The organism is Pseudomonas sp. L5B5, from assembly GCF_020520285.1.
In the GTDB taxonomy this organism is placed as follows: Bacteria; Pseudomonadota; Gammaproteobacteria; order Pseudomonadales; family Pseudomonadaceae; genus Aquipseudomonas.
This window is the reverse complement of record NZ_CP084742.1, coordinates 4,701,469-4,815,500: the sequence shown is the minus strand read 5'-3', so window position 1 is coordinate 4,815,500 and position 114,032 is coordinate 4,701,469. Positions and strand designations below refer to the sequence as shown.

101 protein-coding genes (2 of these 101 only partly in view) are annotated in these 114,032 nt (G+C 64.3%); 42 read left to right on the top strand and 59 right to left on the bottom strand.

All coding sequences use genetic code 11. From position 1 onward, the window contains the following. Together LGQ10_RS21980 and LGQ10_RS21975 are read right to left on the bottom strand one after the other, a co-directional pair. Positions 1-159, bottom strand: the 5' end (the start) of a protein-coding gene (locus LGQ10_RS21980; RefSeq protein ID WP_226523194.1) for a type 1 glutamine amidotransferase. 567 nt of this gene lie to the left of the window's left edge; 159 of the gene's 726 nt are visible here — the first part of the coding sequence; the start codon lies at positions 157-159; its stop codon lies beyond the left edge, outside the window. Continuing rightward, entirely contained in the window at positions 159-1,442 is a 1,284-nt protein-coding gene (locus tag LGQ10_RS21975) for an aspartate aminotransferase family protein (RefSeq protein ID WP_226523193.1), read from the bottom strand. Before LGQ10_RS21975 ends, LGQ10_RS21980 begins: the two co-directional genes overlap by 1 nt. A 230-nt stretch (positions 1,443-1,672) precedes the next feature. On the opposite strand from LGQ10_RS21975, the gene LGQ10_RS21970 reads away from it, so the two are divergent. Next, positions 1,673-2,602: a LysR family transcriptional regulator gene (locus LGQ10_RS21970; protein WP_058437172.1), complete on the top strand. Its 930-nt coding sequence runs from the start codon at positions 1,673-1,675 to the stop codon at positions 2,600-2,602. A 234-nt stretch (positions 2,603-2,836) separates the two neighbouring features. Here the strand turns inward: LGQ10_RS21970 and LGQ10_RS21965 are convergent, their stop codons facing one another. From LGQ10_RS21965 to bioB, 10 genes are all read right to left on the bottom strand, one after another. Then, positions 2,837-4,615 carry an acyl-CoA dehydrogenase C-terminal domain-containing protein gene (locus tag LGQ10_RS21965; RefSeq protein ID WP_226523192.1) on the bottom strand — a complete coding sequence of 593 codons (1,779 nt, stop codon included), beginning with the start codon at positions 4,613-4,615 and terminating at the stop codon, positions 2,837-2,839. A gap of 187 nt (positions 4,616-4,802) precedes the next feature. After that, entirely contained in the window at positions 4,803-6,599 is a 1,797-nt protein-coding gene (locus LGQ10_RS21960; protein ID WP_226523191.1) for an acyl-CoA dehydrogenase C-terminal domain-containing protein, read from the bottom strand. A gap of 90 nt (positions 6,600-6,689) precedes the next feature. Next, positions 6,690-7,982 (bottom strand): GGDEF domain-containing protein, encoded by a 1,293-nt coding sequence (locus tag LGQ10_RS21955; protein ID WP_058436434.1) that lies wholly within the window; start codon positions 7,980-7,982, stop codon positions 6,690-6,692. Between the two features lie 218 nt (positions 7,983-8,200). Next, positions 8,201-10,006, bottom strand: coding sequence for a phenylacyl-CoA dehydrogenase (locus LGQ10_RS21950; RefSeq protein WP_226523190.1), 1,806 nt, complete (start codon positions 10,004-10,006; stop codon positions 8,201-8,203). Between the two features lie 305 nt (positions 10,007-10,311). After that, positions 10,312-10,608 (bottom strand): hypothetical protein, encoded by a 297-nt coding sequence (locus tag LGQ10_RS21945; RefSeq protein ID WP_058438188.1) that lies wholly within the window; start codon positions 10,606-10,608, stop codon positions 10,312-10,314. Between the two features lie 107 nt (positions 10,609-10,715). Further along, the gene (gene bioD, locus LGQ10_RS21940; protein ID WP_058438190.1) at positions 10,716-11,396 is read right to left on the bottom strand and encodes a dethiobiotin synthase; all 681 of its coding nucleotides are present in this window, start codon (positions 11,394-11,396) and stop codon (positions 10,716-10,718) included. Continuing rightward, complete coding sequence (bioC, locus tag LGQ10_RS21935; RefSeq protein ID WP_226523189.1) at positions 11,393-12,205, bottom strand: malonyl-ACP O-methyltransferase BioC; 813 nt, start codon at positions 12,203-12,205, stop codon at positions 11,393-11,395. Before bioC ends, bioD begins: the two co-directional genes overlap by 4 nt. Then, the gene (locus LGQ10_RS21930; protein ID WP_226523188.1) at positions 12,198-12,929 is read right to left on the bottom strand and encodes an alpha/beta fold hydrolase; all 732 of its coding nucleotides are present in this window, start codon (positions 12,927-12,929) and stop codon (positions 12,198-12,200) included. Before LGQ10_RS21930 ends, bioC begins: the two co-directional genes overlap by 8 nt. Further along, entirely contained in the window at positions 12,922-14,100 is a 1,179-nt protein-coding gene (gene bioF, locus LGQ10_RS21925; RefSeq protein WP_226523187.1) for an 8-amino-7-oxononanoate synthase, read from the bottom strand. Before bioF ends, LGQ10_RS21930 begins: the two co-directional genes overlap by 8 nt. Positions 14,101-14,222: 122 nt before the next feature. Beyond that, positions 14,223-15,278 carry a biotin synthase BioB gene (gene bioB / locus LGQ10_RS21920; protein ID WP_058435460.1) on the bottom strand — a complete coding sequence of 352 codons (1,056 nt, stop codon included), beginning with the start codon at positions 15,276-15,278 and terminating at the stop codon, positions 14,223-14,225. A gap of 92 nt (positions 15,279-15,370) precedes the next feature. Here bioB and LGQ10_RS21915 point away from each other — a divergent pair, with 92 nt between their 5' ends. The 5 genes from LGQ10_RS21915 to rarD all read left to right on the top strand — a co-directional run bounded on the left by LGQ10_RS21915 (position 15,371) and on the right by rarD (position 21,045). Next, complete coding sequence (locus tag LGQ10_RS21915) at positions 15,371-16,111, top strand: ComF family protein (protein WP_226523186.1); 741 nt, start codon at positions 15,371-15,373, stop codon at positions 16,109-16,111. A 64-nt stretch (positions 16,112-16,175) separates the two neighbouring features. Continuing rightward, complete coding sequence (locus LGQ10_RS21910) at positions 16,176-16,940, top strand: TOBE domain-containing protein (RefSeq protein ID WP_226523185.1); 765 nt, start codon at positions 16,176-16,178, stop codon at positions 16,938-16,940. Positions 16,941-17,046: 106 nt separating this feature from the next. Continuing rightward, positions 17,047-18,951 carry a PhoX family protein gene (locus LGQ10_RS21905; protein ID WP_226523184.1) on the top strand — a complete coding sequence of 635 codons (1,905 nt, stop codon included), beginning with the start codon at positions 17,047-17,049 and terminating at the stop codon, positions 18,949-18,951. Between the two features lie 127 nt (positions 18,952-19,078). Further along, complete coding sequence (locus LGQ10_RS21900) at positions 19,079-20,053, top strand: serine/threonine protein kinase (protein WP_058433940.1); 975 nt, start codon at positions 19,079-19,081, stop codon at positions 20,051-20,053. A gap of 104 nt (positions 20,054-20,157) precedes the next feature. Beyond that, positions 20,158-21,045, top strand: a complete 888-nt coding sequence (rarD, locus tag LGQ10_RS21895; protein WP_058433941.1) for an EamA family transporter RarD — start codon at positions 20,158-20,160, stop codon at positions 21,043-21,045. A gap of 222 nt (positions 21,046-21,267) precedes the next feature. On the opposite strand, the gene LGQ10_RS21890 is transcribed toward rarD, so the two are convergent. Beyond that, positions 21,268-21,786 carry a glycine cleavage system protein R gene (locus LGQ10_RS21890; RefSeq protein ID WP_058433942.1) on the bottom strand — a complete coding sequence of 173 codons (519 nt, stop codon included), beginning with the start codon at positions 21,784-21,786 and terminating at the stop codon, positions 21,268-21,270. A gap of 471 nt (positions 21,787-22,257) precedes the next feature. On the opposite strand from LGQ10_RS21890, the gene LGQ10_RS21885 reads away from it, so the two are divergent. Next, complete coding sequence (locus LGQ10_RS21885) at positions 22,258-24,435, top strand: malate synthase G (protein WP_226523183.1); 2,178 nt, start codon at positions 22,258-22,260, stop codon at positions 24,433-24,435. Between the two features lie 74 nt (positions 24,436-24,509). Here LGQ10_RS21885 and LGQ10_RS21880 read toward each other — a convergent pair whose 3' ends face one another. Continuing rightward, positions 24,510-24,956 (bottom strand): response regulator, encoded by a 447-nt coding sequence (locus LGQ10_RS21880; RefSeq protein ID WP_226523182.1) that lies wholly within the window; start codon positions 24,954-24,956, stop codon positions 24,510-24,512. Positions 24,957-25,264: 308 nt separating this feature from the next. On the opposite strand from LGQ10_RS21880, the gene LGQ10_RS21875 reads away from it, so the two are divergent. The 7 genes from LGQ10_RS21875 to LGQ10_RS21845 all read left to right on the top strand — a co-directional run bounded on the left by LGQ10_RS21875 (position 25,265) and on the right by LGQ10_RS21845 (position 33,635). Next, a complete protein-coding gene (locus LGQ10_RS21875; protein WP_226523181.1) occupies positions 25,265-27,199 on the top strand; it encodes a putative nucleotidyltransferase substrate binding domain-containing protein in 1,935 nt (644 codons plus the stop codon). Further along, positions 27,196-27,903 carry a PolC-type DNA polymerase III gene (locus LGQ10_RS21870; protein WP_226523180.1) on the top strand — a complete coding sequence of 236 codons (708 nt, stop codon included), beginning with the start codon at positions 27,196-27,198 and terminating at the stop codon, positions 27,901-27,903. Before LGQ10_RS21875 ends, LGQ10_RS21870 begins: the two co-directional genes overlap by 4 nt. A gap of 248 nt (positions 27,904-28,151) precedes the next feature. Then, positions 28,152-28,670 (top strand): RNA polymerase sigma factor, encoded by a 519-nt coding sequence (locus LGQ10_RS21865; RefSeq protein WP_058433945.1) that lies wholly within the window; start codon positions 28,152-28,154, stop codon positions 28,668-28,670. After that, a complete protein-coding gene (locus tag LGQ10_RS21860) occupies positions 28,667-29,644 on the top strand; it encodes a FecR family protein (RefSeq protein ID WP_226523179.1) in 978 nt (325 codons plus the stop codon). Before LGQ10_RS21865 ends, LGQ10_RS21860 begins: the two co-directional genes overlap by 4 nt. 155 nt (positions 29,645-29,799) lie before the next feature. Then, positions 29,800-32,259, top strand: a complete 2,460-nt coding sequence (locus LGQ10_RS21855; RefSeq protein WP_226523178.1) for a TonB-dependent siderophore receptor — start codon at positions 29,800-29,802, stop codon at positions 32,257-32,259. Between the two features lie 69 nt (positions 32,260-32,328). Further along, the gene (locus LGQ10_RS21850; protein ID WP_226523177.1) at positions 32,329-33,450 is read left to right on the top strand and encodes a PepSY-associated TM helix domain-containing protein; all 1,122 of its coding nucleotides are present in this window, start codon (positions 32,329-32,331) and stop codon (positions 33,448-33,450) included. Beyond that, positions 33,447-33,635 (top strand): hypothetical protein, encoded by a 189-nt coding sequence (locus tag LGQ10_RS21845; protein ID WP_058438361.1) that lies wholly within the window; start codon positions 33,447-33,449, stop codon positions 33,633-33,635. The genes LGQ10_RS21850 and LGQ10_RS21845 overlap by 4 nt, the downstream gene beginning before the upstream one ends. Here LGQ10_RS21845 and LGQ10_RS21840 read toward each other — a convergent pair. Next, positions 33,613-34,035, bottom strand: a complete 423-nt coding sequence (locus LGQ10_RS21840; protein WP_226523176.1) for a hypothetical protein — start codon at positions 34,033-34,035, stop codon at positions 33,613-33,615. The two genes, LGQ10_RS21845 and LGQ10_RS21840, sit on opposite strands and share 23 nt — an antisense overlap. A 105-nt stretch (positions 34,036-34,140) precedes the next feature. On the opposite strand from LGQ10_RS21840, the gene LGQ10_RS21835 reads away from it, so the two are divergent. Next, positions 34,141-34,770 (top strand): glutathione S-transferase, encoded by a 630-nt coding sequence (locus tag LGQ10_RS21835; RefSeq protein ID WP_226523175.1) that lies wholly within the window; start codon positions 34,141-34,143, stop codon positions 34,768-34,770. Here the strand turns inward: LGQ10_RS21835 and LGQ10_RS21830 are convergent. The 5 genes from LGQ10_RS21830 to LGQ10_RS21810 form a co-directional block, all read right to left on the bottom strand. Continuing rightward, the gene (locus LGQ10_RS21830) at positions 34,767-34,943 is read right to left on the bottom strand and encodes a hypothetical protein (RefSeq protein WP_226523174.1); all 177 of its coding nucleotides are present in this window, start codon (positions 34,941-34,943) and stop codon (positions 34,767-34,769) included. The two genes, LGQ10_RS21835 and LGQ10_RS21830, sit on opposite strands and share 4 nt — an antisense overlap. Beyond that, positions 34,936-36,312, bottom strand: a complete 1,377-nt coding sequence (gene creD / locus LGQ10_RS21825; RefSeq protein ID WP_226523173.1) for a cell envelope integrity protein CreD — start codon at positions 36,310-36,312, stop codon at positions 34,936-34,938. The genes LGQ10_RS21830 and creD overlap by 8 nt, the downstream gene beginning before the upstream one ends. 134 nt (positions 36,313-36,446) lie before the next feature. Beyond that, positions 36,447-37,865, bottom strand: coding sequence for a two-component system sensor histidine kinase CreC (gene creC, locus LGQ10_RS21820; protein ID WP_226523172.1), 1,419 nt, complete (start codon positions 37,863-37,865; stop codon positions 36,447-36,449). Beyond that, complete coding sequence (gene creB / locus LGQ10_RS21815; protein ID WP_226523171.1) at positions 37,865-38,548, bottom strand: two-component system response regulator CreB; 684 nt, start codon at positions 38,546-38,548, stop codon at positions 37,865-37,867. Before creB ends, creC begins: the two co-directional genes overlap by 1 nt. A 104-nt stretch (positions 38,549-38,652) precedes the next feature. Then, entirely contained in the window at positions 38,653-39,153 is a 501-nt protein-coding gene (locus tag LGQ10_RS21810) for an ATP-dependent zinc protease (protein WP_058435726.1), read from the bottom strand. A gap of 231 nt (positions 39,154-39,384) precedes the next feature. Here LGQ10_RS21810 and LGQ10_RS21805 point away from each other — a divergent pair, with 231 nt between their 5' ends. Together LGQ10_RS21805 and LGQ10_RS21800 are read left to right on the top strand one after the other, a co-directional pair. Next, positions 39,385-40,179, top strand: coding sequence for an alpha/beta fold hydrolase (locus LGQ10_RS21805; RefSeq protein ID WP_226523170.1), 795 nt, complete (start codon positions 39,385-39,387; stop codon positions 40,177-40,179). Between the two features lie 14 nt (positions 40,180-40,193). Continuing rightward, the gene (locus tag LGQ10_RS21800) at positions 40,194-41,333 is read left to right on the top strand and encodes an FAD-dependent oxidoreductase (RefSeq protein ID WP_226523169.1); all 1,140 of its coding nucleotides are present in this window, start codon (positions 40,194-40,196) and stop codon (positions 41,331-41,333) included. Between the two features lie 54 nt (positions 41,334-41,387). On the opposite strand, the gene LGQ10_RS21795 is transcribed toward LGQ10_RS21800, so the two are convergent. Further along, on the bottom strand, positions 41,388-42,392 hold the full coding sequence (locus tag LGQ10_RS21795) for an AraC family transcriptional regulator (RefSeq protein ID WP_226523168.1): 1,005 nt from the start codon (positions 42,390-42,392) through the stop codon (positions 41,388-41,390). Between the two features lie 208 nt (positions 42,393-42,600). Next, entirely contained in the window at positions 42,601-43,476 is an 876-nt protein-coding gene (locus LGQ10_RS21790; RefSeq protein WP_226523167.1) for an alpha/beta hydrolase, read from the bottom strand. Positions 43,477-43,710: 234 nt separating this feature from the next. Here LGQ10_RS21790 and LGQ10_RS21785 point away from each other — a divergent pair, with 234 nt between their 5' ends. Next, positions 43,711-44,598, top strand: coding sequence for an acyltransferase (locus LGQ10_RS21785; protein WP_226523166.1), 888 nt, complete (start codon positions 43,711-43,713; stop codon positions 44,596-44,598). A gap of 46 nt (positions 44,599-44,644) precedes the next feature. On the opposite strand, the gene LGQ10_RS21780 is transcribed toward LGQ10_RS21785, so the two are convergent. The 9 genes from LGQ10_RS21780 to LGQ10_RS21740 all read right to left on the bottom strand — a co-directional run bounded on the left by LGQ10_RS21780 (position 44,645) and on the right by LGQ10_RS21740 (position 52,504). Continuing rightward, entirely contained in the window at positions 44,645-45,151 is a 507-nt protein-coding gene (locus tag LGQ10_RS21780; RefSeq protein ID WP_226523165.1) for an AmiS/UreI family transporter, read from the bottom strand. A gap of 38 nt (positions 45,152-45,189) precedes the next feature. Beyond that, on the bottom strand, positions 45,190-45,780 hold the full coding sequence (locus tag LGQ10_RS21775; protein WP_226523164.1) for an ANTAR domain-containing response regulator: 591 nt from the start codon (positions 45,778-45,780) through the stop codon (positions 45,190-45,192). Further along, on the bottom strand, positions 45,777-46,934 hold the full coding sequence (amiC, locus tag LGQ10_RS21770) for an aliphatic amidase expression-regulating protein AmiC (protein ID WP_226523163.1): 1,158 nt from the start codon (positions 46,932-46,934) through the stop codon (positions 45,777-45,779). Before amiC ends, LGQ10_RS21775 begins: the two co-directional genes overlap by 4 nt. 27 nt (positions 46,935-46,961) lie before the next feature. Then, entirely contained in the window at positions 46,962-48,080 is a 1,119-nt protein-coding gene (locus tag LGQ10_RS21765) for an AAA family ATPase (protein ID WP_226523162.1), read from the bottom strand. A gap of 95 nt (positions 48,081-48,175) precedes the next feature. After that, complete coding sequence (locus LGQ10_RS21760; RefSeq protein ID WP_058436031.1) at positions 48,176-49,216, bottom strand: aliphatic amidase; 1,041 nt, start codon at positions 49,214-49,216, stop codon at positions 48,176-48,178. Positions 49,217-49,528: 312 nt separating this feature from the next. After that, a complete protein-coding gene (locus LGQ10_RS21755; protein ID WP_226523161.1) occupies positions 49,529-50,683 on the bottom strand; it encodes a glutathionylspermidine synthase family protein in 1,155 nt (384 codons plus the stop codon). Further along, a complete protein-coding gene (locus LGQ10_RS21750) occupies positions 50,680-51,393 on the bottom strand; it encodes a DUF1190 domain-containing protein (RefSeq protein WP_226523160.1) in 714 nt (237 codons plus the stop codon). The genes LGQ10_RS21755 and LGQ10_RS21750 overlap by 4 nt, the downstream gene beginning before the upstream one ends. A gap of 10 nt (positions 51,394-51,403) precedes the next feature. Further along, on the bottom strand, positions 51,404-51,832 hold the full coding sequence (locus tag LGQ10_RS21745; protein WP_226523159.1) for a DUF350 domain-containing protein: 429 nt from the start codon (positions 51,830-51,832) through the stop codon (positions 51,404-51,406). A 105-nt stretch (positions 51,833-51,937) separates the two neighbouring features. Continuing rightward, on the bottom strand, positions 51,938-52,504 hold the full coding sequence (locus tag LGQ10_RS21740) for a DUF2780 domain-containing protein (RefSeq protein WP_058433189.1): 567 nt from the start codon (positions 52,502-52,504) through the stop codon (positions 51,938-51,940). A gap of 248 nt (positions 52,505-52,752) precedes the next feature. On the opposite strand from LGQ10_RS21740, the gene LGQ10_RS21735 reads away from it, so the two are divergent. Further along, complete coding sequence (locus LGQ10_RS21735; protein ID WP_226523158.1) at positions 52,753-53,322, top strand: hypothetical protein; 570 nt, start codon at positions 52,753-52,755, stop codon at positions 53,320-53,322. Between the two features lie 123 nt (positions 53,323-53,445). Here LGQ10_RS21735 and fdhA read toward each other — a convergent pair whose 3' ends face one another. The 7 genes from fdhA to LGQ10_RS21700 form a co-directional block, all read right to left on the bottom strand. Continuing rightward, a complete protein-coding gene (gene fdhA / locus LGQ10_RS21730; RefSeq protein WP_226523157.1) occupies positions 53,446-54,645 on the bottom strand; it encodes a formaldehyde dehydrogenase, glutathione-independent in 1,200 nt (399 codons plus the stop codon). A gap of 174 nt (positions 54,646-54,819) precedes the next feature. After that, positions 54,820-55,677: a formyltetrahydrofolate deformylase gene (purU, locus tag LGQ10_RS21725; protein ID WP_226523156.1), complete on the bottom strand. Its 858-nt coding sequence runs from the start codon at positions 55,675-55,677 to the stop codon at positions 54,820-54,822. Between the two features lie 107 nt (positions 55,678-55,784). After that, on the bottom strand, positions 55,785-56,417 hold the full coding sequence (locus tag LGQ10_RS21720) for a sarcosine oxidase subunit gamma (protein ID WP_226523155.1): 633 nt from the start codon (positions 56,415-56,417) through the stop codon (positions 55,785-55,787). A gap of 97 nt (positions 56,418-56,514) precedes the next feature. Beyond that, positions 56,515-59,532, bottom strand: a complete 3,018-nt coding sequence (locus LGQ10_RS21715; protein WP_226523154.1) for a sarcosine oxidase subunit alpha — start codon at positions 59,530-59,532, stop codon at positions 56,515-56,517. After that, positions 59,529-59,831 (bottom strand): sarcosine oxidase subunit delta, encoded by a 303-nt coding sequence (locus tag LGQ10_RS21710; protein WP_058436198.1) that lies wholly within the window; start codon positions 59,829-59,831, stop codon positions 59,529-59,531. The genes LGQ10_RS21715 and LGQ10_RS21710 overlap by 4 nt, the downstream gene beginning before the upstream one ends. 24 nt (positions 59,832-59,855) lie before the next feature. After that, the gene (locus LGQ10_RS21705; RefSeq protein WP_011063903.1) at positions 59,856-61,106 is read right to left on the bottom strand and encodes a sarcosine oxidase subunit beta family protein; all 1,251 of its coding nucleotides are present in this window, start codon (positions 61,104-61,106) and stop codon (positions 59,856-59,858) included. A 23-nt stretch (positions 61,107-61,129) separates the two neighbouring features. Continuing rightward, on the bottom strand, positions 61,130-62,383 hold the full coding sequence (locus LGQ10_RS21700) for a serine hydroxymethyltransferase (protein ID WP_226523153.1): 1,254 nt from the start codon (positions 62,381-62,383) through the stop codon (positions 61,130-61,132). A gap of 878 nt (positions 62,384-63,261) precedes the next feature. On the opposite strand from LGQ10_RS21700, the gene LGQ10_RS21695 reads away from it, so the two are divergent. Next, on the top strand, positions 63,262-63,525 hold the full coding sequence (locus LGQ10_RS21695) for a hypothetical protein (protein ID WP_053134083.1): 264 nt from the start codon (positions 63,262-63,264) through the stop codon (positions 63,523-63,525). 39 nt (positions 63,526-63,564) lie between these two features. Here the strand turns inward: LGQ10_RS21695 and LGQ10_RS21690 are convergent, their stop codons facing one another. After that, positions 63,565-64,314 carry a TraX family protein gene (locus LGQ10_RS21690; RefSeq protein ID WP_226523152.1) on the bottom strand — a complete coding sequence of 250 codons (750 nt, stop codon included), beginning with the start codon at positions 64,312-64,314 and terminating at the stop codon, positions 63,565-63,567. Positions 64,315-64,429: 115 nt separating this feature from the next. Between LGQ10_RS21690 and LGQ10_RS21685 the strand changes: the two genes are divergently transcribed. The 3 genes from LGQ10_RS21685 (at position 64,430) to LGQ10_RS21675 (ending at position 68,015) form a co-directional block, all read left to right on the top strand. Further along, positions 64,430-65,470 (top strand): low specificity L-threonine aldolase, encoded by a 1,041-nt coding sequence (locus LGQ10_RS21685; RefSeq protein ID WP_226523151.1) that lies wholly within the window; start codon positions 64,430-64,432, stop codon positions 65,468-65,470. Between the two features lie 278 nt (positions 65,471-65,748). Further along, positions 65,749-67,194: a purine-cytosine permease family protein gene (locus LGQ10_RS21680; protein ID WP_226523150.1), complete on the top strand. Its 1,446-nt coding sequence runs from the start codon at positions 65,749-65,751 to the stop codon at positions 67,192-67,194. Further along, complete coding sequence (locus LGQ10_RS21675) at positions 67,191-68,015, top strand: nitrilase-related carbon-nitrogen hydrolase (protein WP_226523149.1); 825 nt, start codon at positions 67,191-67,193, stop codon at positions 68,013-68,015. The genes LGQ10_RS21680 and LGQ10_RS21675 overlap by 4 nt, the downstream gene beginning before the upstream one ends. Positions 68,016-68,195: 180 nt before the next feature. Here LGQ10_RS21675 and gbcB read toward each other — a convergent pair whose 3' ends face one another. Further along, the gene (gene gbcB / locus LGQ10_RS21670) at positions 68,196-69,296 is read right to left on the bottom strand and encodes a glycine-betaine demethylase subunit GbcB (RefSeq protein WP_226523148.1); all 1,101 of its coding nucleotides are present in this window, start codon (positions 69,294-69,296) and stop codon (positions 68,196-68,198) included. 289 nt (positions 69,297-69,585) lie between these two features. Here gbcB and gbcA point away from each other — a divergent pair, with 289 nt between their 5' ends. Further along, the gene (gene gbcA, locus LGQ10_RS21665; RefSeq protein WP_226526178.1) at positions 69,586-70,878 is read left to right on the top strand and encodes a glycine-betaine demethylase subunit GbcA; all 1,293 of its coding nucleotides are present in this window, start codon (positions 69,586-69,588) and stop codon (positions 70,876-70,878) included. Between the two features lie 165 nt (positions 70,879-71,043). Here gbcA and LGQ10_RS21660 read toward each other — a convergent pair whose 3' ends face one another. The 9 genes from LGQ10_RS21660 to LGQ10_RS21620 form a co-directional block, all read right to left on the bottom strand. After that, entirely contained in the window at positions 71,044-72,321 is a 1,278-nt protein-coding gene (locus LGQ10_RS21660; protein ID WP_226523147.1) for a metallophosphoesterase family protein, read from the bottom strand. A gap of 45 nt (positions 72,322-72,366) precedes the next feature. Continuing rightward, positions 72,367-74,235: a hypothetical protein gene (locus LGQ10_RS21655; protein WP_226523146.1), complete on the bottom strand. Its 1,869-nt coding sequence runs from the start codon at positions 74,233-74,235 to the stop codon at positions 72,367-72,369. A gap of 48 nt (positions 74,236-74,283) precedes the next feature. Continuing rightward, positions 74,284-77,736, bottom strand: coding sequence for an alpha/beta fold hydrolase (locus LGQ10_RS21650; protein ID WP_226523145.1), 3,453 nt, complete (start codon positions 77,734-77,736; stop codon positions 74,284-74,286). Positions 77,737-78,823: 1,087 nt separating this feature from the next. Next, the gene (locus tag LGQ10_RS21645; protein ID WP_226523144.1) at positions 78,824-79,594 is read right to left on the bottom strand and encodes an electron transfer flavoprotein subunit beta; all 771 of its coding nucleotides are present in this window, start codon (positions 79,592-79,594) and stop codon (positions 78,824-78,826) included. Positions 79,595-79,604: 10 nt separating this feature from the next. Then, positions 79,605-80,828, bottom strand: a complete 1,224-nt coding sequence (locus LGQ10_RS21640; RefSeq protein WP_226523143.1) for an electron transfer flavoprotein subunit alpha/FixB family protein — start codon at positions 80,826-80,828, stop codon at positions 79,605-79,607. After that, a complete protein-coding gene (dgcB, locus tag LGQ10_RS21635) occupies positions 80,828-82,801 on the bottom strand; it encodes a dimethylglycine demethylation protein DgcB (protein WP_226523142.1) in 1,974 nt (657 codons plus the stop codon). The genes LGQ10_RS21640 and dgcB overlap by 1 nt, the downstream gene beginning before the upstream one ends. Positions 82,802-82,961: 160 nt before the next feature. Further along, positions 82,962-85,022, bottom strand: a complete 2,061-nt coding sequence (dgcA, locus tag LGQ10_RS21630; RefSeq protein WP_058434212.1) for a dimethylglycine demethylation protein DgcA — start codon at positions 85,020-85,022, stop codon at positions 82,962-82,964. 15 nt (positions 85,023-85,037) lie between these two features. Next, complete coding sequence (locus LGQ10_RS21625) at positions 85,038-85,568, bottom strand: DUF5943 domain-containing protein (protein WP_058434211.1); 531 nt, start codon at positions 85,566-85,568, stop codon at positions 85,038-85,040. A 159-nt stretch (positions 85,569-85,727) separates the two neighbouring features. Further along, positions 85,728-86,705 (bottom strand): dipeptidase, encoded by a 978-nt coding sequence (locus LGQ10_RS21620; RefSeq protein ID WP_226523141.1) that lies wholly within the window; start codon positions 86,703-86,705, stop codon positions 85,728-85,730. 240 nt (positions 86,706-86,945) lie between these two features. On the opposite strand from LGQ10_RS21620, the gene LGQ10_RS21615 reads away from it, so the two are divergent. Further along, positions 86,946-87,350, top strand: coding sequence for a lysozyme inhibitor LprI family protein (locus LGQ10_RS21615; protein WP_058438094.1), 405 nt, complete (start codon positions 86,946-86,948; stop codon positions 87,348-87,350). Positions 87,351-87,376: 26 nt separating this feature from the next. Here LGQ10_RS21615 and LGQ10_RS21610 read toward each other — a convergent pair whose 3' ends face one another. The 4 genes from LGQ10_RS21610 to LGQ10_RS21595 form a co-directional block, all read right to left on the bottom strand. Then, a complete protein-coding gene (locus LGQ10_RS21610; RefSeq protein ID WP_413247564.1) occupies positions 87,377-88,186 on the bottom strand; it encodes an outer membrane protein OmpK in 810 nt (269 codons plus the stop codon). Between the two features lie 180 nt (positions 88,187-88,366). Further along, complete coding sequence (locus LGQ10_RS21605) at positions 88,367-88,717, bottom strand: hydroxyisourate hydrolase (protein ID WP_058438096.1); 351 nt, start codon at positions 88,715-88,717, stop codon at positions 88,367-88,369. After that, the gene (locus tag LGQ10_RS21600; RefSeq protein WP_226523140.1) at positions 88,714-89,223 is read right to left on the bottom strand and encodes a nucleoside deaminase; all 510 of its coding nucleotides are present in this window, start codon (positions 89,221-89,223) and stop codon (positions 88,714-88,716) included. The genes LGQ10_RS21605 and LGQ10_RS21600 overlap by 4 nt, the downstream gene beginning before the upstream one ends. Positions 89,224-89,285: 62 nt before the next feature. Next, positions 89,286-90,617: a nucleobase:cation symporter-2 family protein gene (locus LGQ10_RS21595; RefSeq protein ID WP_226523139.1), complete on the bottom strand. Its 1,332-nt coding sequence runs from the start codon at positions 90,615-90,617 to the stop codon at positions 89,286-89,288. 176 nt (positions 90,618-90,793) lie between these two features. Here LGQ10_RS21595 and LGQ10_RS21590 point away from each other — a divergent pair, with 176 nt between their 5' ends. The 4 genes from LGQ10_RS21590 (at position 90,794) to LGQ10_RS21575 (ending at position 92,822) form a co-directional block, all read left to right on the top strand. Then, a complete protein-coding gene (locus LGQ10_RS21590) occupies positions 90,794-91,708 on the top strand; it encodes a LysR family transcriptional regulator (RefSeq protein WP_058435667.1) in 915 nt (304 codons plus the stop codon). 137 nt (positions 91,709-91,845) lie between these two features. After that, positions 91,846-92,061 carry a type II toxin-antitoxin system RelE family toxin gene (locus tag LGQ10_RS21585; protein WP_226526176.1) on the top strand — a complete coding sequence of 72 codons (216 nt, stop codon included), beginning with the start codon at positions 91,846-91,848 and terminating at the stop codon, positions 92,059-92,061. Next, positions 92,042-92,368 (top strand): helix-turn-helix domain-containing protein, encoded by a 327-nt coding sequence (locus tag LGQ10_RS21580; RefSeq protein ID WP_058435666.1) that lies wholly within the window; start codon positions 92,042-92,044, stop codon positions 92,366-92,368. Before LGQ10_RS21585 ends, LGQ10_RS21580 begins: the two co-directional genes overlap by 20 nt. Before the next feature lie 37 nt (positions 92,369-92,405). Continuing rightward, on the top strand, positions 92,406-92,822 hold the full coding sequence (locus LGQ10_RS21575; RefSeq protein ID WP_058435665.1) for a DUF3010 family protein: 417 nt from the start codon (positions 92,406-92,408) through the stop codon (positions 92,820-92,822). A 93-nt stretch (positions 92,823-92,915) separates the two neighbouring features. On the opposite strand, the gene LGQ10_RS21570 is transcribed toward LGQ10_RS21575, so the two are convergent. Continuing rightward, a complete protein-coding gene (locus tag LGQ10_RS21570) occupies positions 92,916-93,863 on the bottom strand; it encodes a GlxA family transcriptional regulator (protein WP_226523138.1) in 948 nt (315 codons plus the stop codon). A gap of 193 nt (positions 93,864-94,056) precedes the next feature. Here LGQ10_RS21570 and LGQ10_RS21565 point away from each other — a divergent pair, with 193 nt between their 5' ends. The 4 genes from LGQ10_RS21565 to LGQ10_RS21550 all read left to right on the top strand — a co-directional run bounded on the left by LGQ10_RS21565 (position 94,057) and on the right by LGQ10_RS21550 (position 97,624). After that, positions 94,057-95,001, top strand: coding sequence for a choline ABC transporter substrate-binding protein (locus LGQ10_RS21565; RefSeq protein ID WP_226523137.1), 945 nt, complete (start codon positions 94,057-94,059; stop codon positions 94,999-95,001). An 89-nt stretch (positions 95,002-95,090) separates the two neighbouring features. Continuing rightward, positions 95,091-95,978, top strand: a complete 888-nt coding sequence (locus LGQ10_RS21560) for a 3-keto-5-aminohexanoate cleavage protein (protein ID WP_058437231.1) — start codon at positions 95,091-95,093, stop codon at positions 95,976-95,978. Positions 95,979-96,134: 156 nt separating this feature from the next. Further along, positions 96,135-97,100, top strand: a complete 966-nt coding sequence (locus LGQ10_RS21555) for an L-carnitine dehydrogenase (RefSeq protein ID WP_226523136.1) — start codon at positions 96,135-96,137, stop codon at positions 97,098-97,100. Between the two features lie 47 nt (positions 97,101-97,147). Continuing rightward, complete coding sequence (locus LGQ10_RS21550; RefSeq protein ID WP_226523135.1) at positions 97,148-97,624, top strand: thioesterase family protein; 477 nt, start codon at positions 97,148-97,150, stop codon at positions 97,622-97,624. A gap of 85 nt (positions 97,625-97,709) precedes the next feature. Here LGQ10_RS21550 and LGQ10_RS21545 read toward each other — a convergent pair whose 3' ends face one another. Next, the gene (locus LGQ10_RS21545) at positions 97,710-98,660 is read right to left on the bottom strand and encodes a TIGR03899 family protein (protein ID WP_226523134.1); all 951 of its coding nucleotides are present in this window, start codon (positions 98,658-98,660) and stop codon (positions 97,710-97,712) included. 228 nt (positions 98,661-98,888) lie between these two features. Then, positions 98,889-99,317 carry a DUF4952 domain-containing protein gene (locus tag LGQ10_RS21540; RefSeq protein WP_226523133.1) on the bottom strand — a complete coding sequence of 143 codons (429 nt, stop codon included), beginning with the start codon at positions 99,315-99,317 and terminating at the stop codon, positions 98,889-98,891. Positions 99,318-99,582: 265 nt separating this feature from the next. Between LGQ10_RS21540 and LGQ10_RS21535 the strand changes: the two genes are divergently transcribed. Both LGQ10_RS21535 and aac(6') read left to right on the top strand, forming a co-directional pair. Continuing rightward, on the top strand, positions 99,583-99,846 hold the full coding sequence (locus LGQ10_RS21535; RefSeq protein WP_058436371.1) for a hypothetical protein: 264 nt from the start codon (positions 99,583-99,585) through the stop codon (positions 99,844-99,846). Between the two features lie 66 nt (positions 99,847-99,912). Beyond that, the gene (gene aac(6'), locus LGQ10_RS21530) at positions 99,913-100,359 is read left to right on the top strand and encodes an aminoglycoside 6'-N-acetyltransferase (RefSeq protein ID WP_058436370.1); all 447 of its coding nucleotides are present in this window, start codon (positions 99,913-99,915) and stop codon (positions 100,357-100,359) included. Here aac(6') and LGQ10_RS21525 read toward each other — a convergent pair whose 3' ends face one another. Both LGQ10_RS21525 and LGQ10_RS21520 read right to left on the bottom strand, forming a co-directional pair. After that, positions 100,360-101,463 carry a GlxA family transcriptional regulator gene (locus tag LGQ10_RS21525; protein ID WP_058436369.1) on the bottom strand — a complete coding sequence of 368 codons (1,104 nt, stop codon included), beginning with the start codon at positions 101,461-101,463 and terminating at the stop codon, positions 100,360-100,362. It abuts the gene before it with no gap. 426 nt (positions 101,464-101,889) lie between these two features. Then, entirely contained in the window at positions 101,890-103,266 is a 1,377-nt protein-coding gene (locus LGQ10_RS21520; protein ID WP_226523132.1) for an L-serine ammonia-lyase, read from the bottom strand. Between the two features lie 418 nt (positions 103,267-103,684). On the opposite strand from LGQ10_RS21520, the gene LGQ10_RS21515 reads away from it, so the two are divergent. From LGQ10_RS21515 to choV, 3 genes are all read left to right on the top strand, one after another. Beyond that, on the top strand, positions 103,685-104,632 hold the full coding sequence (locus LGQ10_RS21515) for a choline ABC transporter substrate-binding protein (protein WP_058438722.1): 948 nt from the start codon (positions 103,685-103,687) through the stop codon (positions 104,630-104,632). Positions 104,633-104,698: 66 nt separating this feature from the next. Next, the gene (gene choW / locus LGQ10_RS21510; protein WP_058438723.1) at positions 104,699-105,544 is read left to right on the top strand and encodes a choline ABC transporter permease subunit; all 846 of its coding nucleotides are present in this window, start codon (positions 104,699-104,701) and stop codon (positions 105,542-105,544) included. Continuing rightward, positions 105,541-106,719, top strand: a complete 1,179-nt coding sequence (gene choV, locus LGQ10_RS21505) for a choline ABC transporter ATP-binding protein (protein WP_226523131.1) — start codon at positions 105,541-105,543, stop codon at positions 106,717-106,719. The genes choW and choV overlap by 4 nt, the downstream gene beginning before the upstream one ends. A gap of 211 nt (positions 106,720-106,930) precedes the next feature. On the opposite strand, the gene LGQ10_RS21500 is transcribed toward choV, so the two are convergent. After that, on the bottom strand, positions 106,931-108,871 hold the full coding sequence (locus LGQ10_RS21500) for a BCCT family transporter (RefSeq protein ID WP_226526175.1): 1,941 nt from the start codon (positions 108,869-108,871) through the stop codon (positions 106,931-106,933). Positions 108,872-109,353: 482 nt separating this feature from the next. Here LGQ10_RS21500 and betI point away from each other — a divergent pair, with 482 nt between their 5' ends. The 4 genes from betI to LGQ10_RS21480 form a co-directional block, all read left to right on the top strand. Next, a complete protein-coding gene (betI, locus tag LGQ10_RS21495) occupies positions 109,354-109,947 on the top strand; it encodes a transcriptional regulator BetI (RefSeq protein WP_011063941.1) in 594 nt (197 codons plus the stop codon). A 106-nt stretch (positions 109,948-110,053) separates the two neighbouring features. Next, on the top strand, positions 110,054-111,526 hold the full coding sequence (betB, locus tag LGQ10_RS21490; protein WP_226523130.1) for a betaine-aldehyde dehydrogenase: 1,473 nt from the start codon (positions 110,054-110,056) through the stop codon (positions 111,524-111,526). A 154-nt stretch (positions 111,527-111,680) separates the two neighbouring features. Beyond that, entirely contained in the window at positions 111,681-113,384 is a 1,704-nt protein-coding gene (gene betA / locus LGQ10_RS21485) for a choline dehydrogenase (protein ID WP_226523129.1), read from the top strand. A 253-nt stretch (positions 113,385-113,637) separates the two neighbouring features. Beyond that, on the top strand, positions 113,638-114,032 hold the 5' portion of the coding sequence (locus LGQ10_RS21480; RefSeq protein ID WP_058436563.1) for a TldD/PmbA family protein. 1,048 nt of this gene lie beyond the right edge of the window; the window shows 395 of its 1,443 coding nt (coding positions 1-395); the start codon lies at positions 113,638-113,640; its stop codon lies off the right edge, out of view.

Sequence of the window (114,032 nt, the reverse complement as noted above, 5' to 3'; positions counted from 1 at the left end):
GCCGCCCAGGAGGATCAGCAGGTCGAAGCTGTCGAGCCGTGGCAGGCGAGCCTGGGTGTACAGATGGCAGATGTGGACCGCCGTGGCGCGCTCCAGCAACCATTGGCTGATACGACCCGGACCAGCTGCCGGTGAATGCTGCAGGATCAATACACGCATCAGACAGTCACTCCCTTGCGGCACTGCAATTGCGCGGTGCGTACCCGGGCAAAGGCTCGGGCCAGGCGCAGCAGCATTTCATCGATATTGCCCTTGCTCACGGTCAGCGCCGGCGTGAACCGCAGGCAGTCCGGCTGCACGGCATTGATCAGCAAGCCCTCGTGCAGTGCAGCCTTGACCAGCGCCTCGGCCGAATCGTCCGCCAGGCTCATGCCCCAGAGCAGCCCGTGACCACGAACCTGGCCCTGGGCATGACGGCTGGCCAGGCGCGCCAGGCCTTGTCCCAGGTACTGGCCGTTGCTGCGCACCTGCTGCAGGAAACCATGTTCTTGAAGGCTGTCCAGCACCGCCAGGCCAGCACATGTCATCAGGGCGTTGCCGTGGTGGGTGCCATCCAGTTCGCCCTGCTCGAAACAGCAGGCCTTGCCCCGGGCCAGCAGCGCGGCCAGTGGCACCCCTCCGCCCAGGCCCTTGCCCAGGGCGATGATATCGGCACGCACGCCATACAGTTGTTCGGCCAACAGCGTGCCGCAACGCCCCATGCCGGTCTGCACCTCATCGAAGATCAACAGGATGCCCAGCTCACGGCACAAGCGCTCCACGCCCTTGAGGTAATGCTCGGTGGCCGGCACCACCCCAGCCTCGCCCTGGATCGGCTCGAGCATGATGGCTACCGTTTGGGCGTCCACCGCGGCATGCAGGGCCGGCAGGTCATTGAAAGGCACCTGGCTAAAGCCTGGCAGGCACGGTTCGAACCGATTGCCAGTGACTGTGCCGCCTGCCGCCGACAGGGCAGCGAAACCCCGACCGTGGCAAGCCTGGCTGGCCGTGATGATGCCCGCCGCCCCTGCACGATGCAGTTGCCCCCATTTGCGGGCCAGCTTGATGGCCGCCTCACACGCCTCGCTGCCACTGCCCAGCAGGTAGGCCTGGTCGCTGCCGGTACTGCGACACAGCCGGGTAGCGAGCTTGAGCATGCCGCGATTGTAGAATCCGGAGCCGGGGTTGATCAGCGATTGCGCCTGGGCGGTCAGTGCATTGACCAGTACCGAAGGGCTGTGACCGAGGCTATTGGCAGCCCCGGCCTGGGTGAAGTCCAGATAAGTGTGATCGTCGCTGTCCCACAGCCAGGAACCCTGGCCACGGACAAACACTGGCTGTGGCCGCGACACGCTGGGCATCAGGCAGTCGCTGGGCAGGCTGTCGGCCGCGACGACCGCGTTGGCGGCCATGGCCAGGTCATCCAGGCTGGGCGAGGTGCGACGGGAACTGAACAGATTCATGCCGACAGCCCTCGCAACCATGGGCATGGAGGGTTTGCAATCGGGTATTCGTCTACATTACCGGCCAGTGCCTGGCCGGGCTCTGTTGCCTTTCCTATGTAAACACCACCGACCTGAACGCTATTCATCGCCTTTCGTGGCCCTGTAAGCCCTGTGAATAGGCGGTAGACTAGGCCTCTCGGCGGCTTCGGGCCATTTCGATTTTTAAGCTTTTTCGATAAGAATTACTTATGGATTTCAAACAACTGCGTTACTTCGTCGCGGTGTATGAGGAAGGCCATGTAGGGCGCGCCGCAGAGCGTCTTTCAATCTCTCAACCAGCGTTGTCCCAGCAGATTCGCCAGTTGGAACAGCACCTGGATGTCAGCCTGTTCGAACGCAGCAGCAAGCGCCTGCTGCCGACCCTGGCCGCCCATACCCTGTACAACCACGCCCTGCCCCTGCTCGATGGCCTGCAGCAGGCTCGCGAAGCCTTGCGCAATTTCAAGGGACAGGCCCTGCGGACCCTGGCCATCGGCGTACTGCAGACCGTACACAGCAGCCTGGTGCCGCAGATGCTCGAACGGGTGCGCAAGGCTCAGCCGCATCTGGTGGTGCAGATCTACGAATTGACCGGGCTGGAAATCGAACGACGCTTGCTCAACGGCTCGCTGGACATCGGCATCAGCTACTTGCCACCGCGCCAGCCTGGGCTGCATGGCGTACCGCTGTACGAAGACGAACTGACCCTGGTCATCCCCGAACAGCATCCTCTGCGCGAATTCAAGAAAGTCTCCATGAGCCAGGCGGCCGAGCTGCCGATGCTGTTGCTGGGGGAAGAGTTCCAGATCCGCCAGATCTGGCAGGCGCAGCTGGCCAACCTGGGGAGACGCCCGCAGGTGCAGGCGGAGCTGAACAACATGGCCGGGATTCTCGACAGCCTGCCCCACACTCGGCTGGCCACTGTGCTGCCGGGACGCTCACAGCAGCAGCATGGCAACAGGGAGTTGCTCTGGAAGCCGCTGAGTGAACCCAGGGTGCCACTGAAAGTCGGACTGGTTTGCCGTGACCTGCAGCGTCAGCAGGGGACGCTGGAATTGCTGCGTTCGCTACTGGAGGACTCGCCGCACTCCCAGGATGGGCGCCTGGGCGGTCCTGCCCTGCCGGAGCCCTTGATCTGAACGGGTAAACAAAAAACCCGGACAAAAGAAAACCCCGCCGAAGCGGGGCTTTGCAGACTGTTTCCCTGACATCCATTTCAATCCACCATCCTGGCGGAATCCTACGTGTCCGTGTTATTTCTTTGCGCTTCCTGCGCTACGTCCATGTAACGTAGATTAGCCAGGACGCTCATTCGCCGATATGGGCGATCTGCAGCACGTAACGTAAGAAATGACTTACAGGCACTTTGCCTCTTAGAACTGCTCCGCCGGCAGCAGGAACAGCGACTCGCTACCCGCCTTGACCGAAGCGCTCAGGGAGTGGATACGCGGCAGCAGGCGAGCGAAGTAGAAACGTGCAGTCCCCAGTTTGCTGGCATAGAACGCGTCCTGCTGTTCCTTGCCCAGGGCAGCCTTGGCCATCAATGCCCACATGTAGGCGTAGGCGGTGTAACCGAACACCTGCAGGTATTCCACCGAGGCTGCACCGATCTCGTTGGGGTTGCCCTTGGCCCGATCCAGGACCCAGGCGGACAGCTCATCGAGATTGTCCAGTGCTGCATCGAGCGGCCGCACGAACTCGCCAAGCTGCTCATCGGCAGTGGCGGTGAAGTGGCGGATTTCCTCGGCGAACACCTTGTAGAGCGCACCACCACTGCCAACGATCTTGCGCCCCACCAGATCCAGGGCCTGGATACCGTTGGTGCCTTCGTAGATCTGGGTGATGCGTACATCACGTACCAGTTGCTCCTGGCCCCACTCGCGGATGTAGCCGTGGCCGCCAAAGACCTGCTGGCCATGGACGGTGGTCTCCAGGCCCAGGTCGGTGAGAAATGCCTTGGCCACCGGCGTCAACAGCGCCACCAGGCTTTCCGCACGCTTGCGGGTTTCGGCATCCTCGCTGAACTTGGCGGTGTCCAGCTGCATCGCCACGTAGGTGGAGAATGCCCGACCGCCTTCGTTGGCAGCTTTCATGGTCAGCAGCATACGTCGTACATCGGGGTGGACGATGATCGGGTCGGCGGCCTTGTCCTTGGCTTGCGGACCGGTCGGAGCACGGCTCTGCAAGCGGTCACGGGCGTACTCCACGGCGTTCTGGTAGGAGCGCTCGCCCGTTGCCAGGCCCTGGATGCCAACGCCCAGGCGTTCGTAGTTCATCATGGTGAACATGGCAGCCAGGCCCTTGTTCGGCTCGCCCACCAGGTAACCAATGGCCTGGTCGAAGTTCATCACGCAGGTAGCGGAAGCCTGGATGCCCATCTTGTGCTCGAGGGAACCACAGCTCACCAGGTTGCGCTCGCCCAGGCTGCCATCGGCATTGACCATGAACTTGGGCACCAGGAACAGGGAGATGCCCTTCGGTCCGGCCGGAGCATCGGGCAGCTTGGCCAGCACCAGGTGGATGATGTTTTCCGTCAGGTCATGTTCCCCGCCGGTGATGAAGATCTTGGTTCCACTGATGGCGTAGCCGCCGTCCGCGCGTGGCTCGGCCTTGGTGCGGATGATGCCCAGGTCGGTACCGGCATGGGGTTCGGTCAGGCACATGGAACCGGCCCAGACGCCGGCATACATGTTCGGCAGGTAGGTGGCCTTGAGTTCTTCGCTGGCGTGGGCGTTGATCGACAGGCAGGCCCCGGCGGTCAGCATCGGATACAAGCCGAAGGCCAGGCTGGCGGAGTTGACCATTTCCTCGACCTGCGCCGAGACGGCCTTGGGCATGCCCATGCCGCCAAATTCGGGATCACCGCCGACGCCCACCCAGCCGCCTTCGGCGTAAGTCTGGTAGGCCTGTGGGAAACCTTCCGGGGTGGTCACCACGGTGTCGTGCCAATGGCAGCCTTCTTCGTCGCCGCTGCGGCTCAGCGGGGCAATGCTGCGGGCAGTGACCTTGCCCGCTTCCTCCAGGATCGCTTCGACAGTCTCGGCATCCACGGTTTCCGCCAGTGCTGGCAACTGGGCCCAGAGTTTGGCGACCTCGAATACTTCATTGAGGACGAAGCGCATATCGCGCAGGGGCGCTTTGTAGTCAGCCATGGCAAACCTCGCAGGATCTAAACAAGCGGGCCGGAACGGGCCCATTGACGAAAATCCGAGTGTACCCGAACAACTTTTGAGACACATAGGGTCATCTCGTGACTTTTTTGTTAATTTTGGTCAACGATCATCCACCATACGACAAGACCCGCCAAAAGCGGGTCTTGTCAGGGACGCAGCCGTTTATCTACAAGGCGAAGAGCTCGGCCGGCAAGTTCATCAGGCAGTCGCTACCGGCCTCGATCGCCGCCAGGTGGGCGCCGGTACGTGGCAGCAGCCGCTTGAAATAGAAGTCACAGGTGGCCAGCTTGGCCCTGGCAAAATCGCTGTCGCCCTGGCCGGCCTCGAGCTGCGCCTGGGCCACCTGGGCCATGCGCAGCCACAGGTAGGCCAGGATGATGTAGCCGCCGTACATCAAGTAGTCCAGGGCAGCAGCGCCCACTTCATCCGGGTTCTTCATCGCCGCCATGCCGACCTTGCTCGTCAGCTCGCCCCACTGGCGGTTCAGGCCATCGAGCCGCGCAACATGGGCCTTGAGTTGTGGGTGCTCGGCATGGGCCACGCAGAACTTGTGGACGATCCGGGTGAAGCCCAGCAACAGCTTGCCCTGGCTGCCCAGTACCTTGCGCCCCAGGAGATCCAGGGCCTGGATGCCGTTGGTGCCTTCATAGATCGGGGCGATCCGGCAGTCGCGCACCAGTTGCTCCATGCCCCACTCCCGGATGAAGCCATGGCCACCGAACACCTGCATGCCGTGGTTGGTCACCTCCAGGCCCGTCTCGGTCATGAAGGCCTTGCAGATGGGCGTGAGGAAGGCCAGCAGGTTCTCGGCTTCCTGGCGCTGCGCCGGGTCATCGCTCAGGTGGGCCACATCCAGCAACTGCGCGCTGAAGTAAGCCAGCGCCCGATTGCCCTCGTTGAAGGCCTTCATGGTCAGTAGCATGCGGCGTACATCGGGGTGGACGATGATCGGGTCCGCCGCCTTGGCCGGAGCCTTGGCACCGGTCAGCGAGCGCATCTGCAAGCGGTCGTTGGCATAGCGGATCGCGCCCTGGAAACTCGCTTCGCCCAGGCACAAGCCCTGCATGCCGGTGCCCAGGCGCGCATGGTTCATCATGGTGAACATGCAGTTCAGGCCCTTGTTGGCCTCGCCGATCAGAAAGCCCCTGGCGTCGTCGAAATTCAGCACGCAGGTGGCTGACGCCTTGATCCCCATCTTGTGTTCGATGGAGCCGCAGCTCACGCCATTGCGCTCGCCTGCCTCCCCCCTGGCGTCCGGCAGGAACTTGGGCACGATGAACAGCGAAATACCCTTGGTTCCGGCCGGCGCATCAGGCAGCTTGGCCAGTACCAGGTGCACGATGTTCGCGCTCATGTCGTGTTCGCCGGCAGAGATGAAGATCTTGCTCCCCGACACGGCATAGCTGCCGTCGGCCTGGGGTACGGCGCGGGTCTTGATCAGGCCCAGGTCCGTGCCGCAATGGGCTTCGGTCAGGCACATGGTGCCGGTCCACTGGCCGGCGGTCAGCTTGCTCAGGTACAGCTGCTTCTGTTCGGCGCTGCCATGGGCCTGGATCGCCGACATGGCGCCATGGGTCAGTCCCGGGTACATGCCCCAGGAGGTATTGCTGGAGCCGACCATTTCGCCGATCACCAGGCCCAGCGAGTGGGGCAGCCCCTGCCCCCCGAAGGCAGGGTCGGCAGCCAGGCCATGCCAACCGCCTTCCACATACTGGGCGAACGCTTCCTTGAACCCCTTGGGCGTGGTCACTACGCCATTGTCGAAATGACAGCCCTCCTCGTCGCCGGAACGATTGAGCGGTGCCAGTACGTTCTCGCAGAACCTGGCACCCTCCTCGAGGATCGCACCGACCGTGTCCGGGCTGGCATCAACGGCCCCCAGCGCCGCGTAGCCAGCATGAAAATCAAAGACGTGATCGATCAAAAACCGCATGTCGCGCAAGGGCGCTTGATACTCGGGCATGGTGGCGTCTCCGGCAGCAGGTCATTGCAACCTACTGCCGCTACCGGAACCTGCCAATGACCGTACGGACGCTGAATGCGCCGTCATCACTCAACCCGCAGCCGCATCCATCCGCACCGCGCCGCGGCGGTTCTGCCCGAACGCCATGACGCAGTTACGCCCCGCGCCCTTGGCGCTGTAGAGCGCCTGGTCGGCGGACTTGAGCACTTCCTCGGGAGTGCGATGTTCCATCAGCCGCTCGGCAACGCCGATGCTGATAGTCACCGAAACACTGGAGGCCCCCGCCGCGCCGCGGCGCTGGCGACCTTGCTGATCGTCCTGAGGACGGTTGTCCTGGTTGCGCAGTTGAATGTTGTAGGTGGCGATGGTCTCGCGAATCATCTCCAGGTGAGGCATGCACTCATCCAGGGTCTTGCCGGCGAACACCACGGCAAACTCTTCCCCGCCATAACGATAGGCGCGACCACCACCGGTGACTTTCGACAACTTGCTGGCCACCAGGCGCAGCACCTGGTCACCCACGTCGTGGCCATGGGTATCGTTGAATTTCTTGAAGTGGTCGACGTCGGACATGGCCAGCACGTAGTTGCGACCCAGGCGCTGCATGCGCTCGTTCAGGGCGCGGCGTCCCGGCAGCCCGGTCAACTCATCGCGAAAGGCCATCTGGTAGGCCTCGTGGGCCACTGCAGCGGCAATCATCAGCATCACCTGGCTGCACATGATGTTCAGGGTGAAGGGCAGGATGAAGGTCTTGGGCAACATCCAGAACAGCCCGAGCAGCCCCACCAGTTGCGCCGCATGCAGCGGGCGCGGGCTGCGCCAGTACTGGATGGCCAGCAGCAGGAATGCCGCGAAGAATACCGGGTAGGACAATTGGATCAGGCTCATCCAGCTGCCATGCAGGGCCGGCCAGCGAATCTCCGCCAGCCAGGCCAGCAGCGCCTGGGGATAACTCTGTTCCAGGCCCAGGGCCACGCTGCCGAAGGCAAGCAGCACGGCAAAGCGCGCCACCATGTCCTGGAACAGGTGCGTACGTTCCTGCCAGGCGGCGAACAAGCCGAACAGCAAGGGCAACAACAGGCAGCACAAATGAAACACCACCGCCGCATCCTCGCGGACCCGGCCATTGTCGCGGTAGAAGTCGGTCTGGGTATCCAGCAGGAAATAGGCGATGTACACCGTGACCATGAGGAACAGCTCACGCTGGCGCCGATACACCGCGCAATACGCCCCGCCCAGCAACAGCACCAGGGTCGGCAGCACATTGAACAAAGAAGTGAAGAAGACGTTGAGGTCCTTGACGTAGGCGGCCGCCAGCCCAGCAAGCAGGAGCAGTAAAGACGGTAGAAAGTGACTGAAACGTACGGCGGAAGAACGCGGCAAGGGTAAAACTCCAACCCGGCTGATCAATAGATGGCATTGTGCCTTCACTGCGGAAGTTAAGCACATGCGATGTGACAGGCGTCACATTGCCACCTCTTTAACGGCAGGGAATCGCTTCAGCTTAGTGATTTAGTCGGGAATTTTTCCGAAGCCTGCGCAGACGCAAAAAAGCCGCTCGTCCCGAAGGGCGAACGGCTTTGCAGTGGAGCCGGACGGGCTTAGTAAGCCAGGCCGAAATCCTCTTCCTTCATGTCCATCAGGTTGTTGGCGCCCGACAGCATGGTGGCAACATGAGTGCGAGTACGCGGCAGGATGCGCTGGAAGTAGAAGCGCGCGGTCTGCAGCTTGGCGGTGTAGAAGGCCTCCTCGGTGGTGCCGGCAGCCAGCTTCTCCGCCGCCAGGCGCGCCATGTCGGCCCAGAAGTAGGCCAGGCAGGCGTAACCGGAGTACATCAGGTAGTCCACCGACGCGGCACCGACCTCTTCACGGTCCTTCATCGCGGCCATGCCCACTTTCATGGTCAGCTCGCCCCATTCCTTGTTCAGTGCCGCCAGCGGTGCAACGAATTCCTTCACGGCTTCGTTGCCTTCGTTGTTCTGGCAGAACTTGTGGACGATCTTGGTGAAGCCCTTCAGCGCCTCGCCCTGGGTCATCAGCACCTTGCGACCCAGCAGGTCCAGGGCCTGGATACCGGTGGTGCCCTCGTACAGCATCGAGATACGGCTGTCGCGAACGTTCTGCTCCATGCCCCACTCGGCAATGAACCCGTGGCCACCGTAGATCTGCACACCGTGGTTGGCAGACTCGAAGCCGACCTCGGTCATGAAGGCCTTGGCGATTGGCGTCATGAACGCCAGCAGGGCATCGGCCTTCTTCTTCTCTTCTTCGTCCACGCCGTACTTGACGATGTCCACCTGCTTGGCGGTGAAGTAGACCATGGCGCGGTTGCCTTCGGCGAACGCCTTCATGGTCAGCAGCATGCGGCGTACATCAGGATGCACGATGATCGGGTCAGCGGCTTTGTCCGGCGCTTTCGGGCCAGTCAGCGAGCGCATTTGCAGGCGATCGCGAGCGTATTTCAGGCCACCCTGGAAACCGATCTCCGCGTGGGCCAGGCCTTGCAGCGCGGTACCCAGGCGAGCGGTGTTCATGAAGGTGAACATGCAGTTCAGGCCCTTGTTCGCCGGGCCGATCAGGAAACCGGTGGCCGCGTCGAAGTTCATCACGCAGGTGGCGTTGCCGTGGATACCCATCTTGTGTTCCAGGGAACCACAGCTCACGGCGTTGCGCTGGCCAATGCTGCCATCGGCGTTCGGCAGGAACTTGGGCACGATGAACAGCGAGATGCCCTTGGTGCCGGCCGGAGCGTCCGGCAGGCGAGCCAGCACGATGTGGACGATGTTGTCGGCCATGTCGTGTTCACCGGCGGAGATGAAGATCTTGGTGCCGGTGACTTTGTAGGAACCGTCGGCCTGAGGCTCGGCCTTGGTGCGCAGCATGCCCAGGTCTGTACCGCAGTGTGGTTCGGTCAGGCACATGGTGCCGGTCCATTCGCCGGAGACCAGTTTGGTCAGGTAGGCGTCCTGCTGCTCTGGAGTACCGTGCTCGGAGATTGTGTTCATCGCGCCATGGGACAGGCCCGGGTACATGCCCCACGACCAGTTGGACTCACCGACCATTTCGCTGACCGCCAGGCCCAGGGACTCGGGCAGGCCTTGACCACCGTGCTCGACGTCATGGGCCAGGCTTGGCCAGCCGCCTTCGACGAACTGCTTGTAGGCTTCCTTGAAGCCGGTTGGGGTCTTAACGCCGGATTCACTCCAGGTGCAACCTTCCTGGTCGCCCACGCGGTTCAGCGGTGCCAGTACCTGCTCACAAAACTTCGCACCTTCCTCGAGAATGGCGTCAACCATGTCTGGAGTGGCGTCCTGGCAAGCCGGGAGGCTCTGATAGTGCGCCTCATAACCAAGCAGCTCGTCACGAACGAAGCGAATATCACGCAAGGGGGCCTTGTAGTCAGGCATAGCGATAAACCTCTGCTGATGTAACCGGGAATGAACAACCGCGTTGAGTTTTTATAGCGGTCAAACAGTTGTTTGAAACATACGTTTACGCCCAAATCTTGTCAAGCATCGGACAAATACCTTTCGTCATCGCCATGAAACATCCGTGCAGGCGAAGGCTCACAGCAGCTGCCATGACAAGTGTAGAAGTCGGTTTACCGGCATTCGGCCAGCTAAAGGAATCAGCGCGGTCGGGGGCGTCGCAGAAAGACAGGCATGAAAAAGCCCGGCCCCCGATAAAGGGGCCGGGCTTCAATCAAAGAGCGTCAGGCGTAGGTATCGATCAGTGTCCCGAGGGCTTCATCCGAGGCCTTGGCGACCTTGACGCCCAGTTCGACCTGGAGCTTGCCGACCGACATCTGGACCACACTGCTGGCCACGTCCGATTCCTGGCTGCGGTCCACACCCCGCAGGCGATTGACCTGAAGCTCCGACGACTGGCTGCCGGCGGAACGCTCGACGGCCGTGCTGGCAATCTGGCCAGCGGCCTGGTCGACACGGTTCTGACCGGCCTGGATGGCGTTCAGTCCGGCGTAGTAAGCGCTGTTCCCGGAAATTTCCATGGGAGAACTCGACCTGGAAAATGAATGACGGGTGTCATTGAAGCAGACCCGTCAAGAAAACACCCGTCAAAAACACTAATGGCCATATGCCCTGTCATAGGCAAAATCTAGTCCAGCAGGTCCAGTTGCAGGTGCTCGGCCACCGCCTCGGCGCTGGCTGGCCTGAGCCTGGGCACCTTTCCCAGGCACGGCGCAGGCAGGCGCTCGGCCAGGGTCGCCAGGTTCTCTTCCAGACGAGAGGTATCGGGATCGACGATATTCGCCACCCACCCGGCCAGTTGCAGGCCGTCCTGGGCAATGGCCTGGGCGGTGAGCAAGGCATGGTTGATACAGCCCAGCCGCACCCCCACCACCAGGATCACCGGCAGGTCCAGGGCCATGGCCAGGTCCGACAGATTGTCCTGATCCGCCAGTGGCACGCGCCAGCCGCCAGCCCCCTCGACCAGGGTGAAATCCGCCCCCTTGGCCAGGAGCTGGCGCATGGGCAGCAACAGTGATTGCACCGTCAATGCCACTCCCGCTTCACGCGCCGCCAAGTGCGGAGCGATGGCGGGTTCGAAGGCAATCGGATTGATCTCTTCATAGCTCAGCGGCAACGACGATTGTGCCTGCAAGGCCAGGGCATCGGCATTGCGCAGGCCCTTGGGGCCCCGCTCGCAGCCGGACGCCACCGGTTTGCCCGCGGCCGTGCTCAAGCCCGCCTGGCGCGCGGCATACAACAATCCGGCGGCGATCGTGGTCTTGCCCACGTCGGTATCGGTACCCGTGATGAAATAGGCAGGACTCATAGCGGCTTCTCCAATATGGCGTAGACCACCTGGTAAGTCGCCGGCAATCCCCTGGCCTGGCGAAACCCTTCGTAAGCATCCATCAATCCGGCAATCCGTGCCCGGCCGGTGAGGCCGCCAGGGCGCCCGGGATTGAGGTTGTGGGCTCCCAGGGCCTTGAGTTCGTGGGTCAGGCTGCGCACATCCGGATAGTGCAGGACATGGGGCACCCGCTCCAGGCTGTGCAGCCGCAAACCGCTGGCCCCGCACAACTGGCTGTATCGCTCGAAGGCCCGGAAGCGATTGACATGGACCTGCCCGTCCACCTGCCCCCAGCTGTCACGCAACTCTTGCAAGGTGCCCACGCACAGGCTGGCGAATGCCAGTACGCCACCCGGCTTGAGCACTCGCCGGGCTTCACTGAGCACGGCGGCAAAATCGGCGCACCACTGCACCGCCAGGCTGGAGAAGATCAACTCGCAACTGTCCGACCGCAGCGGCAGGCGCTCGGCGTCGCCGGCAATGAAGTACTCGGCGCCACCCAGCGGCCGCGCATGGTCGAGCATGCCTTGGGCGATATCCAGGGCCAGCCCCTGGCTGCCGGCAAAGCGCTCGCCCAGCACCCGGCTGAAATGCCCGGTACCACACCCCAGGTCCAGCCAGCGAGCCGGCACCCAATCCGCTGGCAAGCGGCCCAGCAATTGCTGGCCAACCGCACGTTGCAACTCGGCCACGCTGTCGTAACTGGACGCCGCGCGGGAAAACGAAGCCGCCACCTGACGCTTGTCAGGCAGGCTGGCAGCCAGGACAGGAACAGACAGATCAGTCATCACCGGACTCATGCAAGAAAGCCTGGATCGCCCCTGCCACTCCATGGGGGTCCTCCAGAAGAAAACCGTGGCTGGCCTGTTCAATCAGGCCAACTTCTACATCCGGCAACAATGCCAGCAACTCACCGGCCGCCTCGGCCGGCACCAGGCCATCGAGCCCGGCGAACAGGTGCAATTGCGGTCCGCGAAAGCCCTGCAAGGCTTCGCGGGTGTCCAGTTGCGCCAACACCTCCAGGCCTGCCATCAGTACCTGCGGCTGGGTCACCGGTGCGCCGCCCAGCAACAGCCGGGACAAGCCCCTTGGATCGGCGGCGCCCTGGGCACAGAGCAGGGAAAAACGCTTGAGGGTGGTGCGCGGATCGGCGGCGCAACCGGCCAGGAAACCATCGAAGGTTTCCCCGGTCATGGCACTGGACCACTGCTCATGGGCGACAAAACTGGGGTTGCTGGCCAGGGTCAGCAAGCCGCAACAGCGCTCGCCACGACGTGCCGCCAGCGCCGAGGCGAGCATGCCCCCCAGGGACCAGCCGCCCAGCCAGGCATCGTCTGCCAGGGTATCGTCGAGTTCATCCAGCCAGTCGTCAGGATCGCTGGACGTCAGCTCCGGCAGCGGTTCGATCTCCACCCGCAGGTGCTCGTCCAGCCCTTGCAGCGCCGCCGCCAGCGGCTCAAGCGGTGACACGCCCAGCCCCCAGCCGGGCAACAGGATCAGTCGATCACGCATGGCTCGGCCCCATCTGCAGTTCACTGCAACAATCCGCCAATGCCTCTAACAATAGCTGCACCTGGCCCTCGCTGTGGGCCGCGGACAGGGTCACCCGCAGCCGGGCACTGCCAGCGGGCACCGTAGGCGGGCGAATCGCGGTGACCAGGATCCCGCGCTCGCGCAGCTTGTGCGACAGCGCAACGGCCCGCGCGCTGTCGCCCACCAGGATCGGCTGGATCGGGGTGAAGCTGTCCATCAACTCCAGGCCGATCTGCTCGGCGCCCTGGCGGAACTGGCGGATCAGGTTCGCCAGGTGCTCGCGCCGCCAGTGTTCGCTGCGCAGCAGTTCCAGGCTTTTCAGGGTGGCGCAGGCCAGGGCCGGAGGCTGGCTGGTGGTGTAGATGTAGGGCCGGGCGAACTGGATCAGGCTTTCGATCAGTTCCTCACTGCCTGCAACAAAGGCCCCTGCGGTCCCGAAGGCCTTGCCCAGGGTGCCCACCAGTACCGGCACTTCCTCCAGGCCCAAGCCGAAATGTTCCACCAGACCGGCGCCATTGGCGCCCAGCGGGCCGAAGCCATGGGCATCGTCCACCATCAGCCAGGCGCCCCGTGCCTTGGTTTCACGAGCCAGGGCCGGCAGGTCGGCCACATCGCCATCCATGCTGAACACCCCGTCGGTGACCACCAGGGTATTGCCGGTGGCCTTTTCGAGGCGCTTGGCCAGGCTCGTCGCATCGTTGTGCAGGTAGCGGTTGAACCGTGCGCCGCTGAGCAACCCGGCATCCAGCAGCGAGGCATGGTTGAGGCGGTCCTCCAGGACCGTGTCGCCTTGCCCCACCAGGGCCGTGACCGCTCCGAGGTTGGCCATGTAGCCGGTGCTGAAGAGCAAGGCGCGAGGGCGGCCGGTGAGTTCGGCCAGGGCTTCTTCGAGGGCATGGTGCGGGCCGCTGTGGCCCACCACCAGGTGCGAAGCGCCACCGCCCACGCCCCAGCGACTGGCACCGTCACGCCAGGCCTCGATCACCTGCGGATGATTGGCCAGGCCCAGGTAGTCGTTGTTGCAGAACGCCAGCAACGGTTGGCCGTCGACCACCACTTGCGGCCCCTGAGGACTGTCGAGCAAGGGTCGCTGGCGGTACAGGTGTTCGGCTCGGCGAGCCGCGAGGCGCGCGGAAAGATCAAAAGACATGCTGGCCTCGATGATCGGAAAAGAATCCAGCGCCGCAGGCAGCGCCCAGGCGACAAGGTCCCTGCGGGAACCTCATCGATTCTGGAGTCGCCTGTGCCCGGCGGCGATGTGTCGGGTCGGAATCAGACGGCGGCGTTGTAGAACTGCTCGCTGCTCTTCTGCTCGACCAGCGCCTGCTCGATGGCCGCCTGGTGCACTTCGTCGGCGTGCTCTTCACGCGCCTCGGGCTGGATGCCCAGGCGGGCGAACAGCTGCATGTCCTTGTCGGCCTGCGGGTTGGCGGTGGTCAGCAGCTTGTCGCCATAGAAGATCGAGTTGGCACCGGCAAAGAACGCCAGGGCCTGCATCTGCTCGTTCATCGCCTCGCGGCCTGCCGACAGCCGTACATGGGATTGCGGCATGAGAATCCGCGCCACGGCCAGCATGCGGATGAAATCGAACGGGTCCACCTCATCGGCATTTTCCAGCGGCGTACCCGCCACCTTCACCAGCATGTTGATCGGTACCGACTCCGGGTGCTCCGGCAGGTTGGCCAGCTGGATCAGCAGCCCGGCGCGGTCGTCCAGGGATTCGCCCATGCCCAGGATGCCGCCGGAACAGATCTTCATCCCGGCATCGCGCACATAGGCCAGGGTCTGCAGGCGCTCGCTGTAGGTACGGGTAGTGATGATGTTGCCGTAGAACTCCGGCGAGGTGTCGAGGTTGTGGTTGTAGTAGTCCAGGCCGGCCTTGGCCAGGGCCTCGGTCTGCTCCTGGTCGAGCTTGCCCAGGGTCATGCAGGTTTCCAGGCCCATGGCCTTCACCCCTTTGACCATCTCCAGCACATAGGGCATGTCCTTGGCGGCCGGATGCTTCCAGGCGGCGCCCATGCAGAAGCGCGTGGAGCCGATGGCCTTCGCCCGGGCGGCCTCCTCCAGGACCTTCTGCACTTCCAGGAGCTTCTCTTTTTCCAGGCCGGTGTTGTAGTGACCGGACTGTGGACAATATTTGCAATCTTCCGGGCAGGCGCCGGTCTTGATCGACAGCAGGGTAGAAACCTGGACCCGGTTGGCGTCGAAATGCGCGCGGTGCACGGTCTGCGCCTGGAACAGCAGGTCGTTGAACGGCTGGGTGAACAAGGCTTTGACTTCAGCCAAAGTCCAGTCGTGACGCAAGGTGGCGGTGGTGCTGGCGCTCATGGGCGGTTCCTTGATTATGCTTTGCAGGCGGTGCGGTACAGGGAAAGTCCACAGCCGCAACACGGATGTTCGGCATATTTAAGGAAGCCACCATGCACTGTCAACCAGAACAAAAAACACAGGTTTACATCTGGATAAAAAACAAACAAACCTGTTTGCTCTGCGATGAACCCGGCGATGCGCCCATGGCGCTGTGCACGCCCTGCCTGGATGAACTGCCCTGGCTCGACATCCAATGCCCGGTCTGCGCCCTGCCGCTGCCGGTTGCCGGTCCTGCCTGCGGCCAGTGCCTGCAACGGCCACCAGCCTTCGAACGCGTCATCGCTCCCTGGCGCTACGCGTTCCCGGTGGACAGCCTGATCAGCCGTTTCAAGCACCATCAGGAATGGCCTTTTGGCCGGCTGATGGCCGAACTTCTCGCCCAGTTCCTGCACTATCGGTATGACGAGGGCCTGTCGCGCCCGGACGGCCTGCTGCCGGTGCCATTGTCCCGTCGACGCCTGCGCCAGCGCGGCTTCAACCAGGCCGGCATGCTCGCCCATTGGCTGGGTCAGCAACTGAAACTACCCGTCGAATCGCACCTGCTGCAACGCATCCACGACACCCCGGCCCAGCAGGGACTGGATGCCCGGGCCCGCCGGCGCAACCTGCGCGGCGCCTTCGCCCTGGCAGGTGACGTCCCGGTCGCGGGCCGGCACCTGGCCCTGGTGGATGACGTGCTGACCACCGGCGCCACCGCCCAGGCCCTGGCCCGACTGCTGCTCGACGCCGGCGCCCGGCAGGTGGATGTCTATTGCCTGGCGCGCACCCCCAGCCCAGAAGCCCCGGGCTGACTTGACTCTCATCGCCCAAGCCGCAAACTCCCTGTCCATCGTCCGTACCCGAAGCGCCCCTGACATGTCCCTGCCCACTCTGTTGACCCAGCACATCGTCCGCCGTCCGCAACGCATTGCCCTGCTGCAACACATTGCCGAGCAGGGCTCCATCACCCGCGCGGCCAAGAGTGCCGGCCTGAGCTACAAGGCGGCCTGGGATGCCATCGATGAACTGAACAACCTGGCCCAGAGCCCACTGGTGGAACGCAGTGTCGGCGGCAAGGGTGGCGGGGGAGCCAGGCTGTCCCCCGAAGGCGAACGGGTCTTGCGCCTCTATCAGCGATTGCAAGTGCTCCAGGCCCAGGTGCTGGAGGCCGCCGAGGACGCCAGCGACCTGGAGTTGCTGGGGCGCCTGATGCTGCGCACCAGCGCGCGCAACCAGCTGCATGGCAAGGTCCATGGCATCGAGCGCCAGGGCTGCAACGACCTGATCCGCCTGGAACTGCCCGAAGGCTTGCTGATCGAGGCCCGGATCACCCACGACAGCACCCTGCGCCTGGAACTGGCGCCCGGCACCCAGGTGGTGGCGCTGATCAAGGCCGGGTGGCTGGAGGTACAGCCCGTCGGCGTCCCGGCAACAACTGGACACAATTACCTCACAGGAACCATCGAGCGGATTCTCGACGCCGAGGACGGCCCCTGCGAGGTCAGGATCATCCTTCCCAACGGCCAGATCCTCTGCGCCCTGGCTACTCCCTTGCAGTTGCAGGCCCTGGGGCTGGCGCAGAGCCTGCCCGTCCAGGTGCAGTTCTCTCCTTCCCACGTGCTGCTGGGCACCCCGCTCTGACCCTGCCCTCCGGCGCACGGATGCCTTGAACCCAAGCTGCGCGACTGCAACACATTCGTCATCGGTGCTCATTAAGGTGGCTGCAAAAACCCGCAGGGAGCCTGATATGAGCCTGTTATTAGAAGAAGACCAACCCACCGACCTGGAACAGATCGTCGGCCTCAGCCGCCGGGGCTTCATCGGTGCCGGCGCCCTGTGCGGCGCGGCCCTGTTCCTGGGCGGCAACCTGCTGAGCCGCAGCGCCCTGGCCGCCGGCGTCAGTGCTGGCAACGGCCAGTTGCTGGGTTTTGCCAGCATCGCCAGCGCCACCAGCGACACCATCACCCTGCCACCGGGCTACAAGGCCTCGGCGCTGATCAGCTGGGGCCAGCCCCTGTACAAGAACGGCCCGGCCTTCGACCCCAGCGGCAATGGCACCGCACAGGCCCAGGAAGTGCAGTTCGGCGACAACAACGACGGCATGAGCCTGTTCGCCTTTCCCGACGACAGGCACCGGGCGCTGATGGCGATCAACAACGAATACACCAATTACCGTTACCTCTATCCCCATGGTGGCCTGCCGCAGTCGGCCGAGGACGTGCGCAAGGCCCAGGCCAGCGAAGGCGTGTCGGTGATCGAGGTGCAACGCAGGAACGGCCAGTGGCAGTTCGTCCAGGGCTCGCGCTACAACCGGCGCATCCACGGCAACACGCCGATCCGCCTCAGTGGACCCGCGGCCGGCCATGCCTTGCTCAAGACCGGCGCCGACCCGAAGGGCAAGAAGGTGCTGGGTACTTTCCAGAACTGCGCCAACGGCAAGACGCCCTGGGGCACCTACCTGACCTGCGAAGAAAACTTCACCGACTGCTTCGGCAGCAGCAACGCCGAACAGACGTTCGACACCGCACAAAAGCGCTATGGCGCCTCGGTGGCCAGCCGGGACATCAACTGGCACGTACACGACCCGCGCTTCGACCTGGCCAAGAACCCCAACGAACTCAACCGCCACGGCTGGGTGGTGGAAATCGACCCCTTCGATCCGCAATCGGCTCCGGTCAAGCGCACGGCCCTGGGCCGCTTCAAGCATGAGAACGCCGCCCTGGCGGAAACCCGTGATGGCCGCGCGGTGGTCTACATGGGCGACGACGAACGCGGCGAATTCATCTACAAGTTCATCAGCCGCGACCGTATCAACCACCGTAACCCCAGGGCCAACCGCGACCTGCTGGACCACGGCACCCTGTATGTGGCGCGCTTCGACGCCGGCGACAGCAACCCGGACCACCCCAAGGGCCAGGGCCAGTGGATCGAACTGACCCATGGCAAGAACGGCATCGACACCAGCAGCGGTTTCGCCGACCAGGCCCAGGTGCTGATCCAGGCTCGCCTGGCCGCCAGCGTGGTCCAGGCCACACGCATGGACCGTCCCGAGTGGATCGTCGTCAGCCCCAAGGACGGCCAGGTGTATTGCACCCTGACCAACAACTCCAAGCGTGGCGAGGACGGCATGCCGGTGGGCGGCCCCAACCCACGGGAGAAGAACGTCTATGGACAGATCCTGCGCTGGCGCACCGACGCCGACGACCATGGGTCGATGAGCTTCTCCTGGGACCTGTTCGTGGTCGCCGGCAACCCCGGCGTGCATGCCGGCAAGCCCAAGGCCGGCTCGTCCAACATCAACCCGCAGAACATGTTCAACAGTCCCGATGGCCTGGGCTTCGACAAGGCCGGGCGCCTGTGGATCCTCACCGATGGCGACTACAGCAACAGCGGTGACTTCGCCGGCATGGGCAACAACCAGATGCTCTGCGCCGACCCCGACAGCGGCGAGATCCGACGCTTCATGGTCGGGCCGGTGGGCTGCGAGGTCACCGGGATCGCCTTCGCCCCGGATCAGAAGACCCTGTTCGTGGGCATCCAGCATCCCGGGGAAAATGGCGGCTCGACCTTCCCCGAGCACTTGCCCAACGGCAAGCCGCGCTCCTCGGTAATGGCCATTACCCGGGAAGACGGCGGCATCATCGGCGCCTGATCCAGGGCTGCGCCGAACCGGCGCCTGCCTCTACCCGGGGCAGGCGCCAAAGCGCCCTCCACCGGCCTGCCCGTCTGCGTTACCATGCTGGGCCGGACGCGGCAGCCTGCTGCGCGCAGGAGTAAGCATGTCGCACCCGTTTGATACCCTGACCCCCGATCTGGTCCTGGACGCCGTGGAAAGCATCGGCTTTCTCAGCGACGCCCGGGTACTGGCCCTCAACAGCTACGAAAACCGCGTCTACCAGGTCGGCATCGACCAGGCCGAGCCGCTGGTCGCCAAGTTCTACCGGCCCCAGCGCTGGAGCGATGAAGCGATCCTCGAAGAACACAGCTTCACCTTCGAGCTGGCCGAATGCGAAGTGCCGGTGGTGGCGCCGATCGTGCACGAAGGCCGCAGCCTGTTCGAACATGCGGGTTTTCGTTTCGCGCTGTTCCCCCGGCGTGGCGGCCGTGCCCCGGAACCAGGCAACCTGGACCAGCTCTATCGCCTCGGCCAATTGCTGGGCCGCCTGCACGCCGTCGGCGCCAGTCGACCGTTCGCCCACCGCGAAGCCCTGGGCGTGCAGAACTTCGGCCATGACTCGCTGGCGACCCTGTTGCAGGGCAACTTCATTCCCAAGAGCCTGCTGCCGGCCTACGAGTCCGTCGCCCGGGACCTGCTCAAGCGCGTGGAAGCCGTCTACCAGTCCACCTCGCACCAGAACATCCGCCTGCATGGCGACTGCCACCCCGGCAACATGATGTGCCGCGACGAGGTGTTCCATATCGTCGACCTCGATGACTGCCGCATGGGGCCAGCGGTTCAGGACCTGTGGATGATGCTCGCCGGCGACCGCCAGGAACGCCTCGGCCAGTTGTCCGAACTGATGGACGGCTACAGCGAATTCCATGATTTCAACCCGCGGGAACTGGCGCTGATCGAGGCGCTGCGAGCCCTGCGCCTGATGCATTACAGCGCCTGGCTCGCGCGACGCTGGGACGACCCGGCGTTTCCCCGCAGCTTCTCCTGGTTCGGCAGCGAACGTTACTGGGGCGACCAGGTGCTCGCGCTGCGCGAACAGCTGGCAGCACTCGACGAGGAGCCCCTGCGGCTGTTCTGAAGCACCTGGCAGGAAGCACAGGCGGCGTGAGGAAAAGTCAGGACAGGCCCGGACGATTGTCCTTACAATCGCGGCTTTGTTAGTTGCCTAAGCAAGGATTCTCCATGCAAGCCGCCAACCTGCGCCGCGGGTACATTCTGGGGCTGACCGCCTACATCATCTGGGGTCTGTTTCCGCTCTATTTCAAAGCCATCGCCAGCGTGCCCGCCGTGGAAATCATCGTCCACCGGGTGCTCTGGTCGGCGCTGTTCGGCGGCCTGCTGCTGATGGCCTGGAAACACCCGGGCTGGTGGCGTGAACTGCGGGACAATCCCCGGCGCCTGGCGATCCTGGCCCTGAGCGGGACCCTGATCGCCGCCAACTGGCTGACCTACGTCTGGTCGGTGAACAACGGGCGCATGGTCGAAGCCAGCCTGGGCTACTACATCAACCCGCTGATCAACGTGCTGCTGGGCATGCTGATCCTGGGTGAGCGCCTGCGGCGCCTACAATGGCTGGCCGTGATCCTGGCAGCCGTGGGAGTGGCCCAGCAGGTATGGCAGCTGGGCAGCCTGCCCTGGGTCTCACTGGCGCTGGCGCTGAGCTTCGGTTTCTACGGCCTGATCCGCAAGCAGGCACCGGTCAAGGCCTTGCCGGGCCTGGTGGTGGAAACCTGGATGCTGGTGCCCATCGCCCTGGCGTGGCTGCTGCTGCACCCCGATGCCAGCAGCGCCCATGCGGCCTTCTGGACCAGCTCCGAAGCCTGGTGGCTGGTGGCCGCCGGCCCCGTGACCCTGATCCCGCTGGTGTGTTTCAACGCCGCAGCCCGCGACCTGCCCTATACCACTTTGGGCTTCCTGCAATACCTGGCCCCGACCCTGGTGCTGCTGCAGGCGGTCCTGCTGTTCGGCGAGCATCTGTCCTCCAGCACCCTGGTGGCCTTCATGTTCATCTGGGCGGGCCTGGCGGTGTACAGCGTCGATGCCTGGCTGAGCCTGCGCAGACGCAGCTGATCAAAAAACAATCAAAACCTCGCAAGCCACGGTCCACGTGGCCTGCGGCGGTTGTTCCCAAGGTTATCCACAACCTGGTCCCCGGCGTTTGTGCACAAGCCCTTGAAATTGCCGGTTTTTTGATCAATTCCCGGAAAGCCGCGAGGCCACTGGGCCAGCGCCGGGTCTCTACAGGTTATCCACAGGCGCATGCACCTTTTTCTGGGATAAGCCCCTCCCCCTTCAGCCCTCGCTACGCAGCACCAATTCCACCATCAGGTCGTCCGCGAGGGTCTCCAGGCGCGACTGCAGGACATCCAGCGACAGGGTCAGCGGCACCGCCAGGATGGCCTCGGCGTGGAACAACGGCTCGCTGCTCATGGGCGCCGGGCGCACCTCGGTCACCAGCCGCTCCAGGTTGACGCCCTGCTCCGCCAGCAGGCGGGTGATATCCCGGACAATTCCCGGTCGGTCATTGCCCACCAGTTCCATGGCGATGGGTTTCCAGGTGCATGATTGCTCGATGCCGCTTTCGGCGATCAGCACGCGGATGCCCTGGGCCGAGAGCCCTTGCAACGCATCCACCAGTTCGTCATAGGCTTCGGCTGGCACCGCCACCCGAAGAATGCCGGCGAACTGCCCGGCCATGCGCGACAGGCGACTTTCCAGCCAGTTGCCACCATGGGCGGCGATGCACTGGGCGATGCGTTCGACCTGCCCGGCCTTGTCCGCAGCGAATACCGTGAGCACGAGATGGTCCATGGCGCAGCCCTCTTTGGCGGGTAGAAGAGCAATTATAGGCAGCCTCGCCTGCCGCGCCCGGAGCCTCTCATCGAGCCCCGGCAAACGAGCCGGTAGACCAAAATACAAATCGTGTACAACTTTTTGCGTTTATGTGGAACAATCCATCGGTTTTTTGCGAACACACTACTGTCCAGCGTGACTGCACAGGACTGGCGAGTCGCGAAACGACGTATTTAGTCTGATTTTCACAACCGCAATTCATCATGTAGTATTCCGCAGCGCGCACTACATAACGTTGGAACGATGTCTGCCAAGGCCTGAACACAACCCTCGCAATGCCCGTCAGCAAGGCTCCGCCGTTGATTGGAAGCACCCAGCCGCCCGCAATGGCATGTACTGGTGAACAGGGTTGTGCTTTAAATGGCCGCCGGCTTCATTGTTAATTTGAAGAGCTGAAAAGCGAAATAGCTGAGCAGAGTGAGGCAAGCAATGACTGAACACGTTCAAGTCGGTGGCCTGCAGGTCGCCAGAGTCCTGTTCGACTTCGTGAACAACGAAGCCATTCCCGGAACCGGCCTCACCGCCGACGCATTCTGGGCAGGTGCCGACAAGGTCATCCACGACCTGGCGCCCAAGAACAAAGCCCTACTCGCCAAACGCGATGACTTCCAGGCGCGGATCGATGCCTGGCATCAGTCCCGTGCCGGCCAGGCCCATGACGCCGTGGCCTACAAAGCCTTCCTGCAAGACATCGGTTACCTGCTGCCGGAAGCGGCGGACTTCCAGGCCACCACCCAGAACGTCGATGAAGAAATCGCCCGCATGGCCGGCCCGCAGCTGGTGGTGCCGGTGATGAATGCGCGCTTCGCCCTCAACGCCTCCAACGCCCGCTGGGGTTCGCTGTACGACGCGCTGTATGGCACCGATGCCATCAGCGAGGCCGATGGCGCAGAAAAGGGCAAGGGCTACAACAAGGTCCGCGGCGACAAGGTCATCGCCTTCGCCCGCGCCTTCCTCGATGAGTCCGCGCCGCTGGCTGCCGGCTCCCACGTGGACTCGGTGAGCTACAAGATCGCCGGCGGCAAGCTGGTGGTGGGCCTCGAGGGCGGCACCAACAGCGGCCTGCGCGACGACGCCCAACTGATCGGCTACCAGGGCGATGCTGCGGCCCCGACCGCCATTCTGCTCAAGCACAATGGCCTGCACTTCGAGATCCAGATCGACGCCACCAGCCCGGTCGGCCAGACCGACACCGCCGGGGTCAAGGACCTGCTGATGGAAGCGGCGCTGACCACCATCATGGACTGCGAAGACTCGGTCGCCGCCGTCGATGCCGATGACAAGGTGGTGATCTATCGCAACTGGCTCGGCCTGATGAAAGGCGACCTGGCCGAGGAAGTGGCCAAGGGCGGCAAATCCTTCACCCGTACCATGAACGCCGACCGTGAATACACCGGCGCCAACGGCGAGCCGGTGAAACTGCACGGCCGTTCGCTGCTGTTCGTGCGTAACGTCGGCCACTTGATGACCATCGACGCGATCCTCGACAAGGACGGCAACGAGGTGCCCGAGGGCATCCTCGACGGCCTGATCACCAGCCTGGCGGCGATCCACAACCTCAACGGCAACAGCTCGCGCAAGAACAGCCGCACCGGCTCGGTGTACATCGTCAAGCCGAAGATGCACGGTCCTGAAGAAGCGGCGTTCACCAACGAACTGTTCGGTCGCATCGAAGAAGTCCTGGCCCTGCCGCGCAACACCCTGAAAGTCGGGATCATGGACGAGGAGCGCCGCACCACGGTCAACCTCAAGGCCTGCATCAAGGCGGCCAGCGAGCGCGTGGTGTTCATCAACACCGGTTTCCTCGACCGTACCGGCGATGAAATCCACACCTCCATGGAAGCCGGCGCCATGGTGCGCAAGGCCGACATGAAGGCCGAGAAATGGATCGGCGCCTATGAGAACTGGAACGTCGACATCGGCCTGGCCACCGGCCTGCAAGGCCGCGCGCAGATCGGCAAGGGCATGTGGGCCATGCCGGACCTGATGGCCGCCATGCTCGAGCAGAAGATCGCTCACCCACTGGCTGGCGCCAACACTGCCTGGGTCCCATCGCCGACCGCTGCTGCGCTGCACGCGCTGCACTATCACAAGGTCGACGTGTTCGCCCGCCAGGCCGAGCTGGCCAAGCGCACCCGCGCCTCGGTGGACGACATCCTGACCATCCCTCTGGCCAGCAACACCAACTGGTCGGCGGAGCAGGTCAAGAACGAACTGGACAACAACGCCCAGGGCATCCTCGGCTACGTGGTGCGCTGGATCGACCAGGGTGTGGGTTGCTCCAAGGTGCCGGACATCAACGATGTCGGCCTGATGGAAGACCGCGCCACCCTGCGCATTTCCAGCCAGCACATTGCCAACTGGCTGCGCCATGGCGTAGTGACCCAGGAGCAAGTGGTCGAAAGCCTCAAGCGCATGGCCCCGGTGGTCGACCGGCAGAACGCCGCTGATCCGCTGTACCGTCCGCTGGCACCGAACTTCGACAGCAACATCGCCTTCCAGGCCGCCCTGGAACTGGTGATCGAAGGCACCAAGCAGCCCAACGGCTACACCGAGCCAGTCCTGCATCGTCGTCGTCGCGAGTTCAAGGCCAAGAACGGCCTGTAACCTCGCCTCCTCGGCTGCAAAAAAAGCCCCGGTCAATTGATCGGGGCTTTTTATTGGCCGCAGGGCGAAAGACGCTAGGGCACCATGCCCAGCTCGTGCTTGACCAGGGCCAGCAGCTTGCCGGTGTCGATCGGCTTGAGCAGAAAGTCCACCACGCTCAGGTGCATGGCGGCGATGGCATCGCGCACGTCGGCATCACCGGAAATGATGATGATCGGCAGGGCCGCCCGCTCCGACTCGCGCACCTGGCGAATCAGGTCCAGGCCACTGCAAGGGGCCATGCGCAGGTCGGTGATCAGCAGGCCGATGGACTTGTTCGACTCGAGCAACTCGAGCGCGGCCTTGCCACTGGCCGCGGTCATGCAGCGAATGCCATCGAGGCCGAGGATTTCCGACAGCAGCTCGCGGGCATCCTTGTCGTCATCGGCAATCAGCACCCGCTGCGGCGGCAGGTCGGGTTCCAGCATGACGGCACTCAGCGCCTCGCGCTCGGCATCACTCAAGATATCGTGGTCGGACATACAGTTCTCTACAGGATCGAATCACCTAGCACAGTGGTCAGACATCACCAGGCAGGCCTCCAATGTGCACTTCGTCGGAAAATTTTCCAAGCGTCTTGATCAGCGCTTCCCGGCATCGCCGGCCAATGGCGCAAAGCCAAATGTCCGGCGCCCGCGGGCCTTGCCAGCCATAACTTGCATACAGCGCGCCAACGACGGCTCGTCGGCCGGCCAACCCTAGACTTACGTCCAATGGGCGCCCCCGCTACCTGGACCGACTATTACCGGGATCCGAACACAACAAATCCAAGAAGATTGCGGTAATCGTTATGAGTAAGACGGACGCCTTCACCCAGGCCGGGAAGACCGCTGTACTGCAGAACATCCAGGGCACCGTGCAGTTCCTGCAACGCTTCCCGCCCTTCAACCAGATGGAAAACCTGCACCTGGCCTACCTGGTGGAACAATGCCAGCTGCGCTTCTACGGTCCCGGTGACAGCATCATCAAGCCGGCCGACGGCCCCGTGGAGCACTTCTACATCGTCAAGCAGGGCCGTGTGGTCGGCGAACGTACCCATGCGGCCAAGGGCAGCACCGAGACCACCTTCGAGATCACCACCGGCGAGTGCTTCCCCCTGGCCGCGCTGCTCGGAGAACGAGCGACCCGCACCGAGCACCGGGCCGCCGAAGACACCTTCTGCCTGCAACTGAACAAGGATGCCTTCATCAAGCTGTTCGCCCTGTCCGCCGAATTTCGCGACTTCGCCCTGCGCGGGGTCAGCAGCCTGCTTGACCAGGTCAACCAGCAGGTCAAGCGCAAGGCCGTGGAAACCCTCGGTACCCAGTACTCGCTGAACACCCGCCTGGGTGAACTGGCCATGCGGCACCCGGTGACCTGCTCCCCGGCCACGCCCCTGCGCGAAGCCGTGGCGCAGATGCATGAACAACAGGTAGGCAGCATCGTGGTGGTGGACGAGCACAAGGCGCCCCTGGGGATCTTCACCCTGCGCGACCTGCGCCAGGTGGTGGCCGACGGCAGCCAGGACCTCAACCAGCCCATCGACCGGCACATGACCCAGGCGCCGTTCTTCCTCAGCCCGGACCACAGCGCCTTTGACGCCGCCATCGCCATGACCGAGCGCCATATCGCCCACGTCTGCCTGGTCAAGGAGCAGCGCCTGTGCGGCGTGGTATCCGAGCGCGACCTGTTTTCCCTGCAACGGGTCGACCTGGTGCACCTGGCGCGAACCATCCGCAATGCACCACGGGTGGAGCACCTGGTGGCGCTGCGGGGCGAGATCGGCCAGTTGGTTGAGCGCATGCTGGCCCACGGCGCCTCCTCGACCCAGATCACCCACATCATCACCCTGCTCAACGACCACACCGTGTGCCGGGTCATCGAACTGACCCTGGCCGACAAGGGCGACCCCGGCGTGCCCTTCAGCTGGCTGTGCTTCGGCAGCGAGGGCCGGCGCGAACAGACCCTGCACACCGACCAGGACAACGGCATCCTGTTCGAGGCCCGGGACGCGGTCCACGCGGCAGAGATTCGCGGCAAGCTGCTGCCCATCGCCCAGCAGATCAACCAGAGCCTGGCCCAGTGCGGCTTCACCCTGTGCAAGGGCAACATCATGGCCGGCAACCCCGAGCTGTGCCTGTCCCGCGCCGAATGGGCCCGGCGCTTCGCCGCCTTCATCCGCGAGGCCACCCCGGAAAACCTCCTGGGCTCGAGCATCTACTTCGACCTGCGGGTGGTCTGGGGCGACGAGCAAGGCGCCGAGCAACTGCGCCGCGGCATCCTCGACCAGGTGGCCGACAATCGCCTGTTCCAGCGCATGCTGGCGGAAAACGCCCTGCGCCAACGTCCACCGGTGGGGCGCTTTCGCGAGTTCGTGCTGGCCAAGAAGAACGGCGAGAAGGCCACCCTCGACCTCAAGGTCCAGGGCCTCACGCCTTTCGTCGACGGCGCCCGCCTGCTGGCCCTGGCCAACGGCATCGGCGCGATCAATACCCTGGAGCGCCTGCGCCAACTGGTATCCAGGCAGGTCATCGAACCGCTGGACGGCGCCGCCTATGAAGAGGCCTACCACTTCATCCAGCAGACCCGCATGCAACAGCATCAGCGCCAGACCCGGGAGAACCAGCCCTATTCCAACCGAGTCGACCCCGACAGCCTCAACCACCTGGACCGGCGCATCCTGCGCGAGTCCCTGCGCCAGGCACAGCGCCTGCAAAGCAGCCTGGCCCTGCGGTATCAGCTGTGAGCCTGTTCAACTGGTTCCGCCCCGCCGCCAGCGCCCTGGGCATCGAGCACCAGCAGCGTCGCGAGCGCCTGCCGGCCTTCGCGCCACTGGGCGAGCACAGCCTGCGCGAGCAACGCTGGATCGTGGTAGACGTGGAAACCAGCGGCCTGAACCTCAACCGCGACCAGGTCCTGTCCATCGGCGCCGTGGTGATCGAGGACGGCGCCATCGATTTCAGCCAGCAGTTCGAACGCACCTTGCAGCGCGAGGGGCACAAGCTCAGTCCCAGTGTGCTGATCCACGGCCTGGGTCCCAGCGCCATCGCTGCCGGCAGCGATCCGGTGGAAGCCTTGCTGGACTTCATGGAATTCGTCGGGGACAGCCCGCTGCTGGCCTTCCATGCACCCTTCGACCAGCACATGCTCGGCCGGGCGCTGAAGGACAGCCTGGGCTACCGCCTGCAGCACGAGTTCCTCGACGTGGCGGACATGGCTCCGTTGCTGTGTCCCGAGGCGCACATCCGCGAAGCCGGCCTGGATGACTGGATCGGCTGGTTCAAGCTGCAGGTGGTGGAACGTCACCACGCCGCGGCCGATGCCCTGGCCACCGCCGAACTGGCGCTGATCCTGTTCAACCGCGCACGTCAGCAGCAGATCCACAGCCCGCTCAACCTGCAACAACGCCTGGGCCAATGGAAACGCCGCCAGCAGGCGCCCTCATTCTGATCCACCGAACTGTGGCGAGGGAGCTTGCTCCCGCTCGGCCGCGCAGCGGCCGTAAACCTGGGTCGCGGTTCCACCTGACACAAAGCCTTGGGCCTGCTGCGCACGCCAGCGGGAGCAAGCGCCCTCGCCACAACGGCTCCCTCTTCAGCAACAAGACAGCCGACCAGCGTCAATTGCGCCACTGTTTCGCCTCTGCCACAATCGCGAATAATTCTCGTTAGTTGAAACTTCTCTCTGGGTGATTCCCGTTGCCGTCAATCCAAAGCCCCCGCAATGAGCTGGTTGGTGCGCTCTACCGCGACCACCGTGGTTGGCTGCTGGCTTGGTTGCGACGCAACGTGGCCTGCGCCCAGCGCGCCGAGGACCTGAGCCAGGACACCTTCGTGCGCCTGCTGGGCCGCGAAGAGCTCAAGGCTCCCCGGGAGCCCCGGGCCTTCCTGGTGGCCGTGGCCAAGGGCCTGCTGTTCGATCACTTCCGCCGTGCCGCGCTGGAACAGGCCTACTTGAACGAACTGTTGCTGGTGCCTGAAGCCGAACAGCCCTCACCCGAAGAGCAGCAGATGATCCTCGAAGACCTCAAGGCCATCGACCGCCTGCTGGGCAAGCTGTCGAGCAAGGCCAGGGCGGCCTTCCTCTATAACCGCCTCGACGGCCTGACCCATGGGCAAATCGCCGAGCGCCTGGGCGTCTCGGTACCACGGGTACGCCAGTACCTGGCCCAGGGTATCCGCCAGTGCTACATCGCCCTGTATGGGGAGCCAACATGACCCCCATCAGTTCCAAACCGGTGTCCGCCCAGGTGCTGGACGCCGCCATCGCCTGGCAACTGTCGCTGGACGGCGGTGGCAGTGCCTTGGATCGCGAGGAGTTCGCCAAGTGGCACGCCGCCCATGAAGAACACGCCCGCGCCTGGCGCCAGCTGGGCATGCTTGACCAGCGATTCAGCCGGGCCTCGGGGCCGGCCCGCAACGCCCTGGTGCAATCACGCGAAGGCCTGCGCCGACGCGTGCGCAAGCTTGGACGTGGGATTGCCAGCGTGGTGCTGGTCGGTGGACTGGCCCTGTTCGCCGGGCAACATTACCTGCCGCTGGACTACTGGTTGGCCGACCAGCGCACCGCCACCGGCGAACAGCTCACCCTGCGCCTGGTCGATGGCACCCTGATCAGCCTCAACACCCACAGCGCGGTGGACGTGCGCTTCGACGACAAGCAGCGGCGCATCGTCCTGCAGGAAGGGGAGGTGCTGATCGAGACGGGGCACAACGACACTCGCCCGTTCATCGTCGAGACCCGCGATGGCCAGTTGCGGGCCCTGGGCACACGGTTCCTGGTCAAGCGCGAAGACCAGGGAACGCGCCTGGGCGTGCTGCAGTCGGCCGTGGCGGCGCGGCCCCAGGCTCGCCAGCACGAAACGGTGTTCAAGGAAGGCCAGCAGGTGCTGATGCACCGTGACGGCCTGCAAGCGCAGCAGGCCCTGGGCCTGGGCGCCGACGCCTGGATCCGGGGCATGCTGGTGGTGGACAACGCTCGCCTGGGCGACCTGATCGAAGAGCTGGGTCGCTATCGCCCCGGCTACCTGGCCGTCGCTCCCGAAGTGGCCGACCTGCGCATCACCGGCAGCTTTCCGCTGCACGATACCGACCTGGCACTCGATGCCCTGCTGCCGACCCTGCCGGTGCAGATCGAGCGGCGCACCGACTGGTGGGTCAACGTCGTCGCCAAGGCCGAAACCAAGCCTTGAAGTCCTCTACCCCCGCCGGCTCCAACCTGTACTGGAGCCGACGGGCGGCTGCGCATTTCTCGCAAATCTAAATTATTTTCAATTCGGTCTATCACTTTTCGAATCTCGTCCGGCACATAGGCAATTGCGAAACATTTCCATCCAGGAGCCGCCGTATGTCCCGTCCGCTAGACACCCTGTTGCGCCCCAGCCTGCTGGCCGTTGCCATCGCCCTCTGCGCCCCCTTGGCCAGCCCGGTCCTGATGGCTGCCGAGCAGTCCTCCAGCGTGCGCGCCTACAACCTGCCCGCCGCGCCCCTGGCCAGCACCCTGAACCAGATCGCCAGCCAGGGCGGCCTGGCCCTGAGCCTGAATCCCTCCCTGGCGGCCGGCAAGACCTCGGCCCCGGTCCAGGGCCAGTTCGACGCTGCCAGCGCGCTGCGCGAAGCCCTGCGCGGCACCGGCCTGCAACTGGAGCGCAGCAGCGCCGGCACCTACAGCCTGGTAGCGACGCCAGACGGCGTCGTGGCCCTGCCGGAAACCAATATCAGCGGCCAGCAGGCCTATGAAAGCGCCTGGGGTCCGGTAGAGGGCTACGTCGCCACCCGTACCGCCGCCGGCACCAAGACCGATACCTCGCTGGTGGAGGCACCTCGCTCGATTTCCGTTGCTACCCGTCAGCAGATGACTGACCGCGCCGTGCAGAACCTCGATGACGCGGTGCGCTACATGCCTGGGGTTACCGCCAGCAGCTACGGCAGCGACAGCCGCGCGGAATGGCTGATGGTCCGAGGGTTCGAGCCCACCCAGTTTCTTGATGGGTTGCCGCTGCCCAAGGGCATCTACACCATGCCGAAAATGGAAACCTGGGACCTGGAGCGCGTAGCCCTTCTGCGTGGCCCGGCCTCTTCGGTCTATGGCCAGACTCCGCCTGGCGGATTGCTGGATATGGTCAGCCGGCGTCCAGAGGATGTCGCCAGTCATGAAGTGCAATTGCAGATCGGCAGTTACCAGCGCAAGCAGATCAGTTTCGATAGCACAGGCCCTATCGACGATGAAGGCCGCTTCCTGTACCGCATCAGTGGTGTAGTGCGCGATGCCAATACCGCCATCGAGCACAACCAGGACAAACGCTACAACCTGGCTCCCAGCCTGACCTGGAACATCGATGAAGACACCAAACTGACCTTCCTCAGCCAGTTCAACCGCGACGATACCGGCATCACCAGCCAGTTCCTGCCACTGCAGGGCACCAAGCTGGGAAGTCCGGCTGGCAAGGTGAAGTACCACAAGAACCTTGGCGACCCGAACTGGGAGTTCTACGACAAGACCTATTACGCACTGGGTTATGCCTTCGAGCACCGCATGAATGACGTGTGGCAGTTCCGTCAGAACCTGCGCTATACCAAGAGCGACTTGTCGTTCCAGGGCATCACCGCCGGCGGTAGCTACTGGCCCAACAAGCCCGACCAGGCTGTTAGCCCGGACGGCACCGTTCGCCGTGGGGCCAACATCGTCAACGAAGACATCAGCCAGTTCGCCGTGGACAACAACTTCCAGGCCGACTTCAACACGGGCGAGCTCAAGCACACCTTGTTGCTGGGCCTGGATCACCAACGCGTCAATACCAACTACAAGTGGTTGTACGGCGAAGCGCCCACCAGCAACATCATCCGTCCGATCTATGGCCAGGACTTCAGCCAGGTCAGCTACTCCGCATACAACGATTACAACCAGAAACGCCAGGGCACCGGGCTCTATCTCCAGGACCAGATAGCCTTGGACAACTGGCGTCTGACCCTTGGCGGTCGGCAGGATTGGCTGCACACCGATACCAAGTTCTACAACATCACCAACCAGCCCCATGACAAGCGCGACGACCATGCCTTCACCGGCAACGCGGCGTTGAGCTATGTCTTCGACTCGGGCTTTACCCCTTACGTTTCCTATGCCGAATCCTTCCAGGCCGAAGCAGGCGGCAGCAACACTGGCAAGGCGTTCGAACCCAGCACCGGCAAGCAATACGAACTGGGCCTCAAATACCAGCCCCCAGGCAGCGCCATGCTGTTTACCGCTGCGGTGTACGACCTGACCCGCCAGAACATCGTGCTCACCGACAACCTGGGGGTCAGTCGGCCACTGGGTGAGGTCAAGGTACGTGGTTTCGAACTGGAGGCCGTGGGTAACGTCAACGAGAACCTCAAGCTGACCGCCTCCTACACCTATGCCAACAGCAAGATGACCAAGGTCGGCGACCCTCAAGACAAGAACCGTCCATTGCCCATCACCCCGGAAAACCAGGCCGCGGTCTGGGCCGACTACACCTGGCACAACGGTCTCTTGGATGGCTTCGGCGTGGGCTTCGGTGCCCGCTACATCGGTGAGACCAATAATGTTCCTTCGGGCAGCCTGCCCTATGTCGCCAGCAAATCCGACGGTCATACCGACTCCTACACCGTCTACGATGCTGCCGTGCATTACGACCTGGGACGCCTGAGCAATTCGCTCAAGGGCACCAGCGTGGCCCTGAACGCCAACAACGTGTTCGACAAGGAATACATGTCGACTTGCGACGGCACCTACTGCTACTACGGCGATCGCCGCAACGTCATGGCCAGCGTCAACTACAAGTGGTAATCGGCTGATCACTACCCGTTGAAACAAGGGTCACGGCGCCGCCGTGGCCCTTTTGCATCTGGATGCTCCATGAAAAGCACAACCATCCGCCGCTGGTCCTTTATCCACACCTGGACCAGCCTGATCTGCACGGTGTTCCTGCTGATGCTGGCGCTCACCGGGCTGCCGCTGATCTTCCACCACGAGATCGACCACCTGCTGGGCGACGCCCCCGAGCTGCGGCAGATGCCCGCCGACACTCCACGCCTGGACTTGCAACAGCTGGTCAAGGCTGCCGAGGCCCACCGGCCGGGCGAGGTCATGCAGTATTTCGGCTGGGACGAAGACGAGCCCAATGGCGTGACCACCATCATGGCCAAGACCGCCGGCACCGATCCCAACCTCTCCTATACCTTCATGCTCGACGCCCGCACCGGCGAAGCACTGGAGACGCCCTCGGCCAACGACGGCCTGATGATGTTCATCCTGCGCCTGCACGTGGACCTGCTCGCGGAGCTGCCGGGCAAGCTGTTGCTGGCCTTCATGGGCGTGCTGTTCGTGCTGGCGATCATCTCCGGTACGGTGCTGTACCTGCCGTTCATGCGCCGCCTGAAGTTCGCCACCGTGCGCCAGGACAAGTCCAGCCGCCTGCGCTGGCTCGACCTGCACAACCTGATCGGCGTGGTGACCCTGACCTGGGCCCTGGTGGTGGGGGTGACGGGCGTGATCAGCGCCTGTGCCGACCTGATCATCGCCGCCTGGCGCAACGACAGCCTCGCGGCGATGGTCGCGCCCTACCGCGATGCCCCGCCGCTCGCCCAACTGGCACCGGCCAGCCGTCTGCTGGACATCGCCCAGCAAGCGGCCCCGGGCATGCAACCGGACTTCATCGCCTTCCCCGGCACGCGCTTCTCCAGCGAGCATCACTATGCGGTATTCCTCAAGGGCAGCAGTCACCTGACTTCCCACCTGCTGACCCCGGTGCTGATCGATGCCAGCACGCTACAGGTGAGCGCCGTGGGCGGGCGCCCCTGGTACATGGATGCCATGGGCATGTCGCAACCGCTGCATTTCGGTGACTACGGCGGCATGCCGATGAAGGTGCTGTGGGCCGTGATGGACGTGCTGACCATCATCGTCCTGGGCAGCGGCCTGTACCTGTGGATCGTCCGGCGCCGTGCCGCCAGGCCGTTACCGGAGGCGCGCCGATGAAACGCCGTCAAGCGAGTTTCTGGAAGGTCTTCGCCGCGCCCCTGGCCATCGGCCTGCTCAGCGCCGCCGGGTTGTTCGCGGCGCTGCTGGGCGACGGCCTGTGGGACAGCCTGAGCTGGATCGGCCTCGGCCTGCCGGCGCTGCTCGCCCTGCGTGGCCTGCTCAAGCGCAAGGGCGCGGCTTGACCCCGGCAGCCGGGAACCCCCGCCACAGGTACATGGAGAGCACCAGGCCGACCAGCATCACCGGGATGAACCCACGGTTGTCCTGCAGCGCCTCGATGGCCACCAGCACGCTGAACAACGCCAGCCCCAACAGCGGTACATAGCTGGCCGCCAGGCCCCAGCGCCAGGGTCGGGTCACCCGGGCCGGGCCGCGCAGGCCCAGCAGGGCACAGCCCAGGGCCGGCAGCGTCAGCGCCGGCAAGGCCCAGTACCAGGCCATGTAGGCGAACGCCATGATCAACTCCGGCTCGCCCTCGCCCTTGCGGCGAAACTCGTATTGCAGGGCCAGGTACACCGTCAGGGCCCCCAGCAACGTCAGCAGCAGGCTGTACAGCCCATGTAGCAGATAGGAACGGCGCATCGATTCTCCTTGCGGTACTGCATCTCGCACCTGTGGCCAGGGCCACAGGCTGCGCTAAGATCCCCGGGGCGTGAGCCTGTGCTCCCCCACCCACGAGGAATATTCATGTCCATCCCCAGCATGACGCTGTTCCACAACCCGGCATCACCTTACGTGCGCAAAGTCATGGTGCTGCTGCACGAAACCGGGCAACTGGAGCGTGTGGCCCTGCACGGCTGCCAGCTGACCCCGATCACGCCCGATGCCACGCTGAACCAGGACAACCCGCTGGGCAAGATCCCTGCCCTGCGCCTGGCCAACGGCCAGGTGCTGTACGACAGCCGGGTGATTCTCGATTACCTGGACCAGCAGCACGTCGGCAATCCGCTGATCCCTCGCGAAGGCTCGGCCCGCTGGCGGCGCCTGACCCTCGCCGCCCTGGCCGACGGCATCATGGATGCGTCGGTGCTAGTGCGCTACGAACAGGTCCTGCGAGCCCCCGAAAAACAGTCGCAACCCTGGCTCGAAGGCCAGCGTGACAAGATCCGTCGGGCCCTGGCAGAGCTGGAGGCCCAGGCCATCGCCGAACTGGCCAGCCACTTCGACATCGCCGCCATCAGCGTCGCCTGTGCCCTGGGCTACCTGGACTTTCGCCACCCCGATCTGCAGTGGCGCCAGGCCCAGCCCCAGCTCGCCGCCTGGTACGCCGAGGTCAGCCAGCGCGCGTCGATGCTCGCCACCCAACCTCCGGCCTAGTCGGTCAGCCGGTCCGGCCCGGGGCGATGCGGAACGATTCGCCCCACCGGTTTCCCGAGACCTGCCGACTGGCGCACCAGCCACCAGGCATCCGCTGGAAACAATCCGGCAATCCGCAGCGACAGGTGCTCACGCTGGCGCTGATCCTCGCGCAACCCCAGTGACCTACTCACGGATCACCCCCAGGTCGAATTGCAGTGGCTGCGGCTCCTTGCGCTGGCCAACGCCATACCAGTCCAGCTTGCGGGTCAGCACCATGAACACACCCAGCAGGCCGAACAGCAGCAACGAGCCCATCAGCAGCGCGTAGTCCTCGGCACTGAGCAGGCCATAGAGCAGGCCGTACAGGGCCGCCAGCGAGACTGCGAACATCGCGCCGTTACGCCAGCTGTGCAGCACATGGCTGACATAGAAACCGATCAGGCCCACACAGGCCGCCGCCGACACGCCATAGGCCTGCGCAAAGCCCAGGTGCTCGGACAACGACAGCAGCAACAGGTAGAAGAACGCCAGGGCCACGCCCACCAGACCGTACTGGATCGGATGCACCGACAGATTCTTGAGCACCTCGAACAGAAAGAAGCCGGCGAAGGTCAGGCCGATGAACAGCAGCGCGTACTTGATTGCCCGGTCGCTCTTGAGGTACTGGTCCACCGGATCGATGAAGCTCACACCGAAGCTTCGACTGTTGAAGCCCTGGCATTGAGTGCCGAGTGCGCAACGCTCCATGGCATGTTCCAGGTTGGTGGAAAAGAACGAGGTCTGCCAGATGGCCGAGAACCCTTTCTCGGTGACTTCCCGACGCACTGGCAGGTAGTTGCCGATGAAGCTCGGGTGCGGCCAGTTGGCCGTCAGCAGGACCTTGCTGGTCTTGCCCACCGGCAGCACCGCCAGTTGGCCGGTGCCCTGCAGGCGCAGGTCGAAGGCGAAGTCCAGGCGACTGGCTTTTTTCAGATCCAGGGGCGGCAACGTCACATGCACGCCTTCATCCAGCCAGCTGACGAAAGTGCCCGGGGCAAAATCCAGGGTCTGGCCGTTGAGCTGCAGTTGCAGGGCATTCTCGATGCCGCGGATATCGCTGATGCCCACTGCCAGGAACGGCTGGGCGAACTTGTAGTCGGCAAAATCTTCCTTGATCCCGTACTGCTCGGGCACCACGAACTGGCCACTGATGTGGTTGTCGGCGTGGAACAGCCGCGCCTCGTAGATGCCTCGGGCACGCAGTTCGGTCTGGACCTTGCCGTCCAGTTCGAAATGCTCCGGCAGGAAGAACATGCGCCCCTGCTCTTCGCCGATTTCCTGATAGCGCTTCTTGGTCTTCTCGTCGGTCTTCCAGGTGCGCACGGTCTTGCGGTACTCCACCACCATCACCGGGCCGCGAAGCTGTTGCTGGGTGCTGGAGCTGCGGGCGATATCGTCGAGCACGCCGTCGCGTAGCTGCTGGCGCTCGCCGATCAGGCCGCTGATCAGCAGCAGCGGGATCATCAACAGCATGATCAGCAGGCCAATGGCCCCGAGCTTGAAAGTCAGATTGCGGTTCATGGGGCTCTCCCTGTTTGAATGAGGAGAGTCTGGTGTTCGGGCATGGGGGTTTTATGGGGCCAATGTGGAAACTCTGTGGAGAATCCCCGAGGCCTTTATGGCGAGGGAGCAAGCTGCCTCGCCACCTCCGCAGGTCAAGGCAGGCGCAAGGTGACCTGGACGCCGCCCGGCACGTTGTGGATCCGCAACTGGCCGCCGTGCAGCTGCACCACCTCATCGACGAAGTTCAGCCCAAGGCCGGTGCTCTTGCGTCCGCTGTCCGGACGCGGCAGGGAATAGAAACGTTCGCACAGGCGCGGCAGGGCGTAGTCCGGAATCGGTTCGCCCTGGTTGAACAACACCAGCTCGACGCAAGCCTCCACCCGCCGCGCGGTAAAGCGCAGCAGACCCTGGGCCGGGCTGAAGTCCAGGGCATTGGCCAAGAGGTTGCCCAGGGCCTGGCGCAGCAGGAACGGCTCGCCGGACCAGGCCAGCTCCGCCGGCACCTGTTGCTCCACCTGCAACTGCTTGCCTTCGATGCGCCCATGCTGACTGTCGAGCAACTCCTCGACCAGGGGCGCCAGGGGCACGCTCACCCGTTCCTCCAGGCCCTGGCGCTGCTCGACCTGGGCCAGGTTCAGCAGGCGCTCGATCAAGTGCTGCATGCGCGCGCTTTCGCTGTCGATGTTGCCGACGAAACGCTGGCGCTGGGCCTGGGGCATCTCTTCCTGGAGCAGTTCTGCCGCGCCACGGATGGCGGCCAGCGGGCTCTTCAGTTCATGGGTCAGGGTGTGCACGTAGCGCTCGACATAGGCCTTGCCCTCCAGCTGGGTGCGCATGCGCTCCACCGCCGTGGCCAATTGCTCCATCTCGCCACCGCGATAATGCGGCAGCTCGGCCCGCCGCCCCTCGCTCACCGCCTGCGCATAGGCGGTCAGGCGGCGCAGCGCGGCACTCAGCCACCAGGACAGCAGCGCGCCGAACAACAGCCCGATGGCGATCAGCCCGGCGCCGTACCACACCAGGCGCCCCTCGGTGCGATCGACATAAGGCTGCAATGAACTGTTGGGCTTGGCCACGGTGACCACGCCGATGATCTGGCCGTTGTCGCGGATCGGCGCCCCCACGTGCATCACCGAGGAGTTGGGGTCTTCGGCCAGCGCCCGCGACGAGCGTGCGCCGTACTGTCCGCGCAGGGTCAGGTAGACGTCGTTCCAGCGTGAATAGTCCTGGCCCACCGCCAGGCCGCTGGAGTCCAGGACCACGATGCCCCGGGCATCGGTCACGTAGATCCGGTGGTTGACCTGGTTCTTGGGCAGACCCCAGATGGTCGCCGCCGGCTGGCGCTCGCCGTAGGCCCGCAGCAGTTGCGGCCAGCGATTTTCGTTGAGGGTGCCGGCCTTGAAATCGTCACGCATGATCTCTGCCAGCAGGTTGGCGGTGTCCACCAGGGTCTCCTCGGTGGACTGGCGCACCCCGGGGCGGATTTCCTTCATCACCGTGCTCAGCACGAAGTAGCCGGTGAAACTGATGAACAGCAGGTAGACCAGGAAGATCCGCAGGCCCAGGGTCATCAGGCGTGACTCGGGCTGTAGCTGTAGCCCAGGCCACGGTGGGTCTGGATCGGCTCGGCCTGGGCCGCCACCAGGCGCAGCTTGGCCCGCAGGCTCTTCACATGGCTGTCGATGTTGCGCTCATAACCGACATCCGCCATTACCCCCAGGGCATCGAGCAACTGCTCGCGGCTGAGCACCCGCTCGGGTTGTTCCAGCAGGCATTGCAGCAGGCGGAACTCATGTCGGGTCAGGCTCAAGGGCTGGCCGCGATAGCTGATCTGCACCCGCTGCGGATCGATCGCGAACAGCGCCACCGCTTCCGGCTCCGGCGCTGCTCGCACAACCACGCGCTTGAGGATGGCCTTGACCCGCGCTGCCACCTCACGGGGGCTGAAGGGCTTGACCACGTAGTCGTCGGCACCGATCTCCAGGCCGACCACCCGGTCGATCTCGCCGTCCCGGGCGCTGAGGAACATCACCGGCACTTCGCTGAACCGTCGCAGCTCCTTGCACGTTTCAAAACCGCTGATGTCCGGCAAGCCGATGTCGAGGATGACCAGGTCCGCCGGGGTCGTGCGCTGGTGCTCGAGGGCTGCGCGCCCAAGGCTCAGCCAGGTGGTGCTGAAACCCTCGCCTTGCAGGGCAAAGATCAGGGTGTCGGCAATGGCCGCTTCGTCTTCGACAATCAGGATATGGGGCATGGCATCCAGGCACGCAACATTCGATGGGCGAACGGTGCCGGATGCCTCATGGACAGTCAATCAGACCTTGCACAACGGCACGCCGAGTCCGGGCAACAGATCGATCAGCAGTCAGGTTTATCGGCGGTGTAGCGCCGCGCGGGGTTCACCGCCGCGCCGAACTCACGCAGGGCCTTGGCCCCGATCAGCAGTGGGTAGTTGAAGCTGCTGCGATCGGTGAGGTTGACCTCCACCGTGCGCTTGACGTTGCCCAGGCACATCTCCAGCTCCACCACCGGGCGCTTGGCCGCCTGCGGTTCTTCGCGGTCATCGTCCTCGTCGGAGCGGCTCTTGATCTTGCTGATCCGCGCCACCTTGTGTTCGTAGACCTTGCTGCCGGCGTCCTTGGTGGCCAGGCGGAAGCGCACCCAGTTCTCACCGTCGCGGGTGAACGTCTGGATGTCCTTGGCCGACAGCGACGCCGTCAGGGCCCCGGTGTCCATCTTGGCTTGCAGGGTTTCGCCGATTTCCGGCAGGCGGATGTTTTCGTAACGACCGTACAGGGTCGGTTCGGCGGCCAGGACCGGCAGCGCAACGAGAGACAGCAGAGCAAGGACGGATTTCACGACGGAGGATTCCTCGAGGAAAGGGAGCAGCGGGATTTTAGACCGCTGCCGGGCAATTGGTTCGCCCGATATCACGTTATCGCAGCACGCGGCTGTTCCGGGCCCCAGGACTCTGCGGATAACGACTCCCCACCCACCGGATAGCCCGCCATCCGGCCCCGGCGCACCATTTTCCCAGCGCCAGCCAGCTCGTCCCGCTGCCTCGCCTATCACCCGCCAAGGAGCCACACCATGCAGACCGTGCAGTTGAACGACACCCTGATGACCTACACCACAACCGGCGACCCCCATGCCCCGACCCTGCTGCTGCTCAGCGGCTGGTGCCAGGATCGCCGGCTGTTCAAGACCCTGGCCCCGCTGCTGGCCGAGCGCTTCCAGGTGATCTGCCTGGACTGGCGCGGGCACGACCCGGACCAGACCGACAGCGGCGACTTCAGTGCCCTGGACCTGGCCGACGACCTGCTGGCCTTCATCGACTTCAAGGGCCTGGAGCAGGTGCGCCTGGTCTCCACGTCCCATGGTTGCTGGGTCAACCTGGAAGCCTGCGAGCGCCTGGGCAGCAAACGCCTGCCCAGGACCGTGGTGATCGACTGGCTGATGCAACCCCACGACGGTTTCTGGCAGCAACTCGCCCAGGGCCAGCACCTGACGGACTACGCCACCGGGCGCCAGAGCTTCTTCGACGAGTGGGCCGCCAGCACCGATAACGCCGATGTACTCGAGCACCTGCGCAGCGAGATGCCCTGGTTCGACGGCGCCATGTGGCGCCGCGCCTGCCGCGAAATCGAGATCTGCTACCGGCGCTGGGGCAGCCCGCTGGAGCGCATGTCGGCCATCGCCGACAAGCCCCTGGTCCGGCATATCTATTCGCAACCGCCCACCCTCGACTACCGCCGCATGCAACAGGCTTTCGCCGTTGAACACAGCTGGTTCGAGCCCTGCCACATTCCCGGCAATACCCACTTCCCGACCCTTGAGAATCCCGTGGCAGTGGCCCGGGCCATCACCGAATTCCTTGCCGGCTGAACAGGAGCGATCTCATGAGTAACGGTTTTAGCGCGATCATCGCCGGCGGCGGCTTTGGCGGCCTCGCCGCGGCCACCGCCCTGGCACAACGGGGCTGGTCGGTGACCATTTTCGAACGCCAGGCCCAACTGCGCGCCCAGGGTTCGGGCATCTATATCTGGGAAAACGGCCTGCGCATCCTCGACGCCCTGGGTGTGAAGGCACTGGCCGCCGATGCCTTCCATGGCCGGGCCATGGAGCAGCGCGACAGTAGCGGGCGAGTGCTGGAGCCGGGCGAACTGCCGCCCGGCATACGCCTGGTGACGGTGGATCGCAGCACCTTGCTGGCCAGCTTGAAGGAGGCGGCACTGGCCGCGGGCGTGCAGATCCGCACCGGCTGCGAAGTACTGGGCGCCAGCGCCAGCGGCGAGTTGCAGTTCGCCGGTGCACGGCGTGAACAGGCCGACCTGGCCATCGGCGCCGATGGCGTGTGGTCGGCGGTACGACGAACACTGGGGCTGGAACAGTTCCACCAGCAGACCGACGAAGGCGCGCTACGCGCCATCATTCCTGGCACCCAAAAGGAACTGGGCCCAAACGGCCAGGGCAAGTACCTCGAATGCTGGAGTGGCAACCGTCGCTTGCTGATCACCCCTCTGGACGCAAAGCGCATCTACCTGGCGTTGACCTGCCAGACGGACGACATCCGGGGCAAGGCCTCGCCGCTGGACCACGGAACCTGGTGCGAGTCATTTCCGGCCTGGGCGCACTTGATCGACCGAGTGGAAGAGGTGCTGCCCTGGGCGCAGTACAGCATCGTCAAGGTCCGTGCCTGGTCGGCCGGGCACACGGCACTGATCGGCGACGCCGCCCATGCCCAGCCACCGCACCTGGGCCAGGGTGGCGGCATGTCGATGCAAACGGGACTGGCCCTGGCCCATTACCTGGAGGGGCTCAAGGACCGACGCGATATCCCCGCACGCCTGGCGGCCTGGGAAGCCGGTGAGCGGGAACTGGCCGAGCATTGCCAACGCTGGTCATGCCTGTACGGCGAGGTCTCGATACTGCCGGACGAAGTCCGGCATCGGGTACTCAAGCACGGTTTTGGCGATGACTGGGTACGCCGGCAGATCCTGCGGGCCGCGGGCAGCCAGCCCACCGGAACCCGGGCCTAGAGTCGGCCTGGTGCAGGAGGCGCCGGGCACTCCTGCGGTTGGCACGGCGCGCTGTCAGTGACTGGCGCGTCGCGCCGCCTGACGTTGCAAGGTGGCGCTGGGGGTCTCGCCGAACAGCTTGCGGTAGTCCCCGGCGAACCGCCCCAGGTGGGCAAATCCCCAGGCCATGGCAATGGCCGAGATATTGCGCGGGCAACCATCTTCCAGCAGTTGCTGGCGCACGCCATTCAAGCGGTAACGCTTGAGATAGATCATCGGCGGTACGCCCAGGTACCGGCCGAAGCACTCGAACAGCTTGGAACGCGACACTCCCGATGCCGCCTCGATAGCGTCCAGGTCCAGTTCATCCCGGGCATGGGCATGGATGAACTCCCGTGCCCGCACCAGGTACTGGGGCAGGCTGCGCTCTTCGCTCTGGCGCAGCCTGGCGCTGTAGTTGTTCGGCTGGGCCAGGAGCAGGCCCTTGATCAACGCATGCTCCAGGTCCCGGGTGAAGCCGGCCTGGTCATACAGGGCGATGCTGGTGCGCAGGTCCTGCACCAGATGCTCGACCATCCGCCACCAACTGCCGGAGGCACCCTGCACCGCATCGATCGAAGGCTCGAAGCGCAGCGGCTCCTGCATCGGTCGCTGCAGCAAGTGCTCGAGGCCCTGCTCCATGGCCTGGCGCGGGATAGCCACATGCAGCTGCAGGCAGTTGGCGGCGATATCCAGCTGCTGGGCACCATAGGGCGAGAGGATCACCCCTCGGCTACGATCCGACCCCAGGGTGCAGCCGCCTGCATTGACCTGCTGCTCGCCGTCCAAAGGCAGGCTCAGGCTGTAGCAGTCCAGGCCCTCGTCCTCCTCGACGCTGACGCTCACCTCGGCTCCGTGGCTCATCAGGCCCAGGGTCATGGCGGTCGAGCGCAGCACCGTGCCGCGATGGGTGAAGCACACCTGGCCCGGGCCACGGCTGCTCAGTTCATGGCGGCCGCAAATGGCCGTCATCCAATCCCGGGCGTAGGCCAGGTCACGACCTTCGGTGCAAATGTCTCGAACGGAACTGATCGTATTCATCGCGCGACACCCAGCAATGCATGATCGGACGGCCGCTCCCGCGGCCTGGTCAAGAACGAGGAGGCACGCTCCATGCCAGCTCGACGGGTATCGGCCGGCAGGGGCACCGGGCGGATAGCAATGGCAGGTTTTGCGGATAATGCCGAGGCCGGCAGCCCGCCCGCGCCAGTGGGAAGCAGCGAGCCGGCGTTACTGCCGGCAACGGGTGTTACCGAACCTCCAGCCCCATGAGCCCGCACACCGCCTGGTACAGCGGCGTGCCCGGCTGGCCGAGTTCGAGCACCACATCGAAGTGGTTCTTGCCGGGTGCATCCACCCTGCGCCCGATGAAACCACGGGCCCGCCAGGCATCGAGGAAGGTCGCGGACTGCCAGGCGAACTCGGCGCTTTCCAGGGCGCCATGGCTGATCAGCAACTGGCCCGCCCCCTTATCCGGCAGGTGGAACAACGGGCTGTTGCGCCGGGCATCGTCGGCGCTCAATTGCATCCACTGATTGATGTGGGTACTGCGCAACGGTTCCAGGTCGAACAGTCCGCTGATGGGCAGCGCACCGCGCAGCACGTTGTCCGCCAACCCATACCCGGCCTGCCAACCGCCAGCCAGCAGCATGCCCACCAGATGGCCACCGGCCGAACTGCCGCTGGCGTAGAGCTGCCGTGGATCTCCCCCGAACTCGCCGGCATGCCGATAGAGCCAGGCCAGCGCACGACGGGCCTGGTCGACGATCCGGTCCAGGGTAACGGCCGGCGCCAGGTCATAGTCCAGGACTGCCACGCAGGCACCGGCAGTAGTGAGTGCCGGAGCCATGAACGCCGAATCGGCCTTGGACAGCGCGCGCCAGTAACCGCCATGAATGAACAACAGCACCGGAGCACCCGCCCGCGCCGCCGGAAAGATATCCAGCCGCTCGTTGGCTGCGCTGCCATAGGCCACATCGCGGTGGCAGGGTGTGCAGGCATGGGCGGCATCCGACAGGGCCCGGTACAGGCATGGGTACTGGGCATAATCGGCGACGCTGGCGCGGGCGTTGTACTGGATGTCGAAATAGGCGGCCAGGGCGGCCGGGTCCAGGGGACGGCTCATGGAAACGCACTCCGGTTGAGGTCAGGTGCCGATTAGGCGCCTGCACCCCACACGGGGGAAATCCACAAAATCGCCAAAGATTATCCGCAGGCTCAGGCGGTGCGCCCACTCACCGGCACTCGCTGTAAAAGGCGTGTCACCGTGCAGGTGAAACATTCGCCAGCACAGTAGAATTTGGCCTGCTCGCCGAAGCTGCTTATCATGACGCGCCCAGAAAACCGTAAAGAGTGTCCTATGCGCCGACTGCTCACCGGCTGTCTCGTCACCCTGCTGCTTCTGCTCAACACCCTGGTGCTGTTCGGGCCCCTGATGGTGTTCGCCCTGCTCAAGCTGGTCCTGCCGGGACGGCTGCGGGACTACGCTTCCGGTGCGGTGATGTGGATCGCCGAGACCTGGGCCGAGATCGACAAACTGATCTTTGCCTCCTGCATCCCCACTCGCTGGGATATCCGCGGTGGCGAAGGCCTGCGGGTCGACACCTCGTACCTGGTGGTCAGCAACCACCAGTCCTGGGTAGACATCCCGGCGCTGATCCAGACCCTCAACCGGCGCACGCCGTTCTTCAAGTTCTTCCTCAAGAAGGAACTGATCTGGGTGCCCTTCCTGGGCCTGGCCTGGTGGGCCCTGGACTACCCCTTCATGAAGCGCTACAGCAAGGCCTTCCTCGCCAGGCATCCGGAGTTGCAAGGCAAGGACCTGGAGATCACCAAGGCCGCCTGCGAGCTGTTCAAGCGCCAGCCGGTGACGGTGGTCAACTACCTGGAGGGCACCCGCTTCACCCCCGCCAAGCGCGAACAGCAAGGCTCGCCCTTCCAGCACCTGCTCAAGCCCAAGGCCGGCGGCGTGGCCTTCGTCCTCGCGGCCATGGGCGAGCAGCTGGACGCCATGCTGGATGTCACCGTGGTTTATCCACAGGCGCACACGCCGGGTTTCTGGGACCTGATCAGCGGCAACGTGCCCAAGGTGATCATCGACATCCGCACCCGCGAGCTGGACCCCGCGCTCTGGCACGGCGACTACGAGAACGACCCGGCTTTCCGCCAACGGTTGCAGGACTGGGTCAACCAGCTGTGGACCGACAAGGACCAGCGCATCGACGCGCTGCTGGCCGAAGCCCACTAACACGGTGGCGGCCGCACTCTTCCCTGGGGCGACCGCCTTGCCAGCCCTAGGGCTTGAGCACCTGCCCGAGGATCAGCAGCCCGGGAATCCACCCCGTGAAGATCGCGCACACCAGGGTGAACACCGCCACTTGGCGCTGGATCTTGCGTGACAGCCCCAGCAGCAGGAAGAAGGTGAACCACAACAGGGTCCAGGCCACCCAGTTGAGCGCGTTCCACACGCCAAAGGACCCGTCGAGGCTGCCCAGTGCCTGGATCGCCGCCGTGGCCGCGGTGATGCTGACGAACAGGCAGAACCAGCCCAGTCCCTTGCCGTCGGCGCCCAGGAACTGGTTGGCCGCCACCCACAGGTAGGTGAACGCGAAGAGCAGGGTGAATGCCCCGCCCCTGACCTCGCCGGCGAAGAAGATCATGTACAGGGCGACCAGCAGGCTCAGGCTGCCGACGAAGGTGTTGATCACCGCGACCTCCCTGCCGCTGATGCGCTCCATCAGCCAGATGCTGTTCACGAACAGCACGGCACCCACGTACAGCAGTATCAATCCAAGCAGCATGTCGACGTCCTCTTGTTATTGTTGTTCGAACCCATCATTCAGCTGGCCTCGTGCTTGCCCAGCACGTCCCGGGCGACCTTGAGAATCGGCTCCCTGGCCTTCATCGCCTCCTGGCACAGGAACCCATGCGCCTGCTCCTCGGCCCAACCATGAAGCTGCATCAGCAGCACCTTGGCCCGGTTGATATCCACCTGGCTGGCCAGGCGCTCCTGCAACTGGGCGTTCTTCTGCTTGAGCTTGAACAGCTCCTCGCTGACCCGGCGCGCCGCCACCAGCGCCGGCAGGATCTTGTGCGCGTCCAGCAACTGGATGATCACCCCGTGGCACTCCAGCTCGATGATCTGCGACAGCACCGCCGGACTCTCGTACTCCACCAGCGCCACTACCGTGGTGCGCGGCGAGCCCGTGCTGATCAGCGCACTGATCTGCTCGTGGTGGTGGTTCTGGAAGATGCCGGTGAAGATCACGTCCACCGCCACCTCGAACTGCCTGGGCGGCGGCCAGATCTGGCGCACCGAACAACCGATGCGGATCAGCTGCAGCACCAGGGCGTCGCTCAAGGCGCCGGGCGGGTTCAACACCATCACCTGCAGCTCGCGCAGGGAACCCAGGATCGAGTTGGCGCTCATCGATGCGAACCCTCGCCCATGCTGGCGGACCAGTCGTCCAGGTTGTGCACCACCACGTAGGGGTCTGGCCGGATGGGCTCGGGGGATTGCCACCTGACCTGGAACACCCCGCGCGAGTCGATCTCGGCAATGCGTGAAGTCAGGTGGCTGTGGTTGTTCTGCTGCTCCACCCAGATCGGCCCCTGGGGCGCGTCCAAGCGCTGGCGGTACAGGTATGGCTGCACCTCCTCCACCCGCCAGCCCTGGGCCGCCTGCATGGCCCGGCCAAGCATCAGCGTCTGGCAGTAGGCCGCCTCGGCCCAGGCGGTGATGCTGACGTCCTGCGGAAAGAAGGCGTTGCAGGCGCGGACGAACTCGCGACTGGCCGGCGTGTCGATGCTGGAGAAATACGGCGCGACCACCACATGCCCCTCGGCCACCTCGCTGCCCATCTTGGCGATCTCCGCCTCGCTGGTGGTCAGGCTGGCGATGGGCGGCCGGCGGGCATCGCCATAACGCCTGGAGATGGCCCGGTAGAGTTCGGCTGTCCCGGTGCCCACCACGGTGGAGAACACCACGTCCGCCTGGGCCTTGACGATCAGGTCCACGGCCCGCGCCAGGTCCTCGTCCGAGGGATAGAGCGGGATGTAGATTTCCTCCAGGACCTTGCCCCCATGCTGGCGATACAGGTGGCGCATCACATGGTTGCTCTCCCGGGGGTAGATATAGTCCGAGCCGATGAACACCACCCGCTCCCCATAATGGCGGATGAGATAGGCCGCCAGCGGCGCACTGTTCTGGTTGGGAGCCGGGCCGCCGTAGATGATGTTGGGCGAGTACTCGAAGCCCTCGTAGGGTGTCGGGTAGCAGAGCAGCGCGTCGGTGCGCTCCACCACCTGCATCACCGCCTTGCGCGTGTGGGACATGTAGCACCCCACCAGCAGGCGTACCCCGTGATTGCGGATGAACTCCTCGGCGTACAAGCGATAGCGATCCGGGTCGCCCCCGGGATCGCGGGACAAGGCCTGGATCGCCTGGCCGGCCACGCCTCCCTCGCCGTTGAGCTGCTCGATCGCCAGCAAGGCGCCGTAGCGCTGCGAACGCTCGATGTCGGCCGTGACGCCGGTCTCGGAAAACAGCAGCCCGATCTGTGGCTGGTCCGGATGTGAAACCATGTGCGTCCTCTCCCAAGTCAACGATGCCTATGTTCGGGCGAACCCGACCCTGCCCCGCGCCAACTGCGCCTCATAGACCACGGGCGGCTCGCCCATCACCGGAGCGTGGTACTCCAGGAGAAACTCGGCCAGGGGCACCTCCAGATGGTGGCGCACACTACGGCGCAACGCACGTGCACCAAACTGCCGGTCGAACCCGGCGCGGGCGATATGGCCCAGTACCTGTCGAGTGACGACCAGGCTGCAGCCATGTTTCTCCAGGCGGCGGTTGAGCCGCTGCACTTCCAGCTCCACCAGTTGCTCCACCAGGCCGCGCTCGATCCAGTTGAACGTGATGATGTTGTCGATACGGTTGACGAACTCCGGGGCGAAGGCCTTGAGCAACCGGGCCCTCACCAGCTTGTCCACCGCTCGCCAGCGCGAGGCCGCCGTGGTGGGCAGGAACCAGCCCAGCCAACCTTTGCGGCGCTCGTCGTAGGCCTGGATGTCCCGCGCCGCGAGGTTGCTGGTCATGAAGATCAGGCTGTTGCGAAAACTGTAGCTGCGCTCACCCGAGGCCACCGTGAGCATGCCGTTATCCAGCACGTTGAGCAGGGCCTGGACCACCTGCGGGCTGGCCTTTTCCAGTTCGTCGAACAACACGATGCCAGGGCGTCCGAGGCTGCCATCGAGCTTGTCCTGGTCGAACAGCGTGTTGCCTTCCCTGGCCCCCACATAGCCAGGCGGCGCACCGGTGAGGGCCGCCGCATAGTGCTCCTGGGACAGGGTGTTCATGTCGACGCGACAGAAGGCGTCGGCATCGCCGTGCAGGGCCCGGGCCAGGGCCCGCACGATCTCGGTCTTGCCCACCCCGGTGGGCCCCAGGAACAGCGCGGTGTAGAGCGGGCGGCGCGGGTCGGTGATGTCCGCGCGCACCACCTGCAGCATGTTCTCCACGGCTTGCAGGGCCTGGTCCTGGCCGAGGATCTCGGCACGCAGGCTGGCCATGATGACCTCGATATTGAAACGGTAGCGGCTGTGCAGCGCCGCATGACTGGCCAGGTGGGCCTGGACCAGCGGCGCGTCGGCGCGGTTCTCGCTGGCCAGGGCCTGGTCCTGGGCCTTGCGGCGCTGCGATTGCTCCAGCATGTCGTTGAGGAAGGGCATGTCTTGGGCTCCATCTTCCGCAGGAAAATCCAGGGATGACAGCGGGCTGGCGAGGCATGGCCCCAACAGCTCGCCGGTTTACCTATGGGTGCGGATCAGGCCTCTTTCTCCTCGCCCTCGTACGGCAGGCGGCCAACAGGGCATTGCGCGACACCCGACGTCGAGCGAGTGATCTTCTCGACGTTCTCGCGGGCCTTCTCGGCGTCGGTCACCCAGGTCTTGTAGAACTCGAACGGGCACTCGGCCAAGCCACGGTCACCCTCGCCGGAGTTGTTCAAGCCGGTGTAGCCACGATGGAGGATCTTGTACAGGTGGTTCTGCGACTGGTCGTTGGCCCGGGCATCGCGAATCTGCGAGACCGACAACTGGGCGTACTGGATACCCATTTCCTCCTCGCCGCATTCGCCGAGAGTCCGGCCGTCGAAGCCGATGATCGCCGAGTGCCCGAAGTACGAGTAGACGCCATCGAAACCGGCGGCATTGGCCACCGCCACGTAGGTGTTGTTGGCCCACGCCATGGCCTTGGCCATCAGTACCTGCTGCTCCTTGGCCGGGTACATGTAGCCCTGGCAGCGCACGATCAGTTCGGCGCCCTTCATCGCGCAATCGCGCCAGATCTCCGGATAGTTGCCGTCATCGCAGATGATCATGCTGATCTTCATGCCCTTGGGCCCTTCGCTGACGTAAGTCTGGCCCCCGGGGTACCAGCCCTCGATCGGGCACCATGGAATGATCTTGCGGTACTTCTGGACCACCTCGCCCTTGTTGTCGATCAGCACCAGGGTGTTGTACGGCGCCTTGTTCGGATGCTCCTCGTGGCGCTCGCCGGTCAACGAGAACACGCCCCAGACGTTGGCCTTGCGACAGGCCCGGGCCAGCAGTTCAGTCTCGTCGCCAGGAATGGCAACCGCCGTTTCCATCATTTCCGCGGGGTCGTACATGATCCCCTGGAGGCTGTACTCGGGGAAAATCACCAGGTCCATGCCCGGCAGCCCCTGCTTCATGCCGACCACCATGTCGGCGATTTTCTGCGCGTTGGCCAGGACCTCTTCGCGGGAGTGCAGGCGTGGCATCTTGTAGTTCACCACTGCGACGCCAACGGTGTCGTTGCTGCTGGAAATATCGCCATGACGCATGTCTGATACCTCTGTTTTTATTTTCTGCGGACGAAAAAAAGCCCTCCCGGGATAAACCCGGGAGAGCTCATTTGCTCTTTGGCATGTACAACCTAGGTGGAGCGGCGACATCGACGCTGATGCGCTTTTCCTGATGGGGCTTATCTAAGCGCCCCGCCAGAAACCTTGTCAAGCACCGCTCAACCCCTACCGCATCCGCAAGATCGGCTCATGCCAGCAGGAACCCTCTAGGTCGCTACTCGCAGCGTCGGTTGCCCGGAGAAATTTTTTCCGCGAACAGCGCAGGCCCTGCCCGACGGTATCGCGCAGGGCTCAGTCGAGGATCACATGGGGCAGGAAACGGCTGCTGTCCTTGGTGATCGGCGAGTTGTCCTCGCGAATGCCGATGCCCGCCGGCCGGTCGCCGATCACCCAGCTACCGATCACGGTGTGGTTGCCGGCAAACACCGGCAAGGGGTGAAACTGCTGGCGGATGCAGGGCCCGCCGTAGGGTCCGGCCTCGATCAAATGCTCGCCGTCTTCGGTGCAGATCTGCACATTGGCCCCTTCCCGGGAAAAGAACGGCTTGCGCACCCAGCCCGGGCCCAGGCGGCTGGTCGGGTTGTCGTCGATAAACGCCGGCAGCAGGTTCGGGTGCCCCGCATGCCGTTCCCAGAGCAGGGCCATGGCCGCCTTGTTGGAAAGAATGGCCTTCCACGGCGGCTCGACAAACTGCGTGTGGCTGCCGGCAATGGCTGGGCCAAAGGCTTCGTTGAACAGGTGCTCCCAGGGGTAGAGCTTGAACAGGCTGTCGATGGGGATGCCCAGCAGGTCGACGAAACGCCCACCGGCATCGAGGCCGATGTCCTCGACATCGAGCAACCGCGTCCCCAGGCCGGCCTGGCGGGCGATATCGCGCAGGTATTCGACAGTACCGCGGTCCTCAAGCGAACCCCTGACCGAGGCAAAGTGCATCGGCGACTTGAAGCCGCCCTGGACGAAGGCCTGGAGCAGCTTGTCCTCGATGCTGTTGAACTGGTCGCAACCCGCCGGCAGCTGTCCACGCTGCATCTGCTGCTCCAGCCAGACGTACTGGAAGAAGCTCGCCTCGTACAGCGAGGTCGGCGTGTCGTAGTTGGTTTCCAGGAGTCTGGCCGGGCCGGTGCCGTCGTAGCATAGGTCCATGCGCCCATAGAGGTGCGGCTCGCCCTGCTTCCACGACTGGCGGATCAACTCGTGGAAGGCCTGGGGAATGGCCAGGCGCTGCAGCAGTTCCTCGCTCTCCACCACCTCGGCCACCAGAACCATGCACAGTTCGTGCAGCTCCTGGGTCGGGTCTTCCAGGTCGTCCTCGATCTGCCGCAGGCTGAACTGGTAGTAGGCGGACTCGTCCCAGTAGGGCTCGCCATCGAAGGTATGGAAGGCAAAGCCCAGTTGCTCCGCCGTGGCTTGCCAGTCCGCACGCGGGGTGCTGGGCATGCGCTTCAAGAACCGAAGCTCCAACTGCTGCGGCTGGAGGAACCGAAGCCGCTGCGGCTGACCACTTCATGGGCGCCGGCCAGCGGGTTGCCGGCGCTGGTGAAGTGTTCCGGGCTGGAAATCCCGAAGCGCCCGCCACTGGCACCGGAGAAGGTCTTGCCGGCCTCCACCTGCTGGCTGAGGGTGCTCAGCTGGGTACCGCCACGACCATCGCGCTGCTTATACAGGGCCTCGCTGAAATAGCGTGGTTCAGGGGTCGAGTCCAGGCCTATCCAGCGCCAGAAACGCGAACCCGAGCTGGAGCCACCACCACCACCACCACCACCACCACCACCACCACCACCACTGGAGCTGGTCTGTTGCTGTTCTTCCTCGGGCTTGTCCGGCACCGTGCGCTGGGAGGTCAGGGCAAAACCGCTGGAAATCGGCACATAGGCTCGGTTATCGCGCGAGACCATGCAGTTGGCGGTGACGAAATCCTCCTCGCAACGTTGCAGGTCCAGGTAGCGCGGGGCCACACGCTCCCCACGTTCGCGGGCGTCATCGCGGGCAGCCTGGCAAATGGCGGACGGAATCTGCGCCCGTTCGCATTCGCTGACGCTGCTGAAATTCTGGGTCTGGCGCACTTCCCGGGTCGCCTGGGGCTGGCCGTCACAGGCCGCCAGGGCGAACGGCACGCTGCCCAGCAGCACCAGGCGCACGCTCTTACTGCGTTTCATGGCGGCGCCCTCAGACCGAAGGGGTCATGCAGGCCGCATTCAGCAGGCCGACACCAACAGAGACCGATGCCACCAGGATCGCCGCGGCGTTCTCCTGGTCGACGATGCGCCGGGACAAGCCCTTGAGCGTCAGGCTCACGGCAAGCAGCGCCAGCAACTGCACCACGGCGGCAATCGCGGCCCAGAGCAGGAAGTCGATGATCGAGATCGAATGGGAAATCGCGCTGGCCACCGGGATCGCGAACCCCAGCAACGCACCGGACAAGGCAATGGCCGCCGCAGTGTTGCCCTGGCGGATCAGGGCGAACTCGTTGTGGGGCGTCAGGCGGGTGTAGATGAATGCGTAGAGAGCGAACACCAGGGCCGCGCCCAGCATGTAGAGGGTAAAACCAAGCACCGCGTTGGCGGGCAGGGACATCTTCAGTGCATCCATGAACATCGCGTTCGGGCTTCCTTGGAAAACGGGGCGCGAGATATATCACAGGCCCGATTCGCCGAACACTGGAGGATTGGCCCCGGCGCCGTGGCACCGAGGCCCGTCACCTTACTTGGCAACACCCCAGATGCTGCTCAGGCTTTGCAGCAGTGAGCCGCCGACGCCTTGCTGGCCCAGGTACTGCAGGATCACCGGGGCGAATTGCCCGATCATGCCGCTGTCCATGCCCAGTGCGCCGAAGGCGTTGTTCAGGTCACTGGTGTTCTTGACGTTACCCAGGGCGTTGTCCAGCCCGGCGTTCTGGCCCGACGACTGGCCGAGCAGACCACCCAGGGCACCGAGGCTGCCCAGGGCATTGCTGCCGGAGAGCTTGTCCAGGCCCGGCACGCTCTTGCTCAGTTGCGAGTAGTCCGAACCACTCAGTTGGTTCTTCGCCAGGCCGAGCATGGCACCGGTACCACCGATGGCCTGTTGCGGCGTGACGTTGAGTTGCGACCCCAGGGCGCCGAGCAGGCCGGCGGTCTGCGAGGTCGGTGCCGCAGCGGCGGCCTTGTCGCCACCCTGCATGCCGGAAATGGCATTGGCCGCATCGTTCAGGCTGAAACCGCCAGCCAGGGCCGAACCGGCTGCCAGGGTCATCAGGGTAGCCAGGGCGAAACCGCGTGGAATATTCATCGAAACAACCTCATGGGACGAGAAACCACCCGGAATCGGGTGGCGGGAAAACAGCCGTTTGACTAGGTCCAGGCACGAATGTTCCGGGGCACAGGCAGATCCCCGGTTGCTTGAAATCTAGTCGACCAGCGGTGCCACCAACGACCGGTGCGATGAATGACAGCAGGGCGTCATGGGCCGGTTTACGCCAGGTCGACAGCGCTGGCAAAGACCTGCATTCTTCGGCGCAACACAGCAAGCGAGCCCCTATGAAACCTGTTCTTTACTGCTGCACGGTGCTGGCCCTGATGGCATTCGTGGCCATCTGGAGAATCGGCACGCCGATCGATGCTGCCTCATGTCCGGGGTCGCCCGCTGCGTCCGGGCCCTTGAGCGACTTCATCAACCAGTATGTCAACGACAGCCAGGGCGCCGATTGGCGAGCCGACGGCGGCCCCCTGGGCATTCTTCAAGACCCGGCGGCCCAGGCGCTTGTCCAGCAGCCCGAGGTCCATTACTGCGAAGCGCTGGCGCTGCTGGCAAACCCGCAGCAGAGCGAGACGCAGAAGGTGCATGCCACGGCCCTGATGCTCTCGTTGCCCATCGATCATTACCTGGGCTGGATGGACGCCACCCATGAGCTGCATCAGCGTGGCGCCATCGACAACGCTGTCATGGGGCTGGTGCTGTTCCCAAGAGGCACGGCCCTGGACTACTGGTGGCTGCCGCAGTGGCGTTCGCGTTTCCAGCGCGATGTGCCGGGCTTGTATGACCCGGCGTTCGTCACCCAGGTACTCAACGGACAACACTGGTTCAGCTACCCCGGCCAAGGCTATTGATCCTGTGGCCGGCTGGCGGGCGCTGCGCACCCGTACGCAGCCTCGCTGGTGCTCGACAGCGGCTACAGGGTTCGGCAACGAAAAGGGCGACCCGTGGGTCGCCCTTCGTCGCTATCGCAGGTCTCAGGCTGCGCTGAACAGCTTGTGCGGGTCGATGACGAATTTCTTCGGCACGCCGGCATCGAACTCGCCGTAGCCACGTGGCGCGTCGTCGAGGCTGATGACCTGTACGCCCACCACTTCGGCGATGTTGATCCGGTCCCACATGATGGCCTGCATCAGCTGGCGGTTGTACTTCATCACCGGAGTCTGGCCGGTGTGGAAGCTGTGGGACTTGGCCCAGCCCAGGCCGAAGCGGATGCTCAGGCTGCCGATCTTCGCCGCCGCGTCCACCGCGCCCGGGTCCTCAGTGACGTACAGGCCGGGAATACCGATCTTGCCCGCCACCCGCACCACGCCCATCAGCGAGTTGAGTACCGTGGCCGGGGCCTCGTGCTGCGCGCCGGCATGGCCATGGCCACGGGCCTCGAAGCCCACCGCGTCCACCGCACAATCCACTTCCGGCTCGCCCAGCAGGTCGGCGATCTGCTCGTGCAGCGGAGTGTCCTTGGACAGGTCGGCGATCTCGAAGCCCTGGGCCTTGGCATGGGCCAGGCGCACCGGGTTGACGTCGCCCACGATCACCACCGCCGCCCCCAGCAGGCGCGCGGAAGCAGCCGCCGCCAGGCCCACCGGACCGGCCCCGGCCACATACACGGTGCTGCCCGGGCCGACGCCTGCGGTCACCGCGCCGTGGTAGCCGGTGGGCAGGATGTCGGACAAGCATGTCAGGTCGCGGATCTTCTCCATGGCCTTGTCACGGTTCGGCAGCTTCAGCAGGTTGAAGTCGGCGTAAGGCACCAGCACGTACTCGGCCTGGCCACCGGTCCAGTCGCCCATGTCGACGTAACCGTAGGCACCGCCGGCACGGGCCGGGTTGACGGTCAGGCAGACCCCGGTGTGCTGCTCCTTGCAGGAACGGCAGCGCCCGCAGGCCACGTTGAAGGGCACCGAAACCAGGTCGCCGATCTTCAGGTTCTCCACGTCGCTGCCCTTTTCGATCACCTCGCCGGTGATCTCATGGCCCAGCACCAGGCCGACCTGGGCAGTGGTACGGCCTCGGACCATGTGCTGGTCCGAACCGCAGATGTTGGTGGAAACCACGCGCAGGATGACACCGTGCTCGATCTTCTTGCCACGCGGGTCCTGCATTTTCGGATAGTCGATCTTCTGTACCTCGACCTTGCCGCTGCCCAGATACACCACACCACGATTACCAGACATGCTTGTCACCTCTGTAGTTGTTGTTGTGACGAAAGTGGAGCGAGCTTCAAGCGGCAAGCTTCAAGCCGCAAGAAGAGTACACACCGCGTTCTTGCGGCTTGGAGCGTGTCGCTTTTTTGCTTGTCGCCTCTCGCTTGAAGCTTGCCGCTTGAGGCTTGCAGCTTGAGACCTGGTTTAAAGCACTACCGTGCGATTGCCGTTGAGGAACACCCGCCGCTCGATGTGATAACCCACCGCCCGGGCCAGGGTCAGGCCCTCAATATCGCGGCCCTTGGCGATCAGGTCCTCGGGGTAGTAACTGTGGTCCACCACCTCCACGCCCTGGGCGATGATCGGGCCTTCGTCCAGGTCGTTGTTGATGTAGTGGGCGGTGGCCCCCACCAGCTTCACGCCCTTGTTGTAGGCCTGGTGGTAGGGCTTGGCACCCTTGAATCCCGGCAGCAGCGAGTGATGGATATTGATCGCCTTGCCATCGAGCTTGCGGCACAGCTCCGGCGACAGCACCTGCATGTAGCGGGCAAGGATCACCAGCTCGGCGCCGGACGCCTCGATCACCTGCCAGACCTGGCGTTCCTGGGCCGGCTTGTCGTTGGGGTCGAGGGGAAAATGGTGGTAGGGAATCTGGTGCCAGTCGGCCAGGGGCTTGAGGTCCGGGTGGTTGGACACCACCGCCACCACGTCCATGGGCAACTGGCCGATGCGCTGGCGATAGAGCAGGTCATTGAGGCAGTGGTCGGCCTTGGAGACCATGATCACCACCTTGGGTCGATAGTTGGGCGCGGTCAGTTCGAAATTCATTTCGAAGGCCTTGGCCCGCTCCGCCAGGCCCTGGAGAAAGCCCTGCTCGTCGAGGCCATCGGGCTGGCGAAACTCCACGCGAATGAAGAAACGCCCCGAGAGCCGGTCATCGAAGGAATGGTGTTCGGTGACATAACAGCCCTGTTCGAACAGAAAGCGGGTCACCGCGTCCACCGTGCCGAGCACGCTGGGGCAGTCGGCAGTCAAGATCCATGTATCGGGGGCGCGGCTCATGCTGGATAACTCCTGTTCTTGATAGGCAACCGCTACGCGGTCGAATCGCGGGCAAGCCTCGCTCCTACAACCTCACCGCAGGCGCGAGGCTTGCCCGTGACAAGGGTTCAGGCCTGGACGCTGAGGCCGTATTCGGCCGCGGCGTCCTGCAGCCACATCCACCAGTAATCGGAGAAGCTGCGGCGCACCAGCAGTTCCCAGGTGTCTTCACCGGTACGACGGATCACCAGTTGCGACTTGGCGAACACCGTGCCCACTGCCTTGCCCACCGGAAAGTTGCTGGGATGTACATCGTAGCTGGTGGACTTCATCAGGACCTGGCGCACGTCGGGGCCGGACAGCTCGAGGATCTGCTGGCCACCGCTGACATTGACGATCTGGATGTGCAGGTCGCCCAGGGCCTCGCGCAGGTTCTGCTCGGCGGCGAACTCTTCGCCGCTGGGCACGATCAGCAGCCACTCATCCGGGCCCAGCCACTGCAGGCTGGCCTCACCCTTGACCACCACGCTCAAGGCACCTGGCAATTCGATGCCCAGGGCCTTGTGTACACCGGCGGCGAAGGCCGGGTCGTGGCCGTCGCCACGGATCGTCAGGTGGCCGAGCAGTTTTTTCTCGCGCAGGGTCACCCCGGCGTTCTTGCGACCCTTGCCCACCAGGCTTGGCAGGTCAGCGTGATGCAACGACGACTCGGCCTTGGCCCCGGTGGTGGGGCGCTGTTGGTAAACGTTGACTGCGGTCATAGAGCACCTGTCTTCAAATTCTTGCATCACACCCGTAGGAGCGGTGCTTGCCCGCGATGAGCATGTCGCGGGCAAGCCTCGCTCCTACGGGATCTGGTTAAACGTTCTGCCGATCACCCTTGGGGTCGAAGAACACCGAAGAAACGATTTCCGCCTCGATCACCCGGCCATCGGCCAGGGGCGCGAAGACCCGCTCGCCCAGGCGCTGGAGGCCGCCCTTGACCACGCCCAGGGCGAAGGAATAACCCAGGGAGTTGTGGGCATAGCTGGACGTCACGTGGCCCACCATGCTCATCGGGATCGCCTGCTTGGGGTTGAACACCAGCTGCGCGCCTTCCGGCAGCCACTGGGTCGGGTCGATCGGCTTGAGGCCCACCAGTTGCTTGCGCTGCTCGCGTACGCAGTCCTCGCGGTTCATCCCGCGCCAGCCGATCCAGGAGAACGGCTTGGTCCGGCCCACACACCAGCCCATGTTCAGGTCGTCCGGGGTCATGGAGCCGTCGGTGTCCTGGCCAACGATGATGAAGCCCTTCTCGGCCCGCAGCACGTGCATGGTCTCGGTGCCATAAGGGGTCAGGTTGTACTTCTTGCCGGCTTCGACGATCTGCTCCAGCACACCCATGGCGTAGTCGGCCTGGACGTTGACCTCGTAGGACAGCTCGCCAGTGAAGGAGATGCGGAACACCCGAGCCGGCACGCCGCCCACCAGGCCTTCCTTCCAGGTCATGAACGGGAAGCCGTCCTTGTCCAGGTCGATGTCGGTGACCTCGCTCAGCAGCTTGCGACTGTTGGGCCCGGACAGGGTCATGGTGGCCCAGTGGTCGGTGACCGAGGTGAAGTACACCTTGAGGTCCGGCCATTCGGTCTGCTGATAGATCTCCAGCCACTGCAGCACCCGGGCGGCGCCGCCGGTGGTGGTGGTCATCAGGAAGTGGTTGTCGGCCAGACAGGCGGTGACGCCGTCGTCGAAGACCATGCCGTCTTCCTTGCACATCAGGCCGTAGCGGGCCTTGCCCACGTCGAGCTTGGTCCAGGCGTTGGTGTAGATGCGGTTGAGGAACTCCCGGGCGTCGGGGCCCTGGATGTCGATCTTGCCCAGGGTCGAGGCGTCCAGCAGGCCGACGCTGTCGCGCACGGCCTGGCATTCACGCTTGACCGCGGCATGCAGGTCTTCGCCGTTCTTCGGGAAATACCAGGGGCGCTTCCACTGGCCGACGTCCTCGAATTCGGCGCCGTTCTTCACATGCCAGGCATGCAGCGCGGTGAAGCGCACCGGCTCGAAAATGTGCCCGCAGTGCCGGCCGGCCACGGCGCCGAAGGTGATCGGCGTGTAGTTCGGGCGGAACATGGTGGTGCCCATCTGCGGGATGCTGACGTTCAGCGAGCGGGCGGCGATGGCCAGGCCGTTGACGTTACCCAGCTTGCCCTGATCGGTGCCGAAGCCCAGGGCGGTGTAGCGCTTGACGTGCTCCACCGACTCGAAACCCTCGCGGGTCGCCAGTTCGATGGCGGCGGCGGTGACGTCGTTCTGCAGGTCGACGAATTGCTTCGGCGCCCGGGCGGTGCCTTTTTCATGGGGCACCTGGAACAGCGCCAGGGTCGCTTCTTCAAGGCGGGCCAAGGCCTTGGGCAATACGCCCTCCACCGCCTGGAAACCGGCTTCGCTGGCCGCGCGCACGCCGCCTTCGAACCCATCCGCCAGGGCATCGCCCAGGCTGTAGACGCCATTGATGCCGCCCACGCACACACGTTTCTGCGGCGCTTCACCGGGCACGAAACCGAGGATGTCTTCGCGCCACACCGGCTTGCCGCCCAGGTGCGACGCCAGGTGCACCACCGGGCTGTAGCCGCCGGAGCTGGCGATCAGGTCGCAGTCGAGCCACTCGCCAGGGCTGGTGACCTTGTGCGCCTTGACGTCGATGGCCGCCACCCGGGCGCCGGTCACGTGCTTGCTGCCGCGGGCCTCGATCACCGCGCTGGACGTCAGGATGCGGATGCCCTTGGCCCGGGCTTCCTCCACCAGGGCGCCACGGGGGTTGTGCCGCGCATCGGCGATGGCCACCACCTGCAGGCTGGCGTCGAGCCAGTCCAGGGCCACGCGGTAGGCGTGGTCGTTGTTGGTCGACAGCACCAGTTTCTTGCCCGGGGCCACGCCATAACGGCGTACGTAGGTGGATACCGCGCCGGCCAGCATGTTGCCCGGCACGTCGTTGTTGCCGTAGACCAGCGGCCGCTCATGGGCGCCGGTAGCCAGCACCACACGCTTGGCCCGTACTCGGTGGATGCGCTGGCGCACCTGGCCGATGGGCGCACGGTCCCCCAGGTGGTCGGTGAGGCGTTCGTGAATGGTCAGGAAGTTATGGTCGTGGTAGCCGTTGACCGTGGCCCGTGGCAGCAGCAGTACGTCCGGCAAGGCCTTGAGTTCGGCAATGGCGCTGGCCACCCACTCCGCTGCCGGCTTGCCGTCCAGGCTCTCGCGGCTGTCCAGCAGGGTGCCGCCGAACTCTTCCTGCTCGTCGGCGAGGATCACCCGCGCACCGCTGCGGGCCGCCGCCAGAGCAGCGGCGAGGCCTGCCGGGCCGGCGCCGACGATCAGCACGTCGCAGTGCTGGTTCATGTTGTCGTAGGTGTCCGGATCGTTCTCGGTCGGCGAACGGCCCAGGCCCGCCGCCTTGCGAATGTACTTCTCGTAGGTCATCCAGAACGACTGCGGGTACATGAAGGTCTTGTAGTAGAAGCCCGGTGGCATCAGCTTGCCGCCGACCTTGCCGAGAATCCCCATCATGTCGTTATTGACGCTGGGCCAGCCGTTGGTGCTGGTGGCCACCAGGCCCTGGTACAGCGCCTGCTGGGTGGCACGCACGTTGGGAATCTGGGTGGCTTCGGTGGCGCCGATCTGCAGCACTGCGTTGGGCTCTTCACAGCCTGCGGCGAAAATGCCCCGGGGCCGCGAATACTTGAAGCTGCGACCGATGATGTCCACGCCATTGGCCAGCAGGGCCGAGGCCAGGGTATCGCCCTCGAAGCCCTTGTAGTTCTGGCCGTTGAAGGTGAAGGTCAGGACCTTGTTGCGGTCGATGCGTCCGCCGTTGGACAGGCGATTGGTCTGGCTCATACCTTCTCTCCAGCAGCCTTGGCGGTGAATTGCGGCGGGGTGCCGATCTTGTAGGTCTCGAGGATTTCGTAGGTCACGGTGTCGCGGGTGGCGTTGAAGTACTGGCGGCAACCGGCGGCGTGGATCCACAGTTCGTGGTGCAGGCCACGGGGGTTGTCACGGAAGAACAGGTAGTCGCCCCACTGCTCGTCGGTGCAGGCACCGGGGTCCAGCGGCCGTGGGATATGGGCCTGGCCGGACGAATGGAATTCCTCTTCGGAGCGCAGTTCGCCGCAGTGAGGGCAGAAGATATGCAACATGGGATTTTCTCCTCGGACCTCTGATTAGTGGGCGACGGCCGCAGCGCCATGTTCGTCAATGAGGGCGCCGTTGTGGAAACGATCGATGGAGAACGGCGCGGCCAGCGGATGCATCTCGCCCTTGGCCAGGCTGGCGGCAAACACGTTGCCCGAGCCCGGCGTGGCCTTGAAGCCGCCAGTACCCCAGCCGCAGTTGAAGAACATGTTCGGCACCGGGGTCTTGGAAATGATCGGGCAGGCGTCCGGGCTGGTATCGACGATGCCGCCCCACTGGCGGTTCATGCGTACCCGGGAGAGCACCGGGAACATCTCGACGATGGCCTGGATGGTGTGCTCGATCACCGGATAGGAACCGCGCTGGCCATAACCGACCCAACCGTCGATGCCCGCACCGATCACCAGGTCGCCCTTGTCGGACTGGCTGATGTAGCCGTGCACTGCGTTGGACATGATCACGCTGTCGATGATCGGCTTGATCGGTTCCGACACCAGGGCCTGCAATGGATGCGACTCGATCGGCAGGCGGAAGCCCGCCAGCTTGGCCATGTGCCCGGAGTTGCCAGCGGTGACCACCCCGACGCGCTTGGCGCCGATGAAGCCCTTGTTGGTCTCGACGCCGATGCACACGCCGTTTTCCTTGCGAAAGCCGATGACTTCGGTCTGCTGGATCAGGTCCACGCCCAGGGCGTCGGCGGCCCGGGCAAAACCCCAGGCCACGGCGTCGTGACGGGCCACGCCGCCGCGGCGCTGCACCGTGGCGCCAAGCACCGGGTAGCGGGTGTTCTTCGAGCAGTCCAGGTAGGGGATCTCGTCCGCCACCTGCTGGGTGTTGAGCAGTTCGCCATCGATGCCGTTGAGGCGGTTGGCGCTGACCCGGCGCTCGGAATCACGGATGTCCTGCAGGGTGTGGCACAGGTTGTAGACCCCGCGCTGGGAAAACATCACGTTGTAGTTCAAGTCCTGGGACAGGCCTTCCCAGAGTTTCATCGCATGTTCGTAGAGCTGCGCCGACTCGTCCCACAGGTAGTTGGAACGCACGATGGTGGTGTTGCGCGCGGTGTTGCCGCCGCCCAGCCAGCCCTTCTCCACCACCGCGACGTTGGTGATGCCGTGTTCCTTGGCCAGGTAGTAGGCCGTGGCCAGGCCATGGCCGCCACCGCCGACGATGACCACGTCGTAGACCTTCTTCGGCGTGGGCGTGCGCCACATGCGCTGCCAGTTTTCGTGGTGGCTGAGAGAGTGCTTGAAGAGGCCGAAGCCCGAGTAGCGTTGCATAGTCATTGCTCCAATGGCGGCTCTCAGCGGTAGACCGGGAAATCAGCACACAGGGTCGTCACCTGGCGCGCGACATTGGCCTCGACATCGGCGTCGCCGAGGTGATCGAGGATGTCGCAGATCCAGCCCGCCAGCTCGGTGCACTGGGCGACCTTGAAGCCACGGGTGGTGACCGCCGGGGTACCGATGCGCAGGCCGGAGGTGACGAACGGCGACTGCGGGTCATTGGGCACGGCGTTCTTGTTCACGGTGATATGGGCGCGGCCCAGGGCGGCATCGGCATCCTTGCCGGTCAGGCCCTGGCGGATCAGGCTGACCAGGAACAGATGGTTATCGGTGCCGCCGGACACTACATCGTAGCCACGCTTGATAAACACGCCGGCCATGGCCTGGGCGTTGTCGATCACCTGCTTCTGGTAGGCCTTGAAGCCAGGCTCCAGGGCCTCTTTGAAGCACACCGCCTTGGCGGCGATCACATGCATCAGCGGACCGCCCTGGGCGCCGGGGAACACCGCGGCGTTGAGCTTCTTCTCGATCTCCTCGTTGGCCTTGGCCAGGATCAGCCCGCCACGGGGACCGCGCAGGGTCTTGTGGGTGGTGGTGGTGACCACGTCGGCGAACGGGATCGGGTTGGGGTACAGGCCGGCCGCCACCAGCCCGGCGACGTGGGCCATGTCGACGAACAGCAGCGCCCCGACCTTGTCGGCGATCTGCCGGAAGCGCGGGAAGTCCAGGGTCTTGGAGTAGGCGGAGAAGCCGGCGACGATCATCTTCGGCTGGTGCTCCACGGCCAGGCGCTCGACCTCGTCGTAGTCGATCAGCCCGGTGTTGGTGTCGATCCCGTATTGCACCGCGTTGTACAGCTTGCCCGAGGACGACACCTTGGCGCCGTGGGTCAGGTGGCCGCCGTGGGCCAGGCTCATGCCGAGGATGGTGTCGCCAGCCTGCAACAAGGCCAGGTACACCGCGCTGTTGGCCGACGAACCGGAGTGCGGCTGGACGTTGGCATAGTCGGCGCCGAACAGTTGCTTGGCCCGCTCGATGGCCAGGGCCTCGACCTTGTCCACATGCTCACAACCACCGTAGTAGCGCTTGCCCGGATAACCCTCGGCGTACTTGTTGGTCAGCCCGCTGCCCTGGGCCTGCATCACCCGCTTGCTGGTGTAGTTCTCCGACGCAATCAGCTCGATGTGATCTTCCTGGCGTTGCTCCTCGGCATTGATGGCCGCCAGCAGTGCATCGTCGTAACCCTGGATCTGGTCTTGCTTGCTGAACATCACGTCTCTCCCAGCGGCGGCGCGCGCCTTTCGTCTCGGTGAGGCCAGCCCTGAAGCTGCGCCCTTTGGATGCGATGGTATGACCGCCACGCACAGCCCAGATGCCTATGGACGCCACGCAAAGGTGCGTTTACGACATGCCCCGGCGCCCACCGGCAAATGCCCCGGACAAAGGCTCTAGCCCCAGCCTCCCGCCCCCGTATGCGGCCTGCGGCAGCGGCTACACGAAACGTGCTGTAGCCGCTGTCGAGCCGGGGCGAGGCTGCGACAAGGGCCGAAGGACCTTCAGCGGATTCAAGAACCAGCGGCCGCTGCGCGCCCGTACGCAGCCTTCGGCAGCGGCTACACGAAGCGATGCCAAACACGCACACCCCACCCGCGATGCGCCGCCCGGTAGGGCGCGCCGTGGGGCTGGTGATCTTGACCCACCCGCCCCCTGGGGAGGCCGAGTGCAGGTGCTTATCAGGGGAATGGCGCGCAGCGCCCCTCGACGCAGTCGAGGACATCGCTGGAAGCGATGCCCCCTGAGAAGTGCCGGAACGAGGGAACCCGAGCGCAGCGAGTGGCCGGACGTGGGGGCAAGCGTTTTTGGTTACTTTTTTGGCGTTTGAAAAAAGTGACCCGCCGTAAGGGCGGAACCATAAGCAAGCCACCCCACCGCCAATGGATATGTACTCCATCCCCAGGACACCTGGCCGGCTACCAGGCCGCCAAGCCCCAAGGCCGATCCTACAAAACTTGCAGAACCGTCTGGCTTGCCGCCCACACCCCCTCCCTCCATGCTCCCCATTCGCCCAAACGGCGACCGGGTTTGGCGACCTGGAACTCAGCTACGAACAGATACGCTTGCACCGCTTATCTACGACGGAGCCTTCGCCATGACTCATCAATACATCCCCATCACCGGCATCGACTGCACCATCCCCTGCCTGTTCATCGACAAAACCGCCCCACTGGACGTCCTCCACGCCAACGGCACCACCCGCCTGCTGGCCATCACCCAGCTGTTCGAAAGCCTCTCGCGCACCGAGCTGAAACACGCCGACCACACCGACCTGCAACACATCGCCCACGTCGCCGCTATCCTCCTGCGCGACAGTTGCGACCTGCTAGGCGTGATGGGCTGGCGGCTCCAGGCCTGAACCGAATACGCTCCGCCCCCGACAGGGTGCGGAGCATCCTCATGGCGCAACGCCCTCCAACACCTGCCTCACCCCCAACAACAACAAAAAATGCCCCGGATACAACAAATAGGCCCACCGCCGCATCGCCGGCACCCGCCAACCCCGCATCCCACTCAACAGCAGCAACCCCAGCCCCGGCGCCAGCAGGCAAGCGCCAATCCCCCAGCTGGCCAGCGGATTGCCCAGGCGCACCGCCGCAAACAGCACCTCCCACTGATTGCCCGCCAGGCACACCACCCCCGGCAGCACACCGAAGTACCAGGGCCTGCGCAGCACCAGCAGCAAGGCCAACGGCAGCAGCACCCCGAATGCACCGAACATCAGCCACCGCGAGAACCCCACCGCCAGCCCCAGGGCCACCACTCCCAAAACCAGGTCAAGGGCGCCGCGCCGCTGCCAACCCCGCACCACCAGCAACCCCAGCACCAGGGTCGGCAACACGTTCAAGGTGTCCGGGTCGGGAATGAACAACCGATAGGGAATTTCACTCAGCCCGCTGAAGGCCAGCAACCAACCCAGGTAACGCCATTGCCCCGGCCGCCGCTCGGGCCCGGCGCGTTGGAGATTGACCGCCATCGCCAGGCAGAACCAGGGAAACGCCAGGCGCCCGGGCACATACAGCCAGTCCAGCTCCAGGCCCACGTAGCGCAGGTGATCCAGGACCATGCTCAGCAGGGCCAGCCATTTCAGCGCATCCAGGGCGCCATCGCGCGACCGGCGGCCGTCCGTCAATATCGAGTCACGCATAAATCCTCATGTGCCATGCATTATTCCGGGCTAACAGAGCGTGTGCGGGGCCGTTATTCTTGGGTAAAGTGCGCACCATAATCGACCACGGAACTCTCTCATACGGAAGCCGGCCATGACCGACAAGAGCCAACAATTCGCCAGCGACAACTACTCCGGTATCTGCCCCGAGGCCTGGGCCGCCATGGAACAGGCCAACCACGGCCACGACCGCGCCTACGGCGACGACCAGTGGACGGCCCGCGCCTCGGATCACTTTCGCAAACTGTTCGAGACCGACTGCGAAGTGTTCTTCGCCTTCAACGGCACCGCCGCCAACTCCCTGGCCCTGTCGTCGCTGTGCCAGAGCTACCACAGCGTGATCTGCTCGGAAACCGCCCACGTCGAGACCGACGAATGCGGTGCCCCGGAATTCTTCTCCAACGGTTCCAAACTGCTGATCGCAGGCACCGAGAACGGCAAGATCACCCCGGCCTCGATCCGCGAAGTAGCCCTCAAGCGCCAGGACATCCACTACCCCAAGCCCCGGGTCGTCACCCTGACCCAGGCCACGGAAGTCGGCAGCGTCTACACCCCGCAAGAAGTGCGCGCCATCAGCGACACCTGCAAGGAACTGGGGCTGAACCTGCACATGGACGGCGCCCGCTTCTCCAACGCCTGCGCCTTCCTGGGCTGTACCCCAGCCGACCTGACCTGGAAAGCCGGGGTCGACGTGCTGTGCTTTGGCGGCACCAAGAACGGCATGGCGGTGGGCGAGGCGATCCTGTTCTTCAACCACAAGCTGGCCGAAGACTTCGACTACCGTTGCAAGCAGGCCGGCCAACTGGCCTCGAAGATGCGCTTCCTGTCGGCGCCCTGGGTCGGCATCCTGGAAAACGACGCCTGGCTCAAGTACGCCCGCCACGCCAACCACTGCGCCCAACTGCTGGCCAAGCTGGTGGAAGACATCCCCGGCGTGGAGCTGATGTTCCCGGTGCAGGCCAACGGCGTGTTCCTGCAACTTTCGGAACCGGCCATCGCGGCGCTGACCGCCCGCGGCTGGCGCTTCTACACCTTCATCGGCAAGGGTGGCGCGCGCTTCATGTGCTCCTGGGACACCGAGGAAGAGCGCGTGCGCGAACTGGCAGCGGACATTCGCACCGTGATGAGCGCCTGATCCACCTCCCCACCAGAGGGCTTGCTGTGCCGAGGGAGCTTGCTCCCGCTGGGTCGGCGCAGCCGCCCCAATCGCTGCAAGCCTATTTCCCCAGGCAGATCCCGCGCTCAGGGTTTACGGCCGCTGCGCAGCCGAGCGGGAGCAAGCTCCCTCGCCACAACAGCAATCGAGCATCAGTTCACAAATTCCTGAACTGATTATTTGCCTTCGCTGATTCAACATCCGCGTTCCATGTCAGAGACTTCGGGGTCGACCTATAAAAACAAAGGCACCGCCCCATGACGAGTCCCTCCTGCGTCACCGCAAAAGCCCCGCCTGCGACCCTCAAGATCGAAACCCGCTCCATCGACTACGTGCCGCGCAATGAGCGCCACGGCAAGGTCTGGCACCAGGGTCCGTTCTGGTTCACCGGCAATTTCGTCCTCACCACCATGGTCACCGGCTTCACCGGCGCGGCCCTGGGCCTGGCCCTGCAATACGCGATCCTCGCCATCGTCATCGGCGTCTGCCTGGGTACCTTCTGCATGGCCTTCCATGCCAACCAGGGCCCGCGCATGGGCCTGCCGCAGATGATCCAGTCCCGCGCCCAGTTCGGCCTGCGCGGCGCCATCGTGCCCTTCACCGCCGTGGTGTTCGTCTACATCGGCTTCAACGTGTTCAACGTGATCCTGGCCACCGACGCCATCAACACCGTGATCCCTGGCGCACGAGCGCCCTGGTACTCGCTGATGATCGCCATCGCGGTGCTGATCGCGGTGGTCGGCCACGACCTGCTGCACAGCGTGCAGCGCTGGCTGACCTACGTGATGATCAGCGTGTTCGCGGTGCTCACCGTCAGCGCCCTGATGACCCTGCAAGCCGACTCGGCGGTGGCCGATGCGCACTTCTCCTGGTCGGCGTTCCTGATCCAGCTGTCGGCCGCCGCCGGCTACCAGATCAGCTACTCGGTGTACGTCTCCGACTACTCGCGCTACCTGCCGCACCAGACGCCGTCGCGCCAGGTGATTTTCTGGACCTACCTGGGCGCCGCCGGCTCGGCCCTGTGGCTGATGTCCCTGGGCGCCTTCCTGGCCTCGGCCCTACCCTCGCCGGACGCCATCGCCAGCGTGCGTGAAGTGGGCAACCGGCTGATCCCGGGCTTCGGCACCTTCACCGTGCTGATCGCGGTGCCGGCGCTGGTGGGCATCATGGCGGTCAACTGCTACGGCGCCATGCTCACCGGCATCAGCGCCATCGACGGCTTCAAGTCGATCAAGCCCGACCTCAAGAGCCGGGTCGCCGGAATCCTGCTGGTGGCGGCGGTGATCTTCCTGATCGCCCTGAACATTCCCGAGAGCTACCTGGGCAGCTTCAACACCTTCGTGCTGCTGATGCTGTATTTCCTGGTGCCCTGGACCGCCGTGAACCTGGTGGACTTCTACCTGGTACGCAAAGGCCACTACGCCATCAGCGACATTTTCAACCCCGCCGGCATCTACGGCCGCTGGTCCGCCGCCGGGCTGACCGCGTACTGCCTCGGCCTGCTGGCGATGGTGCCGTTCATGTCGCTGAGCTTCTACCAGGGCCCGCTGTCCCTGGCCCTGGGCGGCGCCGACATCGCCTTCGTGATCGGCCTGGCGGTGGCCGGGCTGGTCTACCGGGCCCTGACCCGCAACCTGGACCTGGCGGCGGAGCAACGCGCCATCCAGGCCAGTGAACGCACCCTGGAGGGCGCTGCCCGATGAATACCCCAAGCACCTTGAAAGTGGCCTGCCAGCAACTGGCGCCACGCATCGGCGAACTGGACTACAACCTTGAGCTCGGCGCCACGGCGATCCGCCAGGCCGCGGCCCAGGGCGCCCAGGTGGTGGTGCTGCCGGAGCTGGTGCAGAGCGGCTACCTGTTCCGTGACCGGCAGGAGGCCCTGGCCCTTTCGGAGACCCTGGACGGCCCGACCCTGAACCTGTGGAAGGCGTTGGCCGAAGAGCTGCAGGTGGTGATCGTCGGTGGCTTCTGCGAGCGCCTGGAGCAAGGCCAGGTGGCCAACAGCGCGGCCCTGGTCGAGCCTGAAGGGGCCGTCACCCTGTACCGCAAGGCCCACCTGTGGGATCGCGAGAACCTGATCTTCACGCCGGGCAACGAGCCGCCGCCGGTGGTGGCCACGCGCTTCGGGCCAATCGCCGTGATGATCTGCTACGACCTGGAGTTTCCCGAGTGGGTGCGCCTGCCGGCCCTGGCCGGCGCCGCGCTGCTGTGCGCGCCGGTGAACTGGCCCAACGGACCACGCCCCGCCGGGGAGCGCCCGGCGGAGATGGTCCGGGTGCAGGCCAATGCGGCGGTCAATCGCATGTTCATCGCCGCCTGCGACCGCTGCGGCGAGGAACGCGGCGTGGACTGGGTCGGCGGCTCGATCATCGTCGACGCCGACGGTTATCCGCTGGTCGGCCGCGAGCGGCACACCGGCGCACAGCTGCTGCTGGCGGAGCTGGACCTGGGCCAGGCCTGGCACAAGTCCATCAGTGAACATAACCATGTGCATCTGGACCGGCGGCCGGCGTTGTATTGAGCGCAAGACCTTCTTGCGAGAGCGAGCTGTTTGTGGCGAGGCAGCTTGCTCCCGGCCAGCGCCCTGGTGCGCAGCGCGCCCTCGACCCTGAGCATGCGGTTTGCCTGGGAAATCGGTTTGCAGCCATTGGGGCGGCTCCGCCACCCCAGCGGGAGCAAGCTCCCTCGCCACAGAAGCCGATCAGAACTCCACGCGCACATCGCCCTTGGGCACGCTGCAGCAGGACAGGATGTAGCCTTCGGCTTCGTCTTCCTCGGTGATCCCGCCGTTGTGCTCCATCTCCACCTCGCCGCCCAGCTTGAGCACCTTGCAGGTGCCGCAGATGCCCATGCCGCAGGCCTTGGGAATCAACAGGCCGAGCTTGGCCGCCGCCGCATGCACGGTCTCCCCGGGGGCCACGCGGATGCTCTTGCCCGACGCCGTGAATTCCACCTGGTGCAGGTCGGCGGCATCCACTTCCGGGGCCTCGGCGGCCTGCTCGGCCTGTTCCACCGCATCCGCCCGGGCGTCGGCCGGGGTCGCGCCGAACGACTCCTCGTGGTAGCGGGCCATGTCGAAGCCGGCAGCCTCCAGCAGGCGCTTGACGGCATGCATGTAGGGCGTCGGGCCACAGCAGAAGACTTCCCGTTCGAGGAAGTCCGGCGCCATCAGCTCCAGCATCTTGTGGTTCAGGTAGCCGCGATAACCGGCCCAGGGCTCGCCCAGGCCGTGGCGCTCGCAGATCAGGTGCAGGCTGAAGTTGTCGATCCGCGACGCCATATGCTCCAGCTCGCGGTGGTAGATGATGTCCTTGGGCGAACGGGCGCTGTGGATGAACACCATGTCGACATTGGCATTGGTGTCGTAGAACCAGCGCGCCATGGACATCACCGGAGTGATGCCGACCCCGCCGCTGAGGTAGAGGATCTTCGGATTGGGGAAGTCGATGGCGTTGAACAGCCCCACCGGCCCGTGCACCGCCAACTCCTGGCCCTCGTGCAGGGTGTCGTGCAGGTGGTTGGAGACCTTGCCGCCCGGCACGCGCTTGATGGTCACCGAAAAGCTGTAGGGCACCGATGGCGAGCTGGAAATGGTGTAGGAACGCATCACCGGCAGGCCCTCGATCTCCAGCTCCAGGGTGACGAACTGCCCTGGCTTGAAGAAGAACATGATCGGCTGGTCGGCCATGAAGCAGAAGGTCCGCACGTCCCAGGTTTCCTGGATGACTTTGACGCAACGGACGATGTGACGACCATTGGCCCAGGTCTGGGTGGTTACCGGGTTGAGGAAGGTGTTGGACATGCTGTTCTCCACGGCCGACTGTCGGCGTCTTGCCAGCGATTCTGCGTAAGGCGCCTGGGCCCCGTTTACCTATCTGCGACATTCACATGCTTATCGCGACCAGCCCCCAACTACCGGGCCCACGGCGTCGGGAACAGATTGGGCCATGTCGCCCATGGATAAGGTTCGAGGCGCCTGCGGACCCACACTCGCCCCACGACAACCGCTGATTTTTCGTGACTTGCGTAGCACCCACCGTAGCCACTCTCCAATACGCCGGCCGCATCGAACGGCCATGAGGACTTGAATGATGGACGTCACTACCCTGAGCCTGGGCGATCCACTGGAACCCGCACGCAAGGCCACCGCGCAGATGCTGCAGGAACGCGAGCGGACCTTCTCGCTGCCGCAACCCTTCTACTGCGATCAACGGCTGTTCGATATCGACATGCAGGAGATCTTCCACAAGGAGTGGCTGATCGCCGGCATGACCTCGGAGATTCCCGCCAAGGGCAACTTCATTACCCTGCAGATTGGCAAGAACCCGATCATCGTCATCCGTGGCGCCGACGGCGTGGTCCATGCCTTCCACAACGTCTGCCGGCACCGCGGCTCACGGTTGTGCACCAGCGACAAGGGCAAGGTGGCCAAGCTGGTCTGCCCCTACCACCAGTGGACCTACGAAGTGGATGGTCGCCTGCTGTTCGCCGGCACCGAGATGGGTGCCGACTTCGACATGAAGCAGTACAGCCTCAAGCCGGTGCAGGTGAAGACCGCCGGCGGCTACATCTTCATCTCGCTGGCCGAGAACCCGCCGGCCATCGATGACTTCCTGGCGACCCTGGCCCACTACATGGAGCCCTACGACATGGAGAACACCAAGGTGGCGATTACCACCACCTTGATGGAGAAGGCCAACTGGAAGCTGGTGCTGGAAAACAACCGCGAGTGCTACCACTGCAATGCCTCGCACCCGGAACTGCTGAAAACCCTGCTGGAGTGGGACGACGTCACCGACCCACGGGCCGACCAGGCCTTCAAGGATCACGTGGCCGCCTCCGCCGCCGCCTGGGAAGCCGAGAAGATCCCCTACGCCCACGCCAGCTTCGGCCTGCGCAACCGCATCGTGCGCATGCCACTGCTCAAGGGCACCGTGTCCATGACCCTGGACGGCAAGCAGGGCTGCAAGAAACTCATGGGCCGGATCAAGAACCCGGACCTGGGCTCGATGCGCATCCTGCACCTGCCCCATTCGTGGAACCACTGCATGGGCGATCACATCATCGTGTTCACCGTGTGGCCGATCAGTGCCCAGGAAACCATGGTCACCACCAAGTGGCTGGTGCACAAGGATGCCGTGGAAGGCGTGGACTACGACGTGGAGCGCATGCGCCAGGTGTGGGACGCCACCAACGACCAGGACCGGCGCCTGGCCGAAGAGAACCAGCGCGGCATCAACTCCACCGCCTACCAGCCAGGGCCTTACTCCAAGACCTACGAGTTCGGCGTGGTCAACTTCATCGACTGGTACAGCGAGCGCCTGCTCAACAACCTCGGCGCGGAACCGGCGCCCTACCTCAAGGGCGTGCCGGTCACCGGCTGAGCTGCGCACGACCGCAACGCGGGCGCAATCCCGCAGACCCTGAAGGCCTAGCGGCCTTGTCGCAGCCTCGCAAGCTCGGCAGCGGCTACACGATTCATCCCTGTAGCCGCTGCTGAGCGCCAGCGAAGCTGCGCACGACCGCAACGCGGGCGCACATCCGCGGTATCAGACCAGGGGCCAGCGCACCGTGCCCTTCTCGCTGACGAACTGCTCGGTGATCTGCGCTCCCTGCAGTTTCACCCGGGCATAACCATTGAGCACCCGCAGCGGGTAGTTGGCATCGCCGGCTTTCTGGGTTTCCGACCACAACACCCCGGGCGCGCCATCCAGCTCGCTGGCATCGCCATAGGGAATCGCCCCGTGGCCGACACAGCGGCCATTCATCACCCCCATGCCCTGGGGGTCGGTCCTGGGTGCGTAGAAAATACCGTTGTGCAGGTGCCCCCAGTACCAGTAGTCCGGCGCGCGGTTACCCAAGGCCTTGCACACCTGGCTGTACAGCGCGGTCGCGGTCTGGCCGGTGATGTCCAGGCCCTGGTGATGGCTGAGCAGGATAATCTGCCGCCCCTGGCCATGGCTGGCCATCAAGTCCGTGAGCCATTGCTCCTGGACGGCATTGAGGTTGCCGTCCATGTACAGCTGCATTTCATCGGAGGCGTAGGCGGTGTCCAGGCCGATGACCAACCAGTGGCTGTTGAACAGGGCGAAATAGCTGGTGTCCTGCTGGTCCGGGAACAGGGTGTGGATTTCATCGAAGTAACCATGGGCGCCGCTGTACATCTCATGGTTGGAGTTGAGGCTGAAGGAGGCCTGGCTGCCCATCGCCCAGGACGCCAGGTTGTTCTTTTCGTCACTGTCGGTGCCGGCGTAGTACACGTCCCCCAGGTGGATGCTGATGTCGGGCCGATCCTGGGTGATCAGGTCGGCCACCCGCTGCGCCGCCGACTGGGTTTCGAAGTAGCCGGTGCCCCAATCCCCGGCCAGGTCCAGCAGAACCTCATCGGCCATCTCGACCAGCGCCGGCGTAGTACCAAAGGTGGCGTGATCACGCAGGTTCTCGATCCAGGCCACCAGGGCTTCGCTCCACTTCAGGTCCAGCAGTTCCCACTTGCGACAGCCCAGCAGGCTGCCATCCTTGAGCACCTGGGTCGCCAGCTGGTCCACCGATTGCGGCAGGGGCTGGGCCGCGCCCAGGTGCAGCACCGACATGCCATGGGCCAGCTCCCAGGGTACGGGCGCCTGCCCGGGAGGCAGCTCGCCGTGGGCAATGGCGTATTGCGCCTGGTCGTGGGCACGCTGGATCAGGTCGAGGATGGCTTGCAGCTCCTTGGGTTCGAGTTGGTTGCGCAGTTTCTTCCAGGCCAGGTCGAACCGCGCGACCAGGCCCTCGACCTGGGCTTTCACCCGGTCCAGTTCATGTTCCAGACTGCTTGCCAGTGACATGGCGGTGTCCCTCCTGGTGGTCCTGCGGCGGCAGGGCTGCTCGCCTCACAGGGTCTTCATGTATTCGATCAACTGCCATTTCTGCTGCTCGGAAAGCTGCGTGCCATACAGATGACCGCCATTGCCGTTGCCTTCCAGATGGGTGTCGTACTTGAAGTAGCCCGGCCCCTGCACCGTCGGGCCGCTGGTGATGAACCCGACCTTCTGCGGGTCGTAGACATCCGAGCCGGTGTAGAACACCTGGGGCCGTTGCACCGGCACCTGCAGCAAATCCCACAGGCTGGGCACCGAACCGTTGTGCAAGTACGGCGCGCGCAGCCAGATGCCATCGGTGGGGGTGTTGCTGTAGCTCTGGGTCTTGCGGTAGGCACCAAAGTCGAAGGGCGGTTTCTTGAAACCATGGAACGCCTGGACCAACCCCGTGGTGAAGGAGTCCAGGCGATGGGGATCGGTGCCCAGCACTTGGATGTTGGTGGTCACCTGGCCGGTGTCGGCCTTGCCGAAATCATGGCAGCCAGCGCAATTGGCCTCCCACAAGGGTTTGCCCTGGACCGCCCGGGCCTGGTCGATGGCGAACGGCCAAGCCGGCGGCTTGTGCCCCAGCAGCCAGTGGGTGACCCGGTCGAAGCTTGCCGGCAACACCGATTCGGGCGTCGCGCCCACGGCCATCGCCGCGGCATAGTTGCGCTCGCGAATCTGGTTGTTGTTGCCATCCCAGTGCAGGTACATCGACTCCCGAGGCTTCTGGTTCCAGATCTGTGGCAGATCCACGGTGCCGATGGTGGAGTCATCGGGGAAACCGAACACCACCATCTTGGTCGGATTGAAGGTATCGGTGCGCCCCGGGCCTTGCTGCGGCCGAAGCTTCTGCCAGGCGTAGGCCTGCTTCTGCTTGAGCAGCGCGCTCTTGGCCATGGGCATGATCAGGTAGCGGTTGTACAGGCGCTCGATGAAGCCCAGCTGGAACTTGGCGTTGATCGCCGTCATCAGCGCATCGACGGTGAATGCCGGATCGCTGGCGCAATCGTAGGCGAACCACTGGAAGGCCTGGAGCTGCATCAGGTTGGCCGGGGCGGTGGGCACCACCTGGGACACATCACTGGCCGTGGCGCGATAGGCGCCGGTATGGCACAGGGCGCAATTGGGTTCCACCGTCGGGTAGCCCAGCTGTCGCTTGGCCATCCCCACCGGCAGGTCGCGACCGTTCTCGTAGAGGAAACCGAAGACTTCGTAGCCACCGGGCCGGGGCAGTTTCTTCGGGCACAGTTGCGGCAGCACGGCGAACAGGTAGTAGGGAATCCGCGCCTCGATCCCCAGGCCGATGGCCGCGTACTTGAAGTGATCCTCGTCGGAGGCCTCCGGCGGCTGCGGCACCTCGCGCAGCATGTTGACCCAGGTTTCATACCCGACGAATCCCAGCACCAGCAGCACCACCAGGCTCGCCACGCGAAAGCCGTGGTGGCGCCACCGGCTTGCCCAAGCCCGGCACCCAGCATGCAGCCCGGCCTTGAGCAGGGCCCAGGGCCGATTGGCCGGGGCACTGCCCAGGTACAGCAGGATGCCCAGCACCAGGAACATGCCCAGGTCGCCCATGAGCATGGGCACGAACACTTGGGACTGGTTGCTGGTGTCGATCAGGTAGATCCAGAACACCACGGCCACCAGCCGTGACAGCACGCAGAGCCAGGAATGCACCACGTAGCGCGGCGCATTGAAGCCCGAGGGCATGTAGAACAGGCTGATGCCTACCAGCAGCATGCCGGCGTTCTCCAGCCAGGGATCGGACAGCACCGGCGGCAGGCCGACCACCGCGGTCAGCAGGGCCGGGGCGAACAGCGCCGGCAGGGCGAACACCATGTTCATGGCGATCCCCAGCCAGATGAAGCGTTGGAACCAACGGATATAAGTGTTCATCCCTCTCACCCTTGCCTGAATGCTCCTGAAGCCACTGGCGACGGCCGCTCAACCCAGGGCGGTCTTCTCCAGATGCGCCAGCATCAGCGGGTACACATCCACCACCGCGTTCTTGCCGAAGATGCAGTCGATGTGCCCGTAGCCCGGCACCACATGGCGGCTGAACAGCTCGGGGCCATGCATCTGGCACAGGCGCTCGTAGGTTTTCTGGGTGCTCTGGGGCAGGTAGCACTGGTTGTCGGCACCGCTGATGAAGCAGATCGGCAGCTTCAGCCGATCGAAGTGCGGCATGTAGACGTCCTGCCCCTTGAAGTCCACCAGATGCCCCTTGCGGCAGATCAGCGCCAGGTGCTCGAAGGTCTGGATGTTGGATTCGCCGAACAGCTCGTGCAGGTTGTCGTGCAGGCTCTGGTTGAGGGTGTCGTGGCGATACAGCGAGGCGTACATGAAGGTGATGCGATGGCACACCGGGTTGGTGCAGTAGCCCTGGGCCTCGATCCGCGCATAGCCGTTGAGGGCCTTGTCGTAGAGCTTGTTGAACCAGCTTTCCTTGCTATCGGCATAGGCCGTCAGCGACTTGATGCCGATGGCATCGAGCACCCCCGGCAAGTGCAGCCCGGCCTTGATCCCGGTGGCGGTGGCCACCACGGTGTCGGCGGCGATCTGCGAGCAGACCACCGAGCGCACGTGCTCCAGGCCCGCCAGCAACGACATGAAGAAGGTGGTGGCGCCATAGCAGTGCACCACGCACTGCACATCCCGCGCGCCCGTGGCCTGGCGGACCTGGGCGATGGCGGCCTTGAAGTCGTAGGCGGCAATCTGGTCGCCATTGCACTCCTGCTTGCTCGCCGGCAGCAGGATGCTGACCCGAAAATCCAGGAGCCAGACGTCATAACCGTACTTGCACAGGTACTCCAGCAGATTGGTCTGGATGGTGTCGGTGGAGAAGATGTTGGAGCCCACGCCCAGGCCATGGACCAGCATCACCGGGCCCTTCTTGCCGGCCTGGTAGCGGGTCAGGCGCAGTTGCACGCGGTCTTCGGTCTCGAAGAACTGCACGCTCGGCGCGGGTGCGGCCAGCGGCCGCTTGACCCGTGGCGGAGCGTCGGGGTTGAAGTAGATATCGCCGGCGAACACACCGCCGTAGCTTTCCCAGAGGATCCCGGCGAAGAACTGGCCGAAACGCGCCAGGGCCTCGATGCGCTCGCGCTCATTGCGGGCATTGAGCACCTTCATGGTGGTCATCTGCCGGGCGAAGTCCGCCGGCTGGATGTGCATCACTCCCGAACCCAACACCGGCCCGCTCTTGTCCTGGCCGCGGTAGAGGGTCACGTAGAGGGTGCTGGTGTCGGGCCAGATGTTCAGTACGCCGTTGTCCTCGGGCACGGTCTTGAAGGCGCTGAAGTAGTAGTCGCTGCCATCCTCGGCGCTCAGGCGCATGTCATAGTCCATGTGCCGTACGCCCACCTGCTGCTGGTATTGCTCGAACAGGTTGAACACCCCATGGCTGGCCACCAGCGGCTGCGCCGACAGCATCGGCGCCTCGAGGGTGCCCACCAGCGTTGCGGCGTGCTCGGGTTCCTTGATCATCCGGTTGAGGTCGTCCGCGGTGATGGTCAGGGTGAACTCGATGGGCGAGTTCTGCTCTTCGCCACGCTTGGCCGCCGCTTGATAGAGCGTCAGGTCGGTGCCCTGGGGCTGGGTGAAGGCGGTGGAGAAAAACCCCTTCATGGTCTCGGTGAACTGCACCCCCAGGGTCGGTGCCGCAACCGGCTTGCCAGGGGCCGAAGGCAGGCGATAGTCGATCTTCCAGCCGCGGTCCTCGGCCAGCAGTTGCATGTTGCGCTCGCTCACCGCCGAGATGGTCAGCAGCGGATTGACCGCCAGGGAAGTAGGAATCACCGCGCCATCGGCCACATAGAGCCCGGGATAGACCTCGCTGCCCTGGGTGCCGCTGAACACCTGGCCCTTGTGGTTGACCACGCCCTGGCTCGCATCCTCGCCCATCACGCAGCCACCCAGGGGATGGACCGAGACGATGCTGTGCTTGAGCAGCTTGGTCCAGATCGGGTTTTCCACCCAGACCCCGCCCAGGGCCCGGGTGCTCTGGTGCAGACGCTCATTGCCCAGCACCACGTTGGGTTGCTCGCCCACGCCCGGCCAGTCGATGCGCAACTGGTCCTGGGGGTCCAGCAGCATGCGCCCACGCCCGTTGTCGTGGCTCATGATCAGGTAGGTCTGCATGCTGTGCAGGGCCCCGTGGTAGGGCCCGCGCAGGAAGCTTTCGGCCTCGCGTTCCTTGTAGCCCAGCTTGCCGCTGAGGCTGTTGTCGGTGGCCTGGCCCAGTGTGCTGGCAAACAGCGCCATGCTCGGCACCATGGCCTGGCCCAGGGCGCCGGGGATCGAGCCTTCTTCGATCACCATGCGGCTGGTGCGGTCGCCCTCGGTGCGCATGTCGATCACCGAGGTGATGCATGGGCCCACGGGTTTCAATTCGCTGGCCGGGTGAGTGCCAAAACCGATGCCGTTGATCGGTTGCTCGCAGTTGTGACCGAAGCCGAGGATGTCGCCGTTGCCACTCATGTGCTCGCCCAACTGGGCCGACGTGGCCAGGCCCTTGGCCCGCGAACGCAGGAGAATCTCGGTGGAGCCCAGGGTTCCGGCGGACACCACGACAATATCGGCCTTGACGAACAGGGTCGGTGCCGAGAATTTCTCGCGACCGCTGTCCAGGTACTGGAAGTGCACGATCCAGCCATCGCCGTCGCGCTCCAGATGCCGGACCTGGGCCTGGCAGAAAATCTCTGCGCCATGGTTGCAGGCGTCGGGCAGGTAGTTCATCAAGGTGGTGTTCTTGGCCTTGTTGTTACAACCCGAGACGCAGTCGCCGCACTGGTTGCAGGGCAGCTGCTCGACCCCGACATGGTTGAGGTTGTTGGGCAGCTTGTTGAAGGTCACATTGATCGGCGGCTTGTAGAAGTGCGCGCCCTGCTTGAGGTAGTCCGCGGACTTGCGGTGGGCCTTGAGCTTGTCCAGGGCCGGCGCCGAATCGGGATAGGGGTTGGGCTTGAGCATCTCCCGGGCCAGGGCGAAGCCCTGCTTGAGCAAGGTATCGCGGTGGTCGCGCACCGCCTGGGGCCAGCGTGGGTCGTCGAATACCCCGGGCTCGGGTTCCAGGGCGACGTTGGCGTTGATCAGCGAAGTGCCGCCCAGGCCGCAGCCGACCACCACGTTCTGCTGGGCATTGACGTGCAGGTCGAACAAGCCGGTGCGCGAACCAATGTGCCCGTCGGGATCGTGCACCTGCAGTTCTTCGGTGGCGCTGACCAGGGTGTTGGGAAACTCCCCGGGACGGATCTCCCGCCCGCGCTCCAGCAGGCACACCCGTCGCCCGGCCCGGGACAGCCGCGAGGCAGCGATGCCGCCTCCATAACCGGAGCCGATGACGACGACGTCGTAGTGTTCCTGGATCTCGCTGATGGGGGTGGCGATCCGAGTCATGACAGAGTTCCTCTCAGGCAGAAGGGGCGACTCTCTGGCCGCCTCCGTTAGGTGAAGCCGATCGCGCAGCAGGCAGCCGGACAGGCAGGCGCTGCGCCAGAAACACAAACCGTGGAATCAGTGATGGAGTCGGGGTCGGAGGACAGCCGCTGGGGGCTATAGGCGCGCGCGCTGGTTGGCAGCACGACGGCGAGTGCGGCGCAGGTAGGTCCCGCCGCTGGAAGCCTGTGATGAACGACAATCCATTGCCTGCGCTCCCTGGACCGGATGTGGATAAGTGACGAACCGGTCCCCGTGGCATCAGTCAAGACAGGCCACTTGCCAGTGTCAAGGCAGGCATTAGAACTGTATGAAATTTGATCTATTGCCGTACACGCTATGGATTGCAAGGGCTGCAGCGGTCAGCGAACAACTTGTCCACAGCTTGGCCCACAGCAATTGTGGGCAAGTTCAGTGGGGGTGGGGATATTTCGCGGGGAAAGACCAGGAAAATCCATGGGTTATGCAAGGATGGCGCATAACCCAGCCTTTGATCAATTATTGAACAATCTCACGAAAGCCATACATGCCGTGGCTTTCAGCACTGGGCGAACACCTTATCCACAGATCGACCAACAGACTTTGGGGGCAACTGGCCCACAGGCACCCCAGGCTTGTGGAAAACCTTGAAAACCCGGAAAAGCCGGGCCTTGAATGGCTACAAAGGAGGGAAAAGAGCAGGTTTGTGCGTTTTTTGATCAAACTACTACAAGCCACGCCCTGTAAGGCCCGCAGCCCTGAGCAAACAACTTATCCACAAAAGCGCCAACAGAGTTTGGGGGCAACTGCTGTACAAAACTCCCCTGCGGTCACTGCCGCCTCCCGGAAAAAAGCCCGAAAAAACCTCGACTTAGCCTGGTCAAATTTTGCACAACGGGCTACAGGGCTTGGCGGGCGTGGGCTGGAGCAAGGCGCGAACATCTTATCCACAGAGCCGCGCACAGGGATTGTGAGTAACCGTAAAAGCAGGACTGCAAGCCACGCTCACGCAGGAGCAGCCGGTCGACGCTCGATTGCTCGCGATAGCGGTAGTGCGACGGGTGCAGCCCTAGCGGACCACCCCCTCCTCCACCAGCAGCTTGAAAATGGCCTCGGCCCCGGCTTGCGCGCTGACGTCCTTGAGCACCTGGCCGGTGCCGCCGCTGGCCTTGGCCGTGGCGGCTTTCATGCGGTCGGCGCCACTCTTGGCCTTGATCACCTTCAACCGCTTGGGCCGTGGCCGGGCCGGCTGCAGGCTGGCGCCGGTGAACAGCTCGTCCTGCACCACCATGACCTGATCGGCCCGCAAGACTCCGCGCCGGGCCGGGCCGTAGGCACTCTGGCGCGGCTTGGGGGCGGCGTTATCCACAGTGGCCAGGAACGGCAAGCGCACCTTGAGCCGGCGTCGCTGCCCCCGAGGCAAGGCCTGCAGCACATGGGCCACGCCATCCTCCAGGGATTCCACCTGGGCCAGCCCCACCACCAGCGGCCAGCCCAGGTTTTCCGCCAGCAGAAACGGCAGCATGCCCGAACCTTCGCCGGTTTCCGCCTGGCTGCCGGTGAGCACCACCTGGGCCCCGGCATGGCGCAGGTACTGGGTCAGGGCTGGCAGCGCATCGGCGCCCGCCGGCTGCTCCAGTACATGCAGCTGCTCCAGGCCCATGCCCAGGTAGGCGCGCAGGGCCGGTTCGGCGATATCGCCGGCATGCAGCACCTGCAGTTGTCCACCGGCCAGTTGCAGGCCCAGTTCCACGGCCCGGGCATCCTGTTCGGCACGCCGTGGCCGACCGGAGGTCGGATGCGCGCCAATCGATACCAGGCTGATCACGTTGCTGTTCATAAGGGTTCCCTCAAGCCGCATCGCGCTTGGCGGCGCTGCGGTAGGCTTCGACGGCGGCAATCAGCGCGTCGAGAATCGCGGCGCTGTCGCCGATCACCGCCAGGTCGGCGCGCTTGATCATGTCGCAGCCCGGGTCCATGTTCACCGCCACCACCTTGTCGCAAGCTCCGATGCCTTGCAGGTGCTGGATGGCCCCGGAGATCCCCACTGCCAGGTAGACCCGCGCAGTGACCCAGGTACCGGTGGCCCCGACCTGACGGTCGCGGGGCATGAAGCCGTCGTCCACCGCCACCCGCGAGGCCCCTTCGGTCGCGCCCAGGGCCTGGGCGGCGCGGTGGAACAGCGCCCAGTCCTTGACCCCATTGCCCCCGGACAGGATGAACTCGGCCTCGGCCATGGGAATCGCCGCCGGGTCCACCGCCACCGCGCCCAGGTCCTCGATCCGTGCCAGGCTGCGCGCCAAGCTTGTGGATAACTCCACCGGCAAGGCTTCGTGACGGGTTTCGCTGACCGGTTCGGCGCATTCGGCAGCGGCCAGGATCAGCCGTGGCAGCGGCCGAGCCAGATCCTCCAGGCCCGCTCCGGCGCGGCCCATGCACTGCCCGTCCTTGATCTGCCAGACCCGGGTCGCCGGGCGTTCGCCCAGGGCCGCGGCAAAGCGCCGGCCCAGTTCGCCACCGCCGTTGCGGCTGTCAGGCAGCAGCCAGTGGCGCGGGCTGAACTGGTTATCCACAGCCCGCAGGCCCTGGACCCGCTGTTCCGGTGCATAACCTTCGAATTCACTGCCTTGCAGCACCAGCAGGCGGTCGACGCCGGCCGTGGCGAACGTCGACTCCTTGTGCTCGCCGAACACCACCGCCAGCACGGCCCCGTCCTGGCCGGCCAATTGCCGGGCCAGGCCCAGCAAGTCGCGGTCATGGCTGCTCAGGCGGCCGCCGACCATGTCCGGCACCACGTTGATGTAGAACGCCGGCAGTGCCAGCTGGTGCAGCGGCAACTGCACCTCGGCCGCTGCCGTGCGCTTGTTGCCGCTGCCGCCCTGCTGGGCGCCGCTGCGGTCGATGCGCTTGAGCCCGTTGGGCCCCACGAACCCCAGGCCATGGGGATTCTTGCGGATCAGGCCATTGGGGCCCATCCAGCTGTGCTGCGCCGGCTGCATGGCCGCGTGCAAGGGGTGCAGGCGGTTGCGGGCGATCCACTCGGCACGGGGATCGCGACGAATAATCTCGCTCATCAGTGCACCTCCGCAGGTTCGGCTTTCATCATCGGCGCCTTGCCCGGGGCCTCGCGCTCCAGCAGGGCGTCGGCCACCAGTTCGGCGATGTCCTTGATCATCGGCCGGGGCTCCACCACCCCTTCGAGCATCGCCGTGCACTGCGGACAACCCACTGCCACCAGTTCGGCGCCGGTCTCGCGGATGTCCTCCATGCGCATGTCGGGAATCCGCTGCTTGCCCGGGATGTCGGTGATCGGCGCCCCGCCGCCACCGCCACAGCAGCGGGAACGGAAACCTGCGCGCTGCATTTCCTTGACCTCGATCCCCAGGGCGCGCAGCACCTGGCGCGGGGCTTCGTATTCACCGTTGTAACGGCCCAGGTAGCAGGGGTCGTGGTAGGTCACGCTGCCACCCTTGTGCCGCCCAAGATCGAGTTGGCCGGCGGCGATCAATTCGGCGATGTAGGTGCTGTGGTGCAGTACCTGGTAGTCACCGCCCAGGGCGCCGTATTCGTTCTTCAGCACATGGAAACTGTGGGGGTCGCAGGTGACGATGCGCTGGAACCGGTACTTGGCCAGGGTCTGGATATTGCGCCGGGCCAGTTGCTGGAAGGTCGCCTCGTCGCCGAGGCGGCGGGCCACGTCGCCACTGTCGCGCTCTTCCAGGCCCAGCACGGCGAAATCCACGCCCGAGGCCGTGAGCACTTTGACGAAGGCCCGCAGGGTGCGCTGGTTGCGCATGTCGAAGGCACCATCGCCGACCCAGAACAGCACCTCGGTGCTCTTCACTTCAGGCAGCAGCTTGAGGTTGAGGTCGGCGGCCCAGTTCATCCGCCCGCCGGGGTTGAAGCCGCCGGGGTTGTCGGTGGCGATCAGGTTCTCCAGCACCTCGGCGCCCTTGTTCGGCGTGGCGCCTTTTTCCAGGGTCAGGTGGCGGCGCATGTCGACGATGGCATCGACGTGCTCGATCATCATCGGGCATTCCTCGACGCAGGCCCGGCATGTGGTGCAGGACCACAGGGTATCGGCGTCCACCAGGGCCTTGCCTTCCAGCGCGACGATCGGCAAGTGCGGGCCGCCGCTGTGCTCGCCCAGCGGCTGGCCGCGACCGTCAAGGGAGGGGTAAGGGCTGCCGGCGAAGTGGGCATCGCTGCCACCGGCCAAGCCGACGACCATGTCCTGGATCAGCTTCTTGGGGTTCAAGGGCTGGCCGGCGGCGAAGGCCGGGCACGCCGCCTCGCATTTGCCGCACTGCACGCAGGCGTCGAAGCCCAGCAGTTGGTTCCAGGTGAAGTCCACTGGCTTTTCGACGCCCAGCGGCGCGCTGGGGTCTTCCAGGTCCAGCGGCTTGAGGCCGGTGGAACGGCCGCCGCCGAAGCGCTCGGCACGGCGGTGCCAGGCCAGGTGCAGGGCACCGGCAAAGGCGTGTTTCATCGGTCCGCCCCAGGTCATGCCCAGGAACAGCTCCGACACACCCCAGAGCACGCCCAACCCAAGGATCGCCGCCAGCAACCAGCCACCGAACTGCTCCGGGAGAATCCCGGCCACCGGCAGGGTCACCAGAAAGAAGCTCGCGGAAAACGCCAGCAGGCTCTTGGGCAGGCGCATCCACGGGCCCTTGGACAACCGCGACGGAGGGTTGCGCCGGCGTCGGTAGACGAAGATCGCCCCCACGAACATCAACGCCGTCATCAGCAACAGGGCATAGGCCAGGAGACGGTTGTGCAGGCCGAAGCCGTGCACCAGCAGCGCCAGGACGATGGAAGCCACCGCGCCACCGGCGGTGGCCACGTGGGTATTGGCGATGTACTTGTCGCGAGCCACCACATGGTGCAGGTCGACCATGTAGCGCCGGGGCATGGCCAGCAGGCCGCCGACCAGGTCGACCTTGGAGGCTCGCCCCCGGCGCCACAAGGCCGCGCGCCGCAACGCGCCGAGGACCGCCAGGCCCAGGGCAACGAACAGCAGGATGGGAAGAAGGGTATTCAACATGGTGGAGCTCCCAGAGACCTCGGGCTTAACTGCCGGATGACTTGCTCGCCCCTGTAGGAGCGAGGCTTGCCCGCGAGACGTCGTGGCATTCGACACGAGTGTCGGCAGATCCATCGCTTTCGCGAGCAAGCCTCGCTCCTACGGGGTTATCCACAAGCGCTTAGAAATCCTTGCACAGGCGCAGGGCGTCGTAGATCGCGGCATGGGTGTTGCGCTGGGATACGCAGTCGCCGATGCGGAACAGCAGGTAGCCCTCCCCCGCCTCGCTCAAGCAAGGCTGCGGCTTGATCGCGAACAGCGCCTCGACGTCGATCTGGCCCTTGTTGCGCGAACCGTCCTTGAGCCCGTAGTACAGGGCCTCGTCGGGACGCACGCCGTTCTCCACCACCACCTGGTCCACCACCCGCTCCTCGCGGGCGCCGGTGTATTCGTTCTCCAGCACGGCCACCAGCTTGTCGCCTTCGCGGTAGACCTTTTCCAGGGTCAGGTCCCCGGTCATGATCACTTCCTTGGGGTACAGGCTGCGGTAGTAGGTGGGGAACGAGGTGCCGCCAATGGCGATGCCCGGCTTGATGTCGTCGGTGACGATCTCCACCTGCGAGCCCTTGTCGGCGATGAAGTCGGTGACCGACATCCCGGTGAACTCGCAGATGGTGTCGTACACCAGCACGTTCTTGCCCGGGGCGACCCGGCCGTCGAGGATGTCCCAGCTGCTGACCACCAGCCCTTCGGCGGCGCCCCAGTGTTCGTTCTGCTCGATGAACGGATGGCCACCCACCGCCAGCACCACCACGTCGGGGCGCAGGTCGAGGATGGTCGCGGTGTCCGCCGCGGTGCCCAGGCGCAGGTCGACCTTCAGGCGCGCCAGTTCCAGCTGGTACCAGCGGGTGATGCCGGCGATCTGGTCGCGCTGCGGGGCCTTGGACGCGGTGGTGATCTGCCCGCCGATCGCCTCTTTCTTCTCGAACAGGGTCACGTCGTGGCCACGTTCGGCCGCCACCCGGGCAGCCTCCATGCCGGCAGGGCCGGCTCCGACCACCACCACCTTGCGCTTGGCCCCGGTGGTTTTCTCGATGATGTGCGGCACCCCCATGTACTCACGGGAAGTGGCAGCGTTCTGGATGCACAGCACGTCCAGGCCCTGGTACTGGCGGTCGATGCAGTAGTTGGCACCGACACACTGCTTGATCTGGTCGATCTGGCCCATCTTGATCTTGGCGATCAGGTGCGGGTCGGCCATGTGCGCGCGGGTCATGCCCACCATGTCGACGTAGCCGCCCTCCAGGATGCGCGTGGCCTGGTTCGGGTCCTTGATGTTCTGTGCGTGTAGCACCGGGACCTTGACCACTTCCTTGATGCCCGCCGCCAGGTGCAGGAACGGCTCCGGCGGGAAGCTCATGTTGGGGATGACGTTGGCCAGGGTGTTGTGGGTGTCGCAGCCGGAACCGACCACGCCGAGGAAATCGAGCATGCCGGTGTCGTCGTAGTACTTGGCGATCTGCTTCATGTCCTCGTGGGACAGGCCATCGGGATGGAACTCGTCGCCACAGATGCGCATGCCGACGCAGAAGTCGTCGCCGACTTCGGCGCGCACGGCCTTGAGCACTTCCAGGCCGAAGCGCATGCGCTTCTCGAAGGTGCCGCCCCATTCGTCGGTCCGCTTGTTGACCCGCGGGCTCCAGAACTGGTCGATCATGTGCTGGTGCACCGCCGACAGTTCGACGCCGTCCAGGCCGCCTTCCTTGGCGCGACGGGCCGCCTGGGCGTAGTTGCCGATCACCCGCCAGATCTCTTCCACCTCGATGGTCTTGCAGGTGGCGCGGTGCACCGGCTCACGGACCCCGGACGGCGACATCAGGGTCGGCCAGTTGAAGCCGTCCCAGCGCGAGCGCCGGCCCATGTGGGTAATCTGGATCATGATCTTGGCGCCGTGCTTGTGCATGGCGTCGGAGAGGTTCTGAAAGTGCGGGATGATCCGGTCGGTGGACAGGTTCACCGAGCTCCACCATTCCTGGGGGCTGTCGATGGCCACCACCGATGAGCCACCGCAGATCGCCAGGCCGATGCCGCCCTTGGCCTTTTCCTCGTAGTACTTCACGTAGCGCTCGGTGGTCATGCCGCCGTCGGTGGCGTAGACCTCGGCGTGGGCGGTACTGAGCACGCGGTTGCGGATGGTCAGTTTGCCGATCTGGATCGGCTGGAACATCGCTTCGAAAGCCATTGTCTTGAACTCCGCTTACAACGCTTTGACGACGAACAGGCCGTCGTCGTGACCGTCTTCGGAACCGCCGTAGACCTGCTCGGCCACGGTGCGGATCTTGCTGCCACGGGCTGCCAGGATCTGGTCCATGGCGCCGGCGAACCAGCCGGTGAACATGTAGTCCACCTTGCGCCCGCACTTGCCGTAGACGTAGACGAAGGCCGAATGCTCGAGCTTGACGCTGGCAGTGCCCTGGTCGAGGTCGATGTCCTGGATCTTGAACAGGCCCCAGCCGCGCTGGCTCAAGCGCTTCATGTAGTGCTCGAACACCGCCACGCCTTCCAGGCCATGGCATTGGGCTTCTTTCTCGCACCAGTGCCAGGCGGACTTGTAGCCGGCCTTGTAGAGGATCTCGGCGTAGGCGTCGGCACCCAGCACTTCCTCGATGCCCATGTGGTTGTTGACGAAGAAATGCCGCGGCACGTACAGCATCGGCAGGGCATCGGACGTCCAGACGCCGGTCTCGCTGTCGACTTCGATGGGCAGTTGCGGGGCGATCTTGGCCATGGTTCAAAACTCCGGAATTCAGTAGGTAGGTCATGTAGCCGCTGCCGAGGCACGAGGCTGCGATGCGTGTCCGCAGGACCGCCGCCCTGGGGCCGCTACGCAGCCTGGCGCAGCCTCGTGCCTTGGCAGCGGCTACAACGGTTCAGTGAGTGGTTGGCCTTATTCGCCCCAGACGTCCTTGAGCACATTCACCCAGTTCTCGCCCATGATCTTGCGCACCACGCGCTCGGAGTGGCCGCGCTTGAGCAGGGTCTCGGTGAGGTTGGGGAATTCGCCCACGGTGCGGATGCCCAGCGGGTTGATGATCTTGCCGAAGTTGGTCAGGCGCCGGGCGTAGCCCTTGTCGTGGGTCAGGTACTCGAAGAAGTCCTGGCCATGCCCCTGGGTGAAGTCGGTGCCGATGCCGATGGCGTCTTCACCGACGATGTTCATGGTGTACTCGATGGCCTCGGCGTAGTCGTCGATGGTCGAGTCGATACCCTTGGCCAGGAACGGCGCGAACATGGTCACGCCGACGAAACCGCCGTGGTCGGCGATGAACTTCAGTTCGGCATCGGACTTGTTGCGCGGGTGTTCCTTGAGGCCCGAAGGCAGGCAGTGGGAGTAGCAGACCGGCTTCTTCGATTCGAGGATGACTTCCTCGCTGGTCTTGGAGCCGACGTGGGACAGGTCGCACATGATGCCGACACGGTTCATCTCGGCGACGATCTCGCGACCGAAGCCCGAGAGCCCGCCATCACGCTCGTAGCAGCCGGTGCCCACCAGGTTCTGGGTGTTGTAGCACATCTGCACGATGCCCACGCCCAGCTGCTTGAACACGTCCACGTAGCCGATCTGGTCTTCGAAGGCATGGGCGTTCTGGAAGCCGAAGAGGATGCCGGTCTTGCCCTGCTCCTTGGCCCGACGGATGTCGGCGGTGGTGCGCACCGGCATCACCAGGTCGCTGTTGTCGCGGATCAGCTTCTGGCTGGCGGCGATCTGGTCGACGGTGGCCTTGAAACCCTCCCAGACCGACACCGTGCAGTTGGCCGCGGTCAGGCCGCCCTTGCGCATGTCCTCGAACAGTTCGCGGTTCCATTTGGCAATGATCAGACCATCGATAACGATGCTGTCGGCGTGCAGTTCGGCTGGGCTCATCAGGCTGTCCCCTTTTATCTGGCGATTCCTGCGCCGAATCGTCTGCCGGCGCTTTGGGGCCAGCATATGCTTGAGGACCAGGGGGCCCCGGTGCAAAAACGACAGGGGAATTGCCGAAAGCGTCAAGGGCCGACAAAGCAGCGGATGGAGGGTTGTCCGCACCTCTGTTCTTTAGCGGAACCTTGGGCCAGAATTCGCCGCTTCAACGAAAGCTTCACTGGATTAGGGGGCAGCGCTGCAATGAAGAAACCGATCTTCCTGGCCTTGGTACTCATGGCGAGCGGGATACAGGCGGCCGAAGAAACCGACAGTTCTCCCTGCGATGGTGTTGAAAACGACGTGCAGACCCTGGAATGCGCGACCTACAACAAGACCACCGCCGAGCAGTTGCTCAGTGACAACGTACAGAGCCTGCTGGAGCGCCTGGGTACCTTGTACGGCAACGACAAGGCCCAATTGGCCGACATTACCGCCAAGGTCAAGGCTGCCCAGCAGTCGTGGCAGAAGCAGCGCGACGCCGACTGCGCGGTGGAATCCTTCCCGGCCAAGCCCGGCAGCAAGGCCTACAACATCGCCAGCAACGACTGCCTGGCACGCATGAGCGACGAACGCTCGGAGTTCATCGAGTCCATCGCCCAGGAGTGATTACCGCCACCGGGCTCCCGGCCACCTCAGAAGTGATATTTGAGCAGCAGGCTGAAGGTGTCCTGGTCGGTGCCGAAGGCCGCTGAATCCTTGATCCCGTACTTGTTCGACCAATAGTCGTATTCGACACCGGCGTAGAGATGCCGGGGGGCATAGCCGAAGAACTTGCCCAGGTCGTACTTGATCTGCGGATTGATGTGCAGGTTGCTGTGATAGTCGTTCTGATCCCGGCGGCCGGAACCCGCTTTCTTGCTGTTCACCACCCAGTCTATGTAGCCGTCGATCAACAGGTCCGAGCGCCCCAGCGGCAGGGTCAGCGACCAGGACGGAGTAACCTGCCAGGCCCCGGGCGGCACCCGATCGCCATCGGGCTTGCGGTAATAGAAGTTGAGCTGGAAGTAATCGAAGCCCGGGATCGCCAGGTCGAACCCCGGCCCGAGTAGATAGGCCTTGGTATCGCCTTCGCCGAACTCGTAGGCACTGGCCAGCAGCACATCCTTGATCGGCCCCAGCGACCAGTCGCGTGCGGACAGCTTGCCCAGGCTCAAGCGCGGTTGCAGCTCACCGTAGTAGGTCTCCTGCCCGGCTCCCGAGTCGGGTTTGCCCTGGTAATTGATCTGGTCGACGAAAAAGAACACATCGCCCCAGCTCCAGGCACTGGCATGTTCGAAGGTGAAGGTCTGCTGGTTTTCCGGGTTGACCCGGAAGTTCTTGCCGTACAGATAGCTCAGGCTTTCGTTGTGCCAGAGCAGCGGGCCGTCATCCCCCGCCAGGGCCACCGGGGCCAGCAGTGCCAGGATCAGCAGGGTCGATACTTTTGCCACCATCATGTGCATCCTCTTTTTATTGTTGTGGATCGGGCACAGGCCGGCACGCCTGCATTCCAAGAGGAGCAGCCCGGCCCAGCGCGTATCAGGCATCAAAAAAGATCCGCCGCCCTGTGCAGGGAACGCCGCAGCAGCGGCGGATCAAAGATGCGGCGCCATGGGAGGGACGCCGCAGTGGAACCACGGGTCTCAGGCACCGCCGCGGAAACAGGAAAGTCCCCAGGCCGTCAGCTTGAATGGCAAGTGATAGTGCTGGCGCACATCGTCGAGGCCGAAGCGGTAGACCAGTACATCAAGAAAAGGCACCTCGGGCAGGACCTGGCCCTGGGCCCGGTAGTAGTTGGCGACCTCCAGGCGCAGCTCATAGACCCCCGGGGTGAGTACCGGCGCCAGTTCCCGCAGCCCCGGCAGCAGGCCATTGCCGGCAATCGCTGCTCGGCACAGCGTTTCGCCGTCCACCCGCTCGATGCTGACCATCAGCCCCTCGGCGACCTTGCCGCTGGCCACATCCACCACATGGATGGAAACCCCGGCGCTCACTTCCAGAACCCCACATGGGCCTGGGCCGCCTCCTCCTCCAGCATCGGCCCGAACACCGGGATCTGCCGTTGCCCACGGGCAAACACCTCGCGGCATGGCAGGGAGAAGGTCGGGTTTTCCGGGTGATCGCCGGTCAGGCCCAGCAAGGCATGCTCCGAGAGCGCATAGACCACCCGGCCGATACCGGTCCAATAGATCGCCCCCGAGCACATGCAGCATGGCTCGGCACTGGTGTAGAGCGTGCACTGGCCCAGGTCCTGCGGGCTGAGGACCTTCGCGGCCATGGCCGCCGCGGCAAGCTCGGCGTGCTGGGTGGGATCTCCTTCGGGCGGCATCGAGTTATTGCCGGCGCTGGCGATGACCTTGCCGTCGCGGTCGGCCACCAGCGCGGCGAACGGGTGGCGACCGCGTGCCTTGGCTGCCTCGGCCAGTTCGATACTCTGGCGCAGCAGTTGCAGGTCCAGCTCGGTAACGCCGGTAGGTACAAGAGAAGTGAAGCGGGTCATGTCGACCTCCTTAGGGCATGCAAAAGAATCCCGCCCTGCATCAGGACGGGAGATAAAACCTTTCAGTCGTTGAGTTCGGCGCCCGCCGGGACGGCTTCGCGGGTTTGCGGATTAAGCAGGATGTTGAGCACGATGGCAGTGATCGCACCGAGGAAGATGCCGCTTTCCAGCACCAGCTTGAGGGCGCCGCCGGCATGCTCGAACAACGCCGGGAAGGACATCGGCAAGACCCCGACACTCACCGACACCGCGACGATGATGCCGTTGCGGGTCCCCTCGAACGTGACCCGCGACAGTTCCTGGATGCCGGCAACGGTGGTCATGCCAAACATCACGATGGCGCAGCCGCCGAGCACCGGCGTCGGCACTGCGGCGATCAGCGCCCCCAGCTTGGGAAACAGCCCCATCAGCACCATGATCGCCCCCGCAGCGGCCACCACGTAGCGGCTGCGCACGTTGGAAAGCGCAATCAACCCGGTGTTCTGGGTGAAGGCGTTGTAGGGAAAGCTGTTGAACAGGCCCCCGAGCATGGTGGACAGGCCGTCGGCACGAAAGGCGTCCCCCAGGGTGCGCTGGGTGGTGGGCTTGCCGGTGAGCTTGCCGATGGCCAGGCAGTTACCCGTGGTCTCGGCCATGATCACCAGCATCGCCAGGGTCATCACCAGGATCGGCATCAGCGAGAACTGCGGTGTACCAAACGCCATCGGCGGGCTGAGTTCAAACCAGGCGGCGCTGCTCACCTGGCCAAAGTGGGTCATGCCGAAGGCTGCGGCAATCAAGCTGCCCACGAACAAGCCGATCAACACACTGAGGTTGCCGATAAAACCGGAGAACTTGGCGTAGATCACCAGGGTCACCGTCACCGTGGCCAGCCCCAGCAACAGGTTGGCCGGGGCGCCGAAGCTCTCCGCCGATGGGTTGCCACCCCCGAGCCAGATCGCCGCCGCGGGCATCAGCGAAATACCGATGATGGTGATCAGGCTGCCGATCACTACCGGCGGAAAGAAACGCAGCAAGCGGCTGAAGACCGGTGCCAGGGCAATGGTGATGGCGCCGGCGGCGATCACCGCGCCGAACACTTCGGTAAGGCCGAATTCCTTGCCGATCATGATCATCGGAGCCAGGGCGATGAACGAGCAGCCCTGGATCATCGGCAAGCGCGCGCCAAAGCGCCAGAAACCCAGGGTCTGGATCAACGTGGCAATGCCGGAAGTCAGCAGGTTGGCATTGATCAGCATCACCACTTGGGCCGAGGTCAGCCCCAGGGCACTGCCCAGAATCAAGGGCACCGCCACCGCTCCGGCGTACATCACCAGAACGTGTTGCAGGCCGAACGTGAACAGTTGGCGCAGGGGCAAGATTTCATCCACCGGATGAACGCGTTTGAGGCTCATGGCTTGTGTCTCCTGAAGGTGCAGCTTTTGTTGTTGTTCTGGCAGGCATCCGGGGGCGAACCCCAGGCAGGAAGTTCGGACGTCGGGGGGCATGATCTGTGCTTGAATACGATGAAACAAATCAGCAGCTATCGTTTTTTACGATAGATAAACCCCAGCCAAGAGCGATAAATCCGATGCGCTTTTCACTCGATCAACTGCAGATGTTCGTCCAGGCGGCGCAAAGCGGATCGTTCTCCGCGGCGGCGCGCAAGCTGGGCAAGACCCAGTCCACGGTCAGCGTGGCCATCGGCAATCTGGAAACCGACCTGGGGGTGGAGCTGTTCGATCGCTCGGCGCGCACCCCGGTACTGACCGCCGCCGGGCAGAAGATGCTGCTGCAGGCCGAGGCAGTGATGGAGCGCTGCCTGACCCTGCAGGCCCACGCCGACTGCCTGTCGGAGGTGGTCGAGCCGCGCCTGTCACTTGTTATCGAGACCCCTTACGGCCCACTGATACCGGTGTTGCACGAGTTCGAGCAGGCCTTTCCCTACGTCGACCTGATGATCCGCCACCCCCTTTCAGGGGACGCCAGTGAACTGGTGGCTCGGGGCGAAGCGGTGCTGGGGGTCGCTTTCTCCCAGCCGGGTTATCCCCAGGAGCTGGAGTTCCAGCAACTGGGCAAGCTGATCATGTTGCACGTCTGCCATCCGCAGCATCCCCTGGCGCACCTGGACACCGTGACCTTCGACGACCTGCATGTGCACCGGCGCCTGGCTTTCAGCGCCCATGCCGAGAAGCTGCCCAGCAGCGAGTACCTGCGGGCTACCCAGTTGTGGCAAGCGGAGAATTACCTGGCGCTGCTGGAAATGGTCCGCGCCGGCCTCGGTTGGGCGACCCTGCCGCGGCAACTGATCCAGCGCGAACTGGCCAGCGGCGAGCTGGTGGAGTTGCAACTGGGCGCCTACCCCCACACCGACTGGCTGGTGGGTGTCGACCTGCTCTGGGCCCGCCAGCGGGTGATGGGCAAGGCCGAGCGCTGGCTCAAGGAGCGCCTGCTCAAGCACAAGGTGTATGAAGTGGACCGGCGCGGCCAGTCCACCACCTGGTAGAGCCCGCTCGGGCAACAAAGGGACAAGGTTGCGGCCATGGCTGGCGGGGAAATATAAGCAAGGATTAGAAATCCTTATTAAAGACTTATACAGTCGCCATGAACGAGATCCTGTAGAGCAGAAAAGCGGTCAAGCAACTGCTGCGATTGCACAACGAGCACCAGATCCGAATTCGCGATGCAGTTTCCCTGCTGGCCGGTATGCCGGCCACCGGCAACGTCAAGGCCCTATCCGGCCATGCCTATGCCTATCGCCTAAGGGTGGGCCAGTATCGCGTTCTGTTCGACTGGGACGCAGCGATCCATATCGTCAGTATCCAAGAGGTCAAGAAACGTGACGAACGTACCTACTGACATCCAGATCATCCATGGCCCGGACGGCAAGCCTGCCTTCGTGGTGATCCCCTACGAGCAATACCTGGAACAGTACGGCCAGGCCGACCTGATCCCCCATGACGTGGTTAGCCGCATGGTCGACGGCGCCACGCCAATCCGCGCCTGGCGCGAGCACCTGCACCTGACCCAGGAACAGGTCGCCAACCGCCTGGGTATCTCCCAGTCGGCCTACGCCCAGCAGGAAAGCGTTTCTCGGCCGCGCCGCACCACCCGCGAGCGGATCGCCGCGGCCTTCGGCATTCGCGCCGACCAGCTGGAGCTGTAAGCTGCGCACCATCCAACGATTTTCACAAGGATTCCCCATGAGCATTTGCGGTATCGAGATCAAGGGCAGCGAAGCCATCTTCGCCCTCGCCTCCCTGGAAGGCGGCACGCTTGAACACCAGCCCATCGCGGTGAAGAAGATCGCCCTGGAAGACGACGATGAAGCGGCCAACGTGCGGGCCTTCGCCAATCAGGTACGGGATTTCATTCGCGAGCAGGGCATTACCCGGATCGCCATCAAGAAGCGCAGCAAGAAAGGCGAGTTCGCCGGCGGCCCCACCACCTTCAAGATCGAGGGTGTGTTCCAGTTGCTGGACAACTGCGAGGTGACGCTGCTGTCGCCGCAGACCCTCACCGCCCAGCACAAGAAGCACGGCTTCGAGCTGCCGGCAAGCCTCAACAAGTACCAGCACGAAGCCTACAAGGCAGCCTGCGCGGCGCTGCTGAAGAAGTAGCCCGCGTACCTGCAGGAGCGAGCAGGCGGCGATCCGACTGGCCCAACGGGTTGCCTGCATCGCGAGCCAGTTCGCTCCCACCAATAGGGCGGCTCAGGCCTTCTGGTGCTGTTGCCGATCCTCCCGCGGGCAGCGGGCAAAACGCGCCCGGTAGCTGCGGGTGAAGTAGGACGGCGATTCGAACCCGCAGGCAATGCTCACCTCCAGCACGCTCAGGTCGGTCTGGCGCAGCAGCTGGCGGGCCTTGTCCAGGCGCAGCCCGAGATAGAAGCGGCTCGGGGTGTCGTTGAGGTGCAGGCGGAACAGGCGCTCCAGCTGGCGCCGGGTGATCCTGACCGACTCGGCCAGGGCCAGGGTGCTCAGGGGCGGTTCACTGTGCTGCTCCATCTCGCCGATCACCTGCACCAGTTTCTTGTTGCTGATGCCGTAGCGGCTGGCGACTTCCATGCGCTGGTGGTCCTTGCGCGGGCGGATGCGCCCCAGCACGAACTGCTCGCTGACCTGGATCGCCAGCTGCGGGCCATGGGCCTGGCCGATCAGGTCGAGCATCATGTCGATGGACGCCGTGCCGCCGGCCGAGCTGATGCGCCGCCGGTCGATCTCGAATAGCTCCTGGGTGACGCACAGCTGCGGATAGGATTCCTTGAACGCGTCGATGGCCTCCCAGTGCAGGGCGACCCGGTGCCCTTCCAGCAGCCCGGCCTCGGCCAGCACCACGCTGCCGGTGTCGATCCCGCCCAGGCTCACGCCGTCCCCATCCAGGCGGCGCAACCAGTGCTCCAGGGACGCAGTAAAAGACTGCAACGGCTCGAAGCCGGCCACCACCAGCAAGGTGGCGCCCTTCTTCAACGGTTCCAGCGCCGCCTCGGCATTGACCGACATGCCGTTGCTGGCCAGCACTGCCCCGCCGTCCGCACTCAGTACATGCCAGCGATACAGCTCGCCGCGAAAGCGGTTGGCCACCCGCAGCGGCTCGATGGCCGAGATGAAGCCAATGGCCGAGAACCCCGGCAGCAGCAAGAAGTAGAAATCCTGGGACATGGAACGCACTCGGAGGACGGGCGGCGTGGCCACTGTGATACGCCGTTTCCCGGGCGGCTTCAAGACGCGAGGTCGCTGCAGTGCAAGAGCCGGTCGCCGCTGTGCGCTTTCCATCCTCGCCAGCTGCGTAACGTGGCATCACCGGCGCACGAAGACGCCGGGCCCACAATAACGACCTGCCGAGGAAACCCTCATGAAACGACTGATCAGCCGTTGTGTACTGGCGCTTAGCGGTACTGTCCTGTTCAGCTCCGGGGCCATGGCCGCCGATGCCGCCAGTTGCCAGAACGTGCGCCTGGGCGCCGTCAACTGGACCGACGTGATCGCCACCAGCGCCATGGCCCAGGTCCTGCTCGACGGTCTCGGCTACAAGACCAAGCAGACCAGCGCCTCGCAGCAGATCATCTTCGCCGGCATCCGTGACCAGCGCCTGGACCTGTTCCTCGGCTACTGGAACCCGCTGATGACCCAGACCATCACCCCGTTCGTCGAGGCCGGGCAGGTCAAGGTCCTCGACCAGCCGAGCCTGAAAGACGCTCGCGCCACCCTCGCCGTCCCCACCTACCTGGCTGAAAAGGGCCTGAAGAGCTTCGCCGACATCGCCCGCTTCGAGAAGGAGCTGGGCGGCAAGATCTATGGCATCGAACCCGGCTCGGGCGCCAATACCCAGATCAAGGCGATGATCACCAAGAACCAGTTCGGCCTCGGCAAGTTCCAGCTGGTGGAGTCCAGCGAGGCCGGCATGCTCGCCGCGGTGGACCGCGCGGTACGGCGCAAGGAAGCGGTGGTGTTCTTCGGCTGGACGCCACACCCGATGAACGTCAACGTGCAGATGACCTACCTCTCCGGCAGCGACAACGCCCTGGGGCCCGATGAAGGCAGGGCCACGGTCTGGACAGTCACTGCGCCGAACTACGCCCAGGCATGCCCCAACGTCAGCCGTCTGCTGGCCAACCTGACCTTCAGCGCCGAGGACGAGAGCCGCATGATGCAACCGCTGCTCGATCACAAGGACGCCCTGGAGTCCGCCCGCCAATGGCTCAAGGAGCACCCGCAGGACCAGCAGCGCTGGCTCGCGGGGGTGACCACCTTCGATGGCAAGCCGGCCATCGAGCACCTGCAACTGACCCGCCAATAACCTGCAAGCCCCCTGTCGCTGCGCCGCCCGCCGAGGGCCGCGCACGGCAGCGCCATGCCCCAGCAAACACGCCTGTAAGGAATCGCACCATGAACCACGACGTCATCATCACCTGCGCACTCACCGGGGCCGGCGATACCACCGCCAAGAGCCCCCATGTGCCGGTCACGCCGCAACAGATTGCCGCCGCCGCAGTGGAGGCCGCCAAGGCCGGGGCCACGGTGGTCCACTGCCATGTGCGTGATCCGCGCACCGGCAAGTTCAGCCGCGACGTGGCGCTGTACCGCGAAGTCATGGAGCGCATCCGCGAGGCTGACGTCGACATCATCGTCAACCTCACGGCCGGCATGGGCGGCGACCTGGAGATAGGCCCGGGTGAGCGCCCCACCGAGTTCGGTCCCAATACCGACCTGGTGGGTCCGCTGGCGCGCCTGGCCCACGTCGAGGCGCTGCTGCCGGAGATCTGCACCCTGGACTGCGGCACCCTGAATTTCGGCGATGGCGACACCGTCTACGTCTCGACCCCGGCCCAGCTGCGGGCCGGTGCCCGGCGCATCCAGGAACTGGGGGTGAAGGCCGAGCTGGAGATCTTCGACACCGGCCACCTGTGGTTCGCCAAGCAGATGATCAAGGAAGGCCTGCTGGACGACCCGCTGTTCCAGCTGTGCCTGGGCATTCCCTGGGGCGCCCCGGCGGATACCACCACCATGAAGGCCATGGTCGACAACCTGCCACCGGACGCGGTCTGGGCCGGCTTTGGCATCGGCCGCATGCAGATGCCGATGGCCGCGCAGGCGGTCCTGCTGGGCGGCAACGTGCGGGTTGGCCTGGAAGACAACCTGTGGCTGGACAAGGGCGTGCTGGCGACCAACGGCCAACTGGTGGAACGCGCCAGCGAGATCCTCAGCCGCCTGGGCGCCCGCGTCCTGACCCCGGCCGAGGGCCGCCAGAAGATGGGCCTGAACAAGCGCGGCTGATCCCCTGACACCTTTATCTGTAGGAGCGAGCGGGCGGCGATCCGTGTTGCCCGTGCTAACCGTGGCCGGGGCGACGCCAATGCATGGCCTGCCCCGACGTCATCGCGGGCAAGCCTCGCTCCTACAAGGTCCCAAATACTCTTTCAGGAAATGACCATGAGTTTTATCACCGACATCAAGACTTTCGCCGCCCTGGGCAGTGGCGTGATCGGCAGCGGCTGGGTGGCCCGTGCCCTGGCCCACGGCCTTGACGTGGTGGCCTGGGACCCGGCGCCCGGCGCCGAGGCCGCACTGCGCAAGCGGGTGGGCAACGCCTGGGGCGCGCTGGAGAAAAACGGCCTGGCGCCCGGCGCCTCCCAGGAGCGCCTGCGTTTCGTGGCGACCATCGAGGAATGCGTGCGCAACGCGGACTTCATCCAGGAAAGCGCTCCGGAACGCCTGGAGCTCAAGCTGCAGCTGCACGCCCAGATCAGCGCGGCAGCCAAGCCCGATGCCTTGATCGGCTCCAGCACCTCGGGGCTGTTGCCCAGCGAATTCTACGAAGGCTCGACCCACCCGGAACGCTGCGTGGTGGGCCACCCGTTCAATCCGGTGTACCTGCTGCCGCTGGTGGAAGTGGTGGGCGGCCAGCACACCGCACCCGAGGCCGTGCAAGCGGCGATCCAGGTCTATGAATCCCTGGGCATGCGCCCGCTGCATGTGCGCAAGGAAGTCCCCGGGTTCATCGCCGATCGCTTGCTCGAAGCCCTGTGGCGCGAAGCCTTGCATCTGGTCAACGACGGCGTGGCGAGCACCGGCGAGATCGATGATGCGATCCGCTTCGGGGCCGGCCTGCGCTGGTCGTTCATGGGCACCTTCCTCACCTACACCCTGGCCGGTGGCGATGCCGGCATGCGCCATTTCATGGCCCAGTTCGGCCCGGCGTTGCAGCTGCCCTGGACCTACCTGCCAGCCCCGGAACTGACCGACAAGCTGATCGACGATGTGGTCGAAGGCACCGCCGAACAGTTGGGCAAGCACAGCATCGCCGCCCTGGAACGCTATCGCGACGATTGCCTGCTGGCGGTGCTGGAGGCGGTGAAGAACACCAAGGCCAGGCATGGCATGAGTTTCAGCGAGTAACGCCATTCCAGTAGCCACTCCCGTAGCCATAGCCGCGAGCCTGTGACATGCCAGCATTGACCACCTACAACACCCGCATCAGTGCCGACTGGGTCGACTACAACGGCCATCTGCGCGACGCCTTCTACCTGCTGATCTTCAGCTACGCCACCGATGCCCTGATGGACCGCCTGGGGCTGGACAGCGACAACCGCGAGGCCAGCGGCCACTCGTTGTTCACCCTGGAACTGCACCTGAACTACCTGCACGAAGTGAAGCTCGATGCCGAGGTCGAAGTACGCACCCAGATCATCGGCCATGACCGCAAGCGCCTGCACCTGTACCACAGCCTGCACAAGGCAGGTGACGCCCAGGAACTGGCCGGCAACGAACAGATGCTGCTCCATGTCGACCTCGCCGGCCCGCATTCGGCGCCGTTCGCCGATGCGGCGCTGCAGCGCCTGCAAGCCCTGCTCGCCGAGCAGGCCGACCTGCCGCCCCCAACCTGGGTCGGCCGGGTGATCGGCCTGCCCGCGTCACCGTAACGAGCCGAGCAGGAGACACCCCGAACACCGTCCCTGGGCAACAACGGTGTTGGCCATGCCTGAAAGGATCGGGCACGGCCAACGCTCAGGGACGGTCGATCAGCTCGACCTTGGCGATCTTCTGCAGCTTGTCCTGGAGCAGCTCGACGTAATCCGGGTTCACCTCTTCGTCCAGCAGTTGGTAGAGCTCGGCGCCCACGCCGGTGAAGTTGATGAACGCCAGGGTCGACTTGTCCTTCAGCATTTCAACCCGCAGGGACTTCGAGTAGAAGTCGAAATCCAGCACGGTGGCGGCCGGCAGATCGGAGATGCACAGCTCCTTGGCATGGATCAGGCCCAGTGCCTCGAGCGCGAGCTGGTCTGTAAGGGGAATGCCACAGCGGTGCAATTCCAGGTCTTTAAGGTCGATGTCGGCCAGGGCATTGAACCAGCGCAGCTTGCGCCGGCCATTGACGATGACCACCGGGGCGCTGTTCCTGCCCAGCCTTGCGGCTATCGCGCAGAGCTTGCGGAAGGCATTGGCTTCGGCGCCAGTCATGCTCTTGAGCACATCCATCGCACGCACGGAAAAACTGCCCGGGTTACCCACTTCCAATGACAGGATCCTGGCCCAGAGCGCTTGCATCTGCTGCGAGGAAATCTTCTCGGCGCGTTCGACGAAGTCGGTCAGCCAGTCCTGGTCGACGCTTTCCTCGACGGCGGACTCGGGAGGGTTTTCCAGGGCCTTGGCAAAGATCCGCTCGAGGTTTTCCTGCTTCAGCAGTTCCTGGTGCAACCTGCGCTTGGCGCTGCGCCGGGCCAGGTCCTCGTCATGCTGGAGCATGACCGAGCGGCGCTGGTGGTCCGCCGCCAGCAACGCCTCTTCACGCTGGATTTCCGCTTCGGTCCTGGCCTGGCCCAGCTTGAGCACGCTATAGGCCTGGGCATCGGCATCACGGCGCAGGCCGATGGGTCGGTACAGATGGCCGCAGCCGTTGGAAATCGTCTCGATCAGTTTGTTCAGGACCTTGTCCGACACTGGCGCTTCCTCTTCCATGGACACTCTCGCGAAAGTTGAACGAGGGGCACTATCGCACAACCGGCAAGCACACGAAAAAAGCCCCGATCAAGCCGTGACAGGATCGGGGCAGGACTACTTCTGAGGAGCTGCGGTGAAGGTGACCAAACCGTTCCGACGCCAGCTGGAGCCAGTCTGCCCACTCTGCCCTGGCGCCGGTTAGCCGAATACGACCTGCTCATAGGTAAAAGGGCCATGGGGCGAGCTTCAGACTTCCTCGGTATACAGCACCACCCTCACGTAGAAATAGTCGATCTTGTGCCAGTCCCCACGCCGGTTATAGGGCGTTTCCTCGGAGCCCATGCCGAGCTGGTACTGGCGGCCGCTGGCCTTGTCCCGGTAGGAGGTGAAACCCTTGGTTTCCCAGCCGCAGCAGACGAACGTCAAGTCGCCCATCTGCCCCGTCAGGCGCTGCAGGTAGCGCTCTACCTCGTGGGCATGCCGACCTTCGACCCGATAGGTGGCGGTCAATGGCGCTCCCTGCGCCTGCGGTGCGGATTCGCAACCGACAAACTCGAGGACCTGCGGCGGCCTGGCGCCATCCCGAAGAAAGTCGGCACACTCGGGACCTGCCCAGGCACCAGTGGAAAACAGCCACAACAGACCGGCCAGGCACCCTCTGAACAGCACTTTCATCAACTCAAGCTCCCTGTTTTGCGCGTAGACGGTCGCCCCGTCAAATGTCGACCGCTGCGCAGAATACCTGTGGGCGACCCCAGCGGTGGCAGTTTCTTTGCCACCTTGAGCACTGCCATGGCCAGCCAGGCTCGAGGGGCTCGACTTAGCCGAAAACGACCTGTTCATAGGTAAACGGGCCATCGCGACGATCTGCCCTTGCCGCCACCGATACGGCCTACGAGAATCGGCTGGCGACCACATTCCCTGAACAAGGATAAGCGTCATGATGCATGCGGATTTGATTGACCAGGACGACCTGCTGGGACAACTCCGGGCCCTGGGTTTCGAGATGCCCGCAGGCGCCAGCGCCGAGCAGGCCTGCGAATGTGCGGTCAGGGGCCTGAGCGATGCGCGGGCCAAGGCGCTCAAGGGCATGGTCGAGCAGATGCTCATGGGCAATGCGACCATTCTTCCCGCCGTGCGCCAGGCCATCGATCGCCAGCTGCTACCGGCGCTGGCCGAGTACCAGCAGCAAAAACGCGCCTGAGTCTCCCCGGGCGCCCGAAGCGCTTGCTAGAGTCCGCCTTCCTCAGGCCGACACAGGCAAGCGTTGATGATCCGAATTCAACCCGGCGTTATCGCCAACCCCCACCAGTGGCTGCAATTGCGCCAGGCGCTGTGGCCCGACTGTCCGGCAGACGAGCATCAGGCTGAAATCCGCCAGATGCTGGCCGAACCGCAGCGCTACGGCTGCTGGCTGGCCCTGGCCGCCGATAGCCAGGCGCTGGGCCTGGCCGAAGCGTCATTGCGCCACGACTATGTCAACGGCACCGACAGCTCGCCAGTGGTGTTCCTGGAAGGTATCTACGTCGCTCCCGAACATCGGCGCCAGGGCATAGCCCAACGCTTGATCGAACAGGTGAGCCAGTGGGGCCGACAGCTAGGCTGCACGCAACTGGCCTCGGACACCGGCCTGGACAACCTGGCCAGCCAAGCGCTGCACCAGGCGCTCGGTTTCGCGGAAACCGAGCGGGTGGTGTACTTCAAGAAAGCCCTGTGACTAGAGGCGCACGCTGGCGAACGTGGACTCGTTGCGTGCCTGGCTCAGGGCCGACAGCGGCCCCGACAACGGTGCAAGCACCATGGCCTGGGGCAACGGCATCATCGCCACCTGCTGGGTGGTGTTGGAGCCGATGCGCTCGTCCCGCGGCGGGATGCCGAAGTACTCGCGATAGCACTTGGAGAAGTGCGGCGTGGAGACAAACCCGCAGACCGAGGCCACTTCGATGATCGACATCGGCGTCTGCTTGAGCAGTTGCCGGGCGCGGATCAGCCGCAGCTTGAGGTAGTAGCGCGAGGGCGAACAGTGCAGGTACTTCTGGAACAGCCGCTCCAGCTGCCGACGTGATACCGCCACGTATACCGCCAGCTCGTCGAGGTCGATCGGCTCCTCCAGGTTGGCTTCCATCAGCGCGACGATTTCCTGCAGCTTCGGCTGGTTGGTGCCAAGCATGTGCTTGAGCGGGACGCGCTGGTGGTCCTGCTCATTGCGGATGCGTTCGTAGACGAACATCTCCGAAATCGCCGCCGACAGTTCGCGGCCGTGATCGCGACTGATCAGGTGCAGCATCATGTCCAGGGGCGCCGTGCCGCCGGAGCTGGTGAAGCGGTTGCGGTCGAGGGTGAACAGGCGGGTGCTCATGGCCACTCGTGGGAAGGCTTCCTGCATCGACGCCAGGCACTCCCAGTGCACGCTGCAATCGAAGCCGTCCAGCAGACCGGCGCAGGCCAGGGCCCAGCTGCCGGTGCACACCGCGCCCAGGCGCCGGGACTGGCGTGCCTGGCTCTGCAGCCAGGACACATGCTCGCGAGTGACGGTGCGCTGGATGCCGATGCCGCCACAGACGATCACGGTATCCAGGTTGGGGGCCTTGTGCATGGAGGCATCGGGGGTGATCTGCAGGCCGTCGCTGGCCCAGACCTGGCCGCCATCGACGCTGAGGGTGGTCCAGCGGTACAGCTCACGACCGGACAGTTGGTTGGCCATGCGCAGGGGTTCGACTGCGGAAGCCAGGGAAATCAGCGTGAAATTATCCAGCAGCAAAAAGCCTATGGATTGAGGCGCACGGTTCTGGGGTTGAGCCCCGGAGTTGAACGACGTCATCGCGATATCTCCTCACACAAAGCGGGTGATGGCCTCAGGCGGAGGCTCTTTTTATTGGTGCCTGTTCCTCGATGGAAACGGGCTTGTTCACCACAGAGCAATTGCCATGCCTAAAGTTGAATGGGCATTCAATAACTCCTGAAAACGACGTCGTGAAGCGTCTATATAGCCCTTGCCTAAGTGCGGATTAGCAGCGTGCGAGGACCGCTCGGCAGGCGGCTGCCGAAGACGGTGAGCAGTTAGGTAGCACTTGTAGAGGCGCTGCGGGAAGTCGGTACCGGCGAGTGTCACTCAAAGCGCAACCGGGCCGGCGTGCGCAAGGGGTGGTCGGATCGATTGGGCCGCGTGCCTATCCGCGACGCGCCAAAAGGTGGCATCGGCCCGGGCGCCGGGCCATTTGGGCGCGCGTTCGCCCGCCCGATCCGCTCAGCACTCCACCGCGCTGACCGCCAGGCCACCGCGGGAGGTCTCTTTATATTTGTCGTGCATGTCGGCGCCGGTATCGCGCATGGTGCGAATCACCCGGTCCAGGGAAATGAAGTGCTGGCCATCGCCACGCAGGGCCATCTGCGCGGCATTGATCGCCTTGACCGCGGCAATCGCGTTGCGCTCGATGCAAGGCACCTGCACCAGCCCGCCCACCGGGTCGCAGGTCAGGCCGAGGTTGTGCTCCAGGCCGATTTCCGCGGCGTTGCACAGCTGTTCGGGGGTGGCGCCGAGAATCTCCGCCAGGCCGGCTGCGGCCATGGCACAGGCCGAGCCGACTTCGCCCTGGCAACCGACTTCGGCGCCGGAGATCGAGGCGTTCTTCTTGCACAGGATGCCGATGGCAGCGGCGCCGAGAAAGAAGTCCACCACGTTGGCGTCGGTCACGTCGTCGCTGAACTTCATGAAATAGTGCAGGACCGCGGGGATGATGCCCGCCGCGCCATTGGTGGGCGCGGTGACCATGCGCCCGCCGGCGGCGTTTTCTTCGTTGACCGCCAGGGCGTAGAGGTTGACCCACTCCATGGCACTGAGGGTCGAACCGATCACATTGGGCTTGTTCAACTCCTGCAGGCTGCGGTGCAGCTTGGCTGCGCGACGCCGCACGTTGAGCCCGCCGGGCAAGGTGCCCTCGTGCTTGAGGCCTTGCTCCACGCAGTCCTGCATGGCACGCCAGAGGGTCATCAGCCCGCTGCGGATTTCTGCTTCCGGGCGCCAGGTCTTCTCGTTGGCCAGCATCAGCTCGGCCACTCGCAGGTTGTGCTGGCGGCACAGCTGGAGCAGCTCCACCGCACTGGAAAACTCATAAGGCAACTCGCTGCGATCCAGGTCGGACACCCCGCTGTCGGCCTGGGCCTGGTCGACGACGAAACCGCCGCCTACCGAATAGTAGGTGTCACGGTGCAGCTCCCCGCCCTCGCCCTCGGCCACCAGGGTCATGGCGTTGGGGTGGAACGGCAGGTTCTCGTCCAGCAGGCGCATGTCCCGGGACCAGATGAACGGCACGGGCAGGCGCCCATCGAGCAGCAAGGTGGCGGTTTCCCGCAGCAGCTCGATACGGGTGCCGATCAGCGACGGATCGATTGCATCCGGCCACTCGCCCATCAGGCCCATGATCACCGCGTTGTCGCTGCCGTGGCCGATACCGGTGGCCGACAGCGAACCGTAGAGCCGCACCTCGATGCGCCGCACCTGTCCGAGGAGCTGTTTTTCACCCAGGGCCTGGACGAACAGCGCCGCGGCGCGCATGGGTCCGACGGTGTGGGAACTGGACGGGCCGATGCCGATTTTGAACAGGTCGAAAACGCTGATAGCCATGGCTGGGTGACTCCTCGATGAGCACAGTCCGGGCGTCGGAAACGCCCACTGATGGAGCTGCTACGCTCAAGCTGCAATCCGCCGAGCAGGGCGCATCATCGGGCTTTTACCGCGTTTGACGACGTCTGACACCGACTCGCTCATGCCCACCAACGCCGCCAGGCGCCAGGGTCGGGTTCCGGGCGTTTTTTACGGCCTGGATACAGGAAAAATTGCGGAAAAACACTGTAAGCGACCTCACCGACACTGGATGCGACCCTGCCTGTACTGGATACGACGCACCCCGTAGGCGACAGATTTTCACTGGTACATGATCGATCTCGACTCACGGTGGTAGAGCTGTTCCCGACACACCAACCGCCACACTTATAAGCGCGGACCAAATGCCGCCAAAAAAACATCCAGGAGTCTCCCCTCTATGAAAGGTTCCCCCTCGTTGTTGCTGGCCGCCATGCTGAGTCTGCCGCTTCTGGCACACGCCGCAGAACCGGCGCAATGCAATACCGTGAACTTCTCCGATGTCGGCTGGACCGATATCACCGTGACCACCGCCACCACCAGCGTCGTGCTCAATGCCCTGGGCTACAAGACCAAGACCACGATGATTTCCGTGCCCGTGACCTACAAGTCCCTGGCCGACGGCAAGAACATGGACGTTTTCCTCGGTAACTGGATGCCGACCATGGAAAACGACATCAAGCAGTATCGCGACGCCGGCACCGTGGAGACCGTGCGCGCCAACCTGGAGAACGCCAAGTACACCCTGGCGGTGCCCGAGTCGCTGTATGACAAGGGGCTCAAGGACTTCGCCGACATCGTCAAGTTCAAGAAGGAACTGGACGGCAAGATCTACGGCATCGAGCCGGGCAACGACGGCAACCGCACCATCCAGAGCATGATCGACAAGAACGCCTTCGGCCTGAAGGACGCCGGTTTCAAGGTGGTGGAGTCCAGCGAGGCGGGCATGCTGAGCCAGGTGGAGCGCGCCCAGCGGCGCGACACCGCAGTGGTGTTCCTGGGCTGGGAACCCCACCCGATGAACACCCGTTTCAAGATGAAGTACCTGACCGGTGGCGATGACTTCTTCGGCCCCAACTTCGGCCAGGCGACCATCTACACCAACACCCGCAAGGGCTACACCCAGGAGTGCAGCAACGTCGGCCAGTTGCTGAAGAACCTGTCGTTCACCCTGAACATGGAAAGCACCCTGATGGGCAACGTGCTGGACGACAAGATGAAGCCTGATGCGGCTGCCAAGGCCTGGCTCAAGCAGAACCCCCAGGTGCTCGAAACCTGGCTCGCCGGCGTGACCACCATTGATGGCAAACCAGGCCTGGAGGCCGTCAAAGCCAAGCTTGCCCAGTAAATCGCTTACGCCGGGCGGGCTCGCCCGCCCGGGCTGTTTTTTCCTTGCATGCGGACGTTCATTACCATGCTCACTGATCAGAAAATCCCCCTGGGACAGTACATCGCGGCTTTCGTAGAGTGGCTGACGAAACACGGTGCCAGCACCTTCGATGCGATCGCCACCACCCTGGAAGCGATGATTCACGGCGTGACGTTCGCGCTGACCTGGTTCAACCCCCTGGCCCTGATCGGCCTGATCGCCCTGCTGGCGCACATGATCCAGCGCAAATGGGGCCTGACCGTATTTGTCGTGCTGTCCTTTTTGCTGATCCTCAACCTGGGGTACTGGCAGGAAACCATGGAGACCCTGGCCCAGGTACTCTTCGCCACCCTGGTCTGCGTGCTCATCGGCGTGCCGCTGGGCATCCTCGCCGCGCACAAGCCGATGTTCTACACCGCCATGCGCCCGGTCCTGGACCTGATGCAGACCGTGCCCACCTTCGTCTACCTGATCCCGACCCTGACCCTGTTCGGCCTGGGCGTGGTTCCGGGCCTGATCTCCACCGTGGTGTTCGCCATTGCGGCGCCGATCCGCCTCACTTACCTGGGCATCTGCGACGTCCCGCAGGAGCTGATGGACGCCGGCAAGGCCTTTGGCTGCTCGCGACGCCAGTTGCTCACCCGTATCGAACTGCCGCATGCGATGCCCAGCATCGCCGCCGGCGTGACCCAGTGCATCATGCTGTCGTTGTCGATGGTGGTGATCGCAGCCCTGGTGGGCGCCGACGGCCTGGGCAAACCCGTGGTCAACGCACTGAACACCGCCGACATTTCCCTGGGCTTCGAAGCGGGCCTGGCGATCGTGCTGCTGGCCATCATGCTCGACCGTATCTGCAAGCAGCCGGAACTGCCGGCAAGGGGTGAGGCATGAGCATCATTCGTTTCGAAGACGTCGACGTCATCTTTTCCAACAAGCCGCGCGAGGCGCTGGCACTGCTGGACAAGGGCCAGACCCGCGAGCAGATCCTCAAGCAGACCGGCCTGGTGGTCGGCGTGGAAAAAGCCAACCTGGACATCAACAAGGGCGAGATCTGCGTGCTGATGGGCCTGTCCGGCTCGGGCAAGTCGAGCCTGCTGCGCTGCATCAACGGCCTCAACACCGTGAGTCGCGGCAAGCTGTTCGTCGAGCACGAAGGCAAGCACATCGACATTGCCCACTGCAGCCCGGCCGAGTTGAAGATGATGCGCACCAAGCGCATCGCCATGGTGTTCCAGAAGTTCGCCCTGATGCCCTGGCTGACGGTGCGCGAGAACATCAGCTTCGGCCTGGAGATGCAGGGTCGCCCGGAAAAGGAACGGCGCAAGCTGGTGGACGAAAAGCTCGAGCTGGTGGGCCTGACCCAATGGCGCAACAAGAAGCCCGACGAGCTTTCCGGCGGCATGCAACAGCGCGTCGGCCTGGCCCGCGCCCTGGCCATGGATGCCGACATCCTGCTGATGGACGAACCCTTCTCGGCCCTCGACCCGCTGATCCGCCAGGGTCTGCAGGATGAGTTGCTGGAGCTGCAGCGCAAGCTGAACAAGACCATCGTGTTCGTCAGCCACGACCTGGACGAGGCGCTGAAGCTGGGTAGCCGCATCGCCATCATGAAGGACGGCCGGATCATCCAGTACAGCAAGCCCGAGGAAATCGTGCTCAGCCCGGCGGACGACTACGTGCGCACCTTCGTCGCCCATACCAATCCGCTGAACGTGCTGTGCGGGCGCAGCCTGATGCGCAGCCTGGACAACTGCAAGCGGGTCAACGGTTCGGTGTGCCTGGACCCGGGTGGCGATTCCTGGCTGGACCTGGCCGAAGGCAACACCATCAAGGGTGCCCGGCGCAACGGCTCGCAACTGGACCTGCAGAACTGGGTACCGGGGCAAGCGGTGGAAGAACTGGGCCGGCGCCCGACTCTGGTGGATTCCAGCATCGGCATGCGCGAAGCCCTGCAAATCCGTTACCAGACCGGCAACAAGCTGGTGCTCCACGACAACCAGAAGGTGGTGGGGATCCTGGGCGACAGCGAGCTGTATCACGCGCTGCTCGGCAAGAACCTGGGCTGATGGCCGGAAACGAAAACGCCGCGACCCAGGTCGCGGCGTTGTTGTTTGAGCGGGACTAGAAGGTGCGGATTGCACCTGTTGCAGGAGCGGATATTGCGGTAAGCCACAAAGCGCTTCGCGGGCAAGCCCTGCTCCTACGCAGGAGCGAGGCTTGCCCGCGATACAGGCGACGCGGCACCCGGTGAGCCCGGGCCCGCGTCTACTTCAAGACTCAGCTATAGACCCGGCCCAGGAGCTGCCGATGGCTTTCGAACTGATCGAGCACATCACGGGTGATCTGATCCTGGGTGAAGCCCATCAAGTCGTATTCCTGGCTGCCGTTGTGCAGGTAGACCTCGGCACGGTAGTAGCGTGCGCGTTCTTCTGGCGCGTCGGCCGATTCGCTCGGCGCCGCCAGGTAGCCGTCCAGGCTCACTTCGTAGACGAAGGGGTTGCCCTCTTCCATCTCGATCCGCACGCCCATGCAACGCTTGGACTTGCCCAGCAGGGTTTGTACATCCAGGCCCTGGCCACGCAGCAGGCTCGCGGCCTCTTCCAGTGCCGGGGTCACGTGCTTGTCCATGAAGCGCTGCACCACCGCCTGGGTCGGCTGCAGGTCCAGCTGGGTCAGGCGCTCGCTGAAACCGCGACGGCCACGGGCAGCCAGCTCCGCTTGCTCCTGCTCGACCAGGGTGTCTTGGGCCATGGCCTTGTACAGGCCGAACATGAAGCACACCAGCACCACCGAGAATGGCAGGCCGGCCAGCACCACCATGGTCTGCATGGCCTGGAAGTTACCGGCGAACAGCAAGCCGATGGTCACCAGGGTGATCACGACCGACCAGAAGATCCGCAGCCAGTGCGGGGCGTCTTCGTCGACGTTACCGCCCTTGCAGGACAGGTTGGCCATCATCACCGCGCCGGAATCGGCCGGGGTCAGGAACAGGACGAAACCGACGAAGATCGACACGCCGATGACGATCTTCGACGCCGGGTAATGTTCGAGCAGCTGGTAGATCGCCATGGACGGCTGTTCCAGGGCCGTCTTGCCCAATTCCGCCACACCCTGGTTGAGCACCAGGTCCAGGGCCGAGTTGCCGAAGATCGACAGCCAGGCCAGGGTGAAGCCCAGCGGGATCAGCAGTACGCCAGCCACCAGCTCGCGCACGGTACGGCCACGGGAAATGCGGGCGATGAACATGCCGACGAAAGGTGCCCAGGAGATCCACCAGGCCCAGTAGAACAGGGTCCACAGGCCCAGCCAGCGATCGGACTTGGCACTGTCGCCTTCATACACATAAAGGTCGAAGGTCTTGAGCACCACACCGTTGAGGTAGTCTCCGGTGTTCTGCACGAAGCCGTTGAGCAGGTGCAGGGTCGGGCCGAACAGCAGGACGAAGATCAACAGGCCGCTGAACAGCACGATGTTCAGGTTGGACAGGCGGCGAATGCCGTTCTCCACGCCGGACACCGCGGCAATGGTCGCCACCGTGCTCATGACGATGATCACGATCAGCAGGTTGGTGTTGCTGTGCTCCATGCCGAACAGGTTTTCCAGGCCGGAAGACACCTGCATCGAACCGATGCCCAGGTTGGTCACCAGGCCCAGCAGGGTCACGAACATGCCGAAACCGTCCACCGCATGGCCTGCCGCGCCCTTGACCCAACGCTCGCCCACCAGCGGATAGAGTGCCGAACGCAGTGCCAGCGGCTGGTTGTGCCGGTAGGCGAAGTACGCCACCGCCAGGCCCACCAGGGCATAGATCGCCCAGCCGTGCAGGCCCCAGTGCAGGAACGTCAGTTGCAGCGCCTGGCGCGCGGCCTGGTTGCTGGCTGGCACGCCCTCGGGCGGGTTGAAGTAGTGGTCCAGGGGTTCGGAAGCACCGAAGTACAGCAGCGAGATGCCGATGCCGGACGAAAACAGCATGCCGGCCCAGGCGCCATAGCTGAAGTCCGGGGTGTCCTGCTTGGTTCCCAGCTTGAGCTTGCCGTAGGAGGAGAACGCCAGGCCCACCACGAACACCAGGTAGGCGGCGATCACCAGCATGTAGTACCAGCCGAAACTGCGGGACAGCCAGGCCTGGGCAACGTCCAGCATCTTGCCGGCCTCTTGCGGGGCGACGATCAGGATTGCAGTCAACAGCAGGATCAGCGCGGTCGAGGTGTAGAACACCCAACCGTTGACCCGCACCTTTTCCGGTGGGGTCTTTATAAGAGAGGCAGAACTCATTGCACAGATGCTCCAGGCAGTGCGAGAGAAGGACACAAGGCAACACGGCACCCGACCAATCGGTTAGTTGGCAGCCGATCGTCGGGTGATATAAAGACACCCCGAAAAAAGTCCGGTCCCACGGCGGCTGCGTTGCGAACCAGCGTCCCCGGCCTTGACCCGAACCCGTGGTTCGCCGTCAGGCCTGAAGCGTCTTGCCCATTCAACACGTCCGTCCTTACCGGTTCACGCCATGCCAACCCTGGGGTTCGGTCTTTTTCGGAGGTCGTTTTCCGCCATCTACATGCGGGAAGAATCCGTAGGCAGCGACGATTTGTCGCAGATCTTATTCTTTGTTGATTGAACGTTCAATCAAAACAAAATAGACTGGCCCGCAAGCCGACAGCCGTCATGCGTCTGCCGGCGGGCCTAAGGAGAGGTATCAGATGCCCAAGGTCGGTATGCAACCCATTCGCCGCCAGCAATTGATCGAAGCCACGCTGCAGGCGGTCGATCAGGTCGGGATGGGGGACGCCAGCATTGCGCTGATCGCCCGTTTGGCCGGTGTGTCGAACGGCATCATCAGTCACTACTTTCGGGACAAGAACGGCCTGATCGCAGCGACGATGGGTTACATCATGAGCATGCTCAACGAAGGCGTCCGAGCACGCCGCCAGGCCCTGACGGACGACAGCCCGCGCGCTCACCTGAAAGTGATCATCGAGGGCAACTTCGATGCCAGCCAGGTGAACGGCCCGGCAATGAAAACCTGGTTGGCCTTCTGGGCTTCCAGCATGCACCAGCCCGATTTGCACAGGTTGCAGCGGATCAACGACCACCGCTTGTATTCCAACCTGTGTTGCCAGTTCCGCCGCGCCCTGCCGCTCTACCATGCGCGCAAGGCAGCCCGCGGCCTGGCGGCTTTGATCGACGGTTTGTGGCTGCGTGGCGCCCTGTCGGGTGATGCATTCGACACCGACCAGGCGATACGGATCGCTTACGAATACATGGATCTACAACTGGCTAAGCAGGAGCGCTAGAGCACAACCAAGACGCTCGGCCTCTGCACGCCACTGACCAGCGCGCCCGAATCCAAGGGCACGCCCGGTGGCCAAGCCCATAACTCAATGCACTTGCGAGGACACTATGGCCCGTTTTGAACTGCAAAAACTCTACATCGACGGCGGCTACAGCGATGCCGGCAGCGACGCCACCTTCGATGCCATCAACCCGGCCAACGGTGAAGTTCTCGCACAAGTGCAACGTGCGACCAAGGAAGACGTGGAACGCGCCGTGGTCAGCGCCGAGAAGGGCCAGAAGTTCTGGGCCGCCATGACCGCCATGGAGCGCTCGCGCATCCTGCGTCGCGCCGTGGATATCCTGCGCGAGCGCAACGACGAGCTGGCCGCCCTGGAAACCCTGGATACCGGCAAGGCCTACTCCGAAACCAAGTATGTAGACATCGTCACCGGTGCCGACGTGCTGGAATACTACGCAGGCCTGGTACCGGCCATCGAAGGCGAGCAGATCCCGCTGCGCGACACCTCCTTCGTCTACACCCGCCGCGAGCCACTGGGCGTGGTCGCCGGCATCGGCGCCTGGAACTACCCGATCCAGATCGCCCTGTGGAAATCCGCTCCAGCCCTGGCTGCCGGCAACGCGATGATCTTCAAGCCAAGCGAAGTGACTTCGCTGACCACCCTGAAACTGGCCGAGATCTACACCGAGGCTGGTGTACCAGCTGGCGTGTTCAACGTCCTGACCGGCAGCGGCCGTGAAGTCGGCACCTGGCTGACCGAGCACCCGCGCATCGAGAAAGTCTCCTTCACCGGCGGCACCGACACCGGCAAGAAAGTCATGGCCAGCGCTTCGAGCTCCTCGCTCAAGGAAGTGACCATGGAACTGGGCGGCAAGTCGCCGCTGATCATCTGTGACGACGCCGACCTGGATCGCGCCGCCGACACCGCGATGATGGCCAACTTCTACAGCTCCGGCCAGGTCTGCACCAACGGCACTCGCGTGTTCGTACCGAGCCACCTGAAGGCTGCCTTCGAGGCCAAGATCGCCGAGCGCGTTGCCCGCATCCGCATTGGCAACCCAGAGAACGACGACACCAACTTCGGTCCGCTGGTGAGCTTCGCCCACATGGAGAACGTGCTGGGCTACATCGCCAAGGGCAAGGAAGAAGGTGCCCGCGTACTGTGCGGTGGCGAGCGCCTGACCGCTGGCGAATTCGCCAAGGGCGCCTTCGTCGCTCCGACCGTGTTCACCGACTGCACCGACGACATGACCATCGTCCGTGAAGAGATCTTCGGCCCGGTAATGAGCATCCTCACCTACGAGACCGAGGAAGAAGTGATCCGTCGCGCCAACGACACCGATTTCGGCCTGGCCGCCGGTGTGGTCACCCGCGACCTGAACCGCGCCCACCGCATCATCCACCAGCTTGAAGCCGGTATCTGCTGGATCAACGCCTGGGGCGAGTCCGACGCCAAGATGCCCGTCGGCGGCTACAAGCAGTCGGGCGTGGGCCGTGAAAACGGCATCAGCTCGCTGAACAACTTCACCCGCATCAAGTCGGTGCAGGTTGAGCTGGGCGACTACGCCTCGGTGTTCTAAGGCGAAATTCGCTTCGCCCGCGAGGCCGTCTTCGCGGGCAAGCCTCGCTCCTACAGAAGCACGCCAATCCCTTGTAGGAGCGAGGCTCGCCCGCGATCGAGTGCGCAGCACTCGCAATGGCCAGATCTGACCAATTTCAAAGAGGGTGCATTCAATGTCCCAAGAATTCGACTACATCATCGTTGGTGCCGGCTCCGCCGGTAACACCCTGGCGACCCGTCTGACCGAAGACGAAGGCGTCACCGTCCTGCTGCTGGAAGCCGGCGGCCCGGACTACCGTTTCGACTTCCGCACCCAGATGCCGGCGGCACTGGCATTCCCCCTGCAAGGCCGTCGCTACAACTGGGCCTATGAAACCGACGCCGAGCCCCACATGGACGGTCGTCGCATGGAATGTGGCCGTGGCAAGGGCCTGGGCGGCTCCTCGCTGATCAACGGCATGTGCTACATCCGCGGCAACGCCATGGACTACGACGGCTGGGCCAAGCTGCCAGGCCTGGAAGACTGGTCGTACCTGGACTGCCTGCCGTACTTCCGCAAGGCGGAAACCCGCGACATCGGCCCCAACGACTACCACGGTGGCGAAGGCCCGGTCAGCGTGACCACGCCCAAGGCCGGCAACAACCCGCTGTTCCACGCCATGGTCGAAGCCGGCGTGCAGGCCGGCTACCCGCGTACCGAAGACCTGAACGGCTACCAACAGGAAGGTTTCGGCCCGATGGACCGTACCGTGACGCCAAAAGGTCGTCGCGCCAGCACCGCTCGCGGTTACCTGGACACCGCGAAAAAGCGTTCGACCCTGACCATCGTTACCCATGCCCTGACCGACAAGGTCCTGTTCGAAGGCAAGCGCGCCGTGGGCGTGAGCTACCTGCAAGGCAGTACCGAAGAGCGCGTGGAAGCCCGTGCCCGCAAGGAAGTCATTGTCTGCTCCGGCGCCATCGCCTCGCCGCAGTTGCTGCAACGCTCCGGCGTCGGCCCGCGCGCCCTGCTGGAAAGCCTGGACATTGCGGTGGTCCACGACCTGCCTGGTGTCGGCGAGAACCTGCAGGACCACCTGGAGCTGTACCTGCAATACGCCTGCACCCAGCCGGTGTCGCTGTATCCATCGCTGCTGTGGTGGAACCAGCCGGCCATCGGTGCGCAGTGGCTGTTCAACGGCACCGGCATCGGCGCCAGCAACCAGTTCGAAGCCGGCGGTTTCATCCGTACCCGCGAAGAGTTCGAATGGCCGAACATCCAGTACCACTTCCTGCCGGTGGCGATTAACTACAACGGCAGCAATGGTGTGAAAGAGCACGGCTTCCAGGCGCACATGGGCTCCATGCGCTCGCCGAGCCGTGGCCGCGTGCAGCTCAAGTCCAAGGACCCGCGCCAGCACCCGAGCATCCTCTTCAACTACATGGCCACCGAGCAGGACTGGCAGGAATTCCGCGACGGCATCCGCCTGACCCGTGAAATCATGCAGCAGCCGGCCCTGGACCCTTTCCGCGGCCGCGAGATCAGCCCGGGCATCGAGGTGCAGACCGACGAGCAACTGGACAAGTTCGTCCGCGAGCACGCCGAGACCGCCTTCCACCCATCCTGCTCGTGCAAGATGGGCACCGACGAGATGGCGGTAGTGGATGGCCAGGGCCGCGTGCATGGCATGCAGGGCCTGCGCGTGGTGGATGCCTCGATCATGCCGATCATCACCACCGGCAACCTGAACGCACCGACGATCATGATGGCCGAGAAAATCGCCGACAAGATCCGTGGTCGTCAGCCGCTGCAGCGCAGCAAGGCCGCCTACTACGTGGCTGGCGAAGCCCCGGTACGTGGCAAGCCCCTGCGCGACGTAGCCGCCAAGGCGCAGTAAGCTCCAATGGCGCCGGCCGCAATGGCCGGCGCCTTCTGCTGTATTCCCCTGCGTTTCCCGCCTGGGCCTGTCTCGTCCAATGTGCCGACTGCGTCCTTGATCGCAGCCTCGGGCAACGGCTACAGTCTGCCCATCCGCTGCATCCCCTTCGTTCCACGGACTTTATCCCGAGCCCTGCGCGACCTATACCTGTAGGAGCCGGCCCGCCGTCGATAAGACCCGCAAGCCCCTGCTCTTCACAAGGAGGTCATCCATGTTCGACTTTCACCCCCAGCTCAAGCAGCGCTTCGCTGCCTTGCGCACGGGCGCCGAATTCTTTTCCCTGCGCTACGTGCGCGAGTCCGACCAGTACCTGTCGGTGCGCAAGAACGTTGCCGAACCCCCGCGCCTGGGACGTGACGAGGGGGCGATGCTGACCGTGCGGGTCGCCGGCGTGGAGGCCTACGCCGCCACCAACGACCTCTCGCAAGGTGGCCTGCAGGCGGCCCTGGAACGGGCCGAGCAACAGGCTCGGGTGATCGCCGCCCATGCCCTGCTGGACCTGCGCGAACAACCGGTTTCCAGCCATCGCGCCGACTACCTGTCGCCCAATCTGGAGCAGCCGTTCCCCAGCCTGAGCGATTGCTACCAGCTGCTGGGCGACGAGTC

Excerpts from the sequence above, each read along its gene's own strand:
- LGQ10_RS21975 (WP_226523193.1), bottom strand. The coding sequence starts at position 1,442 with ATGAATCTGTTCAGTTCCCGTCGCACCTCGCCCAGCCTGGATGACCTG.
- LGQ10_RS21970 (WP_058437172.1), top strand. The coding sequence starts at position 1,673 with ATGGATTTCAAACAACTGCGTTACTTCGTCGCGGTGTATGAGGAAGGC.
- LGQ10_RS21965 (WP_226523192.1), bottom strand. The coding sequence starts at position 4,615 with ATGGCTGACTACAAAGCGCCCCTGCGCGATATGCGCTTCGTCCTCAAT.
- LGQ10_RS21960 (WP_226523191.1), bottom strand. The coding sequence starts at position 6,599 with ATGCCCGAGTATCAAGCGCCCTTGCGCGACATGCGGTTTTTGATCGAT.
- LGQ10_RS21950 (WP_226523190.1), bottom strand. The coding sequence starts at position 10,006 with ATGCCTGACTACAAGGCCCCCTTGCGTGATATTCGCTTCGTTCGTGAC.
- LGQ10_RS21945 (WP_058438188.1), bottom strand. The coding sequence starts at position 10,608 with ATGGAAATTTCCGGGAACAGCGCTTACTACGCCGGACTGAACGCCATC.
- bioD (WP_058438190.1), bottom strand. The coding sequence starts at position 11,396 with ATGAGTCCTGCCTATTTCATCACGGGTACCGATACCGACGTGGGCAAG.
- bioC (WP_226523189.1), bottom strand. The coding sequence starts at position 12,205 with ATGACTGATCTGTCTGTTCCTGTCCTGGCTGCCAGCCTGCCTGACAAG.
- LGQ10_RS21930 (WP_226523188.1), bottom strand. The coding sequence starts at position 12,929 with ATGCGTGATCGACTGATCCTGTTGCCCGGCTGGGGGCTGGGCGTGTCA.
- bioF (WP_226523187.1), bottom strand. The coding sequence starts at position 14,100 with ATGTCTTTTGATCTTTCCGCGCGCCTCGCGGCTCGCCGAGCCGAACAC.
- bioB (WP_058435460.1), bottom strand. The coding sequence starts at position 15,278 with ATGAGCGCCAGCACCACCGCCACCTTGCGTCACGACTGGACTTTGGCT.
- LGQ10_RS21915 (WP_226523186.1), top strand. The coding sequence starts at position 15,371 with ATGCACTGTCAACCAGAACAAAAAACACAGGTTTACATCTGGATAAAA.
- LGQ10_RS21910 (WP_226523185.1), top strand. The coding sequence starts at position 16,176 with ATGTCCCTGCCCACTCTGTTGACCCAGCACATCGTCCGCCGTCCGCAA.
- LGQ10_RS21905 (WP_226523184.1), top strand. The coding sequence starts at position 17,047 with ATGAGCCTGTTATTAGAAGAAGACCAACCCACCGACCTGGAACAGATC.
- LGQ10_RS21900 (WP_058433940.1), top strand. The coding sequence starts at position 19,079 with ATGTCGCACCCGTTTGATACCCTGACCCCCGATCTGGTCCTGGACGCC.
- rarD (WP_058433941.1), top strand. The coding sequence starts at position 20,158 with ATGCAAGCCGCCAACCTGCGCCGCGGGTACATTCTGGGGCTGACCGCC.
- LGQ10_RS21890 (WP_058433942.1), bottom strand. The coding sequence starts at position 21,786 with ATGGACCATCTCGTGCTCACGGTATTCGCTGCGGACAAGGCCGGGCAG.
- LGQ10_RS21885 (WP_226523183.1), top strand. The coding sequence starts at position 22,258 with ATGACTGAACACGTTCAAGTCGGTGGCCTGCAGGTCGCCAGAGTCCTG.
- LGQ10_RS21880 (WP_226523182.1), bottom strand. The coding sequence starts at position 24,956 with ATGTCCGACCACGATATCTTGAGTGATGCCGAGCGCGAGGCGCTGAGT.
- LGQ10_RS21875 (WP_226523181.1), top strand. The coding sequence starts at position 25,265 with ATGAGTAAGACGGACGCCTTCACCCAGGCCGGGAAGACCGCTGTACTG.
- LGQ10_RS21860 (WP_226523179.1), top strand. The coding sequence starts at position 28,667 with ATGACCCCCATCAGTTCCAAACCGGTGTCCGCCCAGGTGCTGGACGCC.
- LGQ10_RS21855 (WP_226523178.1), top strand. The coding sequence starts at position 29,800 with ATGTCCCGTCCGCTAGACACCCTGTTGCGCCCCAGCCTGCTGGCCGTT.
- LGQ10_RS21850 (WP_226523177.1), top strand. The coding sequence starts at position 32,329 with ATGAAAAGCACAACCATCCGCCGCTGGTCCTTTATCCACACCTGGACC.
- LGQ10_RS21845 (WP_058438361.1), top strand. The coding sequence starts at position 33,447 with ATGAAACGCCGTCAAGCGAGTTTCTGGAAGGTCTTCGCCGCGCCCCTG.
- LGQ10_RS21840 (WP_226523176.1), bottom strand. The coding sequence starts at position 34,035 with ATGCGCCGTTCCTATCTGCTACATGGGCTGTACAGCCTGCTGCTGACG.
- LGQ10_RS21835 (WP_226523175.1), top strand. The coding sequence starts at position 34,141 with ATGTCCATCCCCAGCATGACGCTGTTCCACAACCCGGCATCACCTTAC.
- creD (WP_226523173.1), bottom strand. The coding sequence starts at position 36,312 with ATGAACCGCAATCTGACTTTCAAGCTCGGGGCCATTGGCCTGCTGATC.
- creC (WP_226523172.1), bottom strand. The coding sequence starts at position 37,865 with ATGACCCTGGGCCTGCGGATCTTCCTGGTCTACCTGCTGTTCATCAGT.
- creB (WP_226523171.1), bottom strand. The coding sequence starts at position 38,548 with ATGCCCCATATCCTGATTGTCGAAGACGAAGCGGCCATTGCCGACACC.
- LGQ10_RS21805 (WP_226523170.1), top strand. The coding sequence starts at position 39,385 with ATGCAGACCGTGCAGTTGAACGACACCCTGATGACCTACACCACAACC.
- LGQ10_RS21800 (WP_226523169.1), top strand. The coding sequence starts at position 40,194 with ATGAGTAACGGTTTTAGCGCGATCATCGCCGGCGGCGGCTTTGGCGGC.
- LGQ10_RS21795 (WP_226523168.1), bottom strand. The coding sequence starts at position 42,392 with ATGAATACGATCAGTTCCGTTCGAGACATTTGCACCGAAGGTCGTGAC.
- LGQ10_RS21790 (WP_226523167.1), bottom strand. The coding sequence starts at position 43,476 with ATGAGCCGTCCCCTGGACCCGGCCGCCCTGGCCGCCTATTTCGACATC.
- LGQ10_RS21785 (WP_226523166.1), top strand. The coding sequence starts at position 43,711 with ATGCGCCGACTGCTCACCGGCTGTCTCGTCACCCTGCTGCTTCTGCTC.
- LGQ10_RS21780 (WP_226523165.1), bottom strand. The coding sequence starts at position 45,151 with ATGCTGCTTGGATTGATACTGCTGTACGTGGGTGCCGTGCTGTTCGTG.
- LGQ10_RS21775 (WP_226523164.1), bottom strand. The coding sequence starts at position 45,780 with ATGAGCGCCAACTCGATCCTGGGTTCCCTGCGCGAGCTGCAGGTGATG.
- amiC (WP_226523163.1), bottom strand. The coding sequence starts at position 46,934 with ATGGTTTCACATCCGGACCAGCCACAGATCGGGCTGCTGTTTTCCGAG.
- LGQ10_RS21765 (WP_226523162.1), bottom strand. The coding sequence starts at position 48,080 with ATGCCCTTCCTCAACGACATGCTGGAGCAATCGCAGCGCCGCAAGGCC.
- LGQ10_RS21760 (WP_058436031.1), bottom strand. The coding sequence starts at position 49,216 with ATGCGTCATGGCGATATTTCCAGCAGCAACGACACCGTTGGCGTCGCA.
- LGQ10_RS21750 (WP_226523160.1), bottom strand. The coding sequence starts at position 51,393 with ATGAAACGCAGTAAGAGCGTGCGCCTGGTGCTGCTGGGCAGCGTGCCG.
- LGQ10_RS21745 (WP_226523159.1), bottom strand. The coding sequence starts at position 51,832 with ATGTTCATGGATGCACTGAAGATGTCCCTGCCCGCCAACGCGGTGCTT.
- LGQ10_RS21740 (WP_058433189.1), bottom strand. The coding sequence starts at position 52,504 with ATGAATATTCCACGCGGTTTCGCCCTGGCTACCCTGATGACCCTGGCA.
- LGQ10_RS21735 (WP_226523158.1), top strand. The coding sequence starts at position 52,753 with ATGAAACCTGTTCTTTACTGCTGCACGGTGCTGGCCCTGATGGCATTC.
- fdhA (WP_226523157.1), bottom strand. The coding sequence starts at position 54,645 with ATGTCTGGTAATCGTGGTGTGGTGTATCTGGGCAGCGGCAAGGTCGAG.
- purU (WP_226523156.1), bottom strand. The coding sequence starts at position 55,677 with ATGAGCCGCGCCCCCGATACATGGATCTTGACTGCCGACTGCCCCAGC.
- LGQ10_RS21720 (WP_226523155.1), bottom strand. The coding sequence starts at position 56,417 with ATGACCGCAGTCAACGTTTACCAACAGCGCCCCACCACCGGGGCCAAG.
- LGQ10_RS21715 (WP_226523154.1), bottom strand. The coding sequence starts at position 59,532 with ATGAGCCAGACCAATCGCCTGTCCAACGGCGGACGCATCGACCGCAAC.
- LGQ10_RS21710 (WP_058436198.1), bottom strand. The coding sequence starts at position 59,831 with ATGTTGCATATCTTCTGCCCTCACTGCGGCGAACTGCGCTCCGAAGAG.
- LGQ10_RS21705 (WP_011063903.1), bottom strand. The coding sequence starts at position 61,106 with ATGCAACGCTACTCGGGCTTCGGCCTCTTCAAGCACTCTCTCAGCCAC.
- LGQ10_RS21700 (WP_226523153.1), bottom strand. The coding sequence starts at position 62,383 with ATGTTCAGCAAGCAAGACCAGATCCAGGGTTACGACGATGCACTGCTG.
- LGQ10_RS21695 (WP_053134083.1), top strand. The coding sequence starts at position 63,262 with ATGACTCATCAATACATCCCCATCACCGGCATCGACTGCACCATCCCC.
- LGQ10_RS21690 (WP_226523152.1), bottom strand. The coding sequence starts at position 64,314 with ATGCGTGACTCGATATTGACGGACGGCCGCCGGTCGCGCGATGGCGCC.
- LGQ10_RS21685 (WP_226523151.1), top strand. The coding sequence starts at position 64,430 with ATGACCGACAAGAGCCAACAATTCGCCAGCGACAACTACTCCGGTATC.
- LGQ10_RS21680 (WP_226523150.1), top strand. The coding sequence starts at position 65,749 with ATGACGAGTCCCTCCTGCGTCACCGCAAAAGCCCCGCCTGCGACCCTC.
- LGQ10_RS21675 (WP_226523149.1), top strand. The coding sequence starts at position 67,191 with ATGAATACCCCAAGCACCTTGAAAGTGGCCTGCCAGCAACTGGCGCCA.
- gbcB (WP_226523148.1), bottom strand. The coding sequence starts at position 69,296 with ATGTCCAACACCTTCCTCAACCCGGTAACCACCCAGACCTGGGCCAAT.
- gbcA (WP_226526178.1), top strand. The coding sequence starts at position 69,586 with ATGGACGTCACTACCCTGAGCCTGGGCGATCCACTGGAACCCGCACGC.
- LGQ10_RS21660 (WP_226523147.1), bottom strand. The coding sequence starts at position 72,321 with ATGTCACTGGCAAGCAGTCTGGAACATGAACTGGACCGGGTGAAAGCC.
- LGQ10_RS21655 (WP_226523146.1), bottom strand. The coding sequence starts at position 74,235 with ATGAACACTTATATCCGTTGGTTCCAACGCTTCATCTGGCTGGGGATC.
- LGQ10_RS21650 (WP_226523145.1), bottom strand. The coding sequence starts at position 77,736 with ATGACTCGGATCGCCACCCCCATCAGCGAGATCCAGGAACACTACGAC.
- LGQ10_RS21645 (WP_226523144.1), bottom strand. The coding sequence starts at position 79,594 with ATGAACAGCAACGTGATCAGCCTGGTATCGATTGGCGCGCATCCGACC.
- LGQ10_RS21640 (WP_226523143.1), bottom strand. The coding sequence starts at position 80,828 with ATGAGCGAGATTATTCGTCGCGATCCCCGTGCCGAGTGGATCGCCCGC.
- dgcB (WP_226523142.1), bottom strand. The coding sequence starts at position 82,801 with ATGTTGAATACCCTTCTTCCCATCCTGCTGTTCGTTGCCCTGGGCCTG.
- dgcA (WP_058434212.1), bottom strand. The coding sequence starts at position 85,022 with ATGGCTTTCGAAGCGATGTTCCAGCCGATCCAGATCGGCAAACTGACC.
- LGQ10_RS21625 (WP_058434211.1), bottom strand. The coding sequence starts at position 85,568 with ATGGCCAAGATCGCCCCGCAACTGCCCATCGAAGTCGACAGCGAGACC.
- LGQ10_RS21620 (WP_226523141.1), bottom strand. The coding sequence starts at position 86,705 with ATGAGCCCAGCCGAACTGCACGCCGACAGCATCGTTATCGATGGTCTG.
- LGQ10_RS21615 (WP_058438094.1), top strand. The coding sequence starts at position 86,946 with ATGAAGAAACCGATCTTCCTGGCCTTGGTACTCATGGCGAGCGGGATA.
- LGQ10_RS21610 (WP_413247564.1), bottom strand. The coding sequence starts at position 88,186 with ATGCACATGATGGTGGCAAAAGTATCGACCCTGCTGATCCTGGCACTG.
- LGQ10_RS21600 (WP_226523140.1), bottom strand. The coding sequence starts at position 89,223 with ATGACCCGCTTCACTTCTCTTGTACCTACCGGCGTTACCGAGCTGGAC.
- LGQ10_RS21595 (WP_226523139.1), bottom strand. The coding sequence starts at position 90,617 with ATGAGCCTCAAACGCGTTCATCCGGTGGATGAAATCTTGCCCCTGCGC.
- LGQ10_RS21590 (WP_058435667.1), top strand. The coding sequence starts at position 90,794 with ATGCGCTTTTCACTCGATCAACTGCAGATGTTCGTCCAGGCGGCGCAA.
- LGQ10_RS21575 (WP_058435665.1), top strand. The coding sequence starts at position 92,406 with ATGAGCATTTGCGGTATCGAGATCAAGGGCAGCGAAGCCATCTTCGCC.
- LGQ10_RS21570 (WP_226523138.1), bottom strand. The coding sequence starts at position 93,863 with ATGTCCCAGGATTTCTACTTCTTGCTGCTGCCGGGGTTCTCGGCCATT.
- LGQ10_RS21565 (WP_226523137.1), top strand. The coding sequence starts at position 94,057 with ATGAAACGACTGATCAGCCGTTGTGTACTGGCGCTTAGCGGTACTGTC.
- LGQ10_RS21560 (WP_058437231.1), top strand. The coding sequence starts at position 95,091 with ATGAACCACGACGTCATCATCACCTGCGCACTCACCGGGGCCGGCGAT.
- LGQ10_RS21555 (WP_226523136.1), top strand. The coding sequence starts at position 96,135 with ATGAGTTTTATCACCGACATCAAGACTTTCGCCGCCCTGGGCAGTGGC.
- LGQ10_RS21550 (WP_226523135.1), top strand. The coding sequence starts at position 97,148 with ATGCCAGCATTGACCACCTACAACACCCGCATCAGTGCCGACTGGGTC.
- LGQ10_RS21545 (WP_226523134.1), bottom strand. The coding sequence starts at position 98,660 with ATGGAAGAGGAAGCGCCAGTGTCGGACAAGGTCCTGAACAAACTGATC.
- LGQ10_RS21540 (WP_226523133.1), bottom strand. The coding sequence starts at position 99,317 with ATGAAAGTGCTGTTCAGAGGGTGCCTGGCCGGTCTGTTGTGGCTGTTT.
- LGQ10_RS21535 (WP_058436371.1), top strand. The coding sequence starts at position 99,583 with ATGATGCATGCGGATTTGATTGACCAGGACGACCTGCTGGGACAACTC.
- LGQ10_RS21525 (WP_058436369.1), bottom strand. The coding sequence starts at position 101,463 with ATGACGTCGTTCAACTCCGGGGCTCAACCCCAGAACCGTGCGCCTCAA.
- LGQ10_RS21520 (WP_226523132.1), bottom strand. The coding sequence starts at position 103,266 with ATGGCTATCAGCGTTTTCGACCTGTTCAAAATCGGCATCGGCCCGTCC.
- LGQ10_RS21515 (WP_058438722.1), top strand. The coding sequence starts at position 103,685 with ATGAAAGGTTCCCCCTCGTTGTTGCTGGCCGCCATGCTGAGTCTGCCG.
- choW (WP_058438723.1), top strand. The coding sequence starts at position 104,699 with ATGCTCACTGATCAGAAAATCCCCCTGGGACAGTACATCGCGGCTTTC.
- choV (WP_226523131.1), top strand. The coding sequence starts at position 105,541 with ATGAGCATCATTCGTTTCGAAGACGTCGACGTCATCTTTTCCAACAAG.
- betI (WP_011063941.1), top strand. The coding sequence starts at position 109,354 with ATGCCCAAGGTCGGTATGCAACCCATTCGCCGCCAGCAATTGATCGAA.
- betB (WP_226523130.1), top strand. The coding sequence starts at position 110,054 with ATGGCCCGTTTTGAACTGCAAAAACTCTACATCGACGGCGGCTACAGC.
- betA (WP_226523129.1), top strand. The coding sequence starts at position 111,681 with ATGTCCCAAGAATTCGACTACATCATCGTTGGTGCCGGCTCCGCCGGT.